Raw genomic sequence first — 97,505 nt, 5'->3', positions numbered from 1 at the left:
CGACGATCTGGATGCGGATGCCGTCCCATTTCCATTCGGCGGCATAGTCGGCGAGATCGACGCTGTCGGCTTCGAGCGGATGGGCGAGCATGAAGGGGCGGAAATAGGGGGTGCCTTCGGGGTCCGGGCGGGTGGTGCGGCCTTCGGCCCAGTCGAACAGGGCCGTGTATGGGGGAGAAAGGGCGTGCCAGACCTGCTCCACCTCATCCACGTCGAGGCCGAAGCCTTGCGCGAAGCCGGTCTTGGCGAGGCGGGCGGAGATGCCGACGCGCAGGCCCCCGGTGGCGAGCTTCAAGAGCGCGAAGCGGCCGGAGGCGTCGAGATGGTCCATCATCTGTGCGAGCGCATCCGGCGCGGCGGCGCGGCTGACGGCGTGGAGGCGGTCGATGACGGCGGAGAGGCTGAGGGAGCCGTCGTCGATCTCCGGCGGCTGGTCTTCGCGCTTGGGCCAGAGCAGGGCGACGGTTTCGGCGAGGTCGCCGACATAGTCGCGGCTCATCTCGAACAGGACGGGATCGGTGCGGGCGCGGATCATTTCGCCAATGGCGGAGGATTTGACGGCTTTCAGGTCCAGGTTGCCGGTGAGCGCGGCGAGCGCCCAGCCGCGATCGGGGTCGGGGGCTTGGCGCATATAGGCGGCGATGAGGTCCAGCTTGCCGTTGCGCGAGCGGGTATAGACGAGGCCGTCTAGGAGTTGGGAGAAGACGCGCATAGCTAGATCAACATCCGTTCGGGCTGAGCCTGTCGAAGCCCCCCGCTGAGCGAAGCGAAGTGGCTTCGACTTCGCTCAGCCATGCCCTTCGACAGGCTCAGGGCGAACGGAATGGAAGGCGTCATCCTTCGTCCTCATCTTCCCGTCCGACCAGCGCCAGCGCTCGCGCCCTGATCTGGTGGGTCATGCACCAGTGGAGCAGGGCTTCCTCGCGGCCGTGGGTGATCCAGGTTTCGGTGGGGGCGACCTGCCGAATCGTGTCGGTCAGTTCGTCCCAATCGGCATGGTCGGAGATGACGAGGGGGAGTTCGACATTCTTCTGCCGGGCGCGTTGGCGCACGCGCATCCAGCCCGAGGCCATGGCGGTGATGGGATCGGGCAGGCGGCGGCTCCAGCGGTCGTTGAGGGCGGAGGGGGGCGAGACGATGATCGCCCCACGCATCTCCTTGGCAGGGATGCCGGTGGCGGGGCGCAGTTCGCCGAGGTCCACGCCGAAATCCTGATAGAGGGCGCACATCCGCTCCATCGCGCCGTGGATGTAGATGGGATCATGGTGGCCGCGCCCGCGCAGTTCCTTGATGACCCGCTGCGCCTTCCCCAGCGCATAGGCGCCGACCAGCACGCAGCGGTCGGGGTGGGCATGGAGCGCGGCGAGCAGCCGGTCCATTTCGCTGCCCGTGTCGGGATGGCGGAAGACGGGGAGGCCGAAGGTCGCTTCGGTCACGAAAATGTCGCAGGGGATCGGCTCGAAGGGGAGGCAGGTGGGGTCGGGGCGGCGTTTATAGTCGCCCGTCACCACGACGCGCTCGCCGGCATGTTCGAGCAATATCTGCGCTGATCCCAGCACATGGCCGGCGGGGACATAGCGGATCGTGACGCCGCCCATCCGCACGTCCTCGCCATAGCCGACCGCCGTGCCGCTGGCGGTGCCGTAGCGCAGCGCCATGATCGCCAGCGTCTCGCGCGTCGCCCAGACATGGCCGTGCCCGCCGCGCGCATGATCGGCATGGCCGTGCGTCACCAGCGCGCGCTCCTGCGGCAGCGAAGGGTCGATCCACGCATCGGCGGGGCGGACATAGATGCCGGTCGGGTGGGGCTCGATCCAGTGGGGCATGGCATGGTGAAGATGGGAGGGGGCGGTTGGGTTCCGCAAGGGGCTTGTCAAATCAGCGCTGCGCTATCCGGCCCTGGGCTCCGGCGCTCGCGGGAGCACGGCGTGAGGGAGTCATCGCAGCGTAACCTGCGCGTCATGCGGGCGACACGCCATTGCCCTATGGGCGCGGCGGACGACCCGGCAGCGAGGAGTGTGACATTGGCGGCTTCAACCCACAAGACGATCACCAAGGCCGTTCACAAACATAAGCATCTGTCGAAGCAGGGGCTGCTGGAGCGGGCCTTCACCTTCGCGTTCCGGGGTCTTGTCTATGCCCAGATCTGGGAAGACCCGGCGGTGGACATGGAGGCGCTGGCGATCGCGCCCGACAGCCATGTGGTGACGATCGCGTCGGGCGGGTGCAATGTCCTGTCCTACCTGACCGCCGATCCGGCGAAGATCACGGCCGTCGACCTCAACACCGCGCATATCGCGCTCAACAAGCTGAAGCTGGCGGCGGCGCGGCATCTGCCGGACCATGAGAGCTTCCACCGCTTCTTCGCGCGGGCGGACGACAAGGCGAATATCGCGGCTTATCGCGATATCGTCGCGCCGCATCTGGACGAGGCGACCCGGCGCTATTGGGAAGGGCGCGACCTTATCGGCCGGCGGCGGATCGGCGGGTTTGCGCGGGGCATCTACAAGCATGGGCTGCTCGGCCGGTTTATCGGCGCGGCGCATCTGCTGGCGCGGCTCAATGGCGTCAACCCCAAGCGGATGCTCGATGCGCGAAGCCGGGCGGAGCAGATCGAGATTTTCGAGCGCGAGCTGGCGCCGATCTTCGACAAGGGCTTCGTGCGCTGGCTGACCAGCCAGCCGGCATCGCTCTTCGGCCTCGGCATCCCGCCCGCCCAGTTCGAGGCGCTGGCGGGCGACGACCGCATGGACAGCGTACTCAAGGCGCGGCTCAAGAAGCTCGCGTGCGACTTTGACCTGAAAGACAATTATTTCGCGGTACAGGCGTTTGGCCGGGGCTATGCAGGGGGCGAGGGACCGTTGCCGCCTTATCTGCAGGCCGCCAATCATGACGCGGTGCGGAGCCGGGCCGAGCGGGTCGAGGTGCGGCATGTCAACTTCACCGACTTCCTCGCCAGCCAGCCCGATGCGTCGTGCGACCGCTATATCCTGCTCGACGCGCAGGACTGGATGGACGATGCGCAGCTGAATGCGCTGTGGGCGCAGATCACGCGCACCGCGCGGCCGGGCGCGCGGGTGCTGTTCCGCACGGCGGGCGAGCCGAGCATATTGCCGGGGCGGGTTGTGGACGCGGTGCTCGACCGGTGGGACTATCGCGCGGACGAGTCGCTCGATTATACCGCGCGCGATCGGTCGGCCATTTATGGCGGGGTTCACCTCTATGTGCTGAAGGGCGCGGCGTGAGCGATCATGGGGCGCTGATGGACGGGGTCTATCGCTATCAGCGGCATTTCTACGATCTTACCCGCAAATATTATCTGCTGGGGCGCGACCAGATGATCGCCGAGCTGGCGCCCCCGGCCGGCGGGAGTGTGCTGGAGATCGGATGCGGCACCGGGCGCAACCTGATCGCTGTGGGCAAGGCGTGGCCGCAGGCGCGGCTCTATGGCGTCGATATTTCCGAGGCGATGCTGGACACGGCGCGCATGGCGGTGGCGAAGGCCGGGATGGCGGATCGCGTGACGCTGGCGCAGGGCGATGCGTGCAAGTTCGATGCCGAGGCGCTGTTCGGGCAGGCGGCGTTCGACCGGGTGTTCGTCAGCTATGCGCTGTCGATGATCCCGGACTGGGAGGCGGCGCTGGCGCAGGCGGCGCGCTGCGTTGGCCGGGGCGGGCGGCTGGAGGTTGTGGATTTCGGGCAGCAGGAGCGGCTGCCCGGCCTGTGGAAGCGGATGCTGTTCGGCTGGCTCGCGCAATTCCATGTGTCGCCGCGCCGGGAACTGGCGGGTGCGATCGAGCGGCTGGCGAGCGAAGTGGGCGGATCGGCGTGGAGCCGGGCGCTCTATCGCGGCTATGCGGTGCGCGGGGCGCTGCTGGCGCCTTAGTGCATCGCGCCTTGAGCAAGAGCCGTTCGCCCTGAGCCTGAACGGAAGTGGGTGTGATCCCGATTTAGCGCGTTGCTCTAGCTTTCCGGCCGGGTCCAGATCCAGCCGCCGCCGATCAGCGCGGCGGCGACCGGGAGCAGGAACCAGGGCCAGGGCGAGAAGATCAGCGCCACCAGGATGCTGAAGCCGAAGCCGGCAAGGGCGGCGATCTTGCCCCGCCGGCTGATAGCGCCCCGTTCGCGCCAGCGGCGGATATGCGGGCCGAAATGGCGGTGATCGAGCAGCTTCGCCTCCAGTCGGGGGCTGGAGCGGGCGAAGCAGAAGGCGGCGAGGATCATGAAAGGGACGGTCGGCAGCAGCGGCAGGAATGCGCCGATCGTGCCGAGGCCGATCGAGACGAAGCCGGCGATGAGGTAGAGATGTCGCCGCATATGGCCCGGCTTCGCAGGGCGGCAGGTCGTTGGCAAGGGCGATCATCCGCCATATCACCGGGCCTGGGCCAGTATAGGGGATCGCCGATGGAAGCGCAGCCGCATCACGCCGTCCATTATGTCAATCGCGTGGGATGGCTGCGCGCGGCGGTTCTGGGGGCCAATGACGGGATCGTGTCGACCGCCAGCCTGATGACCGGGATTGCCGCTTCGGGCGCGAGCGCGCAAGCGATCCTGCTGTCGGGCATCGCGGCGCTGGTTGCCGGCGCGATGTCGATGGCGGCGGGCGAATATGTGTCGGTGAGCGCGCAGGCGGATACCGAACGCGCCGATCTCGCCAAGGAAGCAAAGGCGCTGCGGACTCAGCCCCATGCCGAATGGGCGGAACTGCGCGATATCTATGTCGAGCGCGGGCTGACGCTGGCGCTTGCCGGCCAGGTGGCCGAGCAGCTGATGGCGGCGGACGCGCTGGGCGCGCATGCCCGCGACGAACTGGGCATTTCGGAGGTGGCGACGGCGCGGCCGGTGCAGGCGGCGCTCGCTTCGGCCGCGAGCTTCGCCGCCGGCGCGAGCCCGCCGATCCTGGCGGCGGCGGTCGCGCCGGCAGGGCAGGCGATCCCGGCGGTGGTGGGCATGTGCCTGCTGTGCCTTGCCGTGCTGGGCCATGTCGGCGCGCGGCTGGGCGGGGCCAAGCCGGTGCGATCGATTTTGCGAACGCTGCTCTGGGGCAGCCTCGCCATGGCGGCGACGGCGGTCGCAGGGCATCTTTTCGGGGCGGCAATATGATGGCATGGTCGGCAGCGACCCACATAGGAGACATGCGATGACCGATATTCAATCCATTCCGCTCAAGACCATCAAGGGCGCCGACGCTTCGCTGGGCGACTATGCCGGGAAGGTCGTGCTGGTCGTCAATGTCGCGTCCAAATGCGGGCTGACGCCGCAATATGAGGGGCTGGAGAAGCTCTATGCCGAACACAAGGACAAGGGGCTGGTGGTGGCGGGTTTCCCGGCCAACGACTTCGGGGCGCAGGAGCCGGGCAGCAACGACGAAATCGCGACCTTCTGCACCACCAATTTCGGTGTCGACTTTCCGATGTTCGAGAAGATCGTGGTGACGGGGCCGGAAAAGCATCCGCTCTATGCGGCGCTCACCAGCGCGCAGCCCGACGCGCAAGGGGACGGGGCGGCGTTCCGCGAGAAGCTGACCGGATATGGCATCACGCCCAATCCCGAGCCTGAAGTGTTGTGGAATTTCGAGAAGTTCCTGATCGGCAAGGATGGGACTGTGAAGGCGCGCTTCGCGCCGACGACCGCGCCCGATGATCCGGCGCTCAAGGCGGCGATCGAGGCAGAACTGGCGGCGTGATGCTGCGGCTGATCGCCGGCGCGCTGCTGCTGGGCGGCGCGCCGGTGGCGCAGGCGGCGCTGTCTCCGGCGGAGCGGACGATGGCAAGCAGCGTGGAGGCGGGCTATGAGCCGGCGGTCGCGCTGCTCGAACGGCTGGTGAACCAGAATAGCGGGTCGATGAACGTCGCGGGCGTGAAGGCGGTGGCCGACATGCTGCGCCCCGAGTTCGAGGCGCTGGGCTTTACCGTCAGCTGGAAGCCGATGGATGCGGTGAAGCGCGCGGGGCATCTGATCGCGGTGCACAAGGGCAAGCCCGGCACGACGAAGATGCTGCTGATCGGGCATCTCGATACGGTGTTCGAGCCGGATTCGCCGTTCCAGACCTTCACCCGCGAAGGCGGCGCTTCCGGTAGTGATTGGGCGCGCGGGCCGGGGGCGGCGGACGACAAGGGCGGGGTCGTCACCATGCTGCTGGCGCTGAAGGCGATGCAGGCGGCCGGGACGCTGAAAGGCGCGAATATCGAGGTGGTGCTGACCGGGGACGAGGAGGATGCTGGCGAGCCGGTCAGCGTGGCGCGCGGCGACCTGATCGACGCGGGGAAGCGCGCCGATGTGGCGCTCGATTTCGAGGGGCTGTCTCAGGAGGACGGCAAGGATATGGGGTCGATCGCGCGGCGATCCTCCAACAGCTGGACGGTCAGGGCGAGCGGCAAGTCCGGGCATAGTTCGGGCATCTTTTCGACAAGCGCGGGGGATGGCGCGATCTATGAGTTGGCGCGGATCATCACGACCTTTCGCAAGGAACTGCCCGAGCCGAACCTGACCTTCAACGTCGGGCTGATCGGTGGAGGGCAGAGCGCCGACATCGACAAGGACGGGGTGCGGATCGCGGTGACGGGCAAGACCAATATCATCCCGCCTGTCGCCGTCGCCAAGGGCGATTTCCGCACGCTGAGCGAGGAACAGACGAGGCGAGTGCAGGCCAAGATGCAGGTGATCGTCGATGCGGGGCATCTGCCGGGCACATCGGCGACGATCGCGTTCGACCTTGGCTATCCTTCCATGGCGCCGACGGCGGGGAACCGGGCGTTGCTCGATCGGCTGAACGGAGTCAATCGCGACCTCAAGCTGGCGGAGATGGCGGCGCTCGATCCGCTGAAGCGCGGGGCGGGCGACATCAGCTTCGTCGCGGCCGATGTGGACGGGCTGGTGGGGCTGGGGCCGGCGTCGAGCGGCGATCATAGCCCGGCGGAGAAGGTGGACCTGGCCAGCATGAAGCGGCAGGCGAGCCGGGCGGCGATATTGATGAGCCGGCTGGCGCGCGAGAAGGGGCGGAAATAGGGGGGAACCGTTTCTCGACTTCAGTCGAAACGGCTTCTCGACTTCGCTCGAAGCGAACGGGTAAGGTAGATCATGCTCCCCCACTCGCCTTCGCTTGCCACCTCGATTGGTCCGGTGCTCGAGACGTTGAGCATCGGCGGGACGTTTGTGTTCGCGGCGTCGGGGGCGCTGGCGGCGGCGCGGTTGCGGCAGACGCTGGTGACCTTCGCTTTCTTCGCGCTGGTGACGGGGGTGGGTGGCGGCACGGTGCGCGACCTGCTGATCGGCGCGCCGGTCTTCTGGGTGGTGGACCCGGTGCCGGCGATCGCCTGCATGGCCGCGGCGCTGGTGGTTTGGTTCACGCCCCGCCGCTGGTGGAGCGAGCGGGCGCTCGACTGGCTGGACGCGATCGGGCTGGCGGCCTTCGCCGTGTTCGGCGCGGCCAAGGCGATGAGCTTTGGCGTGCCGCCCTTCGTCGCGGCGATGATGGGCGTAGTGACGGGCTGTGTCGGCGGCATCATGCGCGACCTGCTGGCGGGCGAGCCGTCGATCCTGCTGCGGCCCGAACTTTATGTGACGGCGGCGGCCTTTGCGTCGGGCTTGTTCGTCGGGCTGCGCTGGGCCGGGCTCGACGTGCCGGTGGCAGGGGTGGTGGCGGCGCTCCTCGGCTTTTTGCTGCGCGCGGTGGCGATCTGGCGGGGGCTGGCGCTGCCGGGGTACAGCACCGACAAAGACAACATAGGATAAGATTGCGCAATCAAACTGCGCCATTCGAAACCAAATCATCGATTTAAAATCGAAAATCCATAAACTTCATTGCGTTCTGCCGTTCTCTCGCTAGGTCTGCTTGACAGGGTAAAGATACCGCTAACAGGGGAGGGGACGGCGTGCAGCCAGCGGCAGCGCCTATTGGTCTGGGGGACCGGGCAATATTGGCCTATGTCGGGTCGGACGGGGTGGATTTCGCCCTGCCGTCTTCGGCGCCGGGCGACGTGGTCGGCGTAGAGCGGATCGGCGCGGCGGATTGCCCGACTTTCACCGATGCGCTGATGCGCTTTGCCGCGCGCCATGCCCTGCCGCTGCGCGAGTGCCGGCTGTTCATGTCGATCGCGGGCGCGGTGAATGGCGCGACGGTGCGGACGACCAACGGGCGCTGGTTCATATCCCTGTCGGGATTGCAGGCGGTGACGGCCGGCGAACCGGTTATCGTGAACGATGTGGCGGCGATCGCCTGGGCGACGGCGGAGCGGCCGGCGGCGAGGCCCTTCGGCGCGGCGGGCGACCTGTTCCGTGGGCAAAAGGGGCGGCACGCCGTCGTATCGGCCTGGCGTGGCGGTCTGGGCGCGGCCTGCGTCGACCGGCGCGACGGGTTCCTGAAGATCGTCGAGAGCGAGGCGGGGCATACGCCCTTCGCGGTCGAGAATGAGGAGGATTGGCAGATCGCCAAGGCCTGCATCGCCCAGCATGGCGACGCATCCTATGAGCGCATCCTGTTCGACCTGATGGACGGGGTGCCGCTGCATCATGCGGTCGCGGGGGCGGAGCTGGACCGGCTGTTCGTGACGTTGCTCGGCCGCTACAGCGCGACCATCGCACTAACCTTCGCGGCCTGGGACGGGCTGTATCTGTTCGGGACGGTGTTCGACCGGATCGGGGTGCCCCACAATGCGCCGGCCTTCCGCGCGGCGTTCGAGGGCAAGGGCAAGCTGCGCGGGCTGTTGCAGCAGACGCCGACGCAGCTCATCCAGATGCGGCACGGATCGTTGAACGGGCTGTCGATCCTCTACAGCCGGACGCGGACCAGCTAGCTTAGGCCGCCTGGCGCTCTTCCAGTTCCAGTTCGAGCCGATCCCAGATTTCGACCAGCGCCGAGACGAGGTCGCGCATCATTGCTTCGCTGTGCGCCGGGCCGGGGGTGAAGCGCAGCCTTTCGGTGCCGCGCGGGACGGTGGGATAGTTGATCGGCTGCACATAGGCGCCATATTCGGCAAGCAATATGTCGCTGATCCGCTTGGCCTTGACCGGATCGCCGACCATCAGCGGGACGATGTGGGTGACCGACGGCATCACCGGCAGGCCGGCGTCGCGCATCAGTTGCTTGAGCAGCGCGGCGGACGCCTGCTGGCCTTCGCGCTCCGCGTTCGAGCCCTTGAGGTGGCGGACGCTCGCCAGCACGCCGGCGACGAGGACGGGCGACAGCGAGGTAGTGAAGATGAAGCCCGGCGCGTAGCTGCGGATCACGTCCACGATCATCTGGTCGGCGGCGATATAGCCGCCCATGACGCCGAACGCCTTCCCCAGCGTGCCTTCGATGATGGTGACGCGGTCGGCGACCTCGTCCCGCTCCGAAATGCCGCCGCCGCGCGGGCCATACATGCCGACAGCGTGGACTTCGTCGAGATAGGTGAGCGCGTTATATTCGTCGGCGAGGTCGCAGATGGCGGCGATGGGGGCGACGTCGCCGTCCATCGAATAGACGCTCTCGAAGGCGATCAGCTTGGGCGCTTCGGCGTCTTCGGCCGCCAGCAGTTCTCGCAGGTGATCGACGTCATTGTGGCGGAAGACGCGCTTTTCGCAGCCCGAATTGCGGATGCCCGCGATCATGCTGGCATGGTTCAGCTCGTCCGAAAAGACAATGCAGCCGGGCAGCAGCCTGGCGAGGGTGGAGAGGGTCGCTTCGTTCGAAACATAGCCTGAGGTGAAAAGCAGAGCGCCTTCCTTGCCGTGCAGGTCGGCAAGTTCGGCCTCCAGATCGACATGATAATGGGTGTTGCCGCCGATATTGCGCGTGCCGCCCGAGCCTGCGCCGACATCATGGAGCGCTTCCTCCATGGCGGCGACGACCTTGGGATGCTGGCCCATAGCGAGATAGTCGTTGGAGCACCAGACGGTGATCGGCTTGGGACCGTTATGGCCGTGGAAGCAGCGGGCGTTCGGGAAAGCGCCCTTGTTGCGGAGAATGTCGATGAAGACGCGGTAGCGGCCTTCGCTGTGGAGCCGGTCGATCGCCTGCGAGAATATATGCTTGTAGTTCACGTAGCCTGCCCTGATCCCGCCGGTCGCACCCTCTTCAAAGGGCGCGTTTAACGGCTTCGGCGTGGTTTTTCCAGCGATAATGGATCGCACCTTAAGGGGAAAAGGCGATCAGGGTGATTGGACCTTTTGTCTAGGGTGGTTTGAGCCGAGGTCGTGCTCCTGCGAAAGCAGGAGCCTAGGGTGCAAGGTCACTTCCGTCGACCCTGGGCTCCGGCCTTCGCCGGAGCACATTGTTCTACAAGGGTTCGATATGGTCGAGGCCATAGCCTGATAGCGCCGGGCGGAGCGCATTCACACCTTCATCAAGGCGGGTGAACACCGCTACGCCGGGCGCGGGGGCGGCAGGCCAGGGCTGGCCTTGCGTCAGGTGCTGGATGCGGCGGGCGATGCCCTCGCCGCCATGGACGAAGCCGATGGGATGCGGCGCGGCGGCGGCGAGTTCGGCCTCCACCAGCGGGAAATGGGTGCAGGCGAGGACGACCATGTCCATGCGGTCGCCGCCGGGCTGGTCGAGGAGGCCGGCGAGCGCGGTGCGGGCGACGAGCGGGTCGAGCGGCGCCCCGCGTAGCTTGGCTTCGGCGAGCTGCACCAAAGCGGCTGAGCCGTGGCGCAGCACGGTGCAGTCCGCGCCATGTTCGGCCGCCAAGCGATCGACATAGGGCTGGCGCACGGTGGCGTCGGTGCCGAGGACGCCGAAAACGCGGCTTTTGGAGAGCAGGGCGGCGGGCTTGATCGCCGGCACCGTGCCGACCACCGGAATGTCGAGCGCAGCGCGGACATGCTGGAGCGCGATGGTGGACGCCGTGTTGCAGGCGATGACGGCGAGGCGGGGGCGGTAGCGCTCGACCAAGCGGCCGAGGAGAGCGGGGACGCGGGCGGCGATCTCCGCCTCGCTCTTGGTTCCATAGGGGAAGCCGGCGCTGTCGGCGGCATAGACGATCGGCGCGGTGGGGAGGGCAGCGCGGGCCGGGCCGAGGATCGAGAGGCCGCCGACGCCGGAATCGAAGAAAAGCAGGGGAGCGTTGGGAGCGACCATCATCGCCGCTGTGTCGCGGCAGCATCCACGCCTGTCAACGGGTGAGCGGGGCGGGCTTTGCCTCAGCCGCCCCTATGCCCGCTCCGGTTTGGCGGATAAAGCCGGCCCGACAAAGGAGAAGGCGCATGACCGAACCCAGCATGAAGCAGCGGATGATCGCGGGCGAACCCTATCATGCGAGCGACCCGGAGATCGTCGCGGATCAGCTGGCGGCGGCGGAATGGATGCGCCGGTTCAACGCCAGCCTGCCGCCCGAACGCGAGGCGCTGCTGCGCGAGCGGCTGGGCGCGGTGGGGAAAGGATCGACGATCCGGCCGCCCTTCCACTGCGACTATGGCTTCAACATCCTTCTGGGCGACGGGGTCTTTCTGAACTTCAACTGCGTGATATTGGACGTGGTCGCGGTGACGATCGGCGACGCGACCCAGATCGGGCCGGGCGTGCAGATATTGACCGCCGACCATCCCCGCGATCCGGCCGAGCGCGCCACCGGGATCGAATGGGGGCGGCCGATCATGATCGGGCGCAATGTGTGGATTGGCGGCGGAGCGATCATCCTGCCGGGGGTGACGATCGGTGACGATGCGATGATCGGGGCGGGGAGCGTAGTGACCCGCGACGTGGCCGCGGGGGCGACGATGGTCGGCAATCCGGCGCGGATCGTGGACCTTCAGGCGCGGCGCGCGGCCTCAGTCGGGTAGCTGAGCGACAAGATCGCGAAGGGCGGCGCGCATCTCGGCATATCGGGCGCGGTCGGCGGGATCGGAGGAGTCGCGCAACGTCGCCAGGTCGCCGCGCAGCTGATCGATGCGGCGGACCGCCATATCGCGCTTCACCCGGTCGATCCGGGTCTTGAGCTTGTCCACTTCGGCGAAGGCTTCGGTCCTTTCCCAGTCGGGCTGACGCTGAACCAGCACATCGACCGCGTCCAGCAGCTTGCCGATCTGGCGGCCATAGCTTTCGGCAGCGACGATGGCCTGCTCGGTTTCGGGCGCGCTGCTGTTCTGGCTGTTGATCGTCAGATTGCCGAACGACCAGCCATTGTTGAAGGATTGCCAGAGCCTTTGCGGGGCAAGCGCCATGCTGGTCCAGCCGTTGAAAAGCGCGTCCAAGGGGGTGTCGGTCATTGCGGCCTCCGGGATCGGGCCGCAGCGTAGGACAGGGACGGGCGAATGCAAGCGCGGGCTTAAGCGAACAGCGAGTGGGACAGCTGATTCGCGGTTTCGCATCGGTGCGATTCTGGATAAGATGATGGTATTGCTCTGAAATGGGATCGGGACGGTCGGCCATTGCTCCGGGGCGCTGTCACGCTATGGTCGCGGGCGTCTCTTACCGGCGGATCGCATGACACCTCCCTGGCTTCTCCCTGCTTTCGTGCTGCTGTTGGGCTATGCGCTCGGCTCCATTCCCTTCGGCATCATCCTGACGCGGCTGGCGGGCGCGGGCGACCTGCGGCAGATCGGGTCGGGCAATATCGGCGCGACCAATGTGCTGCGGACCGGGCGCAAGGGGCTGGCGGCGGCGACATTGCTGCTGGACCTGCTGAAGGGCGCCGTCGCCGTGCTGGTCGGCGCGGCGCTGATCGACGGGGGCGGGCCGATGGCGGGCGTGATGGCGTTCATCGGCCATTGCTATCCGGTCTGGCTGCGCTTTGCCGGGGGCAAGGGCGTGGCGACGATGATGGGGGTGGTGAGCGCGCTTTACTGGCCGGCGGGGATCGTGTTCGCTGTGGTGTGGCTGGGGATGTTGTTCGGCACCAAATGGTCTTCGGTGGGCGGCATGTCGGCGGCGGTGAGCGCGCCGGTTGCGATGTGGGCGTTCGGGCGGATCGACCTTGTGCCCGTCAGCCTCGCCATGGCGCTGATCCTGCTGTGGCGGCATAGGGAGAATATCGGGCGGTTGATGAAGGGCACGGAGCCCAAGATCGGGTCCAGCAAGGCGTGAGCGAGGCTGAGCGGTTCGACCGGCTGCGGCTCATCCGCTCGCCGCGCATTGGGCCGGTCAGTTACCGGCAGTTGCTGGCGCGCTTCGGGTCGGCGGGGGAGGCGTTGCGGGCTATTCCTCTGCTGGCCGAGCGCGGCGGCGGGCGAGCGAGCGTGGCGGCGGCGGATGCGGTGGAGCGGGAGATCATGGCGTCGCGGGCGTTGGGGGCGCGCTACCTGCTCATGGGCGACGCGGACTATCCCGTGCTGCTCGACGCGATGGAGGGTGCGCCGCCGGCCTTGATCGTGAAGGGGGATGGCGCCCTGGCGGCGCAGCCCTGCGTGGCGATGGTGGGGGCGAGGAACGCTTCGGCGGCGGCGTGCCGCTTCGCGCGGACCCTGGCGCAGGATCTGGGGCAGCGGGGCGCGGTGGTGGTGTCGGGGCTGGCGCGCGGCATCGATACGGAGGCGCATCGCGGGTCGATCGAGACCGGCACGATCGGGGTGATCGCCTGCGGGATCGATGTGGTGTTTCCGCCGGAGAATAGGGATTTGCAGGCGGAGGTCGCGGAGCGCGGGCTGCTGGTGACCGAGCATCCGCCGGGCGTGCAGCCGCTGGCCCGGCATTTCCCGGCGCGCAACCGGATCATCGCGGGGCTGGCTTTGGGGACGGTCGTAGTGGAGGCCGCGCCCAAATCCGGCTCGCTCATCACCGCGCGGCTGGCCGGGGAGGCGGGGCGCGAGGTGATGGCGGTGCCCGGATCGCCGCTCGACCCGCGCGCGCAGGGCTGCAACGAGTTGATCCGGCAAGGCGCGACTTTGGTGCAGAATGCGGCGGACGTGATGGAGGCGATTGGCGGCTTCGACGCGCGGATGGTGCGGCAGGGGCGCTTCGACTTTGTCGGCGAGCCGGTGTCGAGCGACGTGGCGGCGGGCGAGCGGGCGGCGGTGGTGGCGCTGCTGGGCCATGCGGCCGTGCCGGTGGACGAGCTGATCCGCCTGTCGGGCCTGTCGCCGGCGGTGGTGCAGACGGTGCTGCTGGAGCTGGAGCTGGGCGGAAGGCTGGAGCGGCATGCGGGGGGGAGGGTGAGCTTGGTGTGATGTCCTGCCGTCATGCCAGCGAGGGCTGGCATCCCGCTTTTGTTGATTTATCGCGCCGTTCAAAGAAGAAGAGAGATGCCAGCCTGCGCTGGCATGACGGGGGTGGGCGGGATGTTTCTGTTCTGGTGGACGCAGCAAAATGCCTCCGTCATGCCAGCGAAGGCTGGCATCTCAGGCGGCGGCGGGTAACATCGCGTTATGCGGGGAGGCTGGACCTACATCATGACCAACAAGCCGCGCGGCGTGCTGTATATCGGCGTGACCAATGCGCTTCATGCTCGGGTGGATCAGCACAGGCGCGGCGTGGGATCGGCGTTCTGCCGGCAGCATAATCTTCATCGGCTTGTCTTGGCTGAACGCCATGAGGATATTCGGGAGGCTATCGCCCGGGAGAAGGCATTGAAGGCGTGGAAGCGAGAATGGAAGATACGTTTGATTGAGGAGGCGAACCCGGAATGGCGCGATCTGTTCGACCTTGGCGCCTAGACGCCTGAGATGCCAGCCTTCGCTGGCATGACGTTGGTTAAGCAGAGGGACGCTTGACGCCTGCGTCCACCACCTTCCACACTCGCGCGTGTACGTGAGAGATTATCAAACCGGGGCATCCATGCAGCTTGTCATCGTCGAATCGCCGGCCAAGGCGAAGACCATCGAGAAATATCTGGGCGGGGATTTTCACGTCCTTGCGAGCTACGGCCATATTCGCGACCTGCCGGCGAAGGACGGGTCGGTCGATCCCGACAACGGCTTTGCGATGTCGTGGGAAAATTATGGCGATAAGGGCAAGCAGCTGAAAGCCATCGCCGACGAGGCGAAGAAGGCGACGCGCCTGATCCTCGCGACCGACCCCGATCGCGAGGGGGAGGCGATCAGCTGGCATGTGCAGGAGGTGCTGCGGGCGAAGAAGGCTTTGCCGCAGACGGTCGACCGGGTGACGTTCAACGCGATCACCAAGGCGGCGGTGCTGGACGCGATGGCGAAGCCCCGCGCACTGGACGAGGATCTGATCGACGCCTATCGCGCGCGGCGGGCGCTCGATTATCTGGTGGGCTTCACCCTGTCGCCGGTGCTGTGGCGCAAGCTGCCGGGCGCGAAGTCGGCGGGGCGGGTGCAGTCGGTCGCGCTGCGGCTGGTGGTCGAGCGCGAGCGCGAGATCGAATCCTTCGTGGCGCAGGAATATTGGTCGGTCGCGGCCGAGATGGAGCAGGGGGGCCAAGGCTTCACCGCGCGGCTGGTGCGCTGGAAGGGCGAGAAGATCGAGCGGCTGACCATCGGGCGCGAGGGCGACGCGATGGCGGCGAAGGCCGACGTGGAGGCGGGGCGCTTCACCGTCGACAAGGTGGAGACCAAGCCGCTCACCCGCAATCCGCCCGCGCCGTTCACCACGTCGACGTTGCAGCAGGAGGCCGCACGCAAGCTCGGTTTCTCGGCGAGCCACACGATGCGGATCGCGCAGCAGCTCTATGAGGACGGCGCGATCACCTATATGCGGACCGACGGCGTGCAGATGGACGGCAGCGCCATTTCGGCCGCGCGCAAGGCGATCGCGGAGCGCTATGACGGCGGATATCTGCCCGAAAAGCCGCGCCAATATCAGACCAAGGCCAAGAACGCACAGGAAGCGCACGAAGCCATCCGCCCGACCGAGTTCGGGCGCGACAAGGTTGGGAGCGGCGATCATGCCCGCCTCTACGACCTCATCTTCAAGCGCGCGCTGGCGAGCCAGATGGCGAGCGCGCGGCTGGAGCGGACGACGGTCGATCTGGTGGATCAGACCGGACAGCATGGGCTGCGCGCGACGGGGCAGGTGGTGATCTTTCCGGGCTTTCTCGCGCTCTACGAAGAGGGCCGCGACGATAGCGACGACGATGATTCCAAGCTGCTGCCGCGCATGGCGGCGGGCGATGCGCCGGCCAAGAAGAAGGTCAGCGCCGAGCAGCATTTCACCCAGCCGCCGCCGCGCTATTCCGAAGCGTCGCTGGTCAAGCGGCTGGAGGAACTGGGGATCGGGCGGCCGTCCACCTATGCGTCCACGTTGCAGGTGCTGAAGGACCGCGACTATGTGCGGATCGAGAAGAACCGCTTCTTCGCCGAGGAGAGCGGGCGGCTGGTGACGGCGTTCCTGGAGCGTTTCTTCGAGCGCTACGTGTCCTACGACTTCACGGCGGGGCTGGAGGAGGAACTGGACGACATCAGCGGCGGGCGGGCCCAGTGGCAGGCGGTGCTCGAAGCCTTCTGGCGCGACTTCAAGCCCAAGACCGCCGAGGTGATGGAGCAGAAGCCGTCGGACATCACGGCGGCGCTCGACACGTTTCTGGAGCCGATGCTGTTTCCGCCCAAGGCCGATGGGTCCAACCCGCGCGCCTGTCCCTTGTGCGGCGACGGGCAGCTTTCTCTGCGCGGCGGTCGGTTCGGGGCGTTCATCGCCTGCTCCAATTACCCGGAGTGCAAATATACGCGCAAGTTCGGCCAGCCGGGCGGCAGCGAGGGCGAGGATAGCGGGCCGGAGATACTGGGGCAGCATCCCGAGACCGGGCAGGATATCACGCGCAAGTCCGGGCGGTTCGGCCCCTATATCGAGATGGGCGAGGGTAAGGAGGCCAAGCGCGGGTCGATCCCCAAGGATCTGCCCGATGGGGAGCTGACGCTGGACTGGGCGGTGAAGCTGCTGAGCCTGCCGCGCGAGGTGGGGCTGCACCCGGAGACGGGAAAGCCGATCGTGGCGAATATCGGGCGGTTCGGGCCGTATCTGCTGCATGACGGCAAATATGGGCGGCTGTCCTCCACCGCCGAGATTTTCGAGGTGGGGATGAACAGCGCGGTCGCGAAGCTGGCCGATGCGGCGAACAAGGGCGGGCGCGGGGCGTCCTCGCGCGAGGCGCTGAAGGTGCTGGGGAAGCATCCCCGGACCGAGGCCGAGATCAAGCTGATGGCGGGGCGCTATGGGCCTTATGTCACCGACGGGACGACCAATGCGACGCTGCCCAAGACGATCGCGCAGGAGGCACTGACGCTGGAGGAAGCCGCCCAACTGATCGACGCGCGCGCGGCGGCGGCGCCGGCGAAGAAGGGGAAGAAGGCGCCGGCCAAGAAAGCGGCGGCGAAGAAGAGCGGCGAGAAGAAGCCGGCGGCGAAGAAGGCGCCTGCGAAGAAGAAGGTGGCGGCAGCGGAATAATCCGGCGCGGCTTGCGCTACCGCTTCTCGACAAGCTCGAAGCGAACGGAGGGGGGTAGGGCGCGTGTGATTTCAAGATCACCCACCACCGTTCGGTTCGAGCCTGTCGAGAACCAAATGTGCTTCTACATCAGGGCGCGGGCGGGGCTACGCCTTCGACGATGAACTGGCGGCCGGTGGCGGCGCGGCGGCGCAGGGTCAGGGCTTCCTGTTCTTCGGGCGAGAATTGGAAGGTGCGGGCGGCGGCGAGGCTCGGAAATTCCATGATGACGACGCGGGCGGCGGGCGGGCTGCCCTCCGCCGGCACGGTCTGGCCGCCGCGCGCGAGATAGACGCCGCCATATTTGGCTGCGGCGACGCTCGCCTTGGCGACATAGGCCTTATAGGCTTCCGGGTCGGTGACGGTGATTTCGGCGATCACATAGGCTTTGGGCGTGGGTGTCGGGGTCTGCGCGTGGACTGCGCCGGCGAATGCCAACGCGACCGTGATCCAGAGTGGCTTGACCGGTGGCATGTCCGACTTTTCCCTTCTCGTTCAAGGCTGCCTAAGCATCCACAACTACAAAATATGCCCTCGTTTCACTCCACCCAGTCCAGCCCGATGTCGCGGTAGATGAAGCGGTCATTCTCCCAATCTTCCTTCACTTTGACATGGAGGTAAAGATGGACTTTGATGCCCAGGAGCTGGGCCAGTTCGGCGCGGGCTTTCGAGCCGATTTCCTTGAGGCGCTGGCCGCCCTTGCCGAGCACGATGGCGCGCTGGGTGGGGCGGGCGACGAGGATTTGCTGGTGGATTTCGACCGATCCGTCCTCGCGCTCCTGATATTGCTCGGTATCGACCGCGGCGGCGTAGGGGAGTTCGGCGTGGAGCTGGTGATAGAGCTGCTCGCGCGTGATTTCGGCCGCCAGCATCCGGTCGGTGGCGTCGGAGACCTGATCCTCGGGGAAGTGCCACGGCCCCTCCGGCATCGCATTGGCGAAGGCGGTCTTGAGCTGCGCGAGGCCATCGCCGGTCTGGGCCGAGATGAAGAAGGTCTCTTCAAAGCCGATGCGCTCGTACAGCTTCTGGGTGTGGACCAGCAGCTTTTCCTTGATGGCGATATCGACCTTGTTGAGGATCAGCCACTTGCGTTCGGGGCGGTGGACGAGCGCTTCGATGATCGGTTCCATCTTGGGGCCGAGGCCCGCCTTGCCGTCGACGATGAGGGCGATGAGGTCCGCGCCCTGCGCGCCGCCCCAGGCGGCCTGCACCATCGCGCGGTCCAGCCGGCGCTTGGGCGCGAAGATGCCGGGGGTGTCGACCAGCACGATCTGTGCGTCGCCCTCGATTCCGACGCCCATGACGCGGGTGCGGGTGGTCTGCGCCTTGGGGCTGGTGATCGCGACCTTCTGGCCGACCAGCGCATTGACCAGCGTCGACTTCCCCGCATTGGGCGCGCCGACGATGGCGACGACGCCGCAGCGTTGGTTCTTGATTTCGGTTTCCAATTCTACTCCGTTCGCCTTGCGACAATCCCGTCATCCCGGCGAAAGCCGGGATCCCGCTTCTGCTCTGGCGTTGCAGAAGAAGAGCGGGATCCCAGGTCAAGCCCGGGATGACGATGATGCTTTAGGTCTTTTCTCTAGTGAGAGGAAGCGGGGCTTATCCCGCCAATTTGTCGAGCAGCGCCTTGGCTGCCGCCGTTTCCGCTTCCTGCTTCGATGCGCCGGTGGCGCTGGCTTCGCCGGCGCCTTTGATCGCGACCGTCACGGTGAAGCGTAGCGCGTGCTGGGGGCCGGAGCGGTCGGTCAGCGCATATTCGGGGGGCTTGCGCTTGTTGGCGGCGGCCCATTCCTGGAGCGCGGACTTGGGGTGGCGGGGCGCGCTGGTCTGGGTGTCGACGCGGTCGCCCCAGAGGCGACGGACGAGGGTGCGGGCTTCGGCGAGGCCGCCCTCCAGATAGAGCGCGCCGATCAGCGCCTCCATGACGTCGCCCAGCACATTGTCGCTGTCTGCCGCGCCGTCGTCGCGGGCCTGCTTGCCGAGGATCAGATGATCGGGGACGCCCGCGTCGCGCGCTATTTCGGCGCAGGTTTCGCCCGAGACGAGGGCGTTGTAGCGGCGGGACAGCTTGCCTTCGGGCTCGGCGGCGTAGCGCTCAAAGACCCATTCGCCGATCAGCAGGCCGAGCACCCGGTCGCCGAGAAATTCGATCCGCTCATAATTGTCGGGGCTGGCGCTGCCATGGGTGAGCGCTTGGACGAAGGCGGCGCGGTTCTTGGGCGCGCGCCCGATCAGGTCTTCGAGCCAGGCGTCGGTGTCCGCCTTACTCAAAAGCCTTCCCCGATGCGGCTCCAGCGGGCGGCGGTGAACCAGGTCCAGGGCAGCAGCCAGTTCGCGCTGCCGTCGGTCGAGAAGACCGAGATCAGCGCCTTGCCGACGAGGTTCTTTTCCGGGACGAGGCCGATGCCGCCGCCTTCCACCGCCGGGAAGCGGCTGTCTGCGCTGCGGTCGCGATTGTCGCCCATCATGAAGAGATGGCCTTCGGGCACCAGCACGGTATCGCGATCGTCGGCCGGGCCGTCGGGCACGAGGTCGAGGACGTTGTAGCTTTTGCCGCCGGGCAGAGTCTCGCGATATTGAGGGTAGCGGCACTGGCGGCCGCCGCCGGGCGCGGCTTCCTCGAACTCGGGGCGGTAGCAGGGGGAGGGCGCGCCTTCCTTCTCCGCCGCATCGACCATATTGGCGCTCGCCGGGATGACGAGGTCGGCGACTTTCTGCTTGGGGATCGCCTGACCGTTCAAGTAAACGGTGCCGCCACGCACCGCGATCATGTCGCCGGGCAGGCCGATGACGCGCTTGATATAGTCGTTCTTCTGGTTCGGCGGCGCCTTGAACACCACCACGTCGCCGCGCTGAGGCGTGGAGGCGAAGATGCGACCGGGGATCAGCGGCACGCTGAACGGCAGCGAATAGCGCGAATAGCCATAGGGCCATTTGGCGACGAGAAGATAGTCGCCGATCAGCAGGCGCGGCTGCATCGATTCCGATGGAATGTTGAAAGGCGAGACGATGAAGCTGCGCAGGATGAAGACGAACAGCCCCAGCTTGACGAGAAACCAGAGGAAATCCCGTGTTTCGGATTTGGCGGTCATGCGGGTGCGTTACGTCCTTCTTGTCGGCCCGGAAAAGGCCCGTCGTGGCTTTTGCGGTGTCGTTATCCCCGCGTCAAGCATGGCGGAGGGTGCATAAGCGGGCCGACCTGTCTAGGTAAGGCACGAATCGACAGGTGCAGCGTCGATCTCGACCAACGCCTTCGGAAGGACATTTCATATGACCAGCCCTGCCTTGGCGGCCATCGCCGCGCTGCCCCAGCCCGACCTCAAGACGATATTCGATACCGATCCCGATCGCCTGTCCCGCCTGGTGCTGACCCACGGGCCGCTGCGGTTCGACTGGTCCAAGACCCATCTGACGCCCGAATTGTTCGACGCCTTCATGGCGCTCGCCGATGCGCAGGGGTTCAAGGCGCAGCGCGACGCGCTGTTCGCGGGCGAAGCGGTGAACAACACCGAAGGCCGCGCCGCCGAGCATCCCGCCGAGCGGGGCGAGGGCAAGGCCGAGAGCGTGGCGCGCGCCAAGGCGCTGCACGCGCGGATGCGCGCGCTGATCGACGCGATCGAGGCCGGCGCGCTGGGCGAGATCCGCCATATCCTGCATATCGGCATCGGCGGGTCGGCGCTCGGCCCCGACCTTATCATCGACGCGCTGGACGGCGACGGCATCCGATACGACGTTGCGATCGTGTCCAATGTGGACGGCACCGCGCTCGAACGGGCGATGGACAGTTTCGACCCCGAATATACGCTGATCGCGGTCGCCTCCAAGACCTTCACCACCACCGAGACGATGCTCAATGCCGCGAGCGCGATCAACTGGATGGTCGAGGCCGGGGTGGACGACCCCTATGGCCGGGTGATCGCGCTGACCGCATCGCCCGACAAGGCGATCGAGTGGGGGGTGGACGAGACACGCATCCTGCCCTTTTCGGAGTCGGTGGGCGGGCGCTATTCGCTCTGGTCCTCGATCGGCTTTCCCGCCGCGCTGGCGCTGGGGTGGGATGCGTTCGAGAGCCTGCTGGAGGGCGCGGCGGCGATGGACCGGCATTTCCGCCTGTCCGCGCCGGCCGAGAATGCGCCGCTGATCGCGGCGTTCGTGGACCAATATTATGCGCGGGTGCTGGGGTGCCAGACCCGCGCTTTGTTCGCCTATGACGAGCGGCTGAAGCTGCTGCCCTCCTACCTCCAGCAGCTGGAGATGGAGAGCAACGGCAAGAGCGTGACCCGCGACGGCCAGCCGGTCGATGGGCCGACCGCGCCGATCACCTGGGGCGGGGTGGGCACCGACGCGCAACATGCGGTGTTCCAGCTGCTGCACCAGGGGACGATCCTGACGCCGGTCGAGTTCATCGCCTCGATCGAGCCGGGCCATACGCTCGATCCCGCGCATCATCGCGCGCTGCTGGTCAACTGCTTCGCGCAGGGGGCGGCGCTGATGCGCGGCAAGGAGAATGCCGACGATCCGGCGCGCGCCTATCCGGGCGGGCGGCCGTCCACGACGATCCTGATGGAGGATGTGACGCCCGAGGCTCTGGGCGCGCTGATCGCCTTCTACGAGCATCGCACCTTCGCCAATGCGGTGCTGATGGGGATCAACCCGTTCGACCAGTTCGGGGTGGAACTGGGCAAGGAGATCGCCAAGTCGATCGAGGCGAATGGAGCGACGGGGTTCGATCCGTCCACGATGGCGCTGATCGAGGTGGCTTTGGGGGAGTGACCCGAGTTCCTCCCCCTTAGAGGGAGGGGGCCGGCGAAGCCGGTGGAGGGGTGTCCTGATATCGAGAGGGGGACACCCCTCCGTCACGCGCTTCGCGCGCGCCACCTCCCCTGCAAGGGGAGGATGACAGGGGAGGATGGAAGGGTTTTCATTTGTAACTTACCTTCGCACCCGCCATATGCGCCGCAGATCAGCGGAGGCGCTTCATGAGCGAATTTGAGTATGACCTGTTCGTCATCGGGGCAGGGTCTGGGGGCGTGCGGGCGTCGCGCGTGGCAGCGGCGCATGGCGCGAAGGTCGCGGTGGCGGAGGAGTATCGCGTCGGCGGCACTTGCGTCATCCGGGGCTGCGTGCCCAAGAAGCTGCTCATCTATGGCGCGCATTTCGCCGAGGATCTGAAGGATGCGCGCCGCTTCGGCTGGGACGTGCCCGAATGCGGCTTTGAGTGGGCGACGCTGCGCGACAATGTGCTGGCGGAGGTCGATCGGCTGGAGGGGCTGTACGGCAATACGCTCGACAATCACAAGGTCGAGGTGATCCGCGAGCGCGCGACGATCACCGGGCCGCATGGCGTGAAGCTGGCGAGCGGGCGCGAGATCAGCGCCAAGGTCATCCTGGTCGCGACCGGCGCCTGGCCGATCCTGCCGGAGATTGAGGGCGCCGAGCATGGCATCACCTCCAACGAGGTGTTCCACCTGCCCGAATGTCCGGGCCGGATCGTGATCGTGGGCGGCGGCTATATCGCCAACGAGTTTGCCGGCATCTTTCACCAGCTCGGCAGCCATGTGACGATGGTGAACCGGGGCAGCGACCTGCTGCGCGGCTATGACGCGCAGATCCGCGACCGGCTGCTCCAGATTTCGATGACCAAGGGGATCAATTTCCGCTTCAATGCGAAGATGGAGCGGATCGAGAAGAATGAGGACGGGACGCTCTGCGTCCGGTTCCATAGCGGCGATCCGGTGACCGCCGATGTCGTGATGTTCGCCACCGGGCGGCGGCCGCATACGGACGGGCTGGGGCTGGAGAAGGCTGGGGTCGAACTGAACGACAAGGGCGCGATCAAGGTCGATGCGTATAGCCGCACGAGCTGCGAGAGCATCTATGCGGTGGGCGACGTGACCGACCGGCTGCAACTGACCCCGGTCGCGATCCGCGAGGGCCATGCCTTTGCCGATACGGTGTTTGGCGGCAATCCGCGCACGGTCGATTATGGCTGCGTGCCGTCGGCCGTGTTCAGCCATCCGCCGCTCGCGGGCGTTGGCATGACCGAGGCGGAGGCGCGCAACAAGCTGGGGACGGTGAAAATCTACACGTCGGATTTCCGGCCGATGAAGAATGTGCTGGCCGGGCGCGACGAGCGGGCGCTCTACAAGATGGTGGTGGACGCGACGACGAACCGAGTGGTCGGGCTGCACATGATCGGGCCGGACGCGCCCGAGATATTGCAGGCCGCCGCCGTCGCGGTGAAGGCGGGGCTGACCAAGCAGGATTTCGACGATACCGTCGCGCTGCATCCGAGCATGGCGGAGGAATTGGTGCTGTTGAAATGATATGATCCTCCCCCTGCGGGGGAGGTGGCTGGCCGTAGGCCAGACGGAGGGGCGTCATGCTATCGATAGGATGACACCCCTCCACCACTTCGTGGTCCCCCTCCCCCTATGGGGGAGGAATTAGGTTGCCGTGAGCGTCACGACCAACGCATCGCGCCATGCTGGCTTCGAGGGATCGAGCGGGTGGATTTCGGTGACGCCGTGGAGGATGCGGCGGTCGTCGATCAGCATCGTGTCGGCGGGATCGGTCAGCGTGAATTCGCCGAGCGGGGCGCCATCGGGCGCGCCGATGCGGGTGACGCCTTGGCGCACGTTGCGGCGCTCGATGAGCATGACGAGCACATGGTCGACGCCGTCGCGGTGCATCCCTTCAGGCGTGGGGCGGCCCTCTTCGCCCGGCTTCGCCTCGATACGGAACTGGTGCAGCTCGACATGCCAGCGGCCCTGCTGCGCGGGATCGAAGCTGTCGGCGGCGAAGCGCAGGATCGCCTGCATCGCGGGCGAGGCCATGGTCGCGTCCGTCACCGGATCGAACCAGCGCTGCACGTCGCCGTTCAAGGGATTATAGTCGCGGCTCTGATAATGGGGCTGGTGCGGCTTGCGGGCGAAGCGGCCATGCTCCAGCGCCAGCGCGGCATGGCGGCGGCGGCGATAACGCCCGCCATCGGCCATGTAGAGATCGGGACCGAGATCATTCCAGCTCGCGGCGAAGGCGGACCAGTCGGGGCGCGACAGGGCTAGGTGGTCCAGCATCGCGACGCCGGGGATGCGGGCGTAGCCGGATGCGGCGAGGGCGGCGCTTGAGGGCAGGAGGTCGGGGGCGTTCATTCGTGCTTCTTAGCGGGCGCAGACAGCGGGGGACAGGGCCGCTGGGCGCCCGGTGGATCGCGGGCAGCAGGATTTTCAGCGGTGATGATGGTTGTCGCTGTCGCTCGGCCGGACTAAGTTGCCATGCAGGAGTATTGCCCCATGCGATCGACCCAACAGTTGAATGTCACCTTGCCAGAGGAAATGGCCGCCGATGTGCGCGCAAGGGTCGCATCGGGGGCCTACGCCAGCGAGAGCGAAGTCATTCGCGAAGGGCTGCGCGCGCTACAGGCGCGGGAGCGGGCTGTGGAAAGCTGGCTGACCAATCAGGCCTTGCCATCCTATGACGCGTATCGGGCCGATCCGTCGCGCGGGGTGCCGCTGGATCAGGTGCGCGCCGAACTGGCGGCGCGAGGAGATCAAGGCGAGCGCCGATAAACGGTGCGCCATTTGGTTACGAGACATTGCTGCGCGACGATCACCCGATCCAGTAAGGCACGATCTGCCTGTTGTCCGGGTCCACATGGATCGGGCGATCCGCCGGCGGGAAGGCGCGCTGGTCGCAGCTTTGGCGGGGGCAGAGGCGGCAGGTTATGCCTATGGGGGTGGCGGCGCCCTCGACCTCCAGTTGCAGACCGTCGGCATAGACGAAGTTGGCCGCATGGGCGATTTCGCAGCCCAGCACTACGGCGAAGCGGCGCGGGGTGCGCTTGTAGCTGCCGGAGGGTTTGACGAGGCCCTTCGCCATCGAGACGTAGCGGACGCCATCGGGGGTTTCGCCGAGCTGGACGTTGATGCGGTCGGGCACGGCGACGGCTTCGTGGACGTTCCACAAGGGGCAGGCGCCGCCGAAGCGGGCGAATTGCAGGCGGGTGGCGCTGTGGCGCTTGGTGATGTTGCCGGCCATGTCGACGCGGCAGAAGAAGAAGGGGATGCCGCGCAGGCCGGGGCGTTGCAGCGTCGAAAGGCGGTGGCAGGCCTGTTCGAAACTGACGCCGAAGGTGCGGGCGAGCCGGTCGATATCGTGGCGCATCGCGCGGGCGGCTTCGCGGAAGGCGGCGTAGGGCATGAGCAGCGCGCCGGCGGCATAGTTGCCGAGGCCGATCGCGAGCAGCCGGTCCGCGCCGGGGACGGGCAGGGCGGCCTTGGTCACGACATCGGCGATCACCGCCTGCCCTTCCAGCATCATGAGCTGATGGCCGAGCATGAACTTGCGGCTTTCGGTGGGGAGCGCGGCGTTGATGAACAGCCGCTTGTCGGCGGCGCGATAGGCGCGGAGCGCACTGTCCGGGGTTTCGGCGATCAGCGTTTCGATGCCGTGGCGGCGGGCGAGCGCTTCGACCAGCATCCCTTCGTCCAGCACCTGCCCCGCCGTGAAGCTCTCCGCCATTTCCTCGGCCAGGCAGTCGAGCGCGTGGACATAATTGCCGGCCTCATGGAACCAGTCGCGCGCGGCTTCCCAGGGGAGGCGGGCCTGGACTTCATGGTCGTTGGCGATCGCCTCCTCGATCATGTTGATCCGTTCGTTGGCGCGCATATGGGCGTTGTAGAGGTCGACATAGCGGGCGGCGAATTCGGGGAATTGCAGGTGCAATTTCTCGATCCGCTCGGGCTCCATCGGCGCGCCGGGCAGTTCCGGGTGGGCAAGGGCGTAGGTGAAAGCGCCGAGAAGCTGTTCCTCCTCGCGGCTGTCGAAGCTGGCCCAGTCGGTGGGGAAGGCGCTGGCGACAGCGGCCTTGACCTTGGCGGTCAGGGGGCGATCGTCATTTTCGAGCTGCGAGAGGTAGGACACTGAGATGCCGAGCGCGAGCGCCATCGTCGCCTGGTCCATGCGATGGTCGAGGCGGAGTTGGCGCAGGCGGGGGCCGGCGAAGATGCGGTTGCCGCGGGGCATTGCGAAATCCTCTCCATCTTGTTTCCCGGCGAAGGTCGGGTCCAGTCCCACGCTCTGAACTGGATCCCGGCCTTCGCCGGGACACGGAACGCCGCTGGGCGACGTTCCTAGTTTGCGAAGTTGGGATTTGCAAATTGGCAAATTTGCATTTGCGAAAAATGTCGGGGACTGAAAGGAGCAGCATCAAGAATTTGGGGAGACGCACGCGACCATGTCGAAACTGGCGATCATCGAGCAGCTCGAAGCCAAGCGCGAGGCCGCGCGGATGGGCGGCGGGCAGCGGCGCATCGACGCGCAGCACGCCAAGGGCAAGCTGACCGCGCGCGAGCGGCTGGACGTGCTGCTGGACGAGGGGAGCTTCGAGGAACTCGACATGTATGTCGAGCATAATTGCGTCGATTTCGGCATGGACGCCGAGCATATTCCCGGCGACGGGGTCGTCACCGGATCGGGCACGATCAACGGCCGTTTGGTGTTCGTGTTCAGCCAGGACTTCACCGTCTATGGCGGCGCGGTGTCGGAACGGCACGCGATGAAGATCTGCAAGATCATGGACATGGCGATGAAGGTCGGCGCGCCCGTCATCGGCCTCAATGACAGCGGCGGCGCGCGCATCCAGGAGGGCGTGGCGTCGCTGGGCGGCTATGCCGAGATTTTCCAGCGCAACGTGCTGGCGTCGGGCGTGGTGCCGCAGATCAGCGTCATCATGGGGCCGTGCGCGGGCGGAGCGGTCTATTCGCCGGCGATGACCGACTTCATCTTCATGGTGAAGGACAGCAGCTTCATGTTCGTGACCGGGCCGGACGTGGTCAAGACGGTCACGAACGAGGTCGTCACCCAGGAGGAACTGGGCGGGGCGGTGACGCATACGACGAAGTCGGGCGTGGCGGACGTAGCGTTCGAGAATGATATCGAGGCGCTGCTGGCGGTGCGGGATTTCGTGGACTTCCTGCCGGCGTCGAACCGCGAGCCGGTGCCCGAGCGGCCCACCGCCGACGCCTGGGACCGCATCGAGGAGAGCCTGGACACGCTGATCCCGGCCAACGCCAACCAGCCCTATGACATGCACGAACTGATCCGCAAGGTGGTGGACGAGGGCGATTTCTTCGAGGTGCAGCCGGCCCATGCGGGCAATATATTGTGCGGTTTCGGGCGGATCGAGGGCAAGACGGTGGGCATCATCGCCAACCAGCCGATGGTGCTGGCCGGCGTGCTCGACATTAATTCGTCCAAGAAGGCGGGGCGGTTCGTGCGCTTCTGCGATGCGTTCGAGATACCGATCGTGACGTTCGTGGACGTGCCGGGCTTCCTGCCGGGGACGGCGCAGGAGCATAGCGGCATCATTAAGCATGGCGCGAAGCTGCTGTTCGCCTATGCCGAGGCGACCGTGCCCAAGATCACGATCATCACGCGCAAGGCCTATGGCGGCGCGTATGACGTGATGAGTTCCAAGCATCTGCGCGGCGATCTGAACTATGCCTGGCCGACCGCCGAGATCGCGGTGATGGGGGCGAAGGGCGCGGTGGAGATCATTTTCCGCGGCAAGACGCCCGAAGAGATCGCCGAGCGGACGAAGGAATATGAGGACCGCTTCGCCAATCCCTTCGTGGCGGCGGGCAAGGGCTTCATCGACGAGGTGATCCAGCCGCATTCGACGCGGCGGCGGATCGCGCTGGGGCTGCGGAAGCTGCGGAACAAGAGCCTTGAGAACCCGTGGAAGAAGCATGACAATATTCCGCTGTGAGCGGACAGGAGCGGGATGAGCAACATGAGCAACGAGATCTACATCGTCAGCGGGGCGCGGACCGCGATCGGGAGCTTTGGCGGATCGCTGGCATCGCTGCGGCCGGCGGAGCTGGGCACGATCGTCATCAAGGAGGCGATCGCGCGGGCCGGCATCGAAGCCGGCGACGTGCAGAATGTCGTCATCGGGACCGTGGTGCCGACCCAGCCCAAGGACGCCTATATCAGTCGCGTCGCGGGGGTGAATGCGGGGATTCCGATCGACGCGCCGGCGATGAACGTCAATCGGCTGTGCGGATCGGGGCTTCAGGCGATCGTGTCGGCGGCACAGGGAATTGCGCTTGGCGAGCATGACATTGCGGTGGCCGGCGGCGCTGAGTCCATGTCCAACGCGCCGCATATGGTGCTTTCCGCGCGCAACGGGCAGAAGATGGGCAATATCGAGATGGTGGACGCCATGCTCGGCGCACTGCACGACCCGTTCGAAAATTATCATATGGGCGTGACGGCGGAGAATGTCGCCGAGCGCTGCGGCATCAGCCGGGAAGAGCAGGATGCAGTCGCGGTCGAGAGCCACAGGCGCGCGGCGGCGGCGATCGCGGCGGGATACTTCAAGGAGCAGATCGTCCCAGTCGAAGTGAAGACGCGCAAGGGCGTCACTGTCTTCGACACCGACGAGCATGTCCGCGCCGATGCGTCGGCCGAGGGGATGGCGGGGCTGAAGCCCGTGTTCAAGAAGGACGGCACGGTAACGGCCGGCAATGCGTCGGGCATCAACGATGGCGGCGGCGCGGTGGTGCTGGCGAGCGGCAAGGCGGTGGCGGAGAGGGGCCTCAAGCCGCTGGCGAAGATCATCGGCTGGGGCCATGCGGGCGTCGAGCCTTCGGTCATGGGGCTGGGGCCGGTGAAGGCGGTGCCGGTGGCGCTGGCGCGGGCTGGCCTCAGCCTCGACCAGATGGACGTGATCGAGAGCAACGAGGCGTTCGCCGCGCAGGCGTGCGGGGTGGCGAAGGAACTGGGCTTCGATCCGGCCAAGACCAATCCCAATGGCTCGGGCATTTCACTCGGCCACCCGATCGGTGCGACCGGCGCGATCCTGACGATCAAGGCGGCCTATGAGTTGAAGCGGACCGGCGGGCGCTATGCGCTGATTACGATGTGCATCGGCGGCGGGCAGGGCATCGCCATGGTGATCGAGGCGGTGGCGTGAAGCTGGGGCGGCTCAACCATATCGGGGTGGCGACGCCGTCGCTGGAGGCGAGCCTCGCTTATTACCGCGACGTCATGGGTGCGACTTTGGCGCACCAACCGTTCGACCTGCCGGCGCAGGGCGTGAAGGTGTGCTTTGTCGATACGCCGGGCGAGAATGGGACGGCGGGCACGCAGATCGAACTGATCGAGCCGCTGGGGGAGGCTTCGCCGATCCATGGGTTTCTGGCCAAGAACCCGGCCGGGGGGCAGCATCATATCTGCTATGAGGTGGCGGACATCCATGAGGCGAAAGCCTGGTTCGAGGGGCTGGGGAAGAAGGTGCTCGGCGAGCCGCGCATCGGGGCGCATGGCACGCCGATCTTTTTCGTGCATCCCAAGGATATGAACGGGGTGCTGACCGAGATCATGGAGACGCCCAAGGGCGGAGCACACTGATCCACCCCTCCCGCAAGCGGGAGGGGCAGCGAGACTTGGCGGCTCTGCCGCCTAGTCGCAGCGGGGTGGGCGAGCGAAGGCCCACTCCAACTCCGGCTAGCCAACAAGTTGGCAAGCCTGCGTATCCTCTCCCGCTTGCGGGAGAGGAATGAGGATGGAAGAATGACCGAGAAGCCGACGCTGGACGCATGGGCCGCCGCCGCCGCGAAGGAGGTGAAGGGCAAGGATCTGAACTGGGAGACCCCGGAGGGGATCACTGTCAAGCCGCTCTATACGGCCGAGGACGTGACGGTCGATCCCGGCCTTCCCGGCTTCGCGCCGTTCACGCGGGGCGTGCGCGCGTCCATGTACGCGGGGCGGCCCTGGACCATCCGGCAATATGCGGGCTTTTCGACGGCCGAGGAATCCAACGCTTTCTACCGTCGCAACCTGGCGGCCGGGCAGAAGGGGCTTTCGGTCGCCTTCGACCTCGCCACCCATCGCGGTTATGACAGCGACCATCCGCGCGTCGTCGGCGATGTCGGCAAGGCGGGGGTCGCGATCGACACGATCGAGGATATGAAAATCCTGTTCGACGGCATTCCGCTCGACCAGATGTCGGTTTCCATGACGATGAACGGCGCGGTGATCCCGATCCTCGCCTTCTTCATCGTCGCGGGCGAGGAGCAGGGGGTCGAGCGCAGGCTGCTCGACGGGACCATCCAGAACGACATCCTCAAGGAGTTCATGGTCCGCAACACCTACATCTACCCGCCCGAACCATCGATGCGGATCATCAGCGACATTTTCGGCTATACGTCGCGCGAGATGCCCAAGTTCAACAGCATCTCCATCTCCGGCTATCATATGCAGGAAGCCGGCGCGACGCAGGTGCAGGAGCTGGCCTTCACCATCGCCGACGGCGCGGAATATGTGCGCTACGGCGTGGCGAGCGGGCTTGATATCGACAAGTTCGCGGGGCGTTTGAGCTTCTTCTTCGCGATCGGCATGAATTTCTTCATGGAGATCGCCAAGCTGCGCGCGGCGCGCGTGCTGTGGCATCGCGTCATGACGAAGCTCGGCGCCAAGGACGAGCGCTCCAAGATGCTGCGCACCCACTGCCAGACCAGCGGCGTCTCGCTGACCGAGCAGGACCCCTATAACAACGTTATGCGCACCACCATCGAGGCGATGGCGGCGATGCTGGGCGGCACCCAGTCGCTGCACACCAACGCGCTCGACGAGGCGATCGCGCTGCCGACCGACTTTTCCGCGCGGATCGCGCGCAACACGCAGATCGTGATCCAGGAAGAGACGGGGATGACCAAGGTCGTCGATCCGCTGGGCGGCAGCTATTATGTCGAGGCGCTGACCCAGCAGCTGGTCGACGCCGCGCAGGAGATTATCGACCGGGTGGAGAGCGAAGGCGGCATGGCGAAGGCCGTCGCCGCCGGCTGGCCCAAGGCGATGATCGAGACGGCGGCGGCGGCGCGGCAGGCGCGGGTCGATCGGGGCGAGGATGTCATTGTCGGGGTGAACAAATATCGCCTCGCCAGCGAAGACCTGTTGGAGACGCTGGAGGTCGACAATAGCAAGGTGCGCGAGGCGCAGATCGCGCGCATCAATCGGGTGAAGGCGGAGCGCGACGAGGCCAAGTGCCAGGCGGCGCTGGAGGCGCTGAAGCGCGGATGCCGCTATGAAAATGCTCCCCTCCGCGAGGGGGACACCCCTCCGTCAGGGCTTCGCCCTGCCACCTCCCCCTCAGGGGGAGGATTGGGGATGGAGAATAACCTTCTGGCGTTGGCTGTGGAATGCGCGCGTGCGCGGGCGACGCTGGGCGAGATTTCCGCCGCGATGGAGGACAGCTTCCAGCGCTATGGCACACAGCCGACGCCGGTGAAGGGCGTCTATGCCGCGCCCTACAAGGATGACAGTCGCTGGAAACAGGTACTCGACGGCGTGCAGGCCGTCGAACGGCGCCTCGGTCGCAAGCCCAAACTCCTCGTCGCCAAGATGGGGCAGGACGGGCACGATCGGGGCGCCAACGTCATCGCCTCGGCCTTTGGCGACATGGGGTTCGATGTGGTGTCGGGGCCGCTGTTCCAGACGCCGGAGGAAACGGTGGTGCTGGCGCTCGACAGCGGGGTGGATGTGGTCGGCGCGTCATCGCTGGCGGCGGGGCACAAGACGCTGATCCCCGAACTCATCAACCGGCTGCGCGAAAATGGCCGCAGCGACATCAAGGTGATCGCGGGCGGGGTGATCCCGCCGCAGGATTACGACTTCCTCCGTGACGCGGGCGTCCAGGGCATTTATGGACCGGGCTCCAATGTCGTGGAATGCGCCGCCGACGTGCTGCGCCTCCTCGGCCACAATATGCCCCCTGCCGGGCTGGAGGAAGCTGCTTGACCGACCTCACCACCCCTTGTTCCCCGGCGCAGGCCGGGGTCCAGAGCCCTATGCACAGCGTCCAGAACCCTGGACCCCGGCTTTCGCCGGGGAACGGTGTGCGGACGGATTGGACCCGCGCGGAAATCGCCGCGCTGTTCGATCTGCCGTTCAACGACCTGATGTTCGAGGCGCAGACCGTCCACCGCGCCAACTTCCCGCGCAATGAGGTGCAGCTGTCTACGCTGCTGTCGATCAAGACCGGCGGCTGCCAGGAGGATTGCGGCTATTGCTCGCAATCGACCGAGGCGGAGAGCGGCCTGAAAGCCACCAAGCTGATGGACGTGCAGGCGGTGCTGCAAGCGGCCGCGCAGGCGAAGGACCATGGATCGGGCCGTTTCTGCATGGGGGCGGCGTGGCGCAACCCTAAGCAGCGCGACATGCCCAAGCTCGTCGCGATGGTGCAGGGCGTGCGCGCGATGGGGATGGAAACCTGCATGACTTTGGGGATGCTGGACGCGGGGCAGGCAAAGACGCTCGCCGATGCGGGGCTGGATTACTTTAACCACAATATCGACACGTCGCCGGAAAATTACGCGAACGTCATCACGACGCGGACCTTCGCGGACCGGATCGAGACGCTGGAGAATGTGCGGAACGCCGGCATCAACGTGTGCTGCGGCGGGATCGTGGGCATGGGGGAGAAGCGATCGGATCGCATCGGCTTTCTGCATGCGCTCGCCACCATGCCGCATCCGGAAAGCGTGCCGATCAACGCGCTGGTGCCGGTCGCGGGCACGGTGCTGGGGGATATGCTGAAGGACACGCCGCTCGCGAAGATCGATGAGGTGGAGTTCGTGCGGACCGTGGCGGTGGCGCGGATCGTGATGCCGCGATCGATGGTGCGTTTGTCGGCGGGGCGCGAGAGCATGAGCGAGGCGTGCCAGGCGCTCTGCTTCATGGCGGGGGCGAACAGCATCTTCACTGGAGACAAGCTGCTGACGGCGGCGAATGCGGGGGATGACAAGGATGCGGCGCTGCTGGGCAAGCTGGGGCTGAGCGCGATGGCCGCGCAGCCGCATGGGCATTTGGAGGCGGCGGAGTGATTGACGCACCCACCTACGTCACCCCGGGCTTGATCCGGGGTCCCGCTTCTTCTCCGGCGCTGCGCCCGAAGAAAGCGGGATGCCGGATCAAGTCCGGCATGACGAGTGAGGGCGAGGCGGCGTGATGCTTCATGCCTCTCTTCGTCATGCTGAACTTGTTTCAGCATCCATCGTGCCGATGAGAGCGATGGTTGGTGGGGAGGAATGGACCCTGAAACAAGTTCAGGGTGACGGTCAGATTTTTGGGTTGGCAAGGTGAGCGGCGGCAAGCTCTATCTGTTGATCTTGCTCACGATCCAGTGGCTGGCGATGGGGCCATTGGGCGCTGTACTTTCCTATTTTCTGTTCTTCTCGGATGCGCACGGACTGCCCGCCGACAACTTTGCTTGGAGCTTAGTTATCTTTGGGCTGGCCACTGTTGTTTACGTCATTGCGTTGCGCATCCTCCTTTCTGGGCGAGGAAACTCCTGAATGATCAAAAAAATCCTGATCGCGAACCGTGGCGAGATTGCGTGCCGTGTCATGCGCACGGCCAAGAAGATGGGGATCGCGACCGTCGCGGTCTATTCCGATGCTGACGCGCGCGCGCCGCATGTGTTGATGGCGGATGAGGCGGTGCATATCGGGCCTTCGCCTGCCGCCCAGTCCTATCTGATCGCCGACAAGATCATCGCGGCGTGCAAGCAGACCGGCGCGGACGCGGTTCACCCTGGCTATGGGTTCCTTTCGGAGCGCGAGAGCTTCCGCAAGGCGCTCGACGCCGAGGGGATCATCTTCGTCGGCCCGCCCGCCAATGCCATCGCCGCCATGGGCGACAAGATCGAGTCCAAGAAGCTCGCCAAGGAAGCGGGCGTGAACGTCGTCCCCGGCTTCGTCGGCGTGATCGACGACACCGAACATGCCGTCCGCATCTCCAACGAGATCGGCTATCCGGTGATGATGAAGGCGTCGGCCGGCGGCGGCGGCAAGGGGATGCGGCTCGCTTATTCCGAACAGGATGTTCGCGAAGGGTTCGAGGCGACCAAGCGCGAGGGGCTGGCGTCCTTTGGCGACGACCGCGTGTTCATCGAGAAGTTCATCGAAAGCCCGCGCCATATCGAAATCCAGCTCCTGGGCGACCAGCATGGCAATATCGTTTACCTGAACGAGCGCGAATGTTCGATCCAGCGCCGTCACCAGAAGGTGGTGGAGGAAGCGCCGTCGCCTTTCGTGTCGCCCGAAATGCGTCGCAAGATGGGCGAGCAGTGCGTCGCGCTGGCCCGGGCGGTCGGCTATTTCAGCGCGGGGACGGTCGAGCTGATCGTGTCGGGCGCCGACACGACCGGCGACAGCTTCTACTTCCTCGAGATGAACACCCGCCTGCAGGTGGAGCATTCCGTCACGGAGGAGATCACCGGCGTCGACCTGGTCGAGCAGATGATCCGCGTCGCCAATGGCGAGACGCTGAGCTTCACCCAGGCCGATGTGCAGCTGAACGGCTGGGCGATCGAGAACCGCGTCTATGCCGAAGACCCCTATCGCGGCTTCCTGCCCTCGACCGGGCGTTTGATCCGCTATAATCCGCCCGAAGAAGGCGCGGACGAGACCGGCGCGAAGATACGCGTGGACGATGGCGTGACCGAAGGCGGCGAGGTCTCCATGTTCTACGACCCGATGATCGCCAAGCTGGTGACATGGGCGCCCACGCGGCTGGAAGCGATCGACAAGCAGATCGAGGCGCTGGACCGGTTCGAGATCGAAGGCCTCAGCCACAATGTCGATTTCGTCTCCGCGCTGATGCAGCATGAGCGGTTCCGGTCGGGGAACATCACGACCGGCTTTATCGCCGAGGAGTATCCCGAGGGCTTCAAGGGCGCGCCGGCATCGGCCGAGTTGCTCAAGCGGCTGTCGGCGATCGGCGCATTCGCGGCGATGGCGCAGGCGGATCGCGCGCGGCGGATCGAGGGGCAGCTGGGCCGGCGTCTGCCGCCGCCTACGGACTGGCAGGTGAAGATCGGAGACGCGACCCAAGATGTCGTGATCGACGGCGACGATGTGACGGTGGATGGCGAAGCGCTGGACATGGCGCTCGAATATACGCCGGGGGACCGGCTGATCGAGGCGGAGTTCGGGGACGAGATGCTGGCAGTGCGGATCGCGCCGGTGCGGTCGGGCTTCGTGCTGACCTGCCATGGCGCGAGCCACCGCTTGCGTATCCTGCCCGCCCATGCCGCGCAGCATGCCGCGCACATGATCGAGAAGGTGCCGCCGGACCTGTCGCGCTTCCTGATCTGCCCGATGCCGGGGCTGCTGGTAGCCTTAAACGTCAAGGAAGGCGACAAGGTCGAAGTAGGCCAGCCGCTCGCGGTGATCGAAGCGATGAAGATGGAAAATATCCTGCGCGCGGGGAAGGCGGGCACGGTCAAGAGCGTATCGGCAAAGCAGGGCGAGAGCCTGGCGGTGGATGCGGTGATATTGGAGCTGGAATAGGGTTGAGCCGTCTATTTTCCGTCATCCGGGCTTGCCCCGGGATCCCGCTTTTTGCCTTGGACTTTAGAAGAAAGCGGGATCCCGGCTTTCGCCGGGATGACGGATGTGGTGTGATAAGCATATGCACCTTGTTCATCACCCCGACGCGCCCGCCGCTGACCCGATCGGTTTCGACGATTTCCTGAAGGTCGACATTCGGGTCGGGACGATCCTGTCCGCCGAGCCTTTCCCGGAAGCGCGCAAGCCGGCGTTCAGGCTGCGGATCGATTTCGGTCCCGGCGTCGGCGTCAAGCGATCGAGCGCGCAGATTACCGAACATTATACGCTTGACGATCTGCCGGGGCGGCAGGTCGCCGCTGTCGTCAATTTTCCGCCGCGGCAGATCGGGAAATTCCTGTCCGAAGTGCTGACATTGGGCTTTGCCGATGCGGGCGGCGCGGTCGTGCTGTTTGCGCCGGACAAGCCGGTGCCGAACGGATCGCGGCTGTTCTGAGCAGAATTGTTACGGCGTCGAAAGCATGTTGGTGATCCTTGCCGGCAGGTGTAGTCTCCCCGCGTCATGGTGCGAAGGAGACGTGCGATGGTCAAGAAGCTGGTGGCGGAATTCATCGGGACGGCGTGGCTGGTCCTGGGCGGGTGCGGATCGGCGGTGCTCGCGGCGGCATTTCCCGATGTCGGCATAGGGTTCGTCGGCGTGTCGCTGGCGTTCGGCCTGACGGTGGTGACGATGGCCTACGCCATCGGCCATGTGTCGGGCTGTCACCTCAATCCGGCGGTGTCGGTGGGCCTGTGGGCCGGCGGGCGCTTTGCCGCGCGCGACCTGCCGGCCTATATCGTGGCGCAAGTGCTGGGCGCGGTGGCGGGCGCCGGGGTGCTTTATCTGATCGCGAGCGGCAAGGCGGATTTCAGCCTGGCGGGGGGCTTTGCCAGCAACGGCTTTGGCGATCATTCGCCGGGCGGCTACGCGCTGGCGGCTGCGTTCATCTGCGAAGTGGTGCTGACCTTCGCCTTCCTGTTCGTCATCATGGGGGCGACTCATGGCGCGGCGCCACGCGGCTTCGCGCCGCTGGCGATCGGCCTGGCGCTGACCTTGATCCACCTCATCAGCATTCCGGTCACCAACACATCGGTCAACCCGGCGCGCAGCACCGGGCCGGCGCTGTTCGTCGGCGGATGGGCGCTCCAGCAGCTCTGGCTGTTCTGGGTCGCGCCGGTTTTGGGTGGGGCGCTGGGCGGATTCGTCTATCGCTGGCTAAGCCCGAACGATCCCGCGCCGGTAGAGGTTTCCGGCGACTGATCGATGGTCCGGCAGGCGGTGCTTGCCTGCCGGTTCGGGCTTGCTAGAAAGCCTCTCCATCGTCCCGCTGTCGCGGGCGAGAAAGGGGCGGAATGAGCGAAGCGGTGGCGGGCGATTATGTCGTGGATGCGCGGCGGGACCGGCTGGTCATCGGCGCGTCGGCGCTCGGCACGGTGTTCGAATGGTATGATTTCTACATCTATGGGGTGCTTGCGCCGATCATCGGACGGACCTTCTTCCCCACCGACAATCCCACGGTCGAACTGCTCTATACGCTGGCCGGGTTCGCGATCGGTTTCGCGTTCCGGCCGATCGGGGCGGCGCTGTTCGGCTATCTCGGCGACCGGCTGGGGCGCAAATATACGTTTCTGGCGACCATCGTCCTGATGGGCGTGGCGACGGCGGGGGTGGGGCTGACCCCGTCCGCCGCGAGCATCGGCGTGGCCGCGCCGATCATCCTTATCGCGCTGCGGATCGCGCAGGGGCTGGCGCTGGGCGGCGAATATGGCGGGGCGGCGATCTATGTCGCGGAACATGCGCCGGTGGGGAAGCGGGGTTTCTATACCAGCTTCATCCAGGCAGGCGTGATCGGCGGCTTCATCCTGTCGCTGATCGTCGTGGTAGCGACCCGCTGGCTGGTCGGGCCGGCGGTGTGGGAGGCGTGGGGATGGCGCATCCCCTTCATCCTGTCGCTGGCGCTGCTCGGCATCTCGCTGTGGATGCGCCTCAAGCTGCGCGAAAGCCCCGTGTTCACCGCGATGAAGGCGGCGGGCGCGCAGGCGAAGAATCCGCTGAAGGAAGCCTTCACCTATCCCGGCAACGCCAAGCGGATGCTGGTCGCGATGATCGGCATCGCGGCGGGCTTCACCGCCATCGCCTATACGGTGATGTTCCAGGCGCTCTATTTCCTACAGAACGGGCTGCATGTCGAAGCGGGCATGGCGCAGCTGCTGGTGGGGACCAGCGCCTGCCTCGGCATGGTGAGCTTCGTCTTTTTCGGCTGGCTGTCCGACCGGGTGGGGCGCAAGCCGCCGGTGCTGATCGGCTATGCCGCCCTGCTGCTGCTGGCGCTCCCCCTCTATCAGTTTATGGGGCGGACGGCGAACCCCGCGCTGGAGGCGGCGGCGGCGCGCGCGCCGGTGGTGGTGCGGGGGCCGGATTGCCGCTTCGATCCCTTCGCCAAGGTGCAGCCGACGGCGTGCGGCAAGCTGCTCGATCATTTTTCCAAGCGCGGCATCGCCTATGAGAAGCAGGCAGGTGACGCGCCGGCGGTGGCGATCGGCGGGGCGGCGGTTGCAGACCTTACGCCCGAGGGGCTGGATGCCGCCTTGGCGCGGGCGGGCTATCCGACCGGCGCGGTGACGCCCGACTGGCCTCGCGCGATGCTGGTGTTCGGCGCGATGCTGCTGCTCTGGTGCATATCGGGCGCGACCTATGGGCCGGTGGCGGCGCTGCTGTCCGAATATTTTCCCGCGCGCATCCGCTATTCGTCGCTCTCCATCCCCTATCATGTCGGGACCGGCTATTTCGGCGGATTCCTGCCGCTCATCAGCCAATATCTGGTGGCGCGGACGGGTGATCCCTATGCCGGCCTCTGGTACACGCTGGCGGTGGTGGGGGCGGCGCTGCTCACTTGCCTCATTGCCTTGCCCGAAACGCGGGGCCGCCCTCTCGACGCCTGAGCGGCGGAGCGCTATCGGCGGGACGATGCAGGATTATGTCGCACCGTTGCGGCTGCGCCTCGACGGCGCGGCGCTCGTCGCCAACTGGCGCTGGCTCGAGGGGATGAGCGGCGGGGCGGCGTGCGGCGCGGCGGTCAAGGCGGATGGCTATGGCCTCGGCGCAACTGAGGTGATGCGGCGGCTGGTGAAGGCCGGATGCCGCGATTTTTTCGTGTCCAACTGGGGCGAGGCGGCGGTGCTGGAGCCGCTGCTGGAGGAGGGCGTCTCGCTTTCCGTCCTGCACGGGGTGCGGGCGGAGGATATGAGGCAGGCGCTCGCCTCAAAGACGCGGCCGGTGTTGTGTACGCCCTTGCAGGTCGCGCGGTGGCGCGAAGCAGGGGGCGGGCCGTGCGACGTGATGGTCGATACCGGCATGAACCGGCTGGGGCTGGACTGGCGGGGCGATGTCGCGGCGATGGTCGCGGGGCTGACGGTCGAGACGCTGATGAGCCATCTCGCTTCGGCGGACGAGGAGAGCGGGCTGACCGGGGTGCAGCGGGATCGGTTCGCGGCGGTGCGGGCGGCGGTGCCGGCGCGGCGCTACAGCCTGGCGAACAGCGCGGGGATCTGCCTGGGTGAAGGCTATCGCCACGATCTGACGCGGCCGGGGCTGGCGCTTTATGGCGGGGTGCCGAGGGGTGAGGCGGAGGGGCATATCCGCGCGGTGGTGCAACCGCAGGCGCAGATATTGCAGCGACGGCGGCTGATGGCGGGGGACAGTATCGGCTATAATGCGACCTTCACCGCGGCGCGCGATCATGCGGTGGCGATATTGAACCTGGGCTATGCCGACGGCTATCTGCGCGGCTTTTCGGGCAAGGGCGCGGCGATCGTGGAGGGCGCGCGGTTGCCGGTGCTGGGGCGGGTGTCGATGGACCTGGTCGCGGTCGATGTGGGTGCGCGGCCCGATCTGGCGGAGGGCGATTGGGTGGATATCGCTTATGATTTGCGGGAGGCTGCGGCGGCTTCGGGGCTGTCGCAATATGAGCTGCTGACGGGGCTTGGGGCGCGATACGACCGAGTTTGGGTGTGATGGCGGTGGTGCTCAGACATCCTCCCCTGTAAGGGGAGGTGGCAGGCCGCAGGCCTGACGGAGGGGTGTCCTGCTATCGATAGGGTGACACCCCTCCACCACTCGCTTCGCGAGCGGTCCCCCTCCCCCTATGGGGGAGGAATTAATCACCGCTCGATGCACATGGCGACGCCCATGCCGCCGCCGATGCAGAGGGTGGCGAGGCCCTTTTTCGCGTCGCGCTTGCCCATTTCGTAGAGCAGGGTGGTGAGAACACGCGCGCCCGATGCGCCGATGGGGTGGCCGATGGCGATCGCGCCGCCATTGACGTTGAGCTTTTCGGGGTCGAAGCCCAGTTCCTGACCCACGGCCAGCGCCTGCGCGGCGAAGGCTTCGTTCGCCTCGATGAGGTCGAGGTCGGCGACCGACCAGCCCGCCTTCGCCAGCGCCTTGCGGCTGGCGGGGGCCGGGCCGATGCCCATGATCGAGGGATCGACGCCGCAGGTGGCGAAGGCGGCGATGCGGCCGAGCACGCTCGCGCCGCGCCGGGCGGCTTCGTCGGCGGTCATGAGGACCAGCGCGGCCGCGCCGTCATTCAACCCGCTGGCATTGCCGGCGGTGACGGTGCCGTCCTTCTTGAAGGCGGGCTTCAGGCCCTGCATCGCGGCGACGGTTGCGCCGTCGCGGATATATTCGTCGGCATCGACGATGGTGTCGCCCTTGCGGCCCTTGACCGTCACCGGCGCGATCTCGTCCTTGAAGCGGCCCGACGCGCGGGCGGCCGACGCCTTGGTCTGGCTGGCGACGGCGAACTCGTCCTGCGCTTCGCGGCTGATCTGATATTTTTCGGCCAGATTTTCAGCCGTGATGCCCATATGATAGGCGTTGAAGGCGTCGGTCAGGCCGTCGACGATCATCGTGTCGACAAGGGAGACATTGCCCATTTTCTGCCCCGCGCGCAGGAACTGGGCGTGGGGGGCGAGGGACATATTTTCCTGGCCGCCCGCGACCATGATGCGCGCGTCGCCATTGGCGATCGCCTGGGCTGCGAGCGCCACGGCGCGCAGGCCCGAGCCGCAAACCTGGTTGATGGCGAAGGCGGTGCGGTCGGTCGGGATGCCGGCGGCGACGGCGGCCTGGCGCGCCGGGTTCTGGCCGAGGCCGGCGGTGAGGACATGGCCGAGAATGACTTCATCGACTTCATCAGCGGCGACCCCGGCCTGCTCCAGCGCCGCGACGATCGCGGTCTGGCCCAGCACATGCGCCGGGGTGGTGGCGTAGGCGCCGAGAAAGCTGCCGACCGGCGTGCGCTTGGCGGCGGTGATGACGATATCGGACAAGGCGGTGATCCTCATTACAACGGGGTCTTTTCGCACGCGCACATAGCATCAGCCGCCGTGGCTGGAAAGCCATTGGGACAGGGGTCGCCACAGCAGGTCAGGGGCGCGGCCGCCCACGACCATGCCGACATGGCCGAGCGACAGGCTACGCTGGTCCGCGAGAGCGGGGCCGGCGGCGGCGGGAGCGATGCGGTCGCTGGTCGAGACGATGGAAAGGGTGGGGCAGGGGAGAGCGGCGGGATCGACGGCCCGCCCGTCGATCCGCCATGCGCCCGATCCCGTGGCATTGGCGGCGTAGAAGCCCTCGAACAGGTCGCGTCCGGCGGCGTAGGTCAGCGGCGCGCCGCCATTGGCCCAATCCTCGACGGCGAGGAAGGCGCGCTCGGCATCCGAACCGGGCGCGGCATCGGCGAAGGCGGCATATTTGCGGATGGTGCGGGCGGGGTCCATCGCCCAGAAGCCCGATTGCAGCACCTCCATCGGCACATAGCCGAGCCGTTCGCAGGTTGCATTGGCCTTGTCCCAGAGGCCGGTGACGAGGTCGCGATCGGCCTGCGGGAAGCCATCGAAGCGCCAGGGGGCAGCGATGGTGGCGACGGCAGGGAAGAGACGCAGCGCCGCCGCGCCGAGCACGAGGCCGCCGCCGAGACAATAGCCGACGAGGATAGGCGGACGCGGCAAGGCGGCGAGCAGCGGCAGGAGACGGTCGGACACATGCCGGTCGAGGCCTAGCGCAGCGTCCTGCGCGCGCGGGGCGCCCCAATCGACCAGATAGGCGTCATGCCCTGCTGCACCCATGTGGCGCAGCATGGACCGGCTTTCCGACAGGTCCAGCACCTGCGGCGGATTGATGAGAGAGGGCACAAAAACAACGGGATGACCACCCTTTTGCGCGCCGTAGCGCAGCAATCGGGCGGGGCCGGCAGTGGCGACGCACGGCATGGATGACGGGCCGGGTTGGCGGACCGCCTGCTGATATTTCCGCAAGCCCGCGAAGGCGCGGCGGCGTAGCGCGGGGTCGCCTTCGGTTTCGCGCCATAAAATGTTGAGAAAAAGGGGCAATGGGCGCGGGCCATGTTGCGGTGCGGCAACGCTTTGTGCTAATGCGGGAGACGCAGGTGAGGGAGAGGAATCCATGCCCAAATCCAAGACCGCCAGTGAAACCGAACCGGTCGTTATTAAGAAATACGCCAACAGGCGGCTCTATAATACAGAGACGTCGAGCTATATCACGCTCGATCTGCTGTCGCAGATGACGCGCGAGGGCCGCGAGTTCGTGGTGGTGGATGCCAAGACGGGCGAGGATATCACCCATAATGTGCTCACCCAGATCATCATGGAGGAAGAGCAGCGCGGCAAGAATATGCTGCCGGTCAACTTCCTGCGCCAGCTGATCGCCATGTATGGCGATTCGATGCAGTCGATGGTGCCGCAATATCTCGAAGCGTCGATGGATGCCTTCCGCAAGAACCAGCAGCAGTTTCAGGAAGCGATGAAGGGCGCGTTCGGCGGCGGTCCGCTGGCCGAAATCGCCAAGCGCAACATGCAGATGTTCGAGGCGGCGGCAAGCGCATTCGGTACGACCATGCCGGGTATGCCGGGCATGACCCCACCGGCTCAGCCCGCGTCGGACGGCAGCAAGGATGACGAGATCGCCGAACTCAAGGCCCAGCTCGCAGCGCTGAACGCGAAGATCGACAAGCTGAGCTGATCCTCGCGCGAAGGGTCGACACAGGTGGCGCGTCTGGCCTATGGCGCGCCATCTTTTTTGTCTTCTTGCCAAGGTTCCGTCCCGTGAAGCACGCCCTTTCCGTCACCCGCGACCAGGATTTCGCCGCCTGGTATCAGGCCGTCATTTCCGAAGCCGACATGGCCGAGGAAAGCGGGGTTCGCGGATGCATGGTCATCCGGCCGTGGGGCTATGGCATCTGGGAACGGATGCAGACGCTGCTCGACGCGCGGATCAAGGCGACGGGGCATGAGAATTGCTATTTCCCGCTGTTCATTCCCTTGAGCTATTTCGAGAAGGAGGCCGAGCATGTCGATGGCTTCGCCAAGGAAATGGCGGTGGTCACCCATCACCGGCTGATCCAGAAGGACGGCAAGCTGGTGCCCGATCCCGACGCGAAGCTGGAGGAGCCGCTGGTCGTGCGGCCGACGTCGGAGACGGTGATCGGCGCGGCGTTCAGCCGCTGGGTGCAGAGCTGGCGCGACCTGCCGGTGCTCATCAACCAATGGGCCAATGTCGTGCGCTGGGAGATGCGCACGCGCATGTTCCTGCGCACCGCCGAATTTCTCTGGCAGGAGGGGCATACCGCCCATGCCACGGTGGACGAGGCGATGGACGAGACGCTCAAGATGCTGGAGGTCTATCGCGAATTTGCCGAGGATTGCGTCGCGCTGCCGGTGATCGCGGGCGAGAAGCCGGAGAATGAGCGCTTCCCCGGCGCCGTCGCGACCTATTCGATAGAGGCGATGATGCAGGATGGGAAGGCTTTGCAGGCGGGCACCTCCCATTTCCTGGGCACGACCTTTTCGGCGGCGCAGAATATCAAGTTCCAGAATGCCGAAGGTGCGCAGGAACTGGCGCAGACGACGAGCTGGGGCGTTTCGACGCGGATGATCGGCGGGCTCATCATGGTGCATGGCGACGATGACGGGCTGCGCGTGCCGCCGCGCGTCGCGCCCTATCAGATCGTCGTCGTGCCGATGCTGCGCGACAATGACGAGGATCAGGCGATCCTCGACTATGGCGGCGAACTGGTCGCATCGCTGAACGAGCTTGATGCGTTTCGCGAGCCGGTGCGCGCGTTGCTGGACAAGCGGCCGGCGAAGGCAGCGACCAAGCGGTGGGGCTGGGTGAAGAAGGGCGCGCCGATCGTGATCGAGGTCGGCGGGCGCGACGTGGCGGGCGGCAATGTGTCGGTGATCCGGCGTGATCGGCTCTATCGCGCGGATGGGAAGCTCGACAGCGCGATCGTCGCGAAGGGCGATTTCGTCGGCGGCGCGGTTGCGATGCTGGAGGATATTCAGGCGGCTTTGTTCGCGGACGCCAAGGCGCGGCTGGATGGGAGTATCGATCGGTCTGTGACCACGCTGGACGGCCTCAAGGCCTATTTCGACGCGAGCGCGAAGCCTGGCTGGGCCGAGGTGCAATGGGCCAAGCCGACGGGTGACGCGCTGGAGAAGGTGGTGCAGTGGCTGAAGGGCGAGAAGCTGACGCTGCGTAATGTGCCGCTGAATGCGGCGGCGGCGGATGGGGTTTGCGTGTTTACCGGCGCGCCGGCGGTCGAGCGGGTGCTGGTGGGGCGGAGTTATTGAGCGAATACTCCCCTCCTGCCTGCGGGAGGGGCAGCGAGACTTTAGCGCGTAGCGCTTTTAGTCGCAGCGGGGTGGGCTTACGTCACGTGGCGCTGGCCCACCCCCTAGCCCCCTCCCGCTTGCGGGAGGGGGAACAATTTACAGCACATATTTGCTCAGATCCGTATCCCGCGCCGCGGCGGCCAACTGCTTCTCCACATAGGCGGCGTCGATCGTCAGCGTTTCGCCGCGGCGGTCTTCGGCGTCAAAGCTGACGTCCTCCAGCAGCTTCTCCATCACGGTCTGGAGCCGCCGCGCGCCGATATTCTCGACTTCGCTGTTCACCTCGGCGGCGATCTTCGCGACGGCGCGGATACCGTCGGGCGTCAGATCGATCGTCACCTCCTCGGTCGCCAGCAGCGCGCGATATTGGGTGACGAGGCTGGCCTTCGTATCGGAGAGGATGGCGACGAAATCCTCCTCGGTCAGCGCTTTCAGCTCCACCCGGATCGGCAGGCGGCCCTGAAGTTCCGGCAGCAGGTCGCTGGGCTTGGCGACGTGGAATGCGCCGGACGCGATGAAGAGGATATGGTCGGTCTTGAGCGGGCCATATTTGGTCGAGACGGTGGTGCCCTCGATCAGCGGCAGCAGGTCGCGCTGCACGCCTTCGCGGCTGACGGAACCGCCGCGCACGTCGCTGACCGCGATCTTGTCGATCTCGTCAAGGAAGACGATGCCATTCTGCTCGGCGCTGGTGATGGCGACGCGCGCGACATCGTCCTGGTCGAGGCGCTTGTCCTGCTCTTCCTCCACCAGCTTGTCCCAGGCGTCGGCGACGCGCATCTTGCGCCGCTTCTTCTGTTGCTGGCCGAACGCCTTGGACATCATGTCGCTGAGGTTTATCATGCCGACCTGGCCGCCCATGCCGGGGATTTCCATCGGCATGGAGGGGCTGTCGGCGACCTCCACCTCGACCTCGACATCGTTCATCTGATTGCCCTCGATCCGCTGGCGGAAGGAGAGGCGGGTGGCTTCGCTTGCTTCCTTGCCGGTGAGCGCGTCGAGCAGGCGGGCCATGGCGGCTTCGGACGCGGCCTCGCGCACGGCTTCGCGGCGACGGTCCTTTTCGAGGCGCACGGCTTCCTCGACCAGGTCGCGGACGATCTGCTCCACGTCGCGGCCGACATAGCCGACCTCGGTGAATTTGGTCGCCTCGACCTTGACGAACGGGGCATCGGCCAGCTTGGCGAGGCGGCGGCTGATCTCGGTCTTGCCGCAGCCGGTCGGGCCGATCATCAGGATATTCTTGGGCGTCACCTCGTCGCGCAGGTCGGCGGACAGGTGCTGGCGCCGCCAGCGGTTGCGCAGCGCGACGGCGACGGCGCGCTTGGCGTCCTGCTGGCCGATGATATGCGCGTCAAGCGCGGCGACGATGGCTTTGGGGGTCAGGTTGTCGTTCATCTTCTAACTCCCCCCTCCCTTTCAAGGGAGGGGCAGGGGGTGGGTCGCGCGCATCGCGCGCGTTGCAATCTATCGAGATGGAGCAAGCTCGCTGCGCTCGCACCCACCCCAACCCCTCCCTTGATAGGGAGGGGCTTTTTTCAGGTCAGCTTGCGCTGTCCAGCGTTTCGATCGTCAGTTGGTCGTTGGTGTAGACGCAGATGTCGGCGGCGACGGCCATCGCCTTGCGGGCGAGGGTTTCGGCGTCGGCCTCATAGTCCACCAGCGCGCGGGCGGCGGCGAGGGCGAAATTGCCGCCCGATCCGATCGCAGCGACGCCGTTCACCGGCTCCAGCACGTCGCCATTGCCGGTCAGGATCAGCGTCACATCCTTGTCCGCGACGATCATCATCGCTTCCAGATTGCGGAGATATTTGTCGGTGCGCCAGTCCTTGGCGAGTTCGACGGCGGCGCGCATCAGTTGGCCGTTATGGCGTTCCAGCTTCGCTTCGAGGCGTTCGAACAGGGTGAAGGCGTCGGCGGTCGCGCCGGCGAAGCCGCCGATGACCGATCCGTCGTGGAGGCGGCGCACCTTCTTCGCATTGGGCTTCATCACCGTCTGGCCCATTGAGACCTGGCCGTCGCCGGCGACGACGACCTTTCCATTTTTGCGGACCGACATGATGGTGGTGCCATGCCAGACCGGCATGGAGGAACGGGCAGTGTCTTGCATGACGCGGCATATGGGTCGCGCGCGGCTGCTCCGCAAGCGGGGGGTAGCGCGCGCGGCGAGCCGTGTGCTTTGGGCGACCATATTCATGACAAAGGCTGTTGGAACAAAGGCAGGCCCGTTGACATTGTGCAGTGCACAACGGAAGATGCCCAACCACCTCTATGGAGTCCCGCATGTCCCTCAAGGCCAGAGCCCAGGAAAAGGTCGAGCGCGCCGGGATTTCCAATTATAGCTTCGATCAGGACATATTGGTGATGTGCGGCGTGCGCTATGCGATCGAAGCTTGCGATTGTGGCGAACCCGAGTGCGACGGCGTTCGCTTGCGCAAAAACGCGACGGCGATCGGGCGGATTCTCCAGTAGCAGGCGATTGATTCTCCGCAACAGCCGCCGTCCTGCTTGACAGAGCGCGCTCGCGATGCCAATGGCCGCCTCCTCCTTTCAGGGGGCGCGTAGCTCAGCGGTAGAGCACACCCTTCACACGGGTGGGGTCACAGGTTCAATCCCTGTCGCGCCCACCATGACCCGGCAGGGCATGGCAGGACAGATTATTTCCCGGCATTGATCTTTTCTTCGGCCTCGCGCTAAGCCTGTGGCCTGTATCGCGGCGTTTCGGGCCGCGCCGAAAGGATGACCATGCCTCCCTATCTGAAAGCCGGCGGCGCACTGCTGGCGCTCTCCGTTCCGGCTGCCGCCCAGGCGCAAGACACGCTGACGCTGGAGCGGGTGTTCGCCAGCCCCGACCTCGCCGGGCCGCAGCCGCGCGCGCTGAAACTCTCGCCGGACGGATCGCTGGTGACGCTGCTGAAGCCGCGCGCGGACGAGAAGGAACGGCTGGACCTGTGGGCGATCGACACGGGCACCGGCCGGGAGCGGATGCTGGTCGATTCGAAGAAGACCGGGAGCGGGGCGGACCTCACCGAAGCGGAGAAGATGCAGCGCGAGCGCGACCGGAGCGTGGCGGGCAGCACCGGCATCGTCAGCTATGACTGGTCGCCGGACGGGAAGAGCATCCTCGTGCCGGTCGATGGCGACCTCTATCTCGCGGGGCTGGACGGCAAGGTCGCGCGGCTGACCGATACGGCGGACGGCGAACTGAATGGCGTTGTCAGCCCCAGGGGCGGGTTCGTGTCGTTCGTGCGGGGCGGCAATCTGTTCGTCCAGCCGGTCGGCGGCGGCGAGCGGCAGGTGACGACGGGTGCGAGCGATACGGTGAGCTGGGGCGTCGCGGAGTTCGTGGCGCAGGAGGAGATGGACCGGCGCACCGGCTATTGGTGGTCGCCCGACGACCGGCTGATCGCGGTCGCGCGGGTGGACGAAGGTCCGGTCGGCACCGTCACCCGCACCGCGATCGGCGGAGAAGGGACCAAGGTCTATACCCAGCGCTATCCGGCGGCGGGCACGCCCAATGCGATCGTGGACCTTTATGTCATGAAGCCCGATGGGTCGGGGCAGGTGCAGGTCGATCTGGGGCCGGAAAAGGACATCTACCTCGCGCGCGTCAACTGGTCGAAGGATGGCCGCACGCTCTATGTGCAGCGCGAAAGCCGGGATCAGAAACGGCTCGACCTGCTTGGCGTCGATCCGGCCACGGGCAAGGCTCGCGTTCTGCTGACCGAGACGGCGAAAACATGGGTCAACCTGTCCGACAATTTCCGGCCGCTCAAGGACGGGAGCTTCCTGTGGTGGTCGGAGAAGAGCGGCCATGGGCATCTCTACCGAGTCACGGGGGACAGGTGGACTCCGCTCACCAGCGGCGCTTGGGAAGTGCGCGATGTGCTGGGCGTGGATGAGGGGCGCGGGCTCGTCTACTTCACCGGCAACCGGGAGACGCCGCTGGAGCAGCAGCTTTACGTCACCTCACTGGCGAAGGCGGACGCGCCGCGCGCCTTGACCCAGCAGGGCTGGTGGAACGATGCGGTGATGGACGGCGCGGCCAGCCGGGTGATCGTGACGCGGCAGAATAGCGACCAGCCCAAGCAGGTGTTTCTCGCCGACAATGCGGGCAAGCAGCTGCAATGGCTGTCGCAGAACGCGCTGACGGGCGATCATCCCTATGCGCCCTATGTCGCCAGCCATGCGAAGACGATATTCGGCACGGTGAAGGCGGCAGACGGATCGACGCTCTACACCAAGATGATGACCCCGCCGCTGGAGCCGGGGAAGCGCTATCCGGTCTTTATGATCCATTATGGCGGGCCGGGCGCGGGGCGGCAGGTGACCAATAGCTGGTCCGGGGCGCTGAACCAGTATCTGGTGGATCGCGGCTGGATCGTCTTCGCGATCGACAATCGCGGCACGCCCGATCGCGGCAAGGCGTTCGAGGATCAGCTCTATCGCGCCATGGGCACGGTGGAGGTGGAGGATCAGTTGAAGGGCGTCGAGTGGCTGAAGAGCCAGCCCTTTGTCGATCCCAGGCGGATCGCCACCTATGGCTGGTCCTATGGCGGTTATATGTCCTTGAAGCTGCTGGAGAAAGCGCCCGGCACTTTTTCCGCCGCCATTGCCGGTGCGCCGGTGACCAAGTGGGAGCTTTACGACACCCATTATACCGAGCGCTATCTGGGCCAGCCGCAGGACAAGCCCAGCGCCTATCCGGCGTCCGACGCGATCGACGAGGCGGTGAAGATCCGCGATCCGCTGCTGCTGGTCCACGGCATGTCGGACGACAATGTGGTGTTCGACAATTCGACCGCGCTGATGGCGAAGATGCAGGGGGCCGCGGTGCCGTTCGAGCTGATGGTCTATCCGGGGCAGACGCATCGGGTCGGCGGGCCGAAGATCAGCGTGCATCTGTGGCGCACGATCGAGGATTTTCTGGCGCGGCGCGGGGTCGGGCCGGACCCGAAATAGAGGCCGGGGCGAAGGCGGGATTGGCGGGGGGAAAGCCCATTTGTCTGGACAAATGGCGACAGGCCGCTATGCGCCGGCCCCGCAAATCCTTGCACGAGTGGAGTGTTGAGTCATGGGTTACAAGGTCGTCGTCGTCGGAGCCACCGGAAATGTGGGCCGCGAGATGCTGACCATTCTCGCCGAGCGCGAGTTCCCGATTGACGAGATCGCGGCGGTCGCTTCGCCCCGGTCGCAGGGCACCGACATCGATTTCGGTGACAGCGGCAAGACGCTCAAATGCAAGAATATCGAGCATTTCGATTTCACCGGCTGGGACATCGCGCTGTTCGCGGCGGGCAGCGGCCCGACCGCGACCTATGCGCCCAAGGCGGCGGCGGCCGGTTGCGTGGTGATCGACAATAGCTCGCTCTACCGCATGGATCCGGACGTGCCGCTGGTCGTGCCCGAGGTGAACCCGGATGCGATCGACGGCTACGTCAAGAAGAACATCATCGCCAACCCCAACTGCTCGACCGCGCAGATGGTGGTCGCGCTGAAGCCGCTGCATGACGCCGCCAAGATCAAGCGCGTCGTCGTCGCCACCTATCAATCGGTGTCCGGCGCGGGCAAGGCGGGCATGGACGAACTGTTCGAGCAGAGCCGCAACATCTTCGTCGGAGACCCGGCGGAAGCGAAGAAGTTCACCAAGCAGATCGCCTTCAACGTGATCCCGCATATCGACGTGTTCCTGGACGATGGATCGACCAAGGAAGAATGGAAGATGGTCGCGGAGACGAAGAAGATCCTCGACCCCAAGGTCAAGGTGACGGCGACCTGCGTGCGCGTGCCCGTGTTCGTCGGCCATAGCGAGGCGATCAACATCGAGTTCGAGAACGAGATTTCGGCGAAGGAAGCACAGGACATATTGCGCGAGGCGCCGGGGATCATGCTGGTCGATAAGCGCGAGGACGGCGGCTATGTCACGCCTGTGGAATGCGTGGGCGACTATGCGACCTTCATCAGCCGGGTGCGCGAGGATTCGACCGTGGACAACGGCCTCTCGCTCTGGTGCGTCAGCGACAATCTCCGCAAGGGCGCGGCGCTGAACGCGGTGCAGATCGCGGAACTGCTGGGGCGGCGGCATTTGAAGAAGGGGTGAAGCGGGGATGATCGCCGGCGCTGTTGCGGTGTGGAAGGCTGTTCCGCTCGCGCAGCGCCGAATGATCCTTTTGCTGGTAGCTGCGGTGGCGCTGGCTAATATCGCGCAGCCCTATCCCGATCTTGCGCCGCTGCAACATGGGCCGACCCTTGCTTTGGCAATTGCAGCGCCATGGTTGCTGCGGCGATGGCCAATCGCAAACAAGGCGGCGGCGTGCCTGCTGCTCTTCCTGCTGCTTCACACCTTCGCGGCGCGATGGATTTACAGCTATGTGCCCTATGATGAATGGGCGCAGGCGCTGATCGGCCGGGATGTTTCAAGCTCGATCGGCATGGAGCGGAACGGCTTTGACCGACTGGTCCATTTCGCTTTCGGCGCGCTGCTGACTTTTCCGATCGGGCATATTGTCGAGCGCCATGGCCGCGTCAGGCAGCGGCTCGCGGTGCTGTTCGCTTTTTGTGCGATAGGGTTCGGCAGTGCGATATATGAGATATTCGAATGGCTGCTGACCATTATCGCGGCGCCCGACATGGCCGAATATTATAATGGACAGCAGGGCGACATGTGGGACGCCCAAAAAGATATGGCGCTGGCGCAGTTGGTCAGCCTATGCGCACTTGTGCCGCTTCTGTGGTGCCGCCGACCTGAGCCTGCCCGCCCCTAATCTATTTGCACGAGGATCATTGTGATGACCGACCTCCCCCTCGAACGCCATGAGGTCAGGGGCTTTGACGGCCTGCCGATCGCGGTTCATGTCGTGGGGCAGGGGCGCGATCTCATGTTGATTCATGGCTATTTCTCGAACGCCTGGACCAACTGGATTCGCTATGGTCATGCGGCGAAGCTGGTCGAGGCGGGGTTCCGGTTGATCCTGCCTGACCTGCGCGGGCATGGCGAGAGCGCGAAGCCGCATGATCCGGCCGCTTATCCCGCCGATGCGCTGACCGACGACAATCTGGCGGTGGTCGCGCATTTCGGCCTCACCAACTATGATCTGGGCGGCTATTCGCTGGGGGCGCGGACGACGGTGCGGATGCTGGCGCGGGGCGCGAACCCGCGGCGCGTGATCCTGTCGGGCATGGGGCTCCGGGGGCTGACGCAGACGCTCGACAATGGCGGCTATTACACCAACGTCCTCACCAACCTCGGCACGTTCGAGCGCGGGACGTCGGAGTGGATGACCGAGGCGTTTCTGAAGACCACCAAGGGCGATCCGGTCGCGCTGCTCAACATCCTCAAGACCTTCGTCGATACGCCGGCGGAGGTGATCGCGGGCTTCCGGCAGCCCACGGCCGTCATCTGCGGGGCGGACGACGACAGCAATGGCAGCGCGCATGAGCTGGCCGATATCCTGCCCGACAGCCGTTATTATGAGGTGCCGGGCAGTCATATGAACGCCGTCACCCGCAAGGAGCTGGGGCAGGCGATGGTCGATTTCCTGACCGCTTGACTGTATCGCATCGCTAAGCCAGCTTCCCCGCATCAACCGATAAGGGGACGCACATGAAAATCGCCATCTCGCTCGCCGCGCTTGCGGCCGGGCTCGTCGCTTCGCCGGTGCTGGCGCAGCAGGCGCCGGCCGCGACCGACGCCGAAACCTTCCTCGCCCAGGCGGAAAAGCGGATGTTCGACCATTCGATCATCAACGGCCGCGCATCCTGGCTCAATGCAACTTATCTGACCGACGACAGCGACGCGGTCGCTTCCTATTTCGGAGCGATCGATACCAAGATGCGGGTCGAGTTCGCGCTGGAAGCGGCGAAATATGCGACCGCGCCGGGGCTGACGCCGGAGACGAAGCGGCGGCTGACGCTGCTGCGAACCGCGCTGACATTGCCCGCACCGATGACGCCGGGCGCGGCCGAGCAGCTCAACGACCTGTCGACCCGGCTCCAGTCCGCTTATGGCAAGGGCAAGGGCACGCTGCGCGGCCAGCCGATCAACGGCAGCGACATCGAAGCGGAGATGGGGACGAACCGCAATCCCGATGAGCTGAAGGAGATGTGGGTCAGCTGGCATGACACTGTCGGCGCGCCGATGCGGCAGGATTACGCCAAGCTGGTCGGCATCGCGAACGCAGGGGCGAAGGAGTTGGGCTTTGCGGATACGGGCGCGATGTGGCGGTCCAAATATGACATGCCGGCCGACGATTTCGCGACGCTGACCGACAAAATCTGGGCGGAGGTGAAGCCGCTCTACGACCAGCTCCATTGCTATACCCGCACCAAATTGAACGAGAAATATGGCGACGCGGTGCAGGCGAAGACCGGGCCGATCCGCGCCGACCTGCTCGGCAATATGTGGGCGCAGGAATGGGGCAATATCTATGACGTGGTCGCGCCGGCGGGGGCGGGCGACCTTGGCTATGATGTGGGCGACCTGCTGAAGGCCAAGGGGTTTATCGAGACCAAGGCGACCCAGGTCGATACGCCCGATACGCCGGAAAAGCAGCGGCGCGGCTATTGGGAAAAGCAGATGTTCAAGATCGGCGAGGGCTTCTATTCCTCGCTGGGCTTCGCGCCTCTGCCCGCGACCTTCTGGGAGCGGACTCAGTTCGTCAAGCCGCTCGATCGCGAGGTCGTGTGCCATGCGTCGGCCTGGGACATCGACAACAAGGACGATCTGCGGGTCAAGATGTGCACCAAGGTGAATGGCGACGATTTCGTGACCATTCATCATGAGCTGGGGCATAATTATTACCAGCGCGCCTATAACAAGCAGCCGCAGCTCTACCTCGACGGCGCGAACGATGGCTTCCACGAAGCGATCGGGGATTTTGTCGCGCTTTCGATCACGCCCGACTATCTGGTGCAGATCGGACTGCTCGATCCGGCCAAGGTGCCGGGTACGGATAAGGATATCGGCCTGCTGCTGCGGCAGGCGATGGACAAGGTCGCCTTCCTGCCCTTCGGCCTCTTGATCGACAAATGGCGCTGGGGCGTGTTCGACGGATCGATCCCGGAAAGCCAATATGAGAAGGGCTGGACCGACCTGCGCTTGAAATATCAGGGCATCATCCCGCCGGTCGCGCGCGACGAGAGCAAGTTCGACGCGGGCGGCAAATATCATATTCCCGGCAACACGCCCTATACCCGCTACTTCCTGGCGCGGGTGTTGCAGTTCCAGTTTTATGAAGCGGCGTGCAAGCAGGCGGGCTGGAAGGGGCCGCTGCATCGCTGTTCTTTCTATGGCGACAAGGCGGTAGGCGCGAAGCTCAATGCGATGCTGGAGCTGGGCGCGTCCAAGCCCTGGCCCGATGCGCTGGCGGCCTTCACCGGCAGCCGGGAGATGTCGGGCAAGGCGCTGGTCAGTTACTTCGCGCCGTTGCAGAAATGGCTGGCGCAGCAGAACAAGGGCAAGTCTTGCGGCTGGTAATCTCTTAGTAACCACATTATTCGCGGGGTCCATGAACCCCGCGATTATCATCATTGCCCTGTTGTTCTTCACCAGCAGCATCATGGCGGTCGCGATGACCGTCGCCTGGGTGCATTTCGGGCGGCAGCGCCATGTTCGTAGCTGGGCCTTGTCTTACGGTCTGTCGATCCTGCAATGGATCGCGAACGCGGCGGGGCTGCTGCTGAAGAGCCCGGCGCTGATCGCCATCGCCAGCCTGTTCATCGTGGTGAGCGGGTCGTTGGTGCTGGTGGGGGTCTATCAACGTGCCGGGCGAGCGGTGCCGCGCGGGGCGTTGCTGGCGGCAGGATCGCTGGTGGCGCTGGCGGGCGCTTATGTCGCGATCGTCAACGATCGGCCGCTCCAGGGCATGATCGTGCCGGGCTATGTCGGCATCCTCATGCTCTGTTCGGCGGTTGCGCTTCGGCCCAAGGACCGGCGGTTCAGCGCGCCGGAAATGGCGCTGTTCGTGATGTTCGCGCTGTTCGCTCTGTTCCAGACGGCGCTCGCCGGCAGCGCGGCGCTGGAGCTGGGGCGCGGGACCAGCGCCGGCATGGCGACCTATCGCGCGGTCATGGCGCTCTGCCTGCCCTCCATCTATGTGGGATCGGGGGTCGCGGCGGTGCTGGTGGTGGCGGGTGATCTGGCGCATCAGCTCAGGCGGCAGATGCTTCATGATCCGATGACGGGAGTGCTGAACCGGCGCGGGCTGGAGGAAGCGGCGGCGGGGGCGATCGCCAATGCGCACCGACATGGCCGGCCGCTGGCACTAGTGGTGTGCGATCTCGACGGGTTCAAGGCGTTGAACGACGGGTTCGGGCATATCGCCGGGGACGCGGCGCTGCGCGGCTTTGCCCAATTGCTCAAGAGCGCGGTGCGGCGCGGCGATATTGTGGGGCGGATGGGCGGCGATGAGTTTGGCTTGCTGCTGGTCGAGACCGACGCTGTCGCCGCCGCCGAGGTGATGGAGCGGGTGCGCGCGGAAGTCGCGTGTCTGCGGCTGCCGGGCGCGGCCGACGCCCGGCTCAACGCCAGCTTCGGGGTGGCGCAGCTGGACGGTAGCGACCGGGAGCTGGACGATCTGGTCGCGCGGGCGGACAAGGCGCTCTATGACGCGAAGAATGCGGGCAAGAACCGGGTTGCGATCTGGCGCGAAGCGGCGTGAGTATAACCCTTCTCGTCATTCCCGCGAAAGCGGGAACCCATCTCCTGACTTTGCACCAACCGGATAACGCTGGAGATGGATCCCCGCCTTCGCGGGGATGACGGATGAGGGTTAGTGCGCGTTACCGGAATGGCGGTTCGTTGAAGGCGCGCAGCTTGCGGCTGTGGAGCTTCGCGCCTTCCTGGCGCAGCAGTTCGCAGGTCATGAGGCCGACGCGGAGATGGCCGGCGATGGCTTCCTCGTAGAAGCGGTTGGCCTGGCCGGGTAGCTTGAGTTCGCCGTGGATCGGCTTGTCCGAGACGCAGAGCAGGGTGCCGTAGGGCACGCGGAAGCGGTAGCCCTGCGCCGCGATCGTTGCCGATTCCATGTCGATACCGACCGCGCGCGACAGGCTGAAGCGCAGGGCGGAGTGGGAATAGCGCAGTTCCCAGTTGCGATCGTCGGTAGTGACGACGGTGCCGGTGCGCAGGCGGCGCTTGAAATCCTCCGGGTCGCCGCCGCCCAATATCGCCTCCGCCGCGCTCGCCATCGCGACCTGCACCTCGGCGATGGCCGGGACGGGGATTTCGGGCGGGAGCATGGCGTCGAGCACCTTGTCGTCGCGCAGATAGGCGTGGGCGAGGACATAGTCGCCGATCCGCTGACTGGGGCGCAGGCCGCCGCAATGGCCGATCATCAACCAGGCTTCGGGGCGCACGACCGCCAGATGGTCGCAGATCGTCTTGGCGTTGGCCGGCCCCACGCCGATATTGACGAGGGTGATGCCGCTGCGGTCGGGGGCGATCAGGTGATAGGCGGGCATCTGGTGCCGGCGCCAGGCGCTGTCGGCGACCATGCGGGCGGGATCGGCGGTCTCGGGCGTCACATAGACGCCGCCCGCGCCCGAAAGCGCGGTGAAGCGGCTGCCCTCGCGCTTCAGTTCGGCGCAGGCCCAGGCGACGAACTCGTCGACATAGCGGTGATAGTTGGTGAAGAGGATGTAGCGCTGCACATGCTCGGCCGGTGTGCCGGTATAATGTTTGAGCCGGGCGAGCGAGAAGTCGGTGCGCAGGCCATCGAACAAAGCGAGCGGCCGGTCGCCCTGTGCGTCGGGGACGAACAGGCCGTCGGCAATCTCGTCGCCTATCTCAGCCAGTTCGGTCGCGGGGAAGTGGCGCGCCAGTTCGGTCGGCGGGGTGCCGTCGAGCGCGTTGATGTCGAGCCCGTCGAGCACATAGGGGAAAGGGATCTGCTGGTCGCTGAGGCCAACGTCGATCTCCACCCCATAGTCGCGGACGAGGAGGTCGATCTGCTCGGCGAGATAGTCTCCGAACATCGCCGGGCGGGTGACGGTGGTGACATAGCGGCCGGGCTGCGACAGGCGGGCGAAGGAGCGGCCCGGCGGCGGGGCGGCATCGCGATCCCGGTAGGTGATGCGCAGTTCGGGATAGCAGAAGCGCCGGTCGGTTCGCGCCTCGGGCGGGGGCACGCTGCCGTCGCGGGCATAAGCGCGCATGGCGTCGCGCAGCGTGTCGATGGAAGTCTGGTAGATATGGTCGAGTTGCGCGACCGTCGCGTTGCCGATGCTCTGTGTCATCGCCTCCTGTTACCGTCTTTGCATGACGGAAGGAAGACGGGAGGATGGATCGGGCGGCGATCATGCCGCCACCCGATCCCGATCGATCAGAGCTGGCCCAGCAGATGCTCGGCGGAGGAGACCTTGAAGTCGCCGGGCGCTTCGACATTCAGTTCCTCGACCACGCCGTCCTTGACCAGCATCGAGAAACGCTGGCCGCGCGTGCCGAGACCGAATTTGCTGCCGTCCATGGTGAGGCCCACCGCCTGCGCGAAGTCGCCATTGCCGTCGGCCAGCATCGTCACCTTGTCGTCCGCGCCCGCCGACTTGCCCCAGGCGCCCATGACGAAGGCGTCGTTGACGGCGGTGCAGGCGATCTCGTCTACGCCTTTGGCCTTGAGTTCCTCGGCCTTCTCGATGAAGCCGGGCAGATGCTTGGCCGAGCAGGTGGGCGTGAACGCGCCGGGGACGGAGAAGATCGCGACCGTCTTGCCGGCGAAATAGTCGTCGGACGCCACCGCTTCGGGGCCGTTTTCGGTCATTTTGGTGAAGGTGGTGCTGGGCAGGCGGTCGCCCTTGGAAATGGTCATGCGCGGTCTCCTTGGCCTTATGACGGGCGGGAGGTCGGGTATGGCGGCTCGCCTGTCAAGGGCGGGCGGCCGGAATATGCCACGCCGCCCGCACCATGCGACGGCGCGCGCTTGGAAAGGCGCGGCGCTCGTCTATATTCGGCTTATGACAGATACGCGCTTTTATGGCGGGCATTTCCTGCTCGCCTTGCCCGGCATGGAGGATATGCGGTTCGACCATAGCGTCGTTGCCCTGTGCGTGCACGACGAAAATGGCGCGCTGGGCATAGCCGTGGGCGAGGAGATTGAGGGAGTCAGCTTCCGCGACCTGCTTGCGAGCTTCGACATAGACGGCAGCGGCGTCCCCGACGTGCCGGTGCTGCGCGGCGGGCCGGTGGAGCCGCGCCGGGGTTTCGTGCTGCATTCGCTCGACTGGGGCGGGCAGGACATGATGCAGGTCGGCAACCGCTGGGGCCTGTCGGGATCGCTCGACATATTGAAGGCGATTGCCGAGGGGCGCGGCCCGAGCCGCTATCTGATCGCGCTCGGCTATGCCGGATGGGGCGCGGGGCAACTGGAGCAGGAGATGACGGGCGAAAGCTGGTTCCTGGCCGAGGGCGACGCGGACCTGCTGTTCGAGGCGCCGGCGCGGCGGCGCTGGGCCGCGGCCTTCGCGGCGGCGGGGGTGGATGCGTCGCATCTGGTGTCGGGCGCGGGCTCTGCCTGAAGCCACATAAAGAAAACTTTATATATGGTTGTCAGGGCAGCCGGCCGTTGGTAAAGGCGGTGCCATCACGCCCGCGCGGACTTGGGTTCGGGCCGGCTCCAATCAAGTAACGGAGACATGTTCGTGGCCACCGCACCCGCCACCCAGGCGCAGGATTATGTGATTGCCGACATCGGCCTTGCCGCCTTCGGCCGCAAGGAAATCGAGATCGCCGAGACCGAGATGCCCGGCCTCATGGCGTTGCGCGAGGAATTCGGCCCGAGCCAGCCGCTGAAGGGCGCGCGCATCACCGGGTCGCTGCACATGACGATCCAGACCGCCGTACTGATCGAGACGCTGACGGCGCTGGGCGCCAAGGTGCGCTGGGCGACCTGCAACATCTATTCGACGCAGGACCATGCCGCAGCCGCCATCGCTGCTTCGGGCGTGCCGGTCTTTGCGGTCAAGGGCGAGAGCCTCCAGGAATATTGGGATTATGTCGAGCGCATCTTCGACTGGCATGACGATGAAAGCGGCGTCTGCAACCTGATCCTGGACGATGGCGGCGACGCCACCATGTTCGCGCTGTGGGGCGCGCGGGTCGAGGCGGGCGAGGAACTGTTCACCCCGTCGAACGAGGAAGAGGAAATCTTCTGCGCGGTGCTGAAGCGCGTGCTGAAGGAGCGCCCCGGCTTCCTGACCAAGACCGTCCAGTCGATCAAGGGCGTGTCGGAAGAGACCACCACGGGCGTCCATCGCCTTTATGAGCTGTCGAAGAAGGGCAAGCTGCCCTTCCCGGCGATCAACGTGAACGACAGCGTCACCAAGTCGAAGTTCGACAATCTCTATGGCTGCAAGGAGTCGCTGGTGGACGCGATCCGTCGCGGCACCGACGTGATGCTGGCGGGCAAGGTCGCCTGCGTCGCGGGCTTCGGCGATGTCGGCAAGGGTTCGGCGGCGTCGCTGCGCAACGGCGGCGCGCGCGTGCTGGTGACCGAGATTGATCCGATCTGCGCGCTTCAGGCGGCGATGGAAGGCTATGAGGTCGTGACGATGGAGGAGGCCGCGCCGCGCGCCGACATCTTCGTCACCGCGACCGGCAACGAAGGCGTTCTGACCGTCGACCATATGCGCGCGATGAAGAATATGGCGATCGTGTCCAATATCGGCCATTTCGACAGCGAGATCGAGATTGCCGGCCTCCAGAACTTCAAATGGACCGAGATCAAGCCGCAGGTCGACGAGGTCGAATTCCCCGACGGCAAGAAGATCATCGTCCTGTCGAAGGGCCGTCTGGTGAACCTGGGTAACGCGACGGGCCATCCGAGCTTCGTGATGTCGGCCAGCTTCACCAACCAGACGCTGGCGCAGATCGAGCTGTGGACCCGCAGCGAGCAATATCAGAACGACGTTTATGTGCTGCCCAAGCATCTGGACGAGAAGGTCGCGGCGCTGCACCTTGAAAAGCTGGGCGTGAAGCTGACCAAGCTGTCGCCCAAGCAGGCTGACTATATCGGCGTGCCGGTGGAAGGGCCGTTCAAGCCCGATCATTATCGGTACTGATCGTCATTGCGATCGAGTGCATGAAGGGAGGCGGCGACGCCTCCCTTTTTGTTTGCATGCCGCCTTCCCGCCACGGCCGTTCTGGTCTAGGCCCGGTCGGATCATGAGCAGGGACAGGCAGGGTCGGCAGGCGTGGGGGACGGAAGCGTGATCGCGCTATCGCCCTTTGCCGCCATCCTGCTGGGCGTGGTGCTGGCCGCATGGCTGGGCGCGGCGCTCTGGGCGCTGCTGAGCGGGCAGCGGATGCGGCGCGACGGAACCCAGGCGCAGGGCAAGCTCGATCGGCTGGCGGTGCTGCTGGCGTCCGCTCCGGCCGCGCCGGTGATCGTGCATCCCGACGGGCGGCTGGAGGCCGCCGACCGGCTCGCCAAATGGCTGGGCAAGGCGCGGGTGCCCAGTTTCCTGTCCGAACTGACCGATCCGCAGGGCGGGCTGGAGCCGGACGACGCCGCCGGGCTGGCGCGCGAGGTCGCTGCCGCCCAGCGCGCCGGGCGGAGCTTCGCGCTGCCGGTGCGGGGGCAGGGATCGTCGCGCCTGCTGCTGGTGCGCGGCGCGCCGGCAGGGCCGGGGCTGTCCGAAAGCGGCGGCGTGGTGCTGTGGATCTTCGACGCGACCGACAGTCAAGCGGAGATCGAATCGCTCAAGGGCCATGTGGCGCAGCTGCGCGACGCGCTGGAGGCCCTTGCGGGGCTGGTCGAGGCGGCGCCCTTCCCGATGTGGCATCGCACCCCCGACCTGCGCCTCAGCCTCGTCAACAGCGCCTATGTCCGGGCGGTGGATGGCGAGAATGCGGCGGAGGTCATCGCCAACGGCATCGAACTGGTCGAGGCGGCGGGCGGGGTCAGCCCGCAGGCGGCGGCGGCCGAGGCGGTAGCGCAGGACGCGCCAATGGATCGCATGGTCCCTGCCACGATCGACGGCGAGCGGCGGACGATGCGGGTGGTCGATGTGCCGCTGGGGCCGGCGGGCGTGGCGGGATACGCAGTCGATCACCATGCGCTGGAGCAGGCGCGGGTCGAGCATCGGCGGCTGGAAGCGGCGCAGCGCGATTTGCTCGATCGCCTGTCCGCCGGCGTCGCCCGCTTCGGCCCGGACCGGGCGCTGCGTTTCTGGAACCAGCCCTTCATGAGCCTGTTCGGGCTGCGGCAGGAGGCGCTGGCGGACGCGCCGTTGTTCGAGCGGGTGCTGGACCAGATGCGCGACGCGCGCCGGCTGCCCGAGCATCGCGATTTCCCGGCCTGGCGCACCGAGCGGCGCAACTGGTTCCTGTCGCCCGATCCGCAGGAGGAAAATTGGCTGCTCCAGGACGGCACGCATCTGCGCGTCTATGCTCAGCCTCTGCCCGATGGCGGGCTGCTGCTGATCTTCGAGGACCGGACGGAGCAGGTGCAACTGTCGAGCGCGCGCGACACGTTGCTGCGGGTGCGGACCGCGACGTTCGACAATCTGTTCGAGTCGATCGGTGTTTTCTCTGCCGACGGGCGGCTCCAGATGTGGAACAGCCGGTTCCGCACAGTCTGGGGCGCGACCGAGGAGTTGCTGGCGTCGCATCCGCGCATCGACGACCTGATGCGCGCGGTGCAGGAGAAGCTCGCCAAGCCGCAGCAGAGCAAGCTGGTGCGCGAACTGGTGCGCGCCGCCACGATCGAGCGCAAGCAGCGCGGGGGGCATGTGGGCTTTGCCGATGGTCGCATGTTCGAGTTCGCGGCGATCCCCCTGCCCGATGGCAATGCGCTCTTCACCATGCTGGACGTGACCGACAGCCGCCGGGTCGAGCAGATGCTGCGCGACCGCAACGAGGCGCTGGAGCAGGCGGACAAGGTCAAGACCGCCTTCGTCACCAATATGAGCTACGAACTACGCACGCCGCTCACCACCATATCGGGCTTCGCCGAGATGATGAGCGCAGGCTATGCTGGCGAGCTGAGTGATGCGGCGCGCGGCTATGTCGATGGCATTTTGCAGAGCACGGCGCGGCTTTCGATGCTGATCGACAATGTGCTGGACCTGACCCAGGGTGAGGTGGGGACGCTACCACTCGAGCGGGCGGTGGTCGATCTGGCGGCGCTGGCCCGCACCAGCGCGGAGCGGTTGAAGGCGGAGGCAACCGCCAAGGGGATCGATCTGGCGGTAACGATGCAGCCGACCCTCGGCACGGTGCAGGGCGATGCCCGGCGGATCGGGCAGGCGATCGACCATCTGCTGGAAAATGCCATCCGCTATTGCGGCAAGGGCGCGCGCATCCTGCTGCATGGCGACGGCGCGGCGGATCGGGCGCGGATCGTGGTGTCGGACGATGGGCCGGGCATCACCGTAACGCAGCAGAGTGCGATCTTCGATCCCGCGGTGCGGGCGGGGCAGGCGCGGAATGGGGGAAGGGCGGGCATCGGCCTGCCGCTGGCGCGCCAATTGGCGGAGGCGCATGGCGGGCGGCTGGAGCTGGTGTCCAAGCCGGGGCAGGGCACGATGGCGGTGATCGAGCTGCCGCGTGGCTGAGACCGTGCTGCACCTGCCCGACGAGGCGGCGATGCTGGCGCTCGGCGCGCGGATCGCGCCCCATGCGCGGATCGGCGACGTGATCGCCCTGGAAGGCGCCCTTGGCATGGGCAAGACGACGCTGGCGCGCGGCATATTGGCGGCGCTGGGGCTGGAGGGGGAAGCGCCGAGTCCGAGTTTCGCCATCGTCCAGCCCTATGACGTGCCCGAAGTCCGGCTGCCGGTGGCGCATGTCGATCTTTACCGCCTGGACGCGGCGGAGGAGGCCGAGGAACTGGCATTGGGCGACTATCTGATGGACAGCATGTTGCTGATCGAATGGCCCGACCGGCTGGGGGACGGGCTGTGGTCCCATGCGCTCCGCCTGACGATAGAGGATGCGGGCGAGGATGCTGGCGAGGGCGGGCGGCGCTTGACAGCGGACGTGCCGGACGCTTGGACGGAGCGATGGTCCCAGATATGATCCCGCCACCTGCCGCGCCCGCCTTCCTAGCCGACGCCGGCTGGGGCGCGGCCGCCATATTGCCGCTGGCCGGCGACGCCTCCTTCCGCCGCTATTTCCGCGTGGTGGAAGGCGGTCGGCGCGCGGTGCTGATGGACGCTCCGCCGCCGCATGAAGACCCGCGCCCGTTCATCGCCATCGCCGAGCATCTGAACGCCGACGGCTTTGCCGCGCCGCGCATATTGGCGCGTGACCTGATGCATGGGCTGGTGCTGATCGAGGATTTCGGCGACCTGCGCGTCAAGGAGCATCTGGACGCCGACCCGGAGGCGGAGCTGGCGACATATAAGCGGGCGGTCGATCTGCTGGTCGATCTGCACCGCAAGCCCGCCGCCGACCTGCCGCCCTATGACCGGGCGGTCTATCAGCGCGAGGCGGGGTTGCTGACCGACTGGTATTGCCCGGCAGCGGGGCTGGAGGTCGATGCCGACACTTATGTCCAGGCATGGGACGCGGTGCTGCCGGTTGTAGAACGGTCCGCTAGCCCGACCGTTACGGTGCTGCGCGATTACCATGCGGAGAATATCATGCTGATCGACCGGGCGGCGTCGCATGGCCTGGGGCTGCTCGACTTTCAGGACGCGCTGGCCGGGCATCCGGCCTATGATCTTGTCTCGCTGCTTCAGGATGCGCGGCGCGACGTGCCGGAGGCCGTGGAGGCGGCGATGCTGGCGCATTACAAGACGGCCGCGTCTCCGCCGCAGGATTTCGACGCGGCCTATGCGGTGCTCGGCGCGCAGCGGAACGCGAAAATCATCGGCATCTTCACGCGGCTCTGGAAGCGCGACGGGAAGCCGCGCTACCTCTCCTACCTGCCGCGCATGTGGGGGCTGCTGGAACGTGACCTGGCCCATCCCGCGCTGGCGCCGGTGGCCGACTGGTTCGCCGCCAATATCCCGGCGGACAAGCGGCATGAGGCGCTGGCGGAGTATGCGCCGGCATGATCGACACGGCGATGCTGATGGCGGCCGGGCTGGGGAAACGGATGCGGCCGCTGACCGCGACGCGGCCCAAGCCGCTGGTCAAGGTCGCGGGCAAGCCGCTGATGGACCATGCGCTCGACCGGCTGGAGGCGGGCGGCATCCGCAAGGTGGTGGTGAACGTCCATTATCTCGCCGACACGGTCGAGGCGCATCTGAGGGCGCGGCGGTGCGGCACCGAGTTCGTCGTGTCGGATGAGCGCGCCAAGCTGCTGGAGACAGGCGGCGGGCTGGTGAAGGCGAAGCCGCTGCTGGGCGACGGGCCGTTCGTCTGCGCCAACAGCGACAATCTGTGGATCGACGGGCCGCAGGAGACGCTGGGGATGATGCAGCGCATCTGGGATCCCGAGCGGATGGACGCGCTGCTGCTGGTCGTGCCGCTGGCGCGCGCGACCTGCCACAAGGGGCAGGGCGACTTTCATATGAGCCCGGATGGGCGACTTTCGCGGCGCAAGAGCGCGCATGTCGCGCCCTTCGTGTTCACCGGGGTGCAGATCATGAAGCCGTCGCTGATCGCCGATCCGCCCGGCGAGGTGTTTTCGACCAACATCTTCTGGAACCGCGCGATCGAGGCAGGGCGGTTGTACGGTGTCTCCCATCAGGGGCTGTGGTTCGATGTCGGCACGCCGCAGGCCATTCCGGTGGTGGAGTCGATCCTGACCCATGGGTGAGCGCGGCCGCCCGGCTTTGTTCACCATCCCCGCGCATCGCGCCTTTGCCGACGCGCTCGTCGCCGGGCTGCTGGCGCAGCATAAGGGGCAGATGATGGCGCTGGCGCAGGCGATGGTCCTGCTCCCCAACAACCGCGCGATCCGTGCCGTCAGCGACGCCTTCGTCCGGCAGTCGGGCGGCGGGCTGCTGCTGCCCCGGCTGGTCGCGATCGGCGACCCGGACCTGGGCGAGCAGGTCGGCGGCGCGCTCGACCCGCTGGGCGACGGAGATCCGGTGCCGCCGGCGATCGCGCCGATGCGGCGGCAGATGATGGTGGCGCGGCTGGTGCAGGCGGCGCGGCCGGGCACCGATGCAGGGCAGGCGTTGCAACTGGGGCAGGCGCTGGGCGCGGTGCTGGACCAGATGCAGGTCGAGCAGGTGGCGCTGTCCGCCTTGCGCGAGATCGACCTGAGCGCCGACCTGTCGCGCCACTGGCAGACGTCGCTGGCGATGTTCGAGATATTGATGGCGCAATGGCCCGAGGAACTGGCGCGGACGGGGTGCATTGACCTGGCCGAGCGGCGCAACCGGCTGTTTACGCGGCTGGCGGCGCGGTGGGGCGCGCATCCGCCGGCGGGATCGGTGGTCGCGGCGGGCATTTCAACCAGCGCGCCGGCCGTCGCGCGGCTGCTGCGCCGGATTGGGGAGATGCCGCACGGCATGGTGGTGTTTGCCGGACTCGACCAGCATATGGACGATGCGGCCTGGGAGGCGATCGGGCCGGGCGAGCCCGATCCTGTGACCGGCGCGCGCGCGGCGGGGCATGAGAGCCACCCGCAATATGCGCTCAAACGCCTGCTCCACGGCATGAGCGCGACGCGCGACGATGTGGCGCTGTGGCGCTGGGGCAGCGAGCATGACGCGCGGGCGGTGCGGGGGCGCAATATTTCCAACGCGATGCTGCCGCCCAGGCTGACGAGCCGATGGCGCGACCTCAAGACCGCCGATCGGTCGCTAGCCGGGGTCGAGGCGCTGGAAGTGGCGACACCGGGCGAGGAGGCGCAGGCGATCGCCATCGCGCTGCGCGAGGCGCTGGAGACGCCGGGGCGGACGGCGGCGCTGGTGACGCCCGACCGGCAGCTGGCGACGCGGGTGTCGGCCCATCTGCGGCGTTGGGGGATAGAGGCGGACGATTCGGCGGGCCAGCCCTTGTCGCGCCTGCCGCCCGGCACTTTGCTGATCGCCATGGCGGAGGCCGTGGCGGAGCGGTTCGCGCCGGTGCCGCTGCTGACCTTGCTCAAGCATCCGCTGGTGATGCGGGGCGAGGGCCGGCTTGGCTGGCTCGAGGGGGTGCGTGCGCTCGATCTGCTGCTGCGGGGGCCGAGGCCGCAGGCGGGACTGGAGGGAATCGACCTTGTTCTGCGACCGCGCGAGGATGATCGGAAACGGGCGGTGCGGGAGGCGGCGCGGGCGTGGTGGCCAAAGGCGCGGGCGCTGCTGGAGCCGCTGGAGGCGGCCTTTGCCGGCGACACCGATCTGGGAGGGCAGCTTGCGGCCTTGCGCGAAGGGGCAAGCGCGCTGTCGGGCGAGGCGGTGTGGGCCGGGCATCAGGGCCATGCCGCGGCCGACCTGTTCGCCGAGATGGAGGCCGCCGCGCCGGAGGGGCCGCAATCGGCCGATCCGCGTGGCCTGCCGGCGATGCTCGACCATCTGCTCGGAGGTGTTTCGGTGCGGCCGCCCCAGGGCGGGCATCCGCGCATTGCCATATTGGGGCTGATCGAGGCGCGGCTGGCGCAGGCGGACCTGATGATCCTGAGCGGCCTCAACGAAGGCACCTGGCCTGGCCTGCCCGCGCCCGATCCCTGGCTGGCGCCGCGCATCCGGCGGGAGTTGGGCCTGCCGGGGCTGGAGACTCGCATCGGGCTGGCGGCGCATGATTTCGCCAGCGCGCTCGGCGCGCCGCATGTCCTCATCACGCGGGCGCGGCGGGGGAGCGGCGGGCCGGCGGTGGCGTCGCGCTTCTGGCTGCGGCTCAAGGCCATGGCGGGGCCGCAGTGGAAGACGGCGGAGCGCTATGCGGCGCTGGCGCGGGCGATCGACGCGCCAGAAGCCTATCGGCCGGCGACGCGGCCTGCGCCGGCTCCGCCGGCGGCGGCGCGGCCGAAGGTCATTCCCGTCACCGATGTCGACCGGCTGAAGGCCGATCCCTTCGCTTTCTATGCCCGACGGGTGCTGCGGCTGGCGCGGCTCGATCCGGTGGATGCCGATGCGGGGCCGGCGTGGCGCGGGACGGCGGTGCATGAGATTCTCCAGAAATGGGCGGAGGCCGGGACGCTGGACCCCGCCGATCTGGAGAAGCGCGCCCGCGCGATGTTCGACCAGCCGCAGGTGCATCCGTTGCTCAAAGCGCTGTGGCAACCGCGTCTGATCGAGGCGGTGCGCTGGATCGCCGCCGAGGTGGCCAAAGACAAGGCCGAGGGGCGGATCATATTGGCGGTCGAGAAGGAAGGGCGGGCCGAGGTAGCGGGTGTGACCTTGATGGGCAAGGCCGACCGGATCGACCGGCTGGCGGACGGGCGGATCGGCATCATCGACTATAAGACCGGTAAGCCGCCGAGCGCGCGCCAGGTGAAGGCGGGCTTTTCGCTGCAACTGGGGCTGCTGGGGGTGATCGCGGAGCTGGGCGGGTTCGACGGGATTGGTCGGGCCGAAGCGGGCGACTTCGAATATTGGTCGCTGGCCAAGAAGGGGGACCAGTTCGGTTATCGGGAGCGGCCGGTCGATCCGATGGGCCGGCGCGACAAGATCGTCACCGACAGCTTCACCGCCCATGCCCATGAGCATTTCGAGGGCGTCGCCAACGATTATCTGCTGGGCGGCGCGCCGTTCCGCGCGGAGATCAATCCCGAGGTCGCGAGCTATGGCGACTATGACCAGCTGATGCGGCTGGAGGAATGGTATGGGCGCGACGATGGCTAGGAAACCCGCGCCGCTCCAGAAACTGCTCGGCGATCAGGCGCACGCCGCCGCACCGCACGCGCATGTGTGGCTCTCCGCGTCGGCGGGGACGGGCAAGACCCATGTGCTGACGGCGCGGGTGTTCCGCCTGCTGCTTCAGGGGGTGCGGCCGGAGAATATCCTGTGCCTGACCTTTACCAAGGCGGGCGCGGCGGAGATGGCCGACCGCATCCATGACCGGCTCGCCGCCTGGGTGCAGATGGACGGCCCCGCGCTGGCGGCGGACCTGATGGCGCTCGGCGAGAGCCACGATCCCGACATGCAGGATCAGGCGCGGCGTCTGTTCGCAGAGGTGCTAGAATCGACCGGCGGTGGGCTGCGTATCCAGACCATCCATGGCTTTTGCCAGCAATTGCTGACCGCCTTTCCGCTGGAGGCGGAGCTTGCCCCCGGCTTTCGCCCGCTCGACCAGCGCGAGCAGTCGGCGCTGGCGCGGCAGGCGCTCGCCGATCTGGTGGTGGCGGCGCAGGAGCAGGGGGACGAGGCGCTGTTCGGCGCGCTCCAGGCGCTCAGCCTGCGGCTGGGCGAGGGCGGGGCGGAGCAGTTCCTGCTGCGCTGCGCCGCAAGGGGTGAGGCGCTGGACGGGCTGCCCGAGGCGATCCTGCCTTGGCTGGCGGCGGAACTTGAACTGCCGGACGGCGACATCGACGCCTGGCTGGCGGAGCAATGCTGCGACGATCTGTTCGACATGGCGTCGCTCGATCGCGTGGTGCGGGCCAATCGCGACTGGGGCAAGGGGCGCGGGCTGGAGCGGTGCGACCGGATCGCGGCGTGGTGCGCGCTCGATCCGGCGGGTCGGGCGGCAGCGTTGGCGGAGCTGCACCGCGCCTGGGCGAAGGCGGACGGGGATTTTCTCGACAGCAAGGGCTATGTGCCGGGCGTCGAAGGCTATAGCGAGATGGCGCGGCGGCTTTATGACGGGTGCGGCGCGCTGATCGCGATGAAGCTGCGGGCGGATTATGCCGGTAGCCTCGCGCAGGCGCTTCATGCGGGGCGGGCCTATGCGCGGGCCTATGGCGAGGCGAAGCGGCTGGCGGGGGCGGTCGATTTCGACGATCTGATCGCGCGCACCGCCGCGTTGCTGGAGCAGCCGGGGATCGCGGAGTGGATCCGCTACAAGCTCGACCAACGGATCGACCATATCCTTGTCGATGAGGCGCAGGACACCAATGCGGCGCAGTGGCGGATCGTGCGGACGCTGGCGGAGGAGTTTTTTGCGGTCGAGCGGGAGCCGGGGCAGAAGGTTCGCACCATCTTCACGGTGGGCGATTTCAAGCAGGCGATCTTTGGCTTCCAGGGCACCAGTCCCGCCAATTTCGCGGCGGCGCAGCTCCTGTTCGAGCGGGATGCGGAGGGGGCGGGGCATGACTTCTTCAACCTCTCGCTCGATCGCAGTTTTCGATCCACTCCGGCGGTGCTCGACGTGGTCGACCAGACCATCGCCTTTCTGCGCGGCGAGCGGCTGGGGCTGGGAGAAGGCGAGGTGCGGCATCTGAGCGCCAACCGCCATCCGGGCGAGGTCATGCTGTGGCGGCCGGTGGTCGCCAACGTCAGCGAGGAAGCCGAGGGCGAAGAGGATTGGGCCGACGATCAGGAGCGGGTGCTGGCGCAGCGGATCGCGCGGCAGATCAGGCAGTGGATCGACGACGGGCTGATGCTCGAAAGCCGGGGGCGGCCGGTGCGCGCGGGCGATTTCATGATCCTGGTGCGGCGGCGGAGCGAGCTGGCGCGGCTGATCGTTGCGCGGCTTTACGAGGAGAATGTCGCGGTTGCGGGGATCGACCGGCTGCGGCTCAATGCGCCGCTGGCGGTGCGCGATCTTCTCGCCGCGCTGCGCTTCGCGGTGCAGCCCGAGGATGAGCTGAACCTCGCCGCTCTGCTGGTATCGCCGCTGATCGGGTGGACGCAGGATGAGTTGATGACCCGGCTGATCGGGCGGCGGACGGGGCTGTGGCAGCATCTTAACCAGACGGTCGATCCGGCTTTGCTCGCGCCCTTGCGCGACCTGCTGGCGGTGGCGGATTTCACGACGCCCTATCGCTATCTAGAGGCGATATTGTCCGGGCCGATGGACGGGCGACGGCGGCTGATCGAGCGATTGGGGGCGGAGGCGGCGGACCCGATCGAGGAATTGCTCAATGCCGCGCTGGCGTTCGAGAGCGACGATCATCCCTCGCTCCAACGCTTCATCGACTGGTTCGACCGGGGCGAGGTGGAGATCGTCCGCGACGCGGCGGCGGCAGGCGAGATGCTGCGGCTGCTGACGGTGCATGGGGCGAAAGGGTTGCAGGCGCCGATCGTGATCCTGGCCGATGCCTGCATCGATCCCGATGCGGGCAACCGCGCCGACATGCTGGAGTGGAACGGCCTGCCGATCCTGCCGCCGCGCAAGGCCGAGCGGCAGGGGCCGATCGGCGAGGTCGCCGAGGCGGCGGCGAAGGTCGAGCGGGAGGAGCATTGGCGGCTGCTCTACGTCGCGCTGACGCGGGCTGAGGAGAGGCTGGTGGTGGCGGGGTCGCTGGGGCCGCGCGCCAAGGGCGAGGTGAAGCCCGAAAGCTGGTATGCGGCGGTCGAAGGGGCGATGGTCGCGCTAGGCGCGGAATGGCACGCCGATCCGCTGTGGAATGCCGTGCGGCGCTGGCGCGGGCATGAGCAATTGACGCCAAGTGGAACAGCGAGTGGGACAGCTGAATCGCCATTTGCGGTCGAGCTGCCCGGCTGGTTGCGGCTCCCCGCGCCGGTGGAAGCGCGCCCGCCCCGGCCGCTCGCGCCGTCGTCGCAGGTGGAGGATGATGTGCCCAATCCGCCGCCCACCCCCGCGATGCGGGCGGCAGCGGAGCGGGGGCGGTGGCTTCATGCGCTGTTCGAGCGGCTGCCCGACCTGCCGCCGGAGCGCCGGCGCGCGGCGGCCGATCGTTGGCTGACCCAGCAGGGGCTGGCCGATGAGAGCGAGCGGACCGGTATTGTTTCGCAGGCGTTACGAATCATCGACGCGCCCGACCATGCCGCTTTGTTCGGCCCCGATGCGCTCGCCGAAGCGCCGATCGCGGCGGTGGTGGGGGAGGCGGTGATCGCGGGGACGGTGGATCGCCTGTGCATCGGGCCGGATCGGGTGCAGATCGTCGACTTCAAGACCGGGCGGGTCGCGCCGATGACGCTGGAGGAAGTGCCGGCCGCCCATGTGCGGCAGATGGCGGCCTATGTCGCGGCGCTGGGCGTCATCTTCCCCGATCGGGCGATCGAGGCGGGGCTGCTCTATACCAGCGCGCCGCGCCTCATCACCCTGCCGCCCGACCTGCTCGCCCGGCACAAGCCCGGCTATGTGGCGGCGCAGGAGAATTTGCCGCTCCCGCCCGTTGAGGCGGGGCTGCGTCCATCCTAGATATTGCCCCGACATAAGGAGATCATCGCCATGGCGACCAAGGCAGTTACCGACCTCAGCTTCAAGCAGGACGTTATCGACAGCGACAAGCCCGTGCTCGTCGATTTCTGGGCCGAATGGTGCGGCCCGTGCAAGATGATCGGCCCGGCGCTGGAGGAAATCAGCGAGGAACTGGCGGACAAGGTGACGATCGCCAAGATCAACATCGACGAGAATCCCGACGCGCCCGGCCAATATGGCGTGCGGGGCATCCCGACGATGATCCTGTTCAAAAATGGCGAAGCCGCCGCGACCAAGGTGGGCGCTGCCCCCAAGAGCGCGCTCAAGGGCTGGATCGAGAGCGTATTGTGATTGGCTTTCCCCCGTGCATGGCCTAATTTGCCGTCATGGTAGCCGGCATCGGACATAATCGGGGGAACGACCGTATGTATGCGATCGTGTTCGATCTCGACACTACTATTCTGCAAAATGCCTATCACGCGCCGTCATGGACCAACGCCTCTTCGGATATCCGAAAGGTATTGGAAGCGCGGGGCTTTGAGTGGCAGCAGGGGTCGACCTATTTCGGCAACGATCGGGTGACGCCCGTCGATTGCGTGCTGGCCGTGCAGGAGCTGCGGCGCACCTATAGCTGGTTCAAGCCGTCGGTTCGCGACATTCGCATGTTGCGGATCGAGGAGAATAACGACCTCGGCCCGGCGATCGAGTAGATCAACGAAACAGCGCCTCCGCTGCCGCTTCCCACAGGCGCGGGGACGAGGCGGCGAGGAGCCCTCGACGGGGGTCGCCGACGCGGTAGGGGGTGCCGTCGAGCCGTTGGCAGAGGCCGCCCGCTTCGTTGACGAACAGCGTGCCCGCCGCATGATCCCAGGGCAAAGTCCGGGCGAAGACCGACAGGTCATTCTGCCCCAGCACGATACGCGGATATTGTTCGGCGGCGCAGCGGGGGATATCGACCAGGGTGAAGCGGTCCCGAGACCGGCGCTGGATATCGGCGCGTTCTTTAGGCGGCATGAAATAGACGGCCAGCGCGGCGATCGGCAGCGGTTCGCCGCTTTCGCGCGCCTGTATCCGCTGCCCTTCGATGAAGCTGCCGCCATTGCGCAGGGCGTGGCAAAGGCGGCCGGTGAGTGGGTCCAATATCCAGCCGGCGAGGATCGTTCCCGCGTCCGCCAGCACGACCATGATGCCAAAGGGCGGGTTGCCGCTGGCGAAATTGCCCGTCCCGTCGATCGGGTCGATGATCCAGTTCAGCCCGTCTCCCGCCCGGTCGAGAATGGCGGGATCGGCCGCGCAGGCTTCTTCGCCGATGATGCCAGCGTCGGGCAGGATCGCGGCCAGTCCTTCGGCCAGCGCGATCTCGCTTTCTTTGTCGGCGATGGTGACATAGTCATCGGCCGCCTTCTCGCTGATCTCATGCGCGGCGAGGTTGCGGTAGCGGGGCATGACGATGTCGCGCCCGACCTGCCGCATCAGCGCCGCGACCGGTTCGTGGAGGCCGGCGGCCATCAGCTGCGATAATCCGCGTTGATCGAGATATAGCCGTGGGTCAGGTCGCAGGTCCAGATCGTCGCGCGGCCTTCGCCAAGGCCGAGGTCCACGCCGATGACGATCTCCTGCCCCTTGAGATGCGCCGCGACGGGGGCTTCGTCATAGCCTTCGACCGCGAGGCCGCCGGTCGCCACCTGGGTCGCGCCGAAGCGGATCGAGAGCTTGTCCCGGTCGGCCGGTTCGCCCGCTTTGCCGATCGCCATGACGACGCGGCCCCAATTGGCGTCCTCGCCGGCGAGGGCGGTCTTGACCAGCGGCGAATTGGCGATCGAGAGGCCGATGCGGTGGGCGCTGTCGTCGCTGGTTGCGCCCTCGACGGTGATTTCGATGAACTTGGTCGCCCCTTCGCCGTCGCGCACGACCAGATGGGCGAGCTGGCGGCAGAGGTCGGCAAGGGCGGCAGCGAAGGCGTCGGCACCGGGATCGTCCATCGAGGTGAGGACGGCGTTGCCCGCCTTGCCGGTGGCGAAGGCCAGCACCGTGTCGCTGGTTGAGGTGTCGCTGTCCACGGTGATGCAGGAGAAGCTGCGCTTGTTGGCGGCGGAGAGCATCGCTTGCAGCAGCGGGGGATCGATCGCGGCGTCGGTGAAGATATAGCCGAGCATCGTCGCCATGTCGGGCGCGATCATGCCGGAGCCTTTTATGATGCCCACCAGCTCGACGCGCGTGTCGCCGATCAGGGCGGAGGCGTGGGCGCCCTTGGGATAGGTGTCGGTGGTGCCGATCGTGGTGGCCGCTTCCTCCCAGCCGCACGGGGCTGCGGCGAAAGCGGCGTCTAGCCCTGCCTCCGCCTTGTCGACCGGCAGCGGCACGCCGATCACGCCGGTCGAGGAGACGAACACGTCGGACGGCAGGCAGTCGAGATGATTGGCTACCCGGGCGGCGATCGCCTCCACCGCCGCGCGGCCGCGATGGCCGGTGAAAGCATTGGCATTGCCGGCATTGACGACGAGCGCGCGCGCCTGCCCCAGGGGAATGGCGTCGCGGCACCATTCGACTTCGGGCGAGGGGCATTTGCTCTGGGTGGTGACGCCCGCGACGACCGTGCCGGGCGCTAGCTCGGCATAGGTGAGGTCGCACCGCTCCCACGCCTTATATCCCGCGCGCGCGACGCGGAGCGTGACGCCGGCGATGTCGGGCAGGGCAGGGAAGGCGGCGGGGGCGAGGGGGGAAGGGGTCGTCATGGCGGCGGGGATGAGGGAATTAGCCGGCCGCGTCAATCCGCCGACGCGGCTGGATGCCTGGCGGGCAGGTTCCGGCTGCACACGGACATAGAGCCGGCCGATGCGGTCGGGCATCATGAGCAGGCGATAGCCGCGCCGCTGCGCATAGAGTGCCAGCGCCCGATCGACATTGGCCGGGAGCTTTGCCGTGCCCTGTTCATAGCCGACCAATATGGCTTCGGGCCGATCGCGGTCGAGATCGGCGAGCGTTGCGGGGGTCAGCATGCGCAGGCGGCGCGCGCGGTCAGGCCTGACGGTCCAGCCGGTGCGGTAGGCGAAGGGACCGGTTGCGAGGCGCGGATCGAGCGTCAGGCCGCTGTCGATCATCAGATGGGGCGAGAGGGTCACTAGCTCATCGTCGCCGGTCAGCGCCCGGACCTGCCGCCCGGCCCAGTCGGCGTCCGCTGCCGCCGCCAGCACCGGCGAGCCGCGCGTCGCCATGCGCGCCAGATCGCGCACCGATGGCAAGAGGCCCGGCACGGCCGAGAGGCAAAGGAGGGCCAGCATCGCCCGCCGACGAGGCTGGCTCCACCGGCGCGCATCGTCCAGCACATAGCCGAGCGCCAGCGCCAGCGGCGGGAGCAGCGGCATCAGATATTGAAGCTGAGCCGGGGTCGGCAGCGCCGCGCCGATCAGCCCGCCAATGGTCATCCAGAGCGCCAGCCGACGACCCTGCGCGTGCCGCCGTCGCCCGGCTGCGGTCCAGCAGATCGTCGTCAGCAACAGGCCGAGCAGCGCCGGGCCGCGCGCCATATATCTAAGGAGATCGACCAGCTTCTCGCTCCAGGCCAGTTCATGACCTGCGCCGTTAAGAGCGAACCAGGCGTGCGGCGCGGTCGCGCCATAGGTCAGGACGCCGTAGAGGAAGGCGTCGGGCGCGTTCGCCCACGCGACCAGCGCCGGCAGCAAGCCGATCCCGCCGCCGAGCGCCAGCCACGCGGCGCTCCGCAGCCTGCCCGGCCCGCCATGCGCCAGCACGAACAGGCCGGCGGCCAGGGCCAATGGCGCGAAATTGAGCTTGGCCGACAGGGCGAGCCCCAGGCATAGCCCCGCCGCGATCCAGCGCGCGGGATCGCCGCGCCGCAGCGCCAGCAGCAGCGCCGCCATCCCCATCGCGACGAGCAATGTCGGCAGCATGTCGTTGCGAACCACTCCGGCGGCGAACTGGAAGGCGGCGGTGGCGGCGACCAGCATGGTGGCGGTCAGGGCGCTGCGGCGCGATATGCCCGCGATCCGCTGCGCCCCCCACAGCGCCGCCAGCGTTGCGACCGCGAGCGCTGCGGTCGCTAGCCGCATCGCCAGCAGGATATGGGCCGGGAAAGCCAGGGTGAGGGGCGCGAAGGCCCAGGCGTGGAGGGGCGGTTGCAGGTAAAGATAGTCGCGGAAGATGGTCAGCCGGGCCGCGAAATAGGCGCCGGCGACATATTGGCTCTCATCATGGTTGAAGCGGGTGGCGAGCGCCAGCAGCCCGAACCAGAGCGGGATCAGCGACAGGATGCCGGCGGCGATCCATGGCCCGCGTCGCTTTATGCGGGGCAGCGCCGACAATGGCTCCATGCCCAATACCCCCTTTCCCTCAGGCGATCGACGCCCCTGTCGTCACCCTGTCCGGCGACTGCCTCGATCGCCGAGCGCTAAATCCGAACCACCTCCATTCGGTTCGAGTAGCCCCTTCTAGCGAAGTCGAGCAAGCGTATCGAGAACGCTCGCGCAACCCTTCTCGACAGACGGTTCTCGACTTCGCTCGAACCTGCTCAAAGCGAACGGGTCAGATAGAAGGCTCGGCACTCTAGACGGAGCTACCCTGTCGGTTCCGTCCCGGCCTGCTGGACGAAACAGGTGACATTTTCATGCCAGCGACGAGCGGCCTGCCTATGCCAGCCCGTGGCTGTCCGCGCTTCGATTGACTATCCTCCGCGCCCTCCCTAAATCGCCGCGCATATCCGCGTGCGCGTCCGGCAAGGGGCGACGCTTCCTCATGGGTCAGGAAATTGCATGTTCGGCGCACTCGCCAAGTCCATCTTCGGATCGTCCAACGAACGCTATGTGAAGTCGCTGGGCAAGCTGGTCGACAAGATCGCCTCTTTCGAGCCGGCGATCCAGGCGATGAGCGACGAGGAACTGGCGGCGCAGACGGTGCGGTTCCGCGAGCGGCTGAGCGCGGGCGAGACGCTGGACGATTTGCTGCCCGAAGCCTTCGCGACGGTGCGCGAAGCGTCCGTCCGGGTGCTCGGGATGCGGCATTTCGACGTGCAGATGGTGGGCGGCATCGTGCTCCATCGCGGCGAGATCGCGGAAATGCGGACCGGCGAGGGCAAGACGCTGGTGGCGACGCTCGCTACCTATCTGAACGCGCTGGAGGGCAAGGGCGTCCATGTCGTCACGGTGAACGACTATCTCGCCAGCCGCGACTGCGAGTGGATGGGGCAGGTCTATCGGTTTCTGGGCCTGACCACCGGGGTGATCGTGCCGAACCTCTCCGAAGAGCAGCGGCGCGAAGCCTATAATGCCGACATCACCTACGCGACGAACAACGAACTCGGCTTCGACTATCTGCGCGACAATATGAAATATGATCGCGCATCTATGGTCCAACGGCCGTTCAACTATGCGATCGTGGACGAGGTGGACTCGATCCTGATCGACGAGGCGCGCACCCCGCTCATCATCTCCGGCCCAACCGACGACAAGTCCGAACTCTATGTGTCGGTCGATCACATCGTGAAGCAGATCGCCGAGAGCGATTATGAGAAGGACGAGAAGCAGCGCAGCGTCACGCTGACTGAGGAAGGCACCGAGAAGATCGAGCGGATGCTGGAGGAAGCAGGGCTGCTCCAGGGCGCGAACCTCTATGATTTCGAGAATACCGCCGTCGTCCACCATGTGAACCAGGCGCTGCGCGCGAACGTGATGTTCCGGCGCGACATCGACTATATCGTCAAGGACGGCAAGGTCATCATCATCGACGAGTTCACCGGACGCATGATGGACGGGCGGCGCTGGTCGGACGGGCTGCACCAGGCGGTGGAGGCCAAGGAAGGCGTCCAGATCGAGCCGGAGAACCAGACGCTCGCCTCCATCACCTTCCAGAATTATTTCCGCATGTATCCCAAGCTGTCGGGCATGACCGGCACGGCCGCGACCGAAGCGACCGAATTCTACGAAATCTACAAGATGAACGTCGTCACCATCCCCACCAACAAGCCGGTGCAGCGGGTGGACGAGGATGATGTGTTCTACAAGAATCTGGAGGACAAGTTCCGCGGCATCGCGCGCACGATCAAGGACCATGCCGAAAAGGGCCAGCCGGTTCTGGTCGGCACCGTGTCGATCGAAAAGTCCGAACTGCTGTCCGAATTCCTCAATCAGGAAGGGGTGAAGCACGCCGTGCTCAACGCCCGCTTCCACGAGAGCGAGGCGCATATCGTCGCGCAGGCGGGGCGCAAGGGCGCGGTGACGATCGCCACCAACATGGCCGGGCGCGGCACCGACATCAAGCTGGGCGGCAACCTGGAGATGCGGGTCGAGGACGAACTGCGCGATGTGCCCGAGGGGCCGGAGCGCGAGGCGGCGATCAAGCGGATCGAGGCGGAGATCGAGGCGGAGAAGCAGGAGGTGTTGGCTGCCGGCGGCCTGTTCGTTCTGGCGACCGAGCGGCATGAGAGCCGCCGCATCGACAACCAGCTGCGCGGCCGTTCCGGTCGTCAGGGCGACCCCGGCCTGTCGCGCTTCTACTTGAGCCTTGACGATGATCTGATGCGCATCTTCGGGCCGGACACGATGTTCGCCAAGATGATCCGATCCAACCTGGAAGATGGCGAGGCGCTGCCGCCGTCCAAATGGCTGAGCAAGGCGATCGAGACCGCGCAGAAGAAGGTCGAGGCGCGCAATTACGATATCCGCAAGCAGGTCGTCGAATATGACGACGTGATGAACGACCAGCGCAAGGTGATCTACGAGCAGCGCAGCGACATCATGGACGCTTCGACCGTGGATGATGTCGTAACCGACATGCGGCACGAGACGGTCAATGACCTGGTCGGCGCATCCTGCCCGCCCGGCACCTATCCCGAGCAGTGGGACATGGAGCGGCTGAAGGCGCGCACCGCCGAGATATTGGGGCTGGAGCCGGACTTCGACGCCTGGCTGGCCGAGGATCAGGTCGATCCCGAGATGATCGAGGAGCGGCTGACCGCGCTCGCCGATGCGGCGATCGCCGAGAAGCTGGGCGAAATCGACACCGACAGCTGGCACATGATCGAGAAGTCGATCCTGCTCCAGAGCCTGGACCATCACTGGAAGGAGCATCTGGCGACGCTCGACGCGCTGCGGCAGGTCGTTCACCTGCGCGCCTATGCCCAGAAAACGCCGATCAACGAATATAAGCAGGAAGCCTTCGCCCTGTTCGAGCGGATGCTGGAGAATATCCGCGAGGATGTGACGGGCTCCATCGCGCGGGTGCAGTTCCGCATGGAGCAGCCGCCGCTCGAGGCGTTCGCGCTGCCGGTGCTGCCCGACTTCATCACGACGCACATCGATCCTTTTTCGGGCGAGGACAATAGCGCGGACATCGATGCGGAGTCGTTCGGCGGCGTCACCACCACGTTGCCGCGCGGCCCGGTGGGCGCGGGCGCGGCGGGCGAGTTCGCCAATCTCGACATCAGCCGCAACGCGCCTTGCCCGTGCGGATCGGGGCAGAAATACAAGCATTGCCACGGCGCGCTGAGCTAACGGTTGGTTAACCGCCTTTGCTCATCGGACATTAGGTTTTTCTGCCGACTCTGATCGCTGGTCCCCGGGGGCAGACCGGGAGAAGGGCAATGGACAGCGTATCTTACCGGGCGAGAGCCGAGCGGCGGCGCGAAAGCCGTTTCGCCGCCGAGATCGACGCGACCCTGAGCTGGGGCGGGATCAGCCAGCCGGTGCTGATCCGCAACATCTCCATCTATGGCGCGCTGCTGACCGGGCAATGGCTGCCGGCGGTGGGCGAGCGCGTCACGCTGATCGCGCAGGGGCTGGAGGTGATCGGCACGGTGATCTGGGAAGGGCCGGACCGGTGCGGGCTGCTGCTGGCGCGGGAGGTCGATCCGGTTGCGGTCATCGGGCAATCGGGCGTTCACAAGGAGGAGCGGCCGACGATCACGCTGCATCGGGTGGGGCCGGGGCGTTATGCGTGATCGTCCGAGCGGCGGGTCAGGAGATGAATCCAAGCCCCCAATGCCGGACGAGGACCATGACCAGGGCGAAGAGGATCATGAGCAGGGCAAGGCCGAGCTGCTGCTTCCGGCGCGCGCCACCCCGCCGGCGGCGTGTGGCGGGTATCATCAGGGTTCGCACGATGTTGCGGAGCAGCGGTTCGATCATGGATCAGCTATGCGCCATGCCGGCGCTGCCGCTGATCGCTTCGACGGGAGCCGATCATCCTGCTCAAGGCTTCCAATAGAGGTCGCTGGCCAGCGCGGACGCTGGCACCTGCCGGCTGGCGACGCTCGCCGGGCGGGCGTTGCTATAATCCTCGCACAAGGTCATGACCCAGTGGTGGCGCTCGCCGGTGCGCGGGTTGGACAGTTCGCGCAGGTAGGCCTCCCCGCCGCCGACTGCGCTTTCCCTGAGCGCAGACGAATAGGTGATAGTGGGCAGTTGCGGAGCGCTGCACCGGCCGCGCGCGGCAAGCTGGCTTCCCAGCGTCGCAACGCTCTTGCCGTCCTTGCGGGCGAAGTCCTCGCGGGTCCATTTCTCCCAGCGCGAGATGCCGAATTCCCGCGTCCAGTAGGTGCGTTCCATCTGCATCGCGTTGCCCGGAGAAAGACCGTCGGGCGCGGTCTGGGCGAAGTGGCTGGAAATGATCGCGCGCATCGTCCGGTTGGATTTGAAGGTGAAGGGCTGGACGGTCCAGCTGGTCAGCGCCTGGCGGAAGCGGGTGGGGCAGCTTCCCATCTTCACATTCGCCGCGCCCTTCGCCATCGCCCCGTCGAACACGCCGACGCCGCTCTCGCCCGCGGCCGGAACCTGCGCCGGCGCGATCACCCAGCTGCGGAAAAAGCGGCGGGAGGATGAGGGGTTCGCCCGGCACAGGCTGGACTGAAAGGCGGACAGCGATACCGGGCTGTAACTGCCCATGATGAAGCCATAGCGGTCGTCCGCCCACTGGATCGACGCGCCGTCCTGCGCCGTGGGGGCGTCGCTCAATTCCTCCCGCGCGGCGCGGGTCGAGCATCCGGGGCGCCTGATCGTGCTGCTGACGATGCGGGTGACGCCGCCGCGCGCCACCGGCATGTTGGTCTTGTCGATAGTGCCGCTATCGCCGCAACGGCTGCCCGGATAGCCGAAATTGTGGAGCATATAGGGCGGCGTTTCTCCCGCCCGAATGTCGCGGCGGCGGGTGCATCGGGCGTCGCCGGGGATCATGCCGGGGATGACGGCGCCGCTGCCATCGACGCACACGTCCATGGTCATGAAATCGAGGATCGCCGGCAGGGGCGCTCCGGCAGGCGCGGCGGCGGCTCGTCCGCCCGAAGCAGGGGCTTGGGCATAGCCGGTCGTCTGCGCCTGCGGCGCGCTACGCGGGTCAGCCGCATCGACCGATTCGGACGCCGAGCAAGCGGCGACATTGCCGATTGCAGACACGCACCCCATCAACAGCCAGACCTTATGCATCAGGCGCCTTCCATCTCCATGGTTCGAGCGCTTAAACCCGCTCCATCGGGCTGGCGTTCCGCCACATCCCGCGCTTGCTTGTCAAGCAGCGGGGTGATGCGTTTCAGGCGATGCGTGCCGGATCAGTCGGATGGGCGATCGGCCGCCAGCGCCTGCCGCCAGGCCAGTTCCGCCATGGCGGGAAACGCCTCTGCGCGGCTCTTCGCCTCCGCATTGACGGCGGTGCCGCGCAGATAGCGGCCCTTGATTCCGTGGATGATGGCGGCGAAGCGGAAGAAGTTGAACGCCATAGCGAAGGCATAGCCGGGCAGGGCGTCGCGGCCGCTATGCCGGCAATAGGCGGCGACATAGGCGTCTTCCGGGGGAATATTGAGCGCGTCGAGATCGGCCCCGGCGAGACCCGGCACGATCAGCGGCGGCATCCGGTACATCATCGCATGATAGGCAAAGTCCGCGAGCGGGTGTCCAAGGGTCGAGAGTTCCCAGTCGAGCACCGCCAGAACGCGCGGTTCGGTGGGATCGAAAATCATGTTGTCGATGCGAAAGTCGCCATGAACGACCGCCGTTTCTTCGCCGGCAGGGATGCGCGAGGGCAGCCATTCGATCAGCCGATCCATGTTCGGGTCGCGCCCCGCCGCCTCATCCTCCAGATATTGCCGCGACCAGCGCGCGATCTGACGGGCGAAATAATCGGCCGGACGGCCATAGTCGGAGAGACCGGCGGCCTGATGATCAAGGCCGTGCAACTGCGCGATGGTCCGGTTCATCGCGTCGAAATAGGCCGGGCGATCAGCGGCGGCGATGTCCGGCAGGCGCGCGTCCCAGAAGATGCGGCCCTGGACATGGTCCATGACATAGAACCAGCTGCCGATGACGGCGGCATCGACGCACAGGCCGAAGATGCGGGGCACCGGGAAGCCTGCGTCATAGAGCGCGGAGATCACGCGCGCTTCCCTGTCGACGGCGTGCGCGCCCTTGAGCGTCTCGCCGGGCGGCTTGCGGCGCAGCACATAGGTCCGTGTCGGCGTGGTGAGGAGATAGGTCGGGTTGGACTGGCCGCCCTTGAACTGGGAGAGGGTGAGCGGGCCGCGAAAGCCCTCCACCCGGTCCGCCATCCAGCCGGCGAGCGCGCCGACGTCGATCTCCATGCCCGGCCGCACCGCCGTGACGCCGGTCTGCGCGGCGATGTCGAAGCTCATCGCGGGTCAGCCGCGTGGGCGCGCTTGATCTTCTTGGCGAGCGACCATTTATGCACCTCCGTCGGGCCGTCATAGATGCGGAAGGCGCGGGTTTCGCGGAAGGCAAGCTCGACGATGGTGTCGCCCGAGACGCCGGTGCCGCCCATCAGCTGGACGCAGCGATCGGCGACCCGGAACAGCGCTTCGGACACCGCGACCTTCGCCATCGAGCTTTCGGCCGTTCCGAGATTGCCGCTATCGAGCACGTCGGCGCACCAGTCGATCATCAGTTCCGCCTGCTTGAGGTCGATCATGTTGTCGCCCAGCATGAAGCCGACCCCTTCATGGTCGATCAAGGGCTTGCCGAAAGCGTGGCGACGGCAGGCATAGGCCGACGCGATCTCCTGCGCGCGGGTCACAAGCCCGTGCCAGCGCATGCAGTGGGACAGGCGCGCCGGGCTGAGGCGGACCTGCGCATAGTGGAACCCCTCGCCAGCACGGCCGAGCATCTGATCCGCGGGCAGGCGCAGATCCTCAATCTCTATTTCCGCGTGGCCGCCCGGCATGGAGCTGTCGATGGTGTCGATGACGCGCAGCGTTCGGATCGCGGGATCGGGCAGGTCGGTAAGGAACATGCAGGCGCCTTCCTCCGCCTTTGCCATGATGATGCCGACCTTGGCCCCTTCGGCCCCGGTAATGAACTTCTTGCGGCCGGAAATGACCCAGTGATTGCCGTCCCGGCGGCAGACCGTCCGCATCATCGACGGATCGGACCCGGCGCCATTCTCGTCAGCCGGCTCGGTCATGAAGAAGGCGGAGCGCGCCTCGCCCCGCACCAGCGGTTCGAGGAAGCGGGCCTTCTGTTCGGGCGTCGCGACCTTGCCCAGCAGATACATATTGCCTTCGTCCGGGGCCGCCGTGTTGCAGGCGAGCGGCCCGAGCGGCGACAGGCCCGTCATCCGCAGCACCCGCGCCGTATCGCGCTGCGACAGATGGCTGCCGTCCGCGCGGATGTGCGGCGTGAGCACGCCCGCCGCGCGCGCCGCGCCCCGAAGCTCCATAATGAGCGGGTCCGGTGGGCCATGGCTGGCCCGCCCGATTTGCCCTTCAAACGGGATGACGGATTCCCGGACGAAATGCTCGACGCGCTGCGCCAGCTCCGAAACAGCTTCAGCCACGCCGCGCTCCGCCTATTCCGCCGCCACCGATGCCGGCTGCTCCGCCGTGCCGTCCTGCTCGTCGCGGAGCATTTTTTCGCGGAAGCGCCGTACCCGCACCGCGCCCGAATCGCAGGGCAGGATGACAGGGCGCAGCGACCAGAATTCCCGCTCCGCCATATTTTCCTGCACCCGGGCGATCATCGGTTCATCCTCGGTCTCGAACGCATAGACCAGCCCTTCCTCGATCGCGCGGGTCGCCTCGTCATTGCCCATCATGTAGTTGCGGAAATTCTTGATGAAATAATAGGTCTGGTTGGGGCCGGCGGGCGTCAGAATCTGGCCCGAGCAGAAAAGCGCCCCTTCGTCCCTGGGTCGGCCGGTCGGGACGACGCCGATGTCGAGATAGAAGCTCGCCGGCGCGTGCCAGCGAATGTCGAGCCAGAAGTCGATGCGCTGGTCGGCGGGGCAGGCGCCGCTGTCGACGAAGATTTTCGGCGGCTCGCCGTCGCGACCCAGCCGGTCGCACCAGATCGCGTCGCCTTCGTGCCGGACCGCCGTTTCCCCCGGCACCAGCGTGTCGTTGCCCAGCGTCGTCGCATGGGTGAAGGCGACATGGCTGAGATCCATGAGATTGTCGGTGATTAGTTCATAATTGAGCGGCATGCTGATGGTGAGGCCGCGCGTGTAGCTATAGCGATCGTCGCTATCCAGCATCGAGAAATCGGGAATGCGGTCCGCATCCGCCTTGTCGGCATCGCCCATCCAGATCCAGGCCATGCCATAGCGTTCCACCAGCGGATAGTTGCGCACCACCGCGCCCGGCGGGATCACGTCGCCATGGGGGTTGTGGGTGCAGACGCCGCTCTTGTCGAAGCGCAGGCCGTGATAGAGGCAGCGTATCTCATCGCCCACAAGGCTACCCATGCTGAGCGGCGAGAAGCGGTGCGGGCACATGTCGGCCAGAGCGACCGCTTCCCCCGCTTCGGTCCGGTAGAGCACGACCGGCTGTTCGATGATCTTGCGCGACAGGGGCGTGCGGCCGATGTCCGCGCTCCACCCCGCCGCATACCAGACATTCTTCAGATATTGCATGATGCCTTGCCTTCCATCCATGCTGATGCCGGCCAGAATAGGCCTCGCGACCGCGTGCGATCTGATCCCCCCGTAGGATTATGCCTTCGCGAGCGTGACCAGCAGCGTGAGATTGAGCGTGATGATGATCGCGGCCACGCTCCAGGCGACGACCCGCACCCACCGCGCTGTCACGAACCGCCCCATCAGGCGCGAGTCGCCGGTGAACTGCACCAGCGGGACGACCGCGAAGGGCAATTGGAGGCTGAGGATCACCTGGCTCAGCACCAGCAGCTGGGTCGTGCCGCTGCTGCCGTAGAGAGCGGCGACGGTCGCCGCCGGGATGATCGCGAGCAGCCGGGTGACCAGCCGCCGCAGCCAGGGCGGCAGCCGCAGGTTGACGAACCCCTCCATCACGACCTGACCGGCAAGGGTGGCGGTCACGGTCGAATTCTGACCCGATGCGAGCAAAGCGACGGCGAACAAGGTGGACGCCGCGCCGACGCCCAATATCGGCGCGAGCAGCTGATAGGCCTGCTGGATTTCCGCCACCTCGCCATGGCCGGTCTCGTAGAAGGCCGCTGCGGCGAGGATCAGGATCGAGGCATTGATGAAGAAGGCGAGTCCGAGAGCGATCGTGCTGTCGATGGTCGCATAGCGGATCGCGATGCGCGTCCCTTCCTCCGTCCGCTCGAAGCGCCGGGTCTGGACGATCGACGAGTGGAGATAGAGATTGTGCGGCATGACCGTCGCGCCCAATATGCCGATCGCGATGTAGAGCATGGCCGGGTTCGTCGCGATCTCCGGCGAGGGGATCAGCCCTGCCGCCATCGCGCCGAGCGCGGGCTGCGAGAGTGCAAGTTCGACCGCGAAACATCCCGCGATGATGATGAGCAGCGCGACGATGAACGCCTCCAGATAGCGGAAGCCCAGCGTCTGAAGATACAGGATCACGACCACGTCGAAGGCGGTCAGCGTTATGCCCCAGACCAGCGGGATGCCGAACAGCAGGTTGAGCGCGATGGCGGTGCCGATCACCTCCGCAATGTCGCAGGCGACGATGGCCGCTTCGCAGATCAGCCACAATGCGATGTTGACCGGGCCGCTGTAGCGCGCGCGGCACGCCTGGGCGAGATCGAGCCCGGCGACGATCCCGAGCCTTGCCGCGAGCGATTGCAGCAGCATCGCCATAAGGTTCGAGATCAGGATGACCGACAGCAGCCTATAGCCGAAGGCCGATCCGCCGGCGAGGTCGGTCGCCCAGTTGCCCGGGTCCATATACCCCACGGCGACGAGATAACCCGGGCCGCTGAAGGCCGCGAGACGCCGCCAGAAGCGCGCCGGCCCCATGGGGACGGCGACGCTGCGGTTGACTTCGGGCAGGCTGGGCCGCCTTCCGGGGAAATCCGCGCCTGGCAGAAGGGCGTCGGCGGAAGAGGGGGGCGGTGGCGACATCGGTCAGGCTCCCGTCAGAATTTGAAGCCTAAAGTGACGCCGTAGGTCCGGGGTTCCTCCAGATAGGCGCTCCGGGTGAAGCCGACCGGTTCGGTGTTGATGACCGTGCCCGAAAAATGCACCGCATTGGTGATGTTGCGGATATAGGCGTCAATGCTCCAGCGGCCGTTGGCGCTGTCGAACCCAATATTGGCGTTGTAGCGCTGATGCCCCACCTGCACGGCGTTGTCGCGGTTGAAGGGGGTGAAATATTTCTTGCTCTGATGGATGAATTCGCCGCGCACCGACAGCTTGGCGCCGCTGGCAAGGGTGAATTCATAGGTGGGAGCGAAGGTCATCGCGAATTTCGGCGCGGACGGCAGACGGTTTCCCTTGAGATCGACGGTGCCTTCGTCGAGCGTCGTCGGATCGTCGGAGAAAAATTCGTCGAAGGTCGCGTCGAGATAATTGCCGGTCAGGCTGAGCGTCAGGCCATCGACCGGCAGGAAGGTGATCTCCGCCTCGACACCCTTGATCTTGGCGTTGGTCGCATTTTCGACCACCACCAGATTGTTTTCGATCTTGCTGACCTGAAGGTCGGTATATTTGAGGTAGAAGGCCGAAATATTGGTTTGCAGGCGATTGTCGAAAAAGCGGTTCTTGAAGCCGACCTCATAGCTCCAGACCTTTTCAGGATCATAGGCCGCCGTCGTCGCAGTCAGCCCAGCGCCGGGCACCCCGCCGAGGTTGAAGCCGCCGCTCTTGAAACCGCGCGAGACGGTGGCGTAGAGGAGCGCGCCGCCCGCCGTGGTGTAATCGACGCCGAATTTGGGCGTGAAGGCGGAAAAGCCCTCGCTCTCCTGTTCGGTGAAGTTCCAGCCGAACGGCGCGAAGATGCGCGAGTGATCGACGCCGCGCTTTTCATAGCTGTAGCGCGCGCCGACGGTGAAATTGAGATTGTCGATCGCCTCATAGGTGACTTGCGAGAAGGCGGCATAGGCGTCGGTATCGGTCGATCCGCCCAGAAACAGCCGGCCTGATCCATTGCCATCGTCAAAGGCGGGAAAGAACAGCTCGAAATAGCCGTCGCGGATCTTCTCGCGGAAATAGAAAGCGCCCACCAGCCAGGTCAGCCGATCGGTCTTGCCGGACAGTTGCAGTTCCTGGCTGAATTGCCATGCGTCCTCGATCTGGCGGATGCGGGTCCAATCGACCTCGCTATTGTCGAGATCGTTGAACAGCGACCAATATGTATCGCGATAGGACGAGATGCTGCGGAAGCTGACCGAGTCGCTGATGTCATAGGTCACATCGAGACCCACGCCCCAGAATGTCCGGTCGTTGATCGGCATGATATTGTTGTAGATGTCGCGCGTGCGACGGCGCGGCGGGCGGATGCGCAGTTCGTCCTGCGGGTCGCCGAACTGGAAGCCGGCAAGGGCAATGCCGACCGGCATGATCGTGCCGTCCGTATCGTAGAGGAAGCCGAAGATGCTGGCCGGCTTGTTGCGGTCGCGCCCGCCGGGACCGACATAGTGGAAGGGATAATTATTGTCGTCTTCGGTGTGATAGTCGCCCCAAAGACGGACCTTCAGATCATCGCTCGGCAGCCAGTCCAGCGTCGCCCGGAAGGAGCGCAGCTTCTGGTCGTCAATATCCTTGCCCGTCGCCAGATTCTTGCCGAAACCGTCGCGATCATTGGTCTTGACCGCTACGCGCGCGAGGAGCCGGTCGGGCACGATCGGGCCGCTGATCGCGCCTTCAAAGCCGATCCGGCTGTAATTGCCCAAAGTGAGTCGGGCATAGCCGGAAAATTCCTCGGTCGGCCCCTGGTGGATGATGTTGACCGAACCGCCGGTCGCGTTGCGGCCATAGAGCGTTCCCTGCGGCCCGCGCACGACCTCGATCCGTTCGATATCGTAGAATACGCCCGCCGTGGCGGCGGCGCGGGCGAAATAGACGCCGTCGGCGTGGAAGGCCACGCTGGCGTCGGCGCCCGAGGTGATGCTTTCGAGCCCGATGCCGCGGATGTTGACGCGCGCGACGCCGGTCTGCTGCCCGAAGGTCAGGCCGGCGACGTTGAATTGGAGATCTTCATTGCTGTTGATCTGCGCATTGGCGATGGCGTCGCTGGAAAGGCCGGTCACCGCCGCAGGGACGCGCTGAAGATTTTCGCTGCGGCGCTGCGCCGTCACGACGATGTCGGCAAGCCCTTCGGGCGTAGCGGCCTGCTCGTCGGGTTGCGCCGCAGGTGCGGGCGCGCCTGCATCGGCGGCCCATGCCCCCGCTGGCGCGGCCAGCAAAGCCGCCAGCGCGATCGCGGACGTCATCATATGATTATGGATATGCCCCAGCATATTCTCTCTCCCCTCGCCGGCATGTTGATATCGCCGGCTTTACCTGTGTCGTTCGATACTCCACGATAAAACAGCGCGGGGGGCAGCCTGTCTGATCCGATCGTATGAAATAACCCGAAATAGCAGCATAATTGATCTAATCGTCTGGATATGATTATCGCTGGAGACCATTTAATCTGATCGTCGGATAGTATTTTACATCCGCTTTACTGCTATCTCATTGTGGGGCCATATCTCGATCGTAACTGCAAAATTCGCAGTGTTGAGCGGAGAGGCATTATGGCGTTGGAAATCAAGGTTCTGGACCTGGGCGACATCGAACTGGAATCGAGTTTCCTGGTACATGCCCGTAACTGCGGTTCGATCGCGAAAGTATGGACCTTCGGCTATCTGATCCTGGGGGGCGAGGCGCCCGTGCTGGTCGATACCGGCTATCGCAATCTCGAGATCATGGCGCGGCTGGGCATGGTGGCGGTGCAAACCCCCGAGCAAGTTCTGGAACAGCAGTTGGCGATGCACGGCCTGAAATATGGCGACATCAAATATGTCGCGCACACCCATCTGCATATCGACCATGCTGGTAAGGATGATCTGTTCCCGGACAATACGACCGTCGTCGTCAACCGGCGGGAGCTGGAATATGCGGTGTCCGGCCTGATGGGCGCGCAATATCCGCCGGAGGACATCAAGCATCTGATCGACCGGCTGCATACGAAGGATGCGCTGCGCTTGCTGGACCTGGAGATTACGGGCGGCGAGGAGCTGATGCCGGGCGTCATATGCGTGCCCGCCGGCGCGCATACCGAAGGATCGATGAACATCCTGGTCGAAACCGCTGAAGGCATCGCCAATATCTGCGGCGACGTGATCTACGACATCAACGATCAGGTGGTGGAGCCGCTCTATCAGGTGAATGCGTCGGAGCCGGCGACCACGGGCAATCATGGCTGCACGAAGCGCGAGGAGAAGGGGGCGATCAAGAAAGTGCTGAACAGCTGCCGTTTCGTGCTGCCGATGCATGACCGCCCCGCTGTCGTCGATGGCGGCCAAGTGATCGGTCGCCTGCACGATCAGGTGCCCGGGCCGATCATCGGGGCGCTGCCCAAGCGGCAATGGTTCGCGGTATGAGCTGATGGGCGACGACCTCTTTTCGGTGGCGGGAGTCCGCGCCCTCGTCACCGGCGCATCGTCGGGGCTCGGCGAACATATTGCCGGGTTGCTGGCGCAGCGGGGCGCGATAGTGGCCGCTGCGGCCCGGCGCGAGGACCGGCTGGCGGAGCTGGTCGCGCATCATCCGGGCGCGATCACCGCCATCCCAATGGACGTCACCGATCCGCAGTCCGTCATGACCGGTGTCGCCAACGCGCAGGCAGCGCTCGGCGGCCTCGACCTCCTCGTCAACTGTTCGGGCGTCGCCGCCGGCGCCAGCGCGCTTCAGCTTGACGAGGATGACTGGGACCGGGTGATCGACACCAATCTTTCGGGCGCGTGGCGTGTCAGCCGGGCCTTCGGCAAGGCTCTGGTGGCGGCGGACGCACCCGGCGCGATCGTGAATATCGCCTCCATTCTGGGCCTGCGGGTCGCGGGCAACACCAGCGCCTACGCCGCGTCCAAGGCCGGCCTCATCCAGCTGACCCGCGCCATGGCGCTGGAACTCGCGCGGCACCGCATCCGGGTGAATGCGCTGTGCCCCGGCTATGTCGAAACCGATCTCAATCGCGGCTTCTTCGCGTCCGAAGCGGGGGCGCGGATGAAGGCGCGGATACCCACCCGGCTGGGCCAGCCCGCCGATCTGGACGGTCCGCTCCTGTTCCTCGCCTCCGGCGCGTCGGCGCATGTCACCGGCACGGCGCTGGTCGTGGACGGCGGCCATCTTCTTTCCACCCTATAGCGAAAGCAGCATTATATATGGCGACCACGCTCAAGGACGTCCGCCTGGAAGATCGGTTCGAGAGCCGGAGCGGTCCCGTGCTGCTGACCGGCACGCAGGCGCTGATCCGCATGGCGATGCTCCAGCGGGAACTGGACGGCGCCGCTGGCCTCGACACGGCCTGCTACATTTCCGGCTATCGCGGATCGCCGCTGGGCGCGCTCGACCAGCAACTGGCGCAGAGCAAGCGCTACCTCGCGCCGTCCAGCATCGTCTTCAACCCCGGCATCAACGAGGAACTAGCCGCCACCGCCGTGTGGGGCAGCCAGCAGGCGGAAATGCGCGGCCAAGGCGCGCGCGACGGCGTCTTTGCGATGTGGTATGGAAAGGGGCCGGGGGTCGATCGGTCGGGCGACATATTCCGGCACGGCAATCTCGCCGGATCATCGCGCCATGGCGGCGTGCTGCTGCTGCTGGGCGACGATCACACCTGCGAATCCTCCACCACCTGCCACCAGAGCGAATATGCGATGGTCGATGCGATGGTGCCGGTGCTGAACCCGTCCGGCGTCGCCGAGATCATCGACTTCGGTCTTGCGGGATGGGCGCTCTCGCGCTTCAGCGGCTGCTGGGTCGCTCTCAAATGCGTCCATGACACCGTCAGCGCCACCGCGACGGTCGAGCTGGCGCCCGATCGCTATCGCTTCGTCGCGCCCGATGGGCTCGACCTGCCGGCCGACGGGCTCAACATCCGCGCCGGCGATACGCCGCGGGCGCAGGAGGTGCGGCTGCACCGGTTCAAGCTGAAGGCGGCGCAGGCCTGGGCGCGGGCGAACGGACTGGACCGGGTCGTGCTGGACAGCAAGACGCCGCGCCTGTGCGTCGTTACGACCGGCAAATCCTATCTGGACGTGGTGCAGGCGCTCGCCGACCTGTCGATCGACGCCGCGCGCGCCGACCAGCTTGGCCTGCGGGTCTACAAGGTCGGGATGAGTTGGCCGCTGGAGCCCGAAGGCGCGCAGGCGGCGATCGCGGGCGTGGATCAGGTTCTGGTGGTTGAGGAAAAGCGCGGGCTGATCGAGGGGCAGCTCAAGGAGCTGCTGTTCAACCTGCCCGACCGTCCGGTCATCGTCGGCAAGCAGGACGAAGCGGGCCACACGCTGCTGCGGTCCGAACTCGACCTTCAGGCCAATGAGATCGCCGAGGCCATCGGTCTGCGGCTGGCGGCTCTGTCCGGCGACGCCGGACTGGCCGAAGCGGTGCGGCGGCGCTCGGCGGGGCGGGCGCTGGCCGCGCCGTCGACGTCGCCCTTGCACCGCACCCCCTATTTCTGCGCCGGCTGCCCGCATAACAGCTCGACCAAATTGCCCGAGGGCAGCCGGGGCATGGCCGGTATCGGCTGCGCCTGGATGTCGCAGTTCATGGATCGCTCCGTCGACGGCTATACCCAGATGGGGGGCGAGGGCGTCAGCTGGGTCGGCGAAGCGCCCTTCAGCCGGACGTCGCATGTCTTTCAGAATCTGGGCGACGGCACTTATTATCATTCGGGATCGCTCGCGATCCGCGCCGCCGTCGCGGCGGGCACCAACATCACCTACAAGATCCTCTATAATGACGCTGTCGCCATGACCGGCGGGCAGCCGCATGACGGTCCGCTGACCCCTTGGGCGATCAGCCGCCAGGTCGCGGCCGAAGGCGTCGCCCGCATCGTCGTGGTGACGGACGAGCCGGACAAATATGGGCCGGAGGTCGTCTGGGCCGAGGGAACCACCATCCGCCACCGCGCCGATCTGGAAGCGGTGCAGCGCGAATTGCGCGACACACCGGGCGTGACCGCGCTCATCTACGACCAGACCTGCGCTGCGGAGAAGCGGCGGCGGCGCAAGCGGGGCACCTTCCCCGACCCCGCCCGCCGGCTCTTCATCAACGAGGCGGTCTGCGAAGGCTGCGGCGATTGCGGCGTCGCCTCCAACTGTACCGCGCTCATTCCGGTCGAGACGCCTTTGGGTCGCAAACGGGGGATCGACCAGTCCTCCTGCAACAAGGATTATGCCTGCGTCGATGGCTTCTGCCCCAGTTTCGTCAGCGTCATCGGCGGCAAGCCGCGCCGGGCGAGCGTCGGGCTGTCGAAGGGCGCCGACGATCTGCCCGAGCCGATCCTGCCTCGTCTCGACGATGGCTATGCGATCATCGCCTGCGGCGTGGGCGGCACCGGCATCGTCACGATCAGCGCGATACTGGCGATGGCGGCGCATCTGGAGGGCAAGGGGTCGGCCACGCTGGACATGACCGGCATGGCGCAAAAAGGCGGGGCCGTGGTCAGCCATGTGCGGCTCGCCCCCACGCAGGAAGCGATCTCCGCCGTGCGCATCGCCGCCGACGCGGCGCAATTGATGATCGGATGCGATCTGGTGGTCGCCGCGAGCGAGGAAGCGCTGCCCGTGCTGAACCGGGCGACGGGCCAGGCGATCATCAACGATCATCAGGTGATGACCGGCGAATTCACCCGGCATCGCGACCTTGCCTTCCCGGCCGACGCGCTGCTGGACGTCATGGCGGGCAGGGTCGCGCAGGAGCGGATGGAGGTGATCCCGGCGACGACCTTGGCCGAGCGGCTGTTCGGCGACGCAATGGCGACGAACCTGCTGATGCTGGGCGTCGCCTGGCAGCGCGGTCTCATTCCGCTGAGCGCCGACGCGATCGAGCGCGCGGTGACGCTGAACGGCGCCGCCGTCGCCATGAACATCGCCGCATTCCGCGCCGGGCGGCGGCTGGTCGCCTATCCTGAAAGCATATGGGAGGCAGCGGGGCTGGATCGGGCGCCGGGGGACACATCTCTGGCGGCCATTCTGGCGCCGCGCGAGCGGCTGCTCGCCGCCTATCAGAACCTTGGCTATGCCGCCCGTTATCGCGCGCTGGTGGATCGCGTCGCCGAGGCGGAGCAGGCCGCACTGCCGCAATCGACCCGCATCACCGAAGCCGTGGCGCGCAATTACGCCCGCGTCCTTGCCTATAAGGATGAATATGAGGTCGCCCGCCTCTATAGCGACGGGACTTTCGCGCGCGCGCTCGCGGGGGCGTTTGAGGGCAAGGTGACGCTCAAGCTGCATCTCGCGCCGCCGCTGCTGGCCCGGCGGGATCCCACCACCGGCCATCCGCGCAAAATGGCCTTTGGCGGCTGGATGCTACGCCTGTTCCCGCTGCTCGCGAAGATGAAGGGATTGCGCGGCACGGCCTTCGATCCGTTCGGCCATAGCACCGAACGCAAGGCGGAACGGGCGATGATCGCCGCCTATGAGGACACGGTCGCGCACCTGATCGCGGGGAAGCTGGACCGCGACCCCGAACTCGCCGTCGCCCTTGCTTCCTGGCCCGATCAGGTGCGCGGGTTCGGCCATGTAAAGGAAGCGGCGATGCAGGCGGCGGCGCGCGAGCGCGACGCCTTGCTGGCGCGGTGGGCCGATCTCAGCCGTTGATCCGATGATCGGATATTGGGCGCGCGCGCAACAGCCAGAGTGGACCGGCCGTCGCCGGAATGCTATGTGATTGCGGATAAAGACGCGCGGCCTGCCCCGGCGTATCGACGCCGGAGACCGGAACCGCGCAGCAGGAGGATGAGGAACGGTCGTGGGGAACGCCATCCGAGTTAGCCATGCGTCATTCGGCCGCCTCACGATATTGGAGATGGTGGCGGATCTCGTCGTCCACGCCCATGCTCAGGCCCATATTCTGGCACCCATCGGCGGCGACAGCGCCTCGTTCCTGATCGATGGCGTTACCTATCCGGTGGACCGCAACAGCCTGCTGTGCATCAACAGTTGGGAGCCGCATGCCTATCGGACGACCCGACCGGAAGGCAAGACCACCTTTCTGGTTCTCTATATCGAATGCGCCTATCTGGCGCGGCTGACCGATTGCAGCCCGCGCGACAAATTCTTCGCTCAGCCAGTGCTTGAGCGTCAGGGCGCGATTGGCGCGCTGATCGACTCGATCGCGGAACATCTGTCGTCGCCGACGCTTCAGGGCAGCGGCTACATGGAGGATCTGGTCGCAGACCTGTTCGCCAACATCCCGCAGGAGCGCAACGCGCCGCAGCCCGGCCGCTATCCGCGGGATTATCGCATCCGCCGCAGCATCCAGCATATGCTGGAGAATATCGACCGCCGCATCAGCTTCGACGATCTGGCGATGCAGTCCGGCCTGTCGCGCCCGCATTTCTTCGATCTGTTCAAGCAGCAGACCGGCATTACGCCGAACCAATATTGGGATGCCGTGCGGATGGACCGCGCAGTCCGCCAACTGGGCGAGAGCGAGTTGCCGATCCACGACATCGCGTCCAACATCGGCTTCACCGAGCAGACCAACTTCACCCGCTTCTTCCGCTATCATCAGGGTGTGACGCCGAATCATTATCGGCGGGCCTTGCGGGCTGAAGGCCAGGCGCTAAGCCGGAGTTTCGCTCGCGGCTGATGACGGAGAGCTAAGCCCGCGTCTTGCATGACGGACACCCGCCCTGCGCGTCGTTCCCGACGATGGCCTTTCAGCTGTTGAGGCGCTGTACAGAGGCCGGCTGAGCTTTGGATGGTATCGGTTAGGTGCGCAGGGGTCGAACCCCCCCTGGCTCTGGCAACCAGCAGTTTGGCGGACCTACAGGGAGTAGGTTCGAACCAAATTCTGACAGAGCTTGAAGCGTGGAACAAGATTCTTCGGTTCAGCAGTCTCGGCCAAGGAAAGCTCGCGCCAGCGAATGATGGTGAGGATAGCAGCGCCCCGCGCGAAGCTGTCCCGGCTTCGGTGCGGAGGCGACACCGCCGCTGACGGGGGTGCGCGTGAGCAAGCGCAAACGCCCATCGCCATTCTGTCTGCGGCTCACATTTGAGCAACGCGCCAAGCTGGAAGCGGACGCGGCGGGCATGTCGCTCGCGTCCTATATCCATTGGCGGCTGTTCGATCCTGACCAGCCGCCACCACGCCAGCGCGGCAAGGCTCCCGTTAAAGATCAGGAGGCCATCGCCCGCGTTATTGGGTTGCTGGGCCAGTCCCGCATCGCCAACAATCTGAATCAGCTCGCCAAACAAGCCAATCTCGGCACGTTGCCGGTCACGCCCGACACGGAAGCGGCGCTGTTAGAAGCTGCCGCCGACATTTCCGCCATGCGCGACATGCTGGTGCGGGCGCTGGGTCTGGATGCCACGCCATGATCCTGAAAGCATCCCAGCGCGGCGGCGGTAAACAACTCGCCCTTCATCTGCTCAAGATGGAGGAAAACGAGCATGTCGAAATCCACGAAGTGCGCGGCTTCATGGCCGAGTCGGTGACAGGCGCGTTCAAGGAAGCGCAGGCGCTCGCCAGCGGCACGCGCTGCAAGCAATATCTGTTCTCGGTCAGTCTCAACCCGCCCGAAACCGAAAACGTCCGCCCGGAGGTCTTTGAAGGCGCGATAGCGGCGATTGAGGAAAAGCTGGGCCTGCAAGGCCAGCCCCGCGTCGTGGTGTTCCATGAGAAGGAAGGTCGCCGCCATGCCCATGCGGTCTGGTCGCGGATCGACGCGGAAACCATGACCGCCAAGCAGCTCTCATTCTTCAAGGGAAAGCTGCGGGACCTATCGAAACAGCTCTATCTCGATCACGGCTGGAAAATGCCGCAGGGGCTGATGGATTCTAAAGCCCGCGATCCCCGCAATTTCACGCTCGATGAATGGCAACAGGCCAAACGCGCCGGGCTGAACGCTGGCGATCTGCTCGGCATGGTGCAGGACTGCTGGGCGGTATCGGATAGTCGTAGCTCATTCGCCAAAGCGCTTGAGGAACGCGGCCTGTATCTCGCCAAAGGCGACCGGCGCGGCCATGTCGTCGTCACCTATGAGGGCGAAGTCTATGCGCTATCCCGCCTGACCGACCGCAAGGCGAAAGAGGTCACGGCCAAGTTGGGAAAGCCGGACGATCTGCGCTCCGTCGATGAAACCAAGGCGCATATCGGATCGGCCATCGCGCCGCGCCTTGGCGCATATATCACGGAAGCCCGGCGCATTGCCCGCAATGCCATGCAACCGCTGCTCGATCAGCGGCAGGCCATGAAAGAGCGCCATGCCGATGAGCGCAAGCGGCTCGATGAGGGCCAGAAACAACGCTGGAATGCCGAAACCAAGGAACGCGCTAGCCGTCTGCGCGGCGGCTTTATGGGCCTATGGGACCGTCTGACCGGCGACCACGCCAAAACGCAGAAACGGAATGAGATGGAGGCGTTCTGGGGCTTGCAGCGCGACCGTGAACAACGGCAATCGCTGCTGGCCTCGCAACATGCGGATCGTCGTGGCTTGCAAGACCGTATCCGGCAAACCCGCACCCGCCACGCCGAGCAAGTGCTGGCCCTGCATAAGCAGGCCGCGAATTACCGCCTGATGCGCGATGCCCGCGCCCCAGAGGCGCGGCAGGAGTTCAATCGTCAGTCCGGCGCGGAAGCGGCGGCGGCTCCGCGCCACCAGTCCAGCCGGGGACTCGATCTTTCGCGGTGAGGGATGAACGGGCCTCCGGCCCGGTTCTGTGCCAGCCTCGCCAGTCCGCTTTCCATCTTCTCTCTTTTGAATACTGCGCCCATCCGGGCGCTTATGTCGTCAACAATTCCGCTGACGCTGCCTGATTGGTGCAAGGCGTGAAGCCTTCTCCATGTGCATTGCGATCCCCTGATTCCGCTGGGGAGATGCACCCGACACCATGCAACGGACCCGGTTCCTCCAACGCGGCCCAGACGGGCTGCCAACCCAAAGGAGGAAAAGATGTTCAAGCTGACAAGCGACGATCTGCGCCACAAAACCGATGCCGAACTGGCCGCCCTGTTCAACCGTGCCGCCCGCGAAATCTCGGCCCCGCGCCTGACGGTGGCGTTCGCGGAAGCCGCAACCGCCCTGCGCCTGATACGCGCTGAACTCGCCCGTCGCGGCCTGCGAATTAGCTAAGGGAAGCCGCTTCGGGGGCTTCCCTTTCGCTCACCACGGTATGCCGTCATCATCTTCGGCATCCGGCGTGAAGCCATCATCCGGCAGGCTGTAGTTATAGAGCGTTCGCAGCGTGAACATGAAATCAACAAGCCGCGCCAGCGAGACACGCGGCGATCCGCCATCGAACGCACCTCGCGCCTGTTTCGGCGTAAACAGACCATGCCGGATGGCCTCGCCTTCCACGTCCAGCCCAAGGTCGGCGGCGATGCGGCTGCATTCGCCTGCCAGCTCTGCCTTCAGCAATTCAATACGGTAGGGGGTGATTTCGGTCATCAGCGTCTCCTTTGGGTGACGACGCTAGGCGGGCTGGGTTCGGGGAATGGGAAAAACGCCGGACACGAAAAAGGGCGCGGGAATGCCCGCGCCCTTGGATTGATCGCCATGCGGTCAGCGCGTGACCGCGCACGAGCCTTCGAAGTATTCTGCGACCTTCTGGCCATTGGCGTTGATCGTCCAGCCAGCGATCTGGAAACGCGCGTCGTTCAGGTCGAAAAGCAGGCCAAGGTAGCGGGCGCGGCCATCTGCCCCGCGCCAGTCGTGCATGACGACCGGGTTGCCGCCTCTATCTAAACCTAAGAGGGGAACCGCGCCGGTCGGAACAATGCCCGTTCCTGCGACGCTCTGAAAAGCATAGTTATTTGCGCGAAGGTTCAGCCGCGCCGTGAATCGCACGGTATTCCGCGCCGTGTTCGGCGGCATGTCGCTGTCAGCGGGAATGTAGGTCGGCCTGCCCTCACAGCTAAGACCGTATTCCCGCGCCTCGGCGGGCGTGGTGATGATCGCGGCCATCATGGCGGCGGCAATTGGCAATCGTGACATTTAGCGATCTCCCGTCCGGCGGATTGCCGGGGCAAGCGAACGCTAGGGTGGCCGGGGTTCTAAGTTGGGAAGAAGCCAACAAGGCGGTCAGCGGGAATGACGGCTGACATTTCAAGGCTTGCAGGCTAGAGGGGGGTAACTCGGAACAGAGACGGAACACCTCCTTGAACCGGGAGGTGGAAAAATGTCATGTTTCGGGGCCGGAATAGAACCATCGTGACGATGGTAAGGGGATATGAATGAAAAGTTTGCTCGAACAGTTGCCGTCTATCGTATCCGAGGGGAAGCGGGAAGCCGAACGGGCGATTGAGCGAGCTGAAAGCAACTATCGTCTCGGCCTGCAAACCCGCGAGTTGGTTGTGCCCTCGCGCGATAGCAATTGGCGCGATCTTTTTAAGAGGCCTCATGATTCTGCGAGCGAAGAGTCACTCTCGGCTGAACCAAACACGCTAGTCTATGGCGATAACCTCTTGGCAATGGCTGCACTTCTTGCCGGAGGGGAGGGCCGGTCGTCATTCCGAAGCCAAGTTGACCTGATTTATATCGACCCCCCTTATGATAGCAAAGCAGACTATAGATCAACCATAGAAATCCTTGGATCGCAATTCGATCAATCGCCCACTGTTTTAGAACAATTTGCTTATACAGATACATGGGCCGATGGGGTCGTGTCCCACGGGGTGGTGTAGGAACCGTCGATCTACGGCAGGATCGGGT

83 protein-coding genes, 1 tRNA gene and 2 pseudogenes are annotated in these 97,505 nt (G+C 66.1%); 56 read left to right on the top strand and 30 right to left on the bottom strand.

What is annotated here, in order from left to right:
* Together V2B31_RS06050 and V2B31_RS06045 are read right to left on the bottom strand one after the other, a co-directional pair.
* A pseudogene (locus tag V2B31_RS06050) lies at positions 1-712 on the bottom strand (cisplatin damage response ATP-dependent DNA ligase); the annotation flags it as partial.
* 121 nt (positions 713-833) lie between these two features.
* Positions 834-1,826, bottom strand: coding sequence for a ligase-associated DNA damage response exonuclease (locus V2B31_RS06045; RefSeq protein ID WP_328276432.1), 993 nt, complete (start codon positions 1,824-1,826; stop codon positions 834-836).
* Between the two features lie 198 nt (positions 1,827-2,024).
* Here V2B31_RS06045 and V2B31_RS06040 point away from each other — a divergent pair, with 198 nt between their 5' ends.
* Both V2B31_RS06040 and V2B31_RS06035 read left to right on the top strand, forming a co-directional pair.
* Complete coding sequence (locus V2B31_RS06040) at positions 2,025-3,245, top strand: DUF3419 family protein (protein ID WP_328276430.1); 1,221 nt, start codon at positions 2,025-2,027, stop codon at positions 3,243-3,245.
* Positions 3,242-3,886, top strand: coding sequence for a class I SAM-dependent methyltransferase (locus V2B31_RS06035; protein WP_328276428.1), 645 nt, complete (start codon positions 3,242-3,244; stop codon positions 3,884-3,886). Before V2B31_RS06040 ends, V2B31_RS06035 begins: the two co-directional genes overlap by 4 nt.
* Before the next feature lie 77 nt (positions 3,887-3,963).
* Here the strand turns inward: V2B31_RS06035 and V2B31_RS06030 are convergent, their stop codons facing one another.
* A complete protein-coding gene (locus tag V2B31_RS06030; protein ID WP_328276426.1) occupies positions 3,964-4,317 on the bottom strand; it encodes a YbaN family protein in 354 nt (117 codons plus the stop codon).
* 87 nt (positions 4,318-4,404) lie between these two features.
* Here V2B31_RS06030 and V2B31_RS06025 point away from each other — a divergent pair, with 87 nt between their 5' ends.
* The 5 genes from V2B31_RS06025 (at position 4,405) to V2B31_RS06005 (ending at position 8,795) form a co-directional block, all read left to right on the top strand.
* Positions 4,405-5,103 carry a VIT1/CCC1 transporter family protein gene (locus tag V2B31_RS06025; protein ID WP_328276424.1) on the top strand — a complete coding sequence of 233 codons (699 nt, stop codon included), beginning with the start codon at positions 4,405-4,407 and terminating at the stop codon, positions 5,101-5,103.
* Between the two features lie 37 nt (positions 5,104-5,140).
* Positions 5,141-5,686, top strand: a complete 546-nt coding sequence (locus tag V2B31_RS06020; RefSeq protein WP_328276422.1) for a glutathione peroxidase — start codon at positions 5,141-5,143, stop codon at positions 5,684-5,686.
* Positions 5,686-7,008, top strand: a complete 1,323-nt coding sequence (locus V2B31_RS06015; RefSeq protein ID WP_328276420.1) for a M20/M25/M40 family metallo-hydrolase — start codon at positions 5,686-5,688, stop codon at positions 7,006-7,008. Before V2B31_RS06020 ends, V2B31_RS06015 begins: the two co-directional genes overlap by 1 nt.
* Positions 7,009-7,080: 72 nt before the next feature.
* Complete coding sequence (locus V2B31_RS06010; protein ID WP_328276418.1) at positions 7,081-7,734, top strand: trimeric intracellular cation channel family protein; 654 nt, start codon at positions 7,081-7,083, stop codon at positions 7,732-7,734.
* A 140-nt stretch (positions 7,735-7,874) separates the two neighbouring features.
* Positions 7,875-8,795: a glucokinase gene (locus V2B31_RS06005; RefSeq protein WP_328276416.1), complete on the top strand. Its 921-nt coding sequence runs from the start codon at positions 7,875-7,877 to the stop codon at positions 8,793-8,795.
* Between the two features lies 1 nt (position 8,796).
* Here the strand turns inward: V2B31_RS06005 and hemA are convergent, their stop codons facing one another.
* Together hemA and murI are read right to left on the bottom strand one after the other, a co-directional pair.
* On the bottom strand, positions 8,797-10,023 hold the full coding sequence (hemA, locus tag V2B31_RS06000) for a 5-aminolevulinate synthase (RefSeq protein WP_328276414.1): 1,227 nt from the start codon (positions 10,021-10,023) through the stop codon (positions 8,797-8,799).
* A 235-nt stretch (positions 10,024-10,258) separates the two neighbouring features.
* On the bottom strand, positions 10,259-11,062 hold the full coding sequence (gene murI / locus V2B31_RS05995; protein ID WP_328276411.1) for a glutamate racemase: 804 nt from the start codon (positions 11,060-11,062) through the stop codon (positions 10,259-10,261).
* Positions 11,063-11,184: 122 nt separating this feature from the next.
* Here murI and V2B31_RS05990 point away from each other — a divergent pair, with 122 nt between their 5' ends.
* The gene (locus V2B31_RS05990; protein WP_328276408.1) at positions 11,185-11,760 is read left to right on the top strand and encodes a sugar O-acetyltransferase; all 576 of its coding nucleotides are present in this window, start codon (positions 11,185-11,187) and stop codon (positions 11,758-11,760) included.
* Here the strand turns inward: V2B31_RS05990 and V2B31_RS05985 are convergent.
* Positions 11,749-12,186, bottom strand: a complete 438-nt coding sequence (locus V2B31_RS05985) for a hypothetical protein (protein ID WP_328276406.1) — start codon at positions 12,184-12,186, stop codon at positions 11,749-11,751. The two genes, V2B31_RS05990 and V2B31_RS05985, sit on opposite strands and share 12 nt — an antisense overlap.
* A 217-nt stretch (positions 12,187-12,403) precedes the next feature.
* Here V2B31_RS05985 and plsY point away from each other — a divergent pair, with 217 nt between their 5' ends.
* From plsY to topA, 4 genes are all read left to right on the top strand, one after another.
* Complete coding sequence (gene plsY / locus V2B31_RS05980) at positions 12,404-13,003, top strand: glycerol-3-phosphate 1-O-acyltransferase PlsY (protein ID WP_328276404.1); 600 nt, start codon at positions 12,404-12,406, stop codon at positions 13,001-13,003.
* Positions 13,000-14,082, top strand: a complete 1,083-nt coding sequence (gene dprA / locus V2B31_RS05975) for a DNA-processing protein DprA (protein WP_328276403.1) — start codon at positions 13,000-13,002, stop codon at positions 14,080-14,082. Before plsY ends, dprA begins: the two co-directional genes overlap by 4 nt.
* Before the next feature lie 198 nt (positions 14,083-14,280).
* Positions 14,281-14,568 (top strand): GIY-YIG nuclease family protein, encoded by a 288-nt coding sequence (locus tag V2B31_RS05970; protein ID WP_328276401.1) that lies wholly within the window; start codon positions 14,281-14,283, stop codon positions 14,566-14,568.
* Positions 14,569-14,689: 121 nt separating this feature from the next.
* Positions 14,690-17,257 (top strand): type I DNA topoisomerase, encoded by a 2,568-nt coding sequence (topA, locus tag V2B31_RS05965; protein WP_328276399.1) that lies wholly within the window; start codon positions 14,690-14,692, stop codon positions 17,255-17,257.
* A gap of 129 nt (positions 17,258-17,386) precedes the next feature.
* On the opposite strand, the gene V2B31_RS05960 is transcribed toward topA, so the two are convergent.
* The 4 genes from V2B31_RS05960 to lepB all read right to left on the bottom strand — a co-directional run bounded on the left by V2B31_RS05960 (position 17,387) and on the right by lepB (position 20,391).
* Positions 17,387-17,770 (bottom strand): DUF1330 domain-containing protein, encoded by a 384-nt coding sequence (locus V2B31_RS05960; protein WP_328276397.1) that lies wholly within the window; start codon positions 17,768-17,770, stop codon positions 17,387-17,389.
* Between the two features lie 65 nt (positions 17,771-17,835).
* Positions 17,836-18,744 (bottom strand): GTPase Era, encoded by a 909-nt coding sequence (gene era, locus V2B31_RS05955; RefSeq protein WP_328276395.1) that lies wholly within the window; start codon positions 18,742-18,744, stop codon positions 17,836-17,838.
* Positions 18,745-18,898: 154 nt separating this feature from the next.
* Entirely contained in the window at positions 18,899-19,570 is a 672-nt protein-coding gene (rnc, locus tag V2B31_RS05950) for a ribonuclease III (RefSeq protein WP_328276393.1), read from the bottom strand.
* A complete protein-coding gene (lepB, locus tag V2B31_RS05945; protein WP_328276391.1) occupies positions 19,567-20,391 on the bottom strand; it encodes a signal peptidase I in 825 nt (274 codons plus the stop codon). Before lepB ends, rnc begins: the two co-directional genes overlap by 4 nt.
* A 178-nt stretch (positions 20,392-20,569) precedes the next feature.
* Here lepB and pgi point away from each other — a divergent pair, with 178 nt between their 5' ends.
* Positions 20,570-22,072, top strand: coding sequence for a glucose-6-phosphate isomerase (gene pgi, locus V2B31_RS05940; RefSeq protein WP_328276389.1), 1,503 nt, complete (start codon positions 20,570-20,572; stop codon positions 22,070-22,072).
* Positions 22,073-22,278: 206 nt separating this feature from the next.
* Entirely contained in the window at positions 22,279-23,625 is a 1,347-nt protein-coding gene (gene gor / locus V2B31_RS05935; protein WP_328276387.1) for a glutathione-disulfide reductase, read from the top strand.
* Between the two features lie 120 nt (positions 23,626-23,745).
* Here gor and V2B31_RS05930 read toward each other — a convergent pair whose 3' ends face one another.
* Entirely contained in the window at positions 23,746-24,453 is a 708-nt protein-coding gene (locus tag V2B31_RS05930; RefSeq protein ID WP_328276385.1) for a 2OG-Fe dioxygenase family protein, read from the bottom strand.
* Between the two features lie 141 nt (positions 24,454-24,594).
* On the opposite strand from V2B31_RS05930, the gene V2B31_RS05925 reads away from it, so the two are divergent.
* Positions 24,595-24,870, top strand: a complete 276-nt coding sequence (locus V2B31_RS05925; protein WP_328276382.1) for a type II toxin-antitoxin system ParD family antitoxin — start codon at positions 24,595-24,597, stop codon at positions 24,868-24,870.
* 40 nt (positions 24,871-24,910) lie between these two features.
* On the opposite strand, the gene V2B31_RS05920 is transcribed toward V2B31_RS05925, so the two are convergent.
* The gene (locus V2B31_RS05920; RefSeq protein WP_328276380.1) at positions 24,911-26,326 is read right to left on the bottom strand and encodes a helix-turn-helix domain-containing protein; all 1,416 of its coding nucleotides are present in this window, start codon (positions 26,324-26,326) and stop codon (positions 24,911-24,913) included.
* A gap of 211 nt (positions 26,327-26,537) precedes the next feature.
* Here V2B31_RS05920 and V2B31_RS05915 point away from each other — a divergent pair, with 211 nt between their 5' ends.
* The 11 genes from V2B31_RS05915 to alr all read left to right on the top strand — a co-directional run bounded on the left by V2B31_RS05915 (position 26,538) and on the right by alr (position 39,709).
* The gene (locus tag V2B31_RS05915) at positions 26,538-28,070 is read left to right on the top strand and encodes an acyl-CoA carboxylase subunit beta (protein ID WP_328276378.1); all 1,533 of its coding nucleotides are present in this window, start codon (positions 26,538-26,540) and stop codon (positions 28,068-28,070) included.
* Positions 28,071-28,094: 24 nt separating this feature from the next.
* Positions 28,095-29,279: an acetyl-CoA C-acyltransferase family protein gene (locus tag V2B31_RS05910; protein ID WP_422248262.1), complete on the top strand. Its 1,185-nt coding sequence runs from the start codon at positions 28,095-28,097 to the stop codon at positions 29,277-29,279.
* Complete coding sequence (gene mce / locus V2B31_RS05905; protein ID WP_328276373.1) at positions 29,276-29,716, top strand: methylmalonyl-CoA epimerase; 441 nt, start codon at positions 29,276-29,278, stop codon at positions 29,714-29,716. Before V2B31_RS05910 ends, mce begins: the two co-directional genes overlap by 4 nt.
* Before the next feature lie 162 nt (positions 29,717-29,878).
* Complete coding sequence (scpA, locus tag V2B31_RS05900; protein WP_328276370.1) at positions 29,879-32,104, top strand: methylmalonyl-CoA mutase; 2,226 nt, start codon at positions 29,879-29,881, stop codon at positions 32,102-32,104.
* 98 nt (positions 32,105-32,202) lie between these two features.
* The gene (gene bioB / locus V2B31_RS05895; protein ID WP_328276366.1) at positions 32,203-33,189 is read left to right on the top strand and encodes a biotin synthase BioB; all 987 of its coding nucleotides are present in this window, start codon (positions 32,203-32,205) and stop codon (positions 33,187-33,189) included.
* A 255-nt stretch (positions 33,190-33,444) separates the two neighbouring features.
* Positions 33,445-33,660, top strand: coding sequence for a hypothetical protein (locus V2B31_RS05890; RefSeq protein WP_328276361.1), 216 nt, complete (start codon positions 33,445-33,447; stop codon positions 33,658-33,660).
* The gene (locus V2B31_RS05885; RefSeq protein ID WP_328276358.1) at positions 33,661-35,658 is read left to right on the top strand and encodes an acetyl/propionyl/methylcrotonyl-CoA carboxylase subunit alpha; all 1,998 of its coding nucleotides are present in this window, start codon (positions 33,661-33,663) and stop codon (positions 35,656-35,658) included.
* Between the two features lie 121 nt (positions 35,659-35,779).
* The gene (locus V2B31_RS05880; protein WP_328276355.1) at positions 35,780-36,151 is read left to right on the top strand and encodes a tRNA-binding protein; all 372 of its coding nucleotides are present in this window, start codon (positions 35,780-35,782) and stop codon (positions 36,149-36,151) included.
* 87 nt (positions 36,152-36,238) lie between these two features.
* Positions 36,239-36,955, top strand: a complete 717-nt coding sequence (gene aqpZ, locus V2B31_RS05875; protein WP_328276352.1) for an aquaporin Z — start codon at positions 36,239-36,241, stop codon at positions 36,953-36,955.
* A gap of 92 nt (positions 36,956-37,047) precedes the next feature.
* Positions 37,048-38,637, top strand: coding sequence for an MFS transporter (locus V2B31_RS05870; RefSeq protein WP_328276348.1), 1,590 nt, complete (start codon positions 37,048-37,050; stop codon positions 38,635-38,637).
* A gap of 25 nt (positions 38,638-38,662) precedes the next feature.
* Complete coding sequence (alr, locus tag V2B31_RS05865; RefSeq protein WP_328276345.1) at positions 38,663-39,709, top strand: alanine racemase; 1,047 nt, start codon at positions 38,663-38,665, stop codon at positions 39,707-39,709.
* Positions 39,710-39,855: 146 nt separating this feature from the next.
* On the opposite strand, the gene V2B31_RS05860 is transcribed toward alr, so the two are convergent.
* The gene (locus V2B31_RS05860; RefSeq protein WP_328276440.1) at positions 39,856-41,028 is read right to left on the bottom strand and encodes an acetyl-CoA C-acetyltransferase; all 1,173 of its coding nucleotides are present in this window, start codon (positions 41,026-41,028) and stop codon (positions 39,856-39,858) included.
* A gap of 48 nt (positions 41,029-41,076) precedes the next feature.
* Entirely contained in the window at positions 41,077-42,165 is a 1,089-nt protein-coding gene (locus tag V2B31_RS05855; protein ID WP_328276343.1) for an alpha/beta hydrolase, read from the bottom strand.
* Between V2B31_RS05855 and phaR the strand changes: the two genes are divergently transcribed.
* Positions 42,164-42,739 (top strand): polyhydroxyalkanoate synthesis repressor PhaR, encoded by a 576-nt coding sequence (gene phaR / locus V2B31_RS05850; protein WP_328276340.1) that lies wholly within the window; start codon positions 42,164-42,166, stop codon positions 42,737-42,739. The two genes, V2B31_RS05855 and phaR, sit on opposite strands and share 2 nt — an antisense overlap.
* Positions 42,740-42,822: 83 nt before the next feature.
* Positions 42,823-44,349, top strand: a complete 1,527-nt coding sequence (locus V2B31_RS05845; RefSeq protein ID WP_328276336.1) for an aminoacyl--tRNA ligase-related protein — start codon at positions 42,823-42,825, stop codon at positions 44,347-44,349.
* Between the two features lie 138 nt (positions 44,350-44,487).
* Here V2B31_RS05845 and hslU read toward each other — a convergent pair whose 3' ends face one another.
* Together hslU and hslV are read right to left on the bottom strand one after the other, a co-directional pair.
* The gene (hslU, locus tag V2B31_RS05840; RefSeq protein WP_328276332.1) at positions 44,488-45,789 is read right to left on the bottom strand and encodes an ATP-dependent protease ATPase subunit HslU; all 1,302 of its coding nucleotides are present in this window, start codon (positions 45,787-45,789) and stop codon (positions 44,488-44,490) included.
* Positions 45,790-45,934: 145 nt separating this feature from the next.
* A complete protein-coding gene (gene hslV, locus V2B31_RS05835; RefSeq protein ID WP_422248257.1) occupies positions 45,935-46,501 on the bottom strand; it encodes an ATP-dependent protease subunit HslV in 567 nt (188 codons plus the stop codon).
* A gap of 173 nt (positions 46,502-46,674) precedes the next feature.
* Here hslV and V2B31_RS05830 point away from each other — a divergent pair, with 173 nt between their 5' ends.
* The 8 genes from V2B31_RS05830 (at position 46,675) to V2B31_RS05795 (ending at position 55,049) form a co-directional block, all read left to right on the top strand.
* Positions 46,675-46,863 (top strand): hypothetical protein, encoded by a 189-nt coding sequence (locus V2B31_RS05830; RefSeq protein ID WP_328276327.1) that lies wholly within the window; start codon positions 46,675-46,677, stop codon positions 46,861-46,863.
* Positions 46,864-46,946: 83 nt separating this feature from the next.
* Positions 46,947-47,021: transfer RNA gene (locus V2B31_RS05825), tRNA-Val, on the top strand.
* A 115-nt stretch (positions 47,022-47,136) separates the two neighbouring features.
* Positions 47,137-49,353 carry a S9 family peptidase gene (locus tag V2B31_RS05820; protein ID WP_328276325.1) on the top strand — a complete coding sequence of 739 codons (2,217 nt, stop codon included), beginning with the start codon at positions 47,137-47,139 and terminating at the stop codon, positions 49,351-49,353.
* A 112-nt stretch (positions 49,354-49,465) separates the two neighbouring features.
* On the top strand, positions 49,466-50,491 hold the full coding sequence (locus tag V2B31_RS05815; protein ID WP_328276321.1) for an aspartate-semialdehyde dehydrogenase: 1,026 nt from the start codon (positions 49,466-49,468) through the stop codon (positions 50,489-50,491).
* Positions 50,492-50,498: 7 nt separating this feature from the next.
* Positions 50,499-51,155, top strand: coding sequence for a DUF2238 domain-containing protein (locus V2B31_RS05810; protein ID WP_328276318.1), 657 nt, complete (start codon positions 50,499-50,501; stop codon positions 51,153-51,155).
* Between the two features lie 24 nt (positions 51,156-51,179).
* Positions 51,180-51,941 (top strand): alpha/beta fold hydrolase, encoded by a 762-nt coding sequence (locus V2B31_RS05805; RefSeq protein WP_328276315.1) that lies wholly within the window; start codon positions 51,180-51,182, stop codon positions 51,939-51,941.
* 53 nt (positions 51,942-51,994) lie between these two features.
* Positions 51,995-53,866, top strand: a complete 1,872-nt coding sequence (locus V2B31_RS05800) for a M2 family metallopeptidase (protein ID WP_328276312.1) — start codon at positions 51,995-51,997, stop codon at positions 53,864-53,866.
* A 31-nt stretch (positions 53,867-53,897) separates the two neighbouring features.
* Positions 53,898-55,049, top strand: coding sequence for a GGDEF domain-containing protein (locus tag V2B31_RS05795; protein WP_328276309.1), 1,152 nt, complete (start codon positions 53,898-53,900; stop codon positions 55,047-55,049).
* Positions 55,050-55,170: 121 nt separating this feature from the next.
* Here V2B31_RS05795 and V2B31_RS05790 read toward each other — a convergent pair whose 3' ends face one another.
* Together V2B31_RS05790 and V2B31_RS05785 are read right to left on the bottom strand one after the other, a co-directional pair.
* On the bottom strand, positions 55,171-56,625 hold the full coding sequence (locus V2B31_RS05790; protein ID WP_328276306.1) for an AMP nucleosidase: 1,455 nt from the start codon (positions 56,623-56,625) through the stop codon (positions 55,171-55,173).
* A gap of 86 nt (positions 56,626-56,711) precedes the next feature.
* Positions 56,712-57,194 carry a peroxiredoxin gene (locus V2B31_RS05785; protein ID WP_328276304.1) on the bottom strand — a complete coding sequence of 161 codons (483 nt, stop codon included), beginning with the start codon at positions 57,192-57,194 and terminating at the stop codon, positions 56,712-56,714.
* A gap of 145 nt (positions 57,195-57,339) precedes the next feature.
* Here V2B31_RS05785 and V2B31_RS05780 point away from each other — a divergent pair, with 145 nt between their 5' ends.
* From V2B31_RS05780 to V2B31_RS05735, 10 genes are all read left to right on the top strand, one after another.
* A complete protein-coding gene (locus tag V2B31_RS05780; RefSeq protein ID WP_328276300.1) occupies positions 57,340-57,900 on the top strand; it encodes a YqgE/AlgH family protein in 561 nt (186 codons plus the stop codon).
* 123 nt (positions 57,901-58,023) lie between these two features.
* Positions 58,024-59,442 (top strand): adenosylhomocysteinase, encoded by a 1,419-nt coding sequence (ahcY, locus tag V2B31_RS05775; protein WP_328276297.1) that lies wholly within the window; start codon positions 58,024-58,026, stop codon positions 59,440-59,442.
* 150 nt (positions 59,443-59,592) lie between these two features.
* Positions 59,593-61,938: a PAS-domain containing protein gene (locus V2B31_RS05770; RefSeq protein WP_328276436.1), complete on the top strand. Its 2,346-nt coding sequence runs from the start codon at positions 59,593-59,595 to the stop codon at positions 61,936-61,938.
* Complete coding sequence (gene tsaE / locus V2B31_RS05765; protein ID WP_328276293.1) at positions 61,931-62,401, top strand: tRNA (adenosine(37)-N6)-threonylcarbamoyltransferase complex ATPase subunit type 1 TsaE; 471 nt, start codon at positions 61,931-61,933, stop codon at positions 62,399-62,401. The genes V2B31_RS05770 and tsaE overlap by 8 nt, the downstream gene beginning before the upstream one ends.
* Complete coding sequence (locus V2B31_RS05760; RefSeq protein ID WP_328276289.1) at positions 62,398-63,384, top strand: aminoglycoside phosphotransferase family protein; 987 nt, start codon at positions 62,398-62,400, stop codon at positions 63,382-63,384. The genes tsaE and V2B31_RS05760 overlap by 4 nt, the downstream gene beginning before the upstream one ends.
* Entirely contained in the window at positions 63,381-64,091 is a 711-nt protein-coding gene (locus V2B31_RS05755; RefSeq protein ID WP_328276287.1) for a nucleotidyltransferase family protein, read from the top strand. The genes V2B31_RS05760 and V2B31_RS05755 overlap by 4 nt, the downstream gene beginning before the upstream one ends.
* Positions 64,084-67,050, top strand: a complete 2,967-nt coding sequence (addB, locus tag V2B31_RS05750; RefSeq protein WP_328276285.1) for a double-strand break repair protein AddB — start codon at positions 64,084-64,086, stop codon at positions 67,048-67,050. The genes V2B31_RS05755 and addB overlap by 8 nt, the downstream gene beginning before the upstream one ends.
* Positions 67,031-70,471: a double-strand break repair helicase AddA gene (addA, locus tag V2B31_RS05745; RefSeq protein ID WP_328276284.1), complete on the top strand. Its 3,441-nt coding sequence runs from the start codon at positions 67,031-67,033 to the stop codon at positions 70,469-70,471. The genes addB and addA overlap by 20 nt, the downstream gene beginning before the upstream one ends.
* 30 nt (positions 70,472-70,501) lie before the next feature.
* Positions 70,502-70,822 (top strand): thioredoxin, encoded by a 321-nt coding sequence (gene trxA, locus V2B31_RS05740; protein ID WP_328276283.1) that lies wholly within the window; start codon positions 70,502-70,504, stop codon positions 70,820-70,822.
* Between the two features lie 35 nt (positions 70,823-70,857).
* The gene (locus V2B31_RS05735) at positions 70,858-71,181 is read left to right on the top strand and encodes a virulence factor (RefSeq protein WP_328276281.1); all 324 of its coding nucleotides are present in this window, start codon (positions 70,858-70,860) and stop codon (positions 71,179-71,181) included.
* Between the two features lies 1 nt (position 71,182).
* Here V2B31_RS05735 and V2B31_RS05730 read toward each other — a convergent pair whose 3' ends face one another.
* The 3 genes and pseudogenes from V2B31_RS05730 to V2B31_RS05720 all read right to left on the bottom strand — a co-directional run.
* Positions 71,183-71,980 (bottom strand): inositol monophosphatase family protein, encoded by a 798-nt coding sequence (locus V2B31_RS05730; protein WP_328276279.1) that lies wholly within the window; start codon positions 71,978-71,980, stop codon positions 71,183-71,185.
* A complete protein-coding gene (argJ, locus tag V2B31_RS05725) occupies positions 71,980-73,206 on the bottom strand; it encodes a bifunctional glutamate N-acetyltransferase/amino-acid acetyltransferase ArgJ (RefSeq protein WP_328276434.1) in 1,227 nt (408 codons plus the stop codon). Before argJ ends, V2B31_RS05730 begins: the two co-directional genes overlap by 1 nt.
* Positions 73,207-74,142: 936 nt before the next feature.
* Positions 74,143-74,802: pseudogene (locus tag V2B31_RS05720) on the bottom strand (glycosyltransferase family 39 protein); the annotation flags it as partial.
* A 438-nt stretch (positions 74,803-75,240) separates the two neighbouring features.
* On the opposite strand from V2B31_RS05720, the gene secA reads away from it, so the two are divergent.
* Both secA and V2B31_RS05710 read left to right on the top strand, forming a co-directional pair.
* Complete coding sequence (gene secA, locus V2B31_RS05715) at positions 75,241-77,976, top strand: preprotein translocase subunit SecA (protein ID WP_328276277.1); 2,736 nt, start codon at positions 75,241-75,243, stop codon at positions 77,974-77,976.
* An 89-nt stretch (positions 77,977-78,065) separates the two neighbouring features.
* Complete coding sequence (locus V2B31_RS05710; RefSeq protein ID WP_328276274.1) at positions 78,066-78,422, top strand: PilZ domain-containing protein; 357 nt, start codon at positions 78,066-78,068, stop codon at positions 78,420-78,422.
* A 16-nt stretch (positions 78,423-78,438) separates the two neighbouring features.
* Here V2B31_RS05710 and V2B31_RS05705 read toward each other — a convergent pair whose 3' ends face one another.
* The 7 genes from V2B31_RS05705 to V2B31_RS05675 all read right to left on the bottom strand — a co-directional run bounded on the left by V2B31_RS05705 (position 78,439) and on the right by V2B31_RS05675 (position 87,078).
* On the bottom strand, positions 78,439-78,609 hold the full coding sequence (locus V2B31_RS05705; protein WP_328276272.1) for a hypothetical protein: 171 nt from the start codon (positions 78,607-78,609) through the stop codon (positions 78,439-78,441).
* A 63-nt stretch (positions 78,610-78,672) separates the two neighbouring features.
* Entirely contained in the window at positions 78,673-79,902 is a 1,230-nt protein-coding gene (locus V2B31_RS05700) for a hypothetical protein (protein ID WP_328276270.1), read from the bottom strand.
* 122 nt (positions 79,903-80,024) lie between these two features.
* Positions 80,025-81,101 carry a phosphotransferase gene (locus tag V2B31_RS05695; RefSeq protein ID WP_328276268.1) on the bottom strand — a complete coding sequence of 359 codons (1,077 nt, stop codon included), beginning with the start codon at positions 81,099-81,101 and terminating at the stop codon, positions 80,025-80,027.
* Entirely contained in the window at positions 81,098-82,258 is a 1,161-nt protein-coding gene (locus V2B31_RS05690) for an acyl-CoA dehydrogenase family protein (RefSeq protein ID WP_328276266.1), read from the bottom strand. Before V2B31_RS05690 ends, V2B31_RS05695 begins: the two co-directional genes overlap by 4 nt.
* Positions 82,259-82,270: 12 nt before the next feature.
* Entirely contained in the window at positions 82,271-83,332 is a 1,062-nt protein-coding gene (locus V2B31_RS05685) for an aromatic ring-hydroxylating dioxygenase subunit alpha (protein ID WP_328276263.1), read from the bottom strand.
* Positions 83,333-83,410: 78 nt separating this feature from the next.
* Positions 83,411-84,766 (bottom strand): Nramp family divalent metal transporter, encoded by a 1,356-nt coding sequence (locus V2B31_RS05680; RefSeq protein ID WP_328276261.1) that lies wholly within the window; start codon positions 84,764-84,766, stop codon positions 83,411-83,413.
* Between the two features lie 14 nt (positions 84,767-84,780).
* Positions 84,781-87,078, bottom strand: a complete 2,298-nt coding sequence (locus V2B31_RS05675) for a TonB-dependent receptor (protein WP_328276259.1) — start codon at positions 87,076-87,078, stop codon at positions 84,781-84,783.
* A 303-nt stretch (positions 87,079-87,381) separates the two neighbouring features.
* On the opposite strand from V2B31_RS05675, the gene V2B31_RS05670 reads away from it, so the two are divergent.
* From V2B31_RS05670 to V2B31_RS05640, 7 genes are all read left to right on the top strand, one after another.
* Positions 87,382-88,230: an N-acyl homoserine lactonase family protein gene (locus V2B31_RS05670; RefSeq protein WP_328276257.1), complete on the top strand. Its 849-nt coding sequence runs from the start codon at positions 87,382-87,384 to the stop codon at positions 88,228-88,230.
* A 4-nt stretch (positions 88,231-88,234) separates the two neighbouring features.
* The gene (locus V2B31_RS05665; protein ID WP_328276255.1) at positions 88,235-88,993 is read left to right on the top strand and encodes an SDR family NAD(P)-dependent oxidoreductase; all 759 of its coding nucleotides are present in this window, start codon (positions 88,235-88,237) and stop codon (positions 88,991-88,993) included.
* Between the two features lie 17 nt (positions 88,994-89,010).
* Complete coding sequence (locus V2B31_RS05660) at positions 89,011-92,448, top strand: indolepyruvate ferredoxin oxidoreductase family protein (RefSeq protein WP_328276253.1); 3,438 nt, start codon at positions 89,011-89,013, stop codon at positions 92,446-92,448.
* 151 nt (positions 92,449-92,599) lie between these two features.
* On the top strand, positions 92,600-93,442 hold the full coding sequence (locus V2B31_RS05655; protein ID WP_328276252.1) for an AraC family transcriptional regulator: 843 nt from the start codon (positions 92,600-92,602) through the stop codon (positions 93,440-93,442).
* 359 nt (positions 93,443-93,801) lie between these two features.
* Positions 93,802-94,173: a plasmid mobilization relaxosome protein MobC gene (mobC, locus tag V2B31_RS05650; RefSeq protein WP_328276250.1), complete on the top strand. Its 372-nt coding sequence runs from the start codon at positions 93,802-93,804 to the stop codon at positions 94,171-94,173.
* Entirely contained in the window at positions 94,170-95,486 is a 1,317-nt protein-coding gene (locus V2B31_RS05645) for a relaxase/mobilization nuclease domain-containing protein (RefSeq protein WP_328276248.1), read from the top strand. Before mobC ends, V2B31_RS05645 begins: the two co-directional genes overlap by 4 nt.
* Before the next feature lie 261 nt (positions 95,487-95,747).
* Positions 95,748-95,927, top strand: a complete 180-nt coding sequence (locus V2B31_RS05640) for a hypothetical protein (protein WP_328276246.1) — start codon at positions 95,748-95,750, stop codon at positions 95,925-95,927.
* Between the two features lie 30 nt (positions 95,928-95,957).
* Here the strand turns inward: V2B31_RS05640 and V2B31_RS05635 are convergent, their stop codons facing one another.
* Positions 95,958-96,242, bottom strand: a complete 285-nt coding sequence (locus V2B31_RS05635) for a hypothetical protein (protein ID WP_328276244.1) — start codon at positions 96,240-96,242, stop codon at positions 95,958-95,960.
* 114 nt (positions 96,243-96,356) lie between these two features.
* Positions 96,357-96,761 (bottom strand): hypothetical protein, encoded by a 405-nt coding sequence (locus tag V2B31_RS05630; RefSeq protein WP_328276243.1) that lies wholly within the window; start codon positions 96,759-96,761, stop codon positions 96,357-96,359.
* A 266-nt stretch (positions 96,762-97,027) separates the two neighbouring features.
* Here V2B31_RS05630 and V2B31_RS05625 point away from each other — a divergent pair, with 266 nt between their 5' ends.
* Positions 97,028-97,477 (top strand): hypothetical protein, encoded by a 450-nt coding sequence (locus tag V2B31_RS05625; RefSeq protein ID WP_328276241.1) that lies wholly within the window; start codon positions 97,028-97,030, stop codon positions 97,475-97,477.
* Positions 97,478-97,505 lie beyond the last annotated feature (28 nt).

The sequence above is a fragment of the Sphingobium sp. genome (assembly GCF_036170395.1).
In the GTDB taxonomy this organism is placed as follows: domain Bacteria; phylum Pseudomonadota; class Alphaproteobacteria; order Sphingomonadales; family Sphingomonadaceae; genus Sphingobium.
Note: the sequence above shows the minus strand (reverse complement) of the source record. Positions and strands in the feature narration are given on the sequence as shown.

Coding starts and splice junctions, on each gene's coding strand:
- V2B31_RS06045 (WP_328276432.1), bottom strand. CDS start 1,826: ATGCCCCACTGGATCGAGCCCCACCCGACCGGCATCTATGTCCGCCCC.
- V2B31_RS06030 (WP_328276426.1), bottom strand. CDS start 4,317: ATGCGGCGACATCTCTACCTCATCGCCGGCTTCGTCTCGATCGGCCTC.
- V2B31_RS06025 (WP_328276424.1), top strand. CDS start 4,405: ATGGAAGCGCAGCCGCATCACGCCGTCCATTATGTCAATCGCGTGGGA.
- V2B31_RS06020 (WP_328276422.1), top strand. CDS start 5,141: ATGACCGATATTCAATCCATTCCGCTCAAGACCATCAAGGGCGCCGAC.
- V2B31_RS06015 (WP_328276420.1), top strand. CDS start 5,686: ATGCTGCGGCTGATCGCCGGCGCGCTGCTGCTGGGCGGCGCGCCGGTG.
- V2B31_RS06010 (WP_328276418.1), top strand. CDS start 7,081: ATGCTCCCCCACTCGCCTTCGCTTGCCACCTCGATTGGTCCGGTGCTC.
- murI (WP_328276411.1), bottom strand. CDS start 11,062: ATGATGGTCGCTCCCAACGCTCCCCTGCTTTTCTTCGATTCCGGCGTC.
- V2B31_RS05990 (WP_328276408.1), top strand. CDS start 11,185: ATGACCGAACCCAGCATGAAGCAGCGGATGATCGCGGGCGAACCCTAT.
- V2B31_RS05985 (WP_328276406.1), bottom strand. CDS start 12,186: ATGACCGACACCCCCTTGGACGCGCTTTTCAACGGCTGGACCAGCATG.
- plsY (WP_328276404.1), top strand. CDS start 12,404: ATGACACCTCCCTGGCTTCTCCCTGCTTTCGTGCTGCTGTTGGGCTAT.
- V2B31_RS05970 (WP_328276401.1), top strand. CDS start 14,281: ATGCGGGGAGGCTGGACCTACATCATGACCAACAAGCCGCGCGGCGTG.
- topA (WP_328276399.1), top strand. CDS start 14,690: ATGCAGCTTGTCATCGTCGAATCGCCGGCCAAGGCGAAGACCATCGAG.
- V2B31_RS05960 (WP_328276397.1), bottom strand. CDS start 17,770: ATGCCACCGGTCAAGCCACTCTGGATCACGGTCGCGTTGGCATTCGCC.
- lepB (WP_328276391.1), bottom strand. CDS start 20,391: ATGACCGCCAAATCCGAAACACGGGATTTCCTCTGGTTTCTCGTCAAG.
- pgi (WP_328276389.1), top strand. CDS start 20,570: ATGACCAGCCCTGCCTTGGCGGCCATCGCCGCGCTGCCCCAGCCCGAC.
- gor (WP_328276387.1), top strand. CDS start 22,279: ATGAGCGAATTTGAGTATGACCTGTTCGTCATCGGGGCAGGGTCTGGG.
- V2B31_RS05930 (WP_328276385.1), bottom strand. CDS start 24,453: ATGAACGCCCCCGACCTCCTGCCCTCAAGCGCCGCCCTCGCCGCATCC.
- V2B31_RS05925 (WP_328276382.1), top strand. CDS start 24,595: ATGCGATCGACCCAACAGTTGAATGTCACCTTGCCAGAGGAAATGGCC.
- V2B31_RS05920 (WP_328276380.1), bottom strand. CDS start 26,326: ATGCCCCGCGGCAACCGCATCTTCGCCGGCCCCCGCCTGCGCCAACTC.
- V2B31_RS05915 (WP_328276378.1), top strand. CDS start 26,538: ATGTCGAAACTGGCGATCATCGAGCAGCTCGAAGCCAAGCGCGAGGCC.
- V2B31_RS05910 (WP_422248262.1), top strand. CDS start 28,095: ATGAGCAACGAGATCTACATCGTCAGCGGGGCGCGGACCGCGATCGGG.
- scpA (WP_328276370.1), top strand. CDS start 29,879: ATGACCGAGAAGCCGACGCTGGACGCATGGGCCGCCGCCGCCGCGAAG.
- V2B31_RS05885 (WP_328276358.1), top strand. CDS start 33,661: ATGATCAAAAAAATCCTGATCGCGAACCGTGGCGAGATTGCGTGCCGT.
- V2B31_RS05880 (WP_328276355.1), top strand. CDS start 35,780: ATGCACCTTGTTCATCACCCCGACGCGCCCGCCGCTGACCCGATCGGT.
- aqpZ (WP_328276352.1), top strand. CDS start 36,239: ATGGTCAAGAAGCTGGTGGCGGAATTCATCGGGACGGCGTGGCTGGTC.
- V2B31_RS05870 (WP_328276348.1), top strand. CDS start 37,048: ATGAGCGAAGCGGTGGCGGGCGATTATGTCGTGGATGCGCGGCGGGAC.
- alr (WP_328276345.1), top strand. CDS start 38,663: ATGCAGGATTATGTCGCACCGTTGCGGCTGCGCCTCGACGGCGCGGCG.
- phaR (WP_328276340.1), top strand. CDS start 42,164: ATGCCCAAATCCAAGACCGCCAGTGAAACCGAACCGGTCGTTATTAAG.
- V2B31_RS05855 (WP_328276343.1), bottom strand. CDS start 42,165: ATGGATTCCTCTCCCTCACCTGCGTCTCCCGCATTAGCACAAAGCGTT.
- hslU (WP_328276332.1), bottom strand. CDS start 45,789: ATGAACGACAACCTGACCCCCAAAGCCATCGTCGCCGCGCTTGACGCG.
- hslV (WP_422248257.1), bottom strand. CDS start 46,501: ATGCAAGACACTGCCCGTTCCTCCATGCCGGTCTGGCATGGCACCACC.
- V2B31_RS05830 (WP_328276327.1), top strand. CDS start 46,675: ATGTCCCTCAAGGCCAGAGCCCAGGAAAAGGTCGAGCGCGCCGGGATT.
- V2B31_RS05820 (WP_328276325.1), top strand. CDS start 47,137: ATGCCTCCCTATCTGAAAGCCGGCGGCGCACTGCTGGCGCTCTCCGTT.
- V2B31_RS05815 (WP_328276321.1), top strand. CDS start 49,466: ATGGGTTACAAGGTCGTCGTCGTCGGAGCCACCGGAAATGTGGGCCGC.
- V2B31_RS05810 (WP_328276318.1), top strand. CDS start 50,499: ATGATCGCCGGCGCTGTTGCGGTGTGGAAGGCTGTTCCGCTCGCGCAG.
- V2B31_RS05805 (WP_328276315.1), top strand. CDS start 51,180: ATGACCGACCTCCCCCTCGAACGCCATGAGGTCAGGGGCTTTGACGGC.
- V2B31_RS05800 (WP_328276312.1), top strand. CDS start 51,995: ATGAAAATCGCCATCTCGCTCGCCGCGCTTGCGGCCGGGCTCGTCGCT.
- V2B31_RS05795 (WP_328276309.1), top strand. CDS start 53,898: ATGAACCCCGCGATTATCATCATTGCCCTGTTGTTCTTCACCAGCAGC.
- V2B31_RS05790 (WP_328276306.1), bottom strand. CDS start 56,625: ATGACACAGAGCATCGGCAACGCGACGGTCGCGCAACTCGACCATATC.
- V2B31_RS05785 (WP_328276304.1), bottom strand. CDS start 57,194: ATGACCATTTCCAAGGGCGACCGCCTGCCCAGCACCACCTTCACCAAA.
- V2B31_RS05780 (WP_328276300.1), top strand. CDS start 57,340: ATGACAGATACGCGCTTTTATGGCGGGCATTTCCTGCTCGCCTTGCCC.
- V2B31_RS05760 (WP_328276289.1), top strand. CDS start 62,398: ATGATCCCGCCACCTGCCGCGCCCGCCTTCCTAGCCGACGCCGGCTGG.
- V2B31_RS05755 (WP_328276287.1), top strand. CDS start 63,381: ATGATCGACACGGCGATGCTGATGGCGGCCGGGCTGGGGAAACGGATG.
- addB (WP_328276285.1), top strand. CDS start 64,084: ATGGGTGAGCGCGGCCGCCCGGCTTTGTTCACCATCCCCGCGCATCGC.
- addA (WP_328276284.1), top strand. CDS start 67,031: ATGGGCGCGACGATGGCTAGGAAACCCGCGCCGCTCCAGAAACTGCTC.
- trxA (WP_328276283.1), top strand. CDS start 70,502: ATGGCGACCAAGGCAGTTACCGACCTCAGCTTCAAGCAGGACGTTATC.
- V2B31_RS05735 (WP_328276281.1), top strand. CDS start 70,858: ATGGTAGCCGGCATCGGACATAATCGGGGGAACGACCGTATGTATGCG.
- V2B31_RS05730 (WP_328276279.1), bottom strand. CDS start 71,980: ATGGCCGCCGGCCTCCACGAACCGGTCGCGGCGCTGATGCGGCAGGTC.
- argJ (WP_328276434.1), bottom strand. CDS start 73,206: ATGACGACCCCTTCCCCCCTCGCCCCCGCCGCCTTCCCTGCCCTGCCC.
- secA (WP_328276277.1), top strand. CDS start 75,241: ATGTTCGGCGCACTCGCCAAGTCCATCTTCGGATCGTCCAACGAACGC.
- V2B31_RS05710 (WP_328276274.1), top strand. CDS start 78,066: ATGGACAGCGTATCTTACCGGGCGAGAGCCGAGCGGCGGCGCGAAAGC.
- V2B31_RS05705 (WP_328276272.1), bottom strand. CDS start 78,609: ATGATCGAACCGCTGCTCCGCAACATCGTGCGAACCCTGATGATACCC.
- V2B31_RS05700 (WP_328276270.1), bottom strand. CDS start 79,902: ATGCATAAGGTCTGGCTGTTGATGGGGTGCGTGTCTGCAATCGGCAAT.
- V2B31_RS05695 (WP_328276268.1), bottom strand. CDS start 81,101: ATGAGCTTCGACATCGCCGCGCAGACCGGCGTCACGGCGGTGCGGCCG.
- V2B31_RS05685 (WP_328276263.1), bottom strand. CDS start 83,332: ATGCAATATCTGAAGAATGTCTGGTATGCGGCGGGGTGGAGCGCGGAC.
- V2B31_RS05680 (WP_328276261.1), bottom strand. CDS start 84,766: ATGTCGCCACCGCCCCCCTCTTCCGCCGACGCCCTTCTGCCAGGCGCG.
- V2B31_RS05675 (WP_328276259.1), bottom strand. CDS start 87,078: ATGATGACGTCCGCGATCGCGCTGGCGGCTTTGCTGGCCGCGCCAGCG.
- V2B31_RS05670 (WP_328276257.1), top strand. CDS start 87,382: ATGGCGTTGGAAATCAAGGTTCTGGACCTGGGCGACATCGAACTGGAA.
- V2B31_RS05665 (WP_328276255.1), top strand. CDS start 88,235: ATGGGCGACGACCTCTTTTCGGTGGCGGGAGTCCGCGCCCTCGTCACC.
- V2B31_RS05660 (WP_328276253.1), top strand. CDS start 89,011: ATGGCGACCACGCTCAAGGACGTCCGCCTGGAAGATCGGTTCGAGAGC.
- V2B31_RS05645 (WP_328276248.1), top strand. CDS start 94,170: ATGATCCTGAAAGCATCCCAGCGCGGCGGCGGTAAACAACTCGCCCTT.
- V2B31_RS05640 (WP_328276246.1), top strand. CDS start 95,748: ATGTTCAAGCTGACAAGCGACGATCTGCGCCACAAAACCGATGCCGAA.
- V2B31_RS05635 (WP_328276244.1), bottom strand. CDS start 96,242: ATGACCGAAATCACCCCCTACCGTATTGAATTGCTGAAGGCAGAGCTG.
- V2B31_RS05630 (WP_328276243.1), bottom strand. CDS start 96,761: ATGATGGCCGCGATCATCACCACGCCCGCCGAGGCGCGGGAATACGGT.
- V2B31_RS05625 (WP_328276241.1), top strand. CDS start 97,028: ATGAAAAGTTTGCTCGAACAGTTGCCGTCTATCGTATCCGAGGGGAAG.